102 protein-coding genes (1 of these 102 cut by a window edge) are annotated in these 113,914 nt (G+C 70.7%); 41 read left to right on the top strand and 61 right to left on the bottom strand.

Translation table 11 applies throughout. The features are described 5' to 3' along the window. Positions 1-46 carry the final stretch of an alpha/beta hydrolase gene (locus AB0B50_RS10455; protein WP_362328443.1) on the top strand. Its footprint begins 854 nt before the window's first position, so 46 of the gene's 900 nt are visible here — the last part of the coding sequence; its start codon lies beyond the left edge, outside the window; the stop codon is at positions 44-46. 37 nt (positions 47-83) lie between these two features. On the opposite strand, the gene AB0B50_RS10450 is transcribed toward AB0B50_RS10455, so the two are convergent. Next, positions 84-977, bottom strand: a complete 894-nt coding sequence (locus AB0B50_RS10450) for an NYN domain-containing protein (RefSeq protein WP_362328441.1) — start codon at positions 975-977, stop codon at positions 84-86. Positions 978-1,157: 180 nt separating this feature from the next. Between AB0B50_RS10450 and AB0B50_RS10445 the strand changes: the two genes are divergently transcribed. After that, complete coding sequence (locus AB0B50_RS10445; RefSeq protein ID WP_355803125.1) at positions 1,158-1,310, top strand: hypothetical protein; 153 nt, start codon at positions 1,158-1,160, stop codon at positions 1,308-1,310. A gap of 102 nt (positions 1,311-1,412) precedes the next feature. On the opposite strand, the gene AB0B50_RS10440 is transcribed toward AB0B50_RS10445, so the two are convergent. The 3 genes from AB0B50_RS10440 to AB0B50_RS10430 form a co-directional block, all read right to left on the bottom strand. Beyond that, a complete protein-coding gene (locus tag AB0B50_RS10440) occupies positions 1,413-2,018 on the bottom strand; it encodes a MarC family protein (RefSeq protein ID WP_362328439.1) in 606 nt (201 codons plus the stop codon). 127 nt (positions 2,019-2,145) lie between these two features. After that, on the bottom strand, positions 2,146-3,012 hold the full coding sequence (locus tag AB0B50_RS10435; protein WP_362328437.1) for a PHP domain-containing protein: 867 nt from the start codon (positions 3,010-3,012) through the stop codon (positions 2,146-2,148). 173 nt (positions 3,013-3,185) lie between these two features. Further along, positions 3,186-3,827, bottom strand: coding sequence for a DUF6758 family protein (locus AB0B50_RS10430; protein ID WP_362328435.1), 642 nt, complete (start codon positions 3,825-3,827; stop codon positions 3,186-3,188). A 163-nt stretch (positions 3,828-3,990) separates the two neighbouring features. Between AB0B50_RS10430 and AB0B50_RS10425 the strand changes: the two genes are divergently transcribed. Beyond that, the gene (locus AB0B50_RS10425; protein ID WP_362328433.1) at positions 3,991-5,274 is read left to right on the top strand and encodes an MFS transporter; all 1,284 of its coding nucleotides are present in this window, start codon (positions 3,991-3,993) and stop codon (positions 5,272-5,274) included. A gap of 18 nt (positions 5,275-5,292) precedes the next feature. Here the strand turns inward: AB0B50_RS10425 and AB0B50_RS10420 are convergent, their stop codons facing one another. Further along, positions 5,293-5,877, bottom strand: coding sequence for a suppressor of fused domain protein (locus AB0B50_RS10420; protein WP_362328431.1), 585 nt, complete (start codon positions 5,875-5,877; stop codon positions 5,293-5,295). Positions 5,878-6,328: 451 nt separating this feature from the next. Between AB0B50_RS10420 and AB0B50_RS10415 the strand changes: the two genes are divergently transcribed. Both AB0B50_RS10415 and AB0B50_RS10410 read left to right on the top strand, forming a co-directional pair. Next, positions 6,329-7,468 (top strand): magnesium and cobalt transport protein CorA, encoded by a 1,140-nt coding sequence (locus AB0B50_RS10415; protein WP_362328429.1) that lies wholly within the window; start codon positions 6,329-6,331, stop codon positions 7,466-7,468. Positions 7,469-7,509: 41 nt separating this feature from the next. Next, positions 7,510-8,019, top strand: a complete 510-nt coding sequence (locus AB0B50_RS10410) for a hypothetical protein (RefSeq protein WP_362328427.1) — start codon at positions 7,510-7,512, stop codon at positions 8,017-8,019. A gap of 91 nt (positions 8,020-8,110) precedes the next feature. Here AB0B50_RS10410 and AB0B50_RS10405 read toward each other — a convergent pair whose 3' ends face one another. After that, complete coding sequence (locus tag AB0B50_RS10405) at positions 8,111-8,827, bottom strand: hypothetical protein (protein ID WP_362329151.1); 717 nt, start codon at positions 8,825-8,827, stop codon at positions 8,111-8,113. A gap of 268 nt (positions 8,828-9,095) precedes the next feature. Here AB0B50_RS10405 and AB0B50_RS10400 point away from each other — a divergent pair, with 268 nt between their 5' ends. Genes AB0B50_RS10400 through AB0B50_RS10390 form a run of 3 tightly spaced genes read left to right on the top strand, consistent with a single transcriptional unit; the run spans position 9,096 to position 12,122 of the window. After that, positions 9,096-10,373, top strand: coding sequence for a CBS domain-containing protein (locus AB0B50_RS10400; RefSeq protein ID WP_362328425.1), 1,278 nt, complete (start codon positions 9,096-9,098; stop codon positions 10,371-10,373). Beyond that, on the top strand, positions 10,360-10,944 hold the full coding sequence (locus tag AB0B50_RS10395) for a DUF1003 domain-containing protein (protein WP_362328423.1): 585 nt from the start codon (positions 10,360-10,362) through the stop codon (positions 10,942-10,944). The genes AB0B50_RS10400 and AB0B50_RS10395 overlap by 14 nt, the downstream gene beginning before the upstream one ends. Before the next feature lie 44 nt (positions 10,945-10,988). After that, entirely contained in the window at positions 10,989-12,122 is a 1,134-nt protein-coding gene (locus AB0B50_RS10390; RefSeq protein WP_362328421.1) for an Mrp/NBP35 family ATP-binding protein, read from the top strand. A gap of 90 nt (positions 12,123-12,212) precedes the next feature. On the opposite strand, the gene AB0B50_RS10385 is transcribed toward AB0B50_RS10390, so the two are convergent. The 5 genes from AB0B50_RS10385 to sigE all read right to left on the bottom strand — a co-directional run bounded on the left by AB0B50_RS10385 (position 12,213) and on the right by sigE (position 17,384). After that, the gene (locus AB0B50_RS10385) at positions 12,213-12,881 is read right to left on the bottom strand and encodes a hypothetical protein (RefSeq protein ID WP_362328419.1); all 669 of its coding nucleotides are present in this window, start codon (positions 12,879-12,881) and stop codon (positions 12,213-12,215) included. Between the two features lie 120 nt (positions 12,882-13,001). Continuing rightward, entirely contained in the window at positions 13,002-13,463 is a 462-nt protein-coding gene (locus tag AB0B50_RS10380; RefSeq protein ID WP_362328417.1) for a sec-independent translocase, read from the bottom strand. Positions 13,464-13,612: 149 nt separating this feature from the next. Continuing rightward, positions 13,613-15,481 (bottom strand): trypsin-like peptidase domain-containing protein, encoded by a 1,869-nt coding sequence (locus AB0B50_RS10375; protein ID WP_362328415.1) that lies wholly within the window; start codon positions 15,479-15,481, stop codon positions 13,613-13,615. A 131-nt stretch (positions 15,482-15,612) separates the two neighbouring features. Then, entirely contained in the window at positions 15,613-16,614 is a 1,002-nt protein-coding gene (locus AB0B50_RS10370; protein WP_362328413.1) for a zf-HC2 domain-containing protein, read from the bottom strand. Next, entirely contained in the window at positions 16,611-17,384 is a 774-nt protein-coding gene (sigE, locus tag AB0B50_RS10365) for an RNA polymerase sigma factor SigE (RefSeq protein ID WP_362328411.1), read from the bottom strand. The genes AB0B50_RS10370 and sigE overlap by 4 nt, the downstream gene beginning before the upstream one ends. 153 nt (positions 17,385-17,537) lie before the next feature. On the opposite strand from sigE, the gene AB0B50_RS10360 reads away from it, so the two are divergent. Beyond that, entirely contained in the window at positions 17,538-18,236 is a 699-nt protein-coding gene (locus AB0B50_RS10360; protein ID WP_362329149.1) for an O-methyltransferase, read from the top strand. A 175-nt stretch (positions 18,237-18,411) separates the two neighbouring features. Here AB0B50_RS10360 and AB0B50_RS10355 read toward each other — a convergent pair whose 3' ends face one another. Together AB0B50_RS10355 and AB0B50_RS10350 are read right to left on the bottom strand one after the other, a co-directional pair. Continuing rightward, positions 18,412-18,579, bottom strand: a complete 168-nt coding sequence (locus tag AB0B50_RS10355; protein ID WP_003966491.1) for a DUF3117 domain-containing protein — start codon at positions 18,577-18,579, stop codon at positions 18,412-18,414. Beyond that, positions 18,567-18,848 carry a hypothetical protein gene (locus AB0B50_RS10350; RefSeq protein ID WP_362328409.1) on the bottom strand — a complete coding sequence of 94 codons (282 nt, stop codon included), beginning with the start codon at positions 18,846-18,848 and terminating at the stop codon, positions 18,567-18,569. Before AB0B50_RS10350 ends, AB0B50_RS10355 begins: the two co-directional genes overlap by 13 nt. 39 nt (positions 18,849-18,887) lie before the next feature. Between AB0B50_RS10350 and AB0B50_RS10345 the strand changes: the two genes are divergently transcribed. Next, entirely contained in the window at positions 18,888-19,688 is an 801-nt protein-coding gene (locus AB0B50_RS10345; RefSeq protein WP_362328407.1) for an enoyl-CoA hydratase-related protein, read from the top strand. On the opposite strand, the gene AB0B50_RS10340 is transcribed toward AB0B50_RS10345, so the two are convergent. Next, a complete protein-coding gene (locus AB0B50_RS10340) occupies positions 19,685-20,284 on the bottom strand; it encodes a DNA-3-methyladenine glycosylase I (protein WP_362328405.1) in 600 nt (199 codons plus the stop codon). The genes AB0B50_RS10345 and AB0B50_RS10340 overlap by 4 nt on opposite strands. Then, positions 20,281-20,664, bottom strand: coding sequence for a DivIVA domain-containing protein (locus AB0B50_RS10335; RefSeq protein ID WP_362328403.1), 384 nt, complete (start codon positions 20,662-20,664; stop codon positions 20,281-20,283). The genes AB0B50_RS10340 and AB0B50_RS10335 overlap by 4 nt, the downstream gene beginning before the upstream one ends. A 123-nt stretch (positions 20,665-20,787) precedes the next feature. On the opposite strand from AB0B50_RS10335, the gene folP reads away from it, so the two are divergent. Next, positions 20,788-21,648, top strand: a complete 861-nt coding sequence (gene folP, locus AB0B50_RS10330) for a dihydropteroate synthase (protein ID WP_362328401.1) — start codon at positions 20,788-20,790, stop codon at positions 21,646-21,648. A gap of 261 nt (positions 21,649-21,909) precedes the next feature. Here the strand turns inward: folP and AB0B50_RS10325 are convergent, their stop codons facing one another. Both AB0B50_RS10325 and dapE read right to left on the bottom strand, forming a co-directional pair. Next, positions 21,910-22,668, bottom strand: a complete 759-nt coding sequence (locus AB0B50_RS10325; RefSeq protein ID WP_362328399.1) for a TIGR00730 family Rossman fold protein — start codon at positions 22,666-22,668, stop codon at positions 21,910-21,912. A 73-nt stretch (positions 22,669-22,741) separates the two neighbouring features. Beyond that, complete coding sequence (dapE, locus tag AB0B50_RS10320; protein WP_362328397.1) at positions 22,742-23,821, bottom strand: succinyl-diaminopimelate desuccinylase; 1,080 nt, start codon at positions 23,819-23,821, stop codon at positions 22,742-22,744. A 62-nt stretch (positions 23,822-23,883) separates the two neighbouring features. Here dapE and AB0B50_RS10315 point away from each other — a divergent pair, with 62 nt between their 5' ends. Beyond that, positions 23,884-24,786 (top strand): heavy metal transporter, encoded by a 903-nt coding sequence (locus AB0B50_RS10315; protein ID WP_362328396.1) that lies wholly within the window; start codon positions 23,884-23,886, stop codon positions 24,784-24,786. 325 nt (positions 24,787-25,111) lie between these two features. After that, the gene (locus AB0B50_RS10310) at positions 25,112-25,606 is read left to right on the top strand and encodes an ATP-binding protein (RefSeq protein WP_362328394.1); all 495 of its coding nucleotides are present in this window, start codon (positions 25,112-25,114) and stop codon (positions 25,604-25,606) included. A gap of 68 nt (positions 25,607-25,674) precedes the next feature. On the opposite strand, the gene AB0B50_RS10305 is transcribed toward AB0B50_RS10310, so the two are convergent. Next, complete coding sequence (locus AB0B50_RS10305; protein WP_362328392.1) at positions 25,675-26,817, bottom strand: bifunctional succinyldiaminopimelate transaminase/glutamate-prephenate aminotransferase; 1,143 nt, start codon at positions 26,815-26,817, stop codon at positions 25,675-25,677. Positions 26,818-26,911: 94 nt separating this feature from the next. Further along, a complete protein-coding gene (gene fdxA / locus AB0B50_RS10300; RefSeq protein ID WP_030573070.1) occupies positions 26,912-27,232 on the bottom strand; it encodes a ferredoxin in 321 nt (106 codons plus the stop codon). 143 nt (positions 27,233-27,375) lie between these two features. Between fdxA and AB0B50_RS10295 the strand changes: the two genes are divergently transcribed. The 3 genes from AB0B50_RS10295 to AB0B50_RS10285 all read left to right on the top strand — a co-directional run bounded on the left by AB0B50_RS10295 (position 27,376) and on the right by AB0B50_RS10285 (position 30,215). Next, positions 27,376-28,377: a GNAT family N-acetyltransferase gene (locus AB0B50_RS10295; protein ID WP_362328390.1), complete on the top strand. Its 1,002-nt coding sequence runs from the start codon at positions 27,376-27,378 to the stop codon at positions 28,375-28,377. Between the two features lie 118 nt (positions 28,378-28,495). After that, positions 28,496-29,326: a transglutaminase-like domain-containing protein gene (locus tag AB0B50_RS10290; protein WP_362328388.1), complete on the top strand. Its 831-nt coding sequence runs from the start codon at positions 28,496-28,498 to the stop codon at positions 29,324-29,326. A gap of 34 nt (positions 29,327-29,360) precedes the next feature. Then, on the top strand, positions 29,361-30,215 hold the full coding sequence (locus AB0B50_RS10285; protein WP_362328386.1) for a transglutaminase-like domain-containing protein: 855 nt from the start codon (positions 29,361-29,363) through the stop codon (positions 30,213-30,215). Positions 30,216-30,277: 62 nt separating this feature from the next. Here AB0B50_RS10285 and AB0B50_RS10280 read toward each other — a convergent pair whose 3' ends face one another. From AB0B50_RS10280 to AB0B50_RS10245, 8 genes are all read right to left on the bottom strand, one after another. Further along, positions 30,278-30,937, bottom strand: coding sequence for a response regulator transcription factor (locus AB0B50_RS10280; protein ID WP_362328384.1), 660 nt, complete (start codon positions 30,935-30,937; stop codon positions 30,278-30,280). Continuing rightward, positions 30,934-32,130: a histidine kinase gene (locus AB0B50_RS10275; RefSeq protein ID WP_362328382.1), complete on the bottom strand. Its 1,197-nt coding sequence runs from the start codon at positions 32,128-32,130 to the stop codon at positions 30,934-30,936. Before AB0B50_RS10275 ends, AB0B50_RS10280 begins: the two co-directional genes overlap by 4 nt. After that, entirely contained in the window at positions 32,127-32,870 is a 744-nt protein-coding gene (locus tag AB0B50_RS10270) for an ABC transporter permease (RefSeq protein WP_362328380.1), read from the bottom strand. The genes AB0B50_RS10275 and AB0B50_RS10270 overlap by 4 nt, the downstream gene beginning before the upstream one ends. 14 nt (positions 32,871-32,884) lie before the next feature. Next, the gene (locus AB0B50_RS10265; protein WP_362328378.1) at positions 32,885-33,817 is read right to left on the bottom strand and encodes an ABC transporter ATP-binding protein; all 933 of its coding nucleotides are present in this window, start codon (positions 33,815-33,817) and stop codon (positions 32,885-32,887) included. A gap of 139 nt (positions 33,818-33,956) precedes the next feature. Beyond that, on the bottom strand, positions 33,957-36,245 hold the full coding sequence (locus AB0B50_RS10260; protein ID WP_362328376.1) for a hypothetical protein: 2,289 nt from the start codon (positions 36,243-36,245) through the stop codon (positions 33,957-33,959). A 165-nt stretch (positions 36,246-36,410) separates the two neighbouring features. Further along, entirely contained in the window at positions 36,411-36,779 is a 369-nt protein-coding gene (locus AB0B50_RS10255) for a DUF6113 family protein (RefSeq protein WP_362329147.1), read from the bottom strand. Positions 36,780-36,880: 101 nt separating this feature from the next. Continuing rightward, positions 36,881-37,828 carry an N-acetyl-1-D-myo-inositol-2-amino-2-deoxy-alpha-D-glucopyranoside deacetylase gene (gene mshB, locus AB0B50_RS10250; protein WP_362328374.1) on the bottom strand — a complete coding sequence of 316 codons (948 nt, stop codon included), beginning with the start codon at positions 37,826-37,828 and terminating at the stop codon, positions 36,881-36,883. Positions 37,829-37,926: 98 nt separating this feature from the next. Next, positions 37,927-38,121: a hypothetical protein gene (locus tag AB0B50_RS10245; RefSeq protein WP_362329145.1), complete on the bottom strand. Its 195-nt coding sequence runs from the start codon at positions 38,119-38,121 to the stop codon at positions 37,927-37,929. A 147-nt stretch (positions 38,122-38,268) separates the two neighbouring features. On the opposite strand from AB0B50_RS10245, the gene AB0B50_RS10240 reads away from it, so the two are divergent. Further along, entirely contained in the window at positions 38,269-40,452 is a 2,184-nt protein-coding gene (locus AB0B50_RS10240) for a prolyl oligopeptidase family serine peptidase (RefSeq protein ID WP_362328372.1), read from the top strand. Between the two features lie 131 nt (positions 40,453-40,583). Here AB0B50_RS10240 and AB0B50_RS10235 read toward each other — a convergent pair whose 3' ends face one another. From AB0B50_RS10235 to AB0B50_RS10215, 5 genes are all read right to left on the bottom strand, one after another. Next, positions 40,584-41,672: a dipeptide ABC transporter ATP-binding protein gene (locus AB0B50_RS10235; protein WP_362329143.1), complete on the bottom strand. Its 1,089-nt coding sequence runs from the start codon at positions 41,670-41,672 to the stop codon at positions 40,584-40,586. A gap of 61 nt (positions 41,673-41,733) precedes the next feature. Continuing rightward, positions 41,734-42,780 carry an ABC transporter ATP-binding protein gene (locus tag AB0B50_RS10230; RefSeq protein WP_362328370.1) on the bottom strand — a complete coding sequence of 349 codons (1,047 nt, stop codon included), beginning with the start codon at positions 42,778-42,780 and terminating at the stop codon, positions 41,734-41,736. 6 nt (positions 42,781-42,786) lie between these two features. After that, complete coding sequence (locus AB0B50_RS10225) at positions 42,787-43,758, bottom strand: ABC transporter permease (protein ID WP_362328368.1); 972 nt, start codon at positions 43,756-43,758, stop codon at positions 42,787-42,789. Further along, a complete protein-coding gene (locus AB0B50_RS10220; protein WP_362328366.1) occupies positions 43,751-44,674 on the bottom strand; it encodes an ABC transporter permease in 924 nt (307 codons plus the stop codon). Before AB0B50_RS10220 ends, AB0B50_RS10225 begins: the two co-directional genes overlap by 8 nt. A 67-nt stretch (positions 44,675-44,741) precedes the next feature. Further along, entirely contained in the window at positions 44,742-46,373 is a 1,632-nt protein-coding gene (locus AB0B50_RS10215; RefSeq protein ID WP_362328364.1) for an ABC transporter substrate-binding protein, read from the bottom strand. Between the two features lie 413 nt (positions 46,374-46,786). Between AB0B50_RS10215 and AB0B50_RS10210 the strand changes: the two genes are divergently transcribed. The 6 genes from AB0B50_RS10210 to AB0B50_RS10185 all read left to right on the top strand — a co-directional run bounded on the left by AB0B50_RS10210 (position 46,787) and on the right by AB0B50_RS10185 (position 53,549). Beyond that, positions 46,787-47,812, top strand: a complete 1,026-nt coding sequence (locus tag AB0B50_RS10210) for an ABC transporter permease (RefSeq protein ID WP_362328362.1) — start codon at positions 46,787-46,789, stop codon at positions 47,810-47,812. 80 nt (positions 47,813-47,892) lie between these two features. Further along, on the top strand, positions 47,893-49,671 hold the full coding sequence (locus AB0B50_RS10205) for an ABC transporter substrate-binding protein (protein WP_362328360.1): 1,779 nt from the start codon (positions 47,893-47,895) through the stop codon (positions 49,669-49,671). 80 nt (positions 49,672-49,751) lie between these two features. Further along, positions 49,752-50,732: an ABC transporter permease gene (locus AB0B50_RS10200; RefSeq protein ID WP_362328358.1), complete on the top strand. Its 981-nt coding sequence runs from the start codon at positions 49,752-49,754 to the stop codon at positions 50,730-50,732. Positions 50,733-50,744: 12 nt separating this feature from the next. Then, entirely contained in the window at positions 50,745-51,770 is a 1,026-nt protein-coding gene (locus AB0B50_RS10195) for an ABC transporter ATP-binding protein (protein ID WP_362328356.1), read from the top strand. A 26-nt stretch (positions 51,771-51,796) separates the two neighbouring features. Next, positions 51,797-52,837 carry a dipeptide ABC transporter ATP-binding protein gene (locus tag AB0B50_RS10190; RefSeq protein WP_362328354.1) on the top strand — a complete coding sequence of 347 codons (1,041 nt, stop codon included), beginning with the start codon at positions 51,797-51,799 and terminating at the stop codon, positions 52,835-52,837. 175 nt (positions 52,838-53,012) lie between these two features. Next, on the top strand, positions 53,013-53,549 hold the full coding sequence (locus AB0B50_RS10185; RefSeq protein ID WP_362328353.1) for a GNAT family N-acetyltransferase: 537 nt from the start codon (positions 53,013-53,015) through the stop codon (positions 53,547-53,549). 244 nt (positions 53,550-53,793) lie between these two features. On the opposite strand, the gene AB0B50_RS10180 is transcribed toward AB0B50_RS10185, so the two are convergent. The 9 genes from AB0B50_RS10180 to AB0B50_RS10140 all read right to left on the bottom strand — a co-directional run bounded on the left by AB0B50_RS10180 (position 53,794) and on the right by AB0B50_RS10140 (position 65,704). Further along, positions 53,794-54,369, bottom strand: a complete 576-nt coding sequence (locus AB0B50_RS10180) for a GNAT family N-acetyltransferase (protein WP_362328352.1) — start codon at positions 54,367-54,369, stop codon at positions 53,794-53,796. 29 nt (positions 54,370-54,398) lie between these two features. Continuing rightward, positions 54,399-54,710 carry a hypothetical protein gene (locus tag AB0B50_RS10175; RefSeq protein WP_362328351.1) on the bottom strand — a complete coding sequence of 104 codons (312 nt, stop codon included), beginning with the start codon at positions 54,708-54,710 and terminating at the stop codon, positions 54,399-54,401. Between the two features lie 171 nt (positions 54,711-54,881). Next, positions 54,882-56,045 carry a dipeptide ABC transporter ATP-binding protein gene (locus AB0B50_RS10170; protein ID WP_362328349.1) on the bottom strand — a complete coding sequence of 388 codons (1,164 nt, stop codon included), beginning with the start codon at positions 56,043-56,045 and terminating at the stop codon, positions 54,882-54,884. Further along, positions 56,038-57,099 (bottom strand): ABC transporter ATP-binding protein, encoded by a 1,062-nt coding sequence (locus AB0B50_RS10165; RefSeq protein ID WP_362328347.1) that lies wholly within the window; start codon positions 57,097-57,099, stop codon positions 56,038-56,040. The genes AB0B50_RS10170 and AB0B50_RS10165 overlap by 8 nt, the downstream gene beginning before the upstream one ends. Before the next feature lie 11 nt (positions 57,100-57,110). Continuing rightward, entirely contained in the window at positions 57,111-58,073 is a 963-nt protein-coding gene (locus tag AB0B50_RS10160; RefSeq protein ID WP_362328345.1) for an ABC transporter permease, read from the bottom strand. Beyond that, entirely contained in the window at positions 58,066-58,995 is a 930-nt protein-coding gene (locus AB0B50_RS10155; protein WP_362328343.1) for an ABC transporter permease, read from the bottom strand. The genes AB0B50_RS10160 and AB0B50_RS10155 overlap by 8 nt, the downstream gene beginning before the upstream one ends. Positions 58,996-59,076: 81 nt before the next feature. Next, positions 59,077-60,702, bottom strand: coding sequence for an ABC transporter substrate-binding protein (locus tag AB0B50_RS10150; protein ID WP_362328341.1), 1,626 nt, complete (start codon positions 60,700-60,702; stop codon positions 59,077-59,079). 479 nt (positions 60,703-61,181) lie between these two features. Further along, complete coding sequence (typA, locus tag AB0B50_RS10145) at positions 61,182-63,089, bottom strand: translational GTPase TypA (protein ID WP_362328339.1); 1,908 nt, start codon at positions 63,087-63,089, stop codon at positions 61,182-61,184. Between the two features lie 290 nt (positions 63,090-63,379). Then, a complete protein-coding gene (locus tag AB0B50_RS10140; RefSeq protein WP_362328337.1) occupies positions 63,380-65,704 on the bottom strand; it encodes an ABC transporter family substrate-binding protein in 2,325 nt (774 codons plus the stop codon). A 424-nt stretch (positions 65,705-66,128) separates the two neighbouring features. On the opposite strand from AB0B50_RS10140, the gene AB0B50_RS10135 reads away from it, so the two are divergent. The 7 genes from AB0B50_RS10135 (at position 66,129) to AB0B50_RS10105 (ending at position 74,730) form a co-directional block, all read left to right on the top strand. Further along, positions 66,129-66,440, top strand: coding sequence for a hypothetical protein (locus tag AB0B50_RS10135; RefSeq protein ID WP_362328335.1), 312 nt, complete (start codon positions 66,129-66,131; stop codon positions 66,438-66,440). Between the two features lie 93 nt (positions 66,441-66,533). Further along, positions 66,534-67,367 (top strand): hypothetical protein, encoded by an 834-nt coding sequence (locus AB0B50_RS10130; RefSeq protein ID WP_362328333.1) that lies wholly within the window; start codon positions 66,534-66,536, stop codon positions 67,365-67,367. Continuing rightward, the gene (locus AB0B50_RS10125) at positions 67,368-69,317 is read left to right on the top strand and encodes a fumarate reductase/succinate dehydrogenase flavoprotein subunit (protein ID WP_362328331.1); all 1,950 of its coding nucleotides are present in this window, start codon (positions 67,368-67,370) and stop codon (positions 69,315-69,317) included. Continuing rightward, positions 69,314-70,084: a succinate dehydrogenase/fumarate reductase iron-sulfur subunit gene (locus AB0B50_RS10120; RefSeq protein WP_362328329.1), complete on the top strand. Its 771-nt coding sequence runs from the start codon at positions 69,314-69,316 to the stop codon at positions 70,082-70,084. Before AB0B50_RS10125 ends, AB0B50_RS10120 begins: the two co-directional genes overlap by 4 nt. Positions 70,085-70,165: 81 nt before the next feature. After that, positions 70,166-71,437 (top strand): hydrolase, encoded by a 1,272-nt coding sequence (locus AB0B50_RS10115; protein ID WP_362328327.1) that lies wholly within the window; start codon positions 70,166-70,168, stop codon positions 71,435-71,437. Between the two features lie 459 nt (positions 71,438-71,896). Continuing rightward, positions 71,897-73,948, top strand: a complete 2,052-nt coding sequence (locus AB0B50_RS10110; protein WP_362329141.1) for a TPM domain-containing protein — start codon at positions 71,897-71,899, stop codon at positions 73,946-73,948. A gap of 68 nt (positions 73,949-74,016) precedes the next feature. Then, positions 74,017-74,730: a PspA/IM30 family protein gene (locus AB0B50_RS10105; RefSeq protein ID WP_362328325.1), complete on the top strand. Its 714-nt coding sequence runs from the start codon at positions 74,017-74,019 to the stop codon at positions 74,728-74,730. Positions 74,731-74,739: 9 nt separating this feature from the next. Here the strand turns inward: AB0B50_RS10105 and AB0B50_RS10100 are convergent, their stop codons facing one another. The 7 genes from AB0B50_RS10100 to AB0B50_RS10070 all read right to left on the bottom strand — a co-directional run bounded on the left by AB0B50_RS10100 (position 74,740) and on the right by AB0B50_RS10070 (position 83,125). Continuing rightward, a complete protein-coding gene (locus tag AB0B50_RS10100; RefSeq protein WP_362328323.1) occupies positions 74,740-77,421 on the bottom strand; it encodes a SpoIIE family protein phosphatase in 2,682 nt (893 codons plus the stop codon). Positions 77,422-77,594: 173 nt separating this feature from the next. Next, positions 77,595-78,011 (bottom strand): ATP-binding protein, encoded by a 417-nt coding sequence (locus AB0B50_RS10095; RefSeq protein WP_362328321.1) that lies wholly within the window; start codon positions 78,009-78,011, stop codon positions 77,595-77,597. Between the two features lie 138 nt (positions 78,012-78,149). Then, positions 78,150-78,548, bottom strand: a complete 399-nt coding sequence (locus AB0B50_RS10090) for a (deoxy)nucleoside triphosphate pyrophosphohydrolase (RefSeq protein ID WP_362328319.1) — start codon at positions 78,546-78,548, stop codon at positions 78,150-78,152. 129 nt (positions 78,549-78,677) lie between these two features. Further along, on the bottom strand, positions 78,678-78,866 hold the full coding sequence (locus AB0B50_RS10085) for an SPOR domain-containing protein (RefSeq protein WP_362328317.1): 189 nt from the start codon (positions 78,864-78,866) through the stop codon (positions 78,678-78,680). 163 nt (positions 78,867-79,029) lie between these two features. Beyond that, positions 79,030-80,655 carry a hypothetical protein gene (locus AB0B50_RS10080; protein WP_362329139.1) on the bottom strand — a complete coding sequence of 542 codons (1,626 nt, stop codon included), beginning with the start codon at positions 80,653-80,655 and terminating at the stop codon, positions 79,030-79,032. Between the two features lie 221 nt (positions 80,656-80,876). Continuing rightward, on the bottom strand, positions 80,877-81,632 hold the full coding sequence (locus AB0B50_RS10075) for a GntR family transcriptional regulator (protein WP_362328315.1): 756 nt from the start codon (positions 81,630-81,632) through the stop codon (positions 80,877-80,879). A gap of 221 nt (positions 81,633-81,853) precedes the next feature. Next, complete coding sequence (locus AB0B50_RS10070; RefSeq protein ID WP_362328313.1) at positions 81,854-83,125, bottom strand: DUF4190 domain-containing protein; 1,272 nt, start codon at positions 83,123-83,125, stop codon at positions 81,854-81,856. An 84-nt stretch (positions 83,126-83,209) separates the two neighbouring features. Here AB0B50_RS10070 and AB0B50_RS10065 point away from each other — a divergent pair, with 84 nt between their 5' ends. Next, positions 83,210-84,448: a serpin family protein gene (locus AB0B50_RS10065; protein ID WP_362328311.1), complete on the top strand. Its 1,239-nt coding sequence runs from the start codon at positions 83,210-83,212 to the stop codon at positions 84,446-84,448. 74 nt (positions 84,449-84,522) lie between these two features. Here AB0B50_RS10065 and AB0B50_RS10060 read toward each other — a convergent pair whose 3' ends face one another. Beyond that, positions 84,523-86,097 carry a S8 family peptidase gene (locus AB0B50_RS10060; protein ID WP_362328309.1) on the bottom strand — a complete coding sequence of 525 codons (1,575 nt, stop codon included), beginning with the start codon at positions 86,095-86,097 and terminating at the stop codon, positions 84,523-84,525. A gap of 270 nt (positions 86,098-86,367) precedes the next feature. Between AB0B50_RS10060 and AB0B50_RS10055 the strand changes: the two genes are divergently transcribed. Both AB0B50_RS10055 and AB0B50_RS10050 read left to right on the top strand, forming a co-directional pair. Continuing rightward, positions 86,368-87,501 (top strand): threonine synthase, encoded by a 1,134-nt coding sequence (locus AB0B50_RS10055; protein ID WP_362328307.1) that lies wholly within the window; start codon positions 86,368-86,370, stop codon positions 87,499-87,501. A 61-nt stretch (positions 87,502-87,562) separates the two neighbouring features. Further along, positions 87,563-90,280, top strand: coding sequence for a discoidin domain-containing protein (locus AB0B50_RS10050; RefSeq protein ID WP_362328305.1), 2,718 nt, complete (start codon positions 87,563-87,565; stop codon positions 90,278-90,280). A 10-nt stretch (positions 90,281-90,290) separates the two neighbouring features. Here AB0B50_RS10050 and AB0B50_RS10045 read toward each other — a convergent pair whose 3' ends face one another. From AB0B50_RS10045 to AB0B50_RS10020, 6 genes are all read right to left on the bottom strand, one after another. After that, positions 90,291-91,748, bottom strand: coding sequence for an amidase (locus AB0B50_RS10045; protein ID WP_362328303.1), 1,458 nt, complete (start codon positions 91,746-91,748; stop codon positions 90,291-90,293). 131 nt (positions 91,749-91,879) lie between these two features. Beyond that, complete coding sequence (locus AB0B50_RS10040; RefSeq protein WP_362328301.1) at positions 91,880-93,397, bottom strand: hypothetical protein; 1,518 nt, start codon at positions 93,395-93,397, stop codon at positions 91,880-91,882. A gap of 383 nt (positions 93,398-93,780) precedes the next feature. After that, positions 93,781-98,925, bottom strand: a complete 5,145-nt coding sequence (locus AB0B50_RS10035; RefSeq protein WP_362328299.1) for a peptidoglycan-binding domain-containing protein — start codon at positions 98,923-98,925, stop codon at positions 93,781-93,783. Beyond that, positions 98,925-100,988, bottom strand: a complete 2,064-nt coding sequence (locus tag AB0B50_RS10030) for a CHAT domain-containing protein (protein ID WP_362328297.1) — start codon at positions 100,986-100,988, stop codon at positions 98,925-98,927. Before AB0B50_RS10030 ends, AB0B50_RS10035 begins: the two co-directional genes overlap by 1 nt. 44 nt (positions 100,989-101,032) lie before the next feature. Continuing rightward, positions 101,033-101,854, bottom strand: a complete 822-nt coding sequence (locus tag AB0B50_RS10025; protein WP_362328295.1) for a hypothetical protein — start codon at positions 101,852-101,854, stop codon at positions 101,033-101,035. Between the two features lie 415 nt (positions 101,855-102,269). After that, complete coding sequence (locus tag AB0B50_RS10020; RefSeq protein ID WP_362329137.1) at positions 102,270-102,668, bottom strand: PIN domain nuclease; 399 nt, start codon at positions 102,666-102,668, stop codon at positions 102,270-102,272. Between the two features lie 14 nt (positions 102,669-102,682). On the opposite strand from AB0B50_RS10020, the gene AB0B50_RS10015 reads away from it, so the two are divergent. Continuing rightward, entirely contained in the window at positions 102,683-103,024 is a 342-nt protein-coding gene (locus tag AB0B50_RS10015; protein ID WP_362328293.1) for a hypothetical protein, read from the top strand. 118 nt (positions 103,025-103,142) lie between these two features. Further along, positions 103,143-104,534 (top strand): hypothetical protein, encoded by a 1,392-nt coding sequence (locus tag AB0B50_RS10010; RefSeq protein WP_362328291.1) that lies wholly within the window; start codon positions 103,143-103,145, stop codon positions 104,532-104,534. Positions 104,535-104,550: 16 nt separating this feature from the next. Here the strand turns inward: AB0B50_RS10010 and AB0B50_RS10005 are convergent, their stop codons facing one another. The 3 genes from AB0B50_RS10005 to ychF form a co-directional block, all read right to left on the bottom strand. After that, on the bottom strand, positions 104,551-104,964 hold the full coding sequence (locus tag AB0B50_RS10005; RefSeq protein WP_362328289.1) for a PIN domain-containing protein: 414 nt from the start codon (positions 104,962-104,964) through the stop codon (positions 104,551-104,553). Continuing rightward, positions 104,946-105,230 (bottom strand): hypothetical protein, encoded by a 285-nt coding sequence (locus AB0B50_RS10000; RefSeq protein ID WP_006138089.1) that lies wholly within the window; start codon positions 105,228-105,230, stop codon positions 104,946-104,948. The genes AB0B50_RS10005 and AB0B50_RS10000 overlap by 19 nt, the downstream gene beginning before the upstream one ends. Positions 105,231-105,510: 280 nt before the next feature. Further along, a complete protein-coding gene (gene ychF, locus AB0B50_RS09995; RefSeq protein ID WP_362328287.1) occupies positions 105,511-106,599 on the bottom strand; it encodes a redox-regulated ATPase YchF in 1,089 nt (362 codons plus the stop codon). A 414-nt stretch (positions 106,600-107,013) separates the two neighbouring features. Here ychF and AB0B50_RS09990 point away from each other — a divergent pair, with 414 nt between their 5' ends. Further along, positions 107,014-107,466 carry a DUF6542 domain-containing protein gene (locus tag AB0B50_RS09990; RefSeq protein WP_362329135.1) on the top strand — a complete coding sequence of 151 codons (453 nt, stop codon included), beginning with the start codon at positions 107,014-107,016 and terminating at the stop codon, positions 107,464-107,466. Between the two features lie 26 nt (positions 107,467-107,492). Here AB0B50_RS09990 and ppgK read toward each other — a convergent pair whose 3' ends face one another. Further along, a complete protein-coding gene (gene ppgK / locus AB0B50_RS09985) occupies positions 107,493-108,236 on the bottom strand; it encodes a polyphosphate--glucose phosphotransferase (protein ID WP_362328285.1) in 744 nt (247 codons plus the stop codon). Between the two features lie 21 nt (positions 108,237-108,257). Further along, positions 108,258-109,250: a 4-hydroxy-3-methylbut-2-enyl diphosphate reductase gene (locus AB0B50_RS09980; protein ID WP_362328283.1), complete on the bottom strand. Its 993-nt coding sequence runs from the start codon at positions 109,248-109,250 to the stop codon at positions 108,258-108,260. Between the two features lie 76 nt (positions 109,251-109,326). Between AB0B50_RS09980 and AB0B50_RS09975 the strand changes: the two genes are divergently transcribed. The 4 genes from AB0B50_RS09975 to AB0B50_RS09960 all read left to right on the top strand — a co-directional run bounded on the left by AB0B50_RS09975 (position 109,327) and on the right by AB0B50_RS09960 (position 113,001). After that, entirely contained in the window at positions 109,327-110,721 is a 1,395-nt protein-coding gene (locus AB0B50_RS09975; protein ID WP_362328281.1) for an APC family permease, read from the top strand. Positions 110,722-110,757: 36 nt separating this feature from the next. Next, positions 110,758-111,984 carry an exodeoxyribonuclease VII large subunit gene (xseA, locus tag AB0B50_RS09970; RefSeq protein ID WP_362328279.1) on the top strand — a complete coding sequence of 409 codons (1,227 nt, stop codon included), beginning with the start codon at positions 110,758-110,760 and terminating at the stop codon, positions 111,982-111,984. Positions 111,985-111,994: 10 nt separating this feature from the next. Then, positions 111,995-112,261 (top strand): exodeoxyribonuclease VII small subunit, encoded by a 267-nt coding sequence (locus AB0B50_RS09965; protein WP_362328277.1) that lies wholly within the window; start codon positions 111,995-111,997, stop codon positions 112,259-112,261. A gap of 149 nt (positions 112,262-112,410) precedes the next feature. Further along, positions 112,411-113,001, top strand: coding sequence for a malonic semialdehyde reductase (locus tag AB0B50_RS09960; RefSeq protein ID WP_362328275.1), 591 nt, complete (start codon positions 112,411-112,413; stop codon positions 112,999-113,001). A 73-nt stretch (positions 113,002-113,074) separates the two neighbouring features. On the opposite strand, the gene AB0B50_RS09955 is transcribed toward AB0B50_RS09960, so the two are convergent. Next, a complete protein-coding gene (locus AB0B50_RS09955; RefSeq protein ID WP_362328273.1) occupies positions 113,075-113,593 on the bottom strand; it encodes a DUF4245 domain-containing protein in 519 nt (172 codons plus the stop codon). A gap of 165 nt (positions 113,594-113,758) precedes the next feature. On the opposite strand from AB0B50_RS09955, the gene AB0B50_RS09950 reads away from it, so the two are divergent. Continuing rightward, the coding region (locus AB0B50_RS09950; protein ID WP_362329133.1) for a fructose-bisphosphatase class II at positions 113,759-113,914 on the top strand (156 nt) is incomplete at its 3' end.

The raw sequence follows: 113,914 nt of genomic DNA, 5'->3' as shown, positions 1-113,914 counted from the left end.
CGAGGAGACGGCGGCCGCTCTGATCGACTTCTGGAACCGCTGCTGACCCGCCAGGAGCCAGTCACTCAGTCAGGAGCCGTAACTCAGTACTGCGCCTGCAAGTGGTCCCAGAACCCGTCCCGCAGCGCCCTGCGCAGATCCGACTGCCCCCGCAGCGAGTACTGCAGCAGCCGCTCCGCCTCCACAAGGAGTTCCTGGTCCACGGAGCCGGGCAGATAGGGATGCCCCGGCAGCAGCCCCACCAGCGCCTCGCGCCCCTTCGCCGCGAGCCACTTCGCGGCGATCTGCGCGCCGACGAAGCGGACGTCCTCGCGGGAGGGTCGGTGCGAGGAGGCGCCCGCCTCGTACGTCGTGACGGCGCGCCGGGTGACGTACGGCTTGAAGAACTCCAGGTCGAACGTGCGCTGACTGTCGACCTCCCACAGCAGCGGCTCCGCCTGGTTGCGCCCCTCCGGCGCCTCGATGCCCCACAGGTGGACCCGCGCGCCGTACCCCTGCGCGGCCTCGACCGCGGAGACCAGGTCCTCGTCGCCGCCGATGAGCGCCGCGTCGCTGATGGCGCGGTGTCTGGCCAGTGACTCCAGGTCGCTGCGGATCAGCGAGTCGACGCCCTTCTGCTGGTTGTTGGCGTTGAGGTTGCCGAGCCTGACCTTGACGTCCGGCAGCTCCGCGACCGACTGCTGCTCGGTGGTGTGGATGCGCCGCCTCGCCCCGTCGTACCAGTACACGCGCAGCAGGCGGCTGTCCGCGAAGATCGTGCGCGCCTTGTCGATGAGCGCCTCGATCAGCCCCTCGGCGTCGAGGTCGAAGGCGCGCCGGTCCTCGGTCCCTGCGGCGAGCCGGCCCGCGGCCGCGTAGAGATACCCGGCGTCGACGAAGATCGCGTGCGTGGACGGCGTCTTCGCCACCTCGGCGAGCATCCGCTCGAGCAGCGCGTTGGTCCGCTCCAGCTGAGCACTGATGTCGGCGTCATTCATATGCGTCCCAGTGTCCCGCCGGTCACACAGCGAACACAACCGGTGTCACTACTCAGGAGTAATTAGGTTCTCGAAAAATTTCCTTAGCGTAGGGAATGTTTGCTGGGGGCAACTCGTTGTACCCATCAGGAACACAGCAGTTCTCCTTCAGGAGGATGACCAGACGAAGGGAGAAGCCCTATGCGCTTCGAAATCATGCGACTCGACGACGTCGACGGCGCGGCCGTGGACAGCACCGTCGTGGACGCCGCCTCCGTCAACCGGATCGTGCAGCAGGCCGCAGCGATCGGCCAGCGCATCTACATCCGCCCGGCCGACTCCTCGGCCTCGTAACGCACACGTCGAAGGGCCCCCGTACGAGACCGTACGGGGGCCCTTCGTGCGTGCGGCCCCATCCGCCCCCGCGCGACCCCGCAGGGCTCGCAAAGGCGCCGCTCAGCCGCCCTTGATCACCTGGGTCACGCCGTTGATGATCTGCTGCACCGCGATCGCGGACAGCATCATGCCCGCGAGCCGTGTCACGAGGACGACGCCGCCGTCCTTGATGACGCGAATGATCAGCAGCGAATAGCGCATCACGAGCCACAGCACCACGTGCATCGCCACGATCGCCGACCAGACGGAGATCTGCGTACCGACGCTGTCGGCGTCCTGGACGGCCAGGATGACGGAGACGATCGCTCCGGGGCCCGCGAGCAGCGGCATGCCGAGCGGCACGAGGGCGACGTTGACGTCCTTGGTCTGCTTCGGCTCGTCCGTCTTGCCGGTGAGCAGGTCGAGCGCGATGAGCAGCAGCAGGAGCCCGCCCGCGATCATCAGCGCGGGCACGGACACGTGCAGGTAGTTGAGGATCTGATGGCCCACGAGGCCGAAGACCGAGATCACGCCGAAGGCGACGCAGACGGCCTGGAAGGCCATCCGCTGCTGCACCTTGGCGGGTCGGCCCGCGGTGAGCCCGAGGAAGATCGGGGTGATCCCAGGGGGGTCCATGATCACAAATAGCGTGAGAAAAAGGGATCCGAAGACGGCGACGTCGAACACAGTGATGGCCTTGCAGAGAGTCGTACGAAGGAGCCGTGGCGGGCGGCACCGGGCGCAGGGCACGGCTGCCACCGCCACGGAACAGTGGAGTGGTGAAGAAGGTGAAGTGCGGTGCGGCCAGGGGCCGTTACGCGGCCGGGCTTCCGCCCGCCCCCGGCACGGGGAACGCCCCCGTCGCCCGGCGCGTGATCTCGCCGTAGATCTCGGGGTCGGTGGTGAACTCCCCGAGTACGCACGTCTTGCGACTGCCGTGGTAGTCGCTGGACCCGGTGGCAAGGAGGCCGAGGTCCGCCGCGAGTCCGCGCAGCCGGGCGCGGGTCTCGGGCGCGTGGTCCATGTGGTCGGCCTCGATGCCGTCGAGGCCCGCCGCGGCGAGCTCGGCTATCGCGGCCTCGGGCACGACCTGGCCGCGCTTGACGGCGGCGGGGTGCGCGAAGACGGTGACGCCGCCGGCCGCCTTGACCAGGCGGATCGCGTCGAAGGGGTCGAGCTCGTGCTTCTCGGCGTACGCACGGCCGCCGTCGGCGAGCCACTGGGGCGTGAAGGCGTCGGAGACGGTGGGCACGACGCCCAGCTCGACGAGGGCCTCAGCGATGTGCGGGCGGCCGACCGAGCCGTCGCCCGCGATGCGCGCGACCTGCTCCCAGGTCACCGGCACGCCCAGCTCCTGGAGCTTGCCGACCATCGCCTTGGCGCGCGGCACGCGGTCGTCGCGGACCAGCTCGCGCTCGCGGGCGAGCTCCGGCTCCTCGGGGTCGAAGAGGTACGCCAGCATGTGCAGGCCCACGCCGTCGAGGCGGCAGGAGAGCTCGGCGCCGGTGACGAGGGTGAGCCCCGAGGGGAGCGCGGCGATCGCTTCCGCGTACCCGCGCGTGGTGTCGTGGTCGGTCAGCGCGACGACGTCGAGCCCGGCAGCGGCGGCGCCCAGCACCAGCTCGGCCGGGGTGTCCGTGCCGTCGGAAGCGGTGGAGTGGGTGTGCAGATCGATGCGCACGCTGCGTACTCCAGGCTCTGACGGGGCGACATAAGGGGACGGTCAAGGATAACGGGAATCGAACGCTCCAAAGGACGAGCCCCGAAGGGGCGCGGGGAACTGCGCGGGCAACCACGACGCACCCGCAGCGGAACGGAGGCGGACAGGGGGCAGGAGCGACCGAACCGCACCTGTCACGGCGTGAGCAGGCGCGGCGACAGCGCCCCGCACGGCAGCAGATCCACTTCCGCCCCCGCGTCCCGCAGATCCGTCAGCACGAGCTCGTCGTACATCAAGAGGCCCGACTGCTCCGGCCACGCGATGGCCCACAGCCACAGGCCGCGCGCCTCGCCGGCGAAGACCGCCCGGTCGTCCGGCGCCCCGGACACATGCCACATCGGGGTCGGCCGCCCGGCGGCGAGCACCTTGGCCTGCGGTGGCTTCTCCACGCCCATGTGGGGACCCGGGTCGGGTCCGTCGATGCCCGCGTACCGCGCGCCGAGGCCGACGCCCAGCTCCTCGGCGACGAGCACCAGCTCGCCGACGCCGCCGAGCGGCGCGGGCCCGGAGCAGGCCACCGCGGTCGCGCGCCCACCGCTTCTGTCGTCGCCCGCGCAGGCCACGCCCGTGAACAGCCAGCCGACCGGCAGGGGCCACGGCATCCACACCGGAACCTGCGCACGGTGCACCACGACCTGGAGGGCCTCGACGCTGGGCGGGATCACGGGCTGCAGCGGGTGCACGGTGCCGTGCACATCACACTGCCAGGAGTCGGCAAAGAGACCGGGAGCCCTGACCCGGCCACCACACTTCGGGCAACTGGGTTCGCCCCTCATAGCGCCCAACGGTCCTCCCCGGCCGCCGCCCCGTCAAGGACGATCACCCGTCCGGTGGCCCTGTCACCAGGCAAAACTAGATGTAGATTGCACTCTTTAGCCTCTCTAACTTAATATGTGTATACGTCAACGACCTCTGTGGAAGCAGTGAAGGAGCGGCTGTATGAACAGCAGCACAGGAGGCCCCTCCGAAGAGGACCCATTCGAAGGGGACCCATCCGAAGGCGACCCGTTCGACGCGGGAGCGGGCAGCATCCTGCGTCAACCCAAGGCCGTGTGGGCCACGGCGGGCGCGTCCGTCGTCGCCTTCATGGGCATCGGACTCGTCGACCCGATCCTGCCCTCGATCGCCAAGGGCCTGGACGCGAGCGCCAGCCAGGTCTCCCTCCTCTTCACCTCGTACTTCCTGATCACCGCCGTCGCGATGCTGGTGACCGGGTTCGTCTCCAGCCGCATCGGCGGCAAGAAGACGCTGCTGCTCGGACTCGCGCTCGTGGTCGTCTTCGCGGCACTCTCCGGGACCTCGGGCTCCGTCGGCGAGCTCGTCGGGTTCCGCGCCGGATGGGGGCTCGGCAACGCGCTCTTCGTGTCGACCGCCCTCGCCGTCATCGTCGGCGCCGCGGCCGGCGGCAGCGCGGCCGCGATCCTGCTGTACGAGTCGGCGCTCGGCCTCGGCATGGCCTGCGGGCCCCTGGTCGGCGCGCTGCTCGGCGACGCCAGCTGGCGTTACCCGTTCTTCGGCACCGCCGCGCTGATGGCGATCGGCTTCCTCTGCATCACGGCGTTCCTCAAGGAGCAGCCGAGGCCTGCGAGGAAGACGTCCCTGCTCGACCCGATCAAGGCACTCGGCCACGGAGGCCTCGCCTCCGCCGCGGCCTCCGCGTTCTTCTACAACTACACGTTCTTCACCGTCCTGGCCTTCACGCCGTTCGTCCTGCACATGACCCCGTACAAATCGGGCGCGGTCTTCTTCGCCTGGGGTGTGCTGCTCGCGGTCTTCTCGGTGCTCGTCGCGCCGCGGCTGCAGGCACGGTTCGGGTCGCTGAAGGTGCTCGGCGGTTCGCTGGTGCTGCTCGCCGTGGACGTGCTGGCGCTCGGGTACGGCAACCACACCGCGGCCGTCGTCTGCACGATCCTGTCCGGCGCCTTCATCGGCGTGAACAACACCGTCTACACCGAGCTCGCCCTCGGCGTCTCCGACGCGCCGCGTCCGGTGGCCAGCGCCGGCTACAACTTCGTGCGGTGGTTCGCCGCGGCCGCCGCGCCGTTCTTCGCGCCGAAGATCGAGGAGTGGAGCAACATCCACATCCCGTTCGTGGTCGCGGCCGTCACGGCGGTGCTCGGCGCGGGCGTGGTCTGGGTGCGCAGGAACGCCCTCACTCACGAGGCCGAGGAACTGGAGCCGAAGCACGCCACCGAGGACGGCGTCACGGTCTTCGCCAACTGAGGCCTACGACAAGGAACTTCAGTCCAGGGACACGGACTTGCGCAGCGGATCGCGCAGGTCCGTTCCGCTGTTCAGCCAGCGCTCCTGCAGGGCCGCCGCACCGTGCACCCGCTTCCACGCCGCCTCGTTCGGCGTCATGGGGAGCAGGGGCAGGAAACGTACGGGATCCATGGGCTCGTCCAGGTCGAGGTCCTCGACCAGGCCTCCGGACTCCGCGACGAGGACCGAGGTGAACGGCGCCCCGGGCCACAGGGGTTCACCCACGTCGAGCGAGGCGCCTGGCGCCACGATCAGGCCCTCGACCTGCGGGGAGGCGGCGAGGACCGCGAGCGGGCGCAACGCCTTGTCCGTGTCGGCGAGACCCCCTCGTACCGACAACACCAGTTCCGCGCGAGGGCCCTTGACGGGATCGGCGAGGGCGGCGGTCGGATCGGTCATCGGCTGGGCGGACATGCCGAGAGTGGCGTACCGCACGATGTCCCCGTCAGTGAACCTCAACACTTCGAAGCGGTCGGTCCCGAGGAAGGTCACCGCGGCGCGCGCGTCCGGTTCCCCCAGGCCGGTGCGGAGTCGGGCCTCTACCAGAGCAAGAACATCTCCCATGGCGCGAGCATAGAACCCGCATGGAACGGGTAAAGGGTGAGGTCGCTTCTTCAGTTCGGCTGATAGTCTTGGCCGCTGGTCGGGGCAGCACGCCAAGCGTCGCTTTCGAGCCCCTGACCGCGATACGTCCCCACGGGGGATGAGACGTCCCTCACGGGGGACCGGCCGGAGGAGGTGGGGCTGCAATGGATCGAAGTCGACCGTGCAGTACCACCCGCTCTTCCGGCCGCTGAGCCGAATTCCCTGGCTTCCCGCGTACGCGTACGACGGAAGAGCGCTTCATTTCCGCCTGATCTGACTGATCTGTATCAGCAGTGAAGTCGCCCCGCGACGGTGCGGTGCTCCCCGCTTTGTGGACGTGCAGAGGTCCCGCAGTCAGGACGTCCTCATTCCGGGCAGTGCCGAATCCTGTCGGCCGTCGGTGGCTTCACACCCGCGAAGGAGCCTGCCCATGTCGATGATCCGTGACCTTCGTGCCGCCGTCCGTCCCTCCCTGCGCAAGGACGGCGCCCCGTACTCCTCGTCCTCCTCCTCGTCCTCGTCGTCGTACGACGCGACCCGCGACGCCGCGTCCGCCGTCGTCGACTGCGCCGTCTACCAGGACGGCCGCCGCGTCGAGTGCGCCGACGCCCTCACCCCGCACGAGGCGATGCTCGAGGTGCGCCGCAAGGGCGGCTTCGCCTGGATCGGCCTGCACGAGCCGACCGAGGCCGAATTCGCCGGTATCGCCGCCGAGTTCGGGCTGCACCCGCTCGCGGTCGAGGACGCGGTCCACGCCCACCAGCGGCCCAAGCTCGAGCGCTACGACGACACGCTCTTCACCGTCTTCAAGACCATCCACTACGTCGAGCACGCCGAACTCACCGCCACCAGCGAGGTCGTGGAGACCGGCGAGGTGATGTGCTTCACCGGGCGGGACTTCTTCATCACCGTGCGGCACGGCGGGCACGGCTCGCTGCGCGCCCTGCGGCGGCGGCTCCAGGAGGACCCCGAGCTGCTCGGCAAGGGGCCGTCGGCCGTCCTGCACACCATCGCCGACCACGTCGTCGACGGCTACCTCGCGGTCGCCGACGCCATGCAGGACGACATCGACGACGTGGAGACCGAGGTGTTCTCCGCGCCGAGCAAGGGCAAGGGCAGCTCGCGCGGCGTCGACGCCGGGCGGATCTACCAGCTCAAGCGCGAGGTCCTGGAGTTCAAGCGGGCCGTGTCGCCGCTGCTGCGCCCGATGCTGCTGCTGAGCGAGCGGCCGATGCGGCTCGTCGACCCCGACATCCAGAAGTACTTCCGTGACGTCGCCGACCACCTCACGCGCGTCCAGGAACAGGTGGTCGGCTTCGACGAACTGCTCAACTCGATCCTGCAGGCCAACCTCGCGCAGGCCGCCGTCGCGCAGAACGAGGACATGCGCAAGATCACCTCGTGGGCGGCGATCATCGCCGTACCGACCGCCGTCTGCGGGGTCTACGGCATGAACTTCGATCACATGCCCGAGCTGAAGTGGCGGTACGGCTACCCGATGGTGCTCGCCCTCATCGGCGGCGTCTGCTTCGCGATCCACCGCACCCTGAAGCGCAACGGCTGGCTGTGAGCGCCCCTCGGCGGTCCGCCGTCACTCGATAGGCTGCCGCCATGACTGCTGACCCGCTGCTCGGCCGCGCCCTCGTCGAGGAGGCCACCAAGAAGTCCGGCCTCATCTGGGTGCAGGGCGAGAACTCCCCCGCACGGGCGCTGTGGCACGTCTGGCACGAGGGCGCCGCGTACCTCGTCGGCGACGGCCCCGGTGAGCAGCCGCTGCCGGGGCTCGTGGACGGGGGGCTCGCCGAGGTCACCGTGCGGAGCAAGGACAAGGGCGGGCGGGTGATCGCCTGGACGGCGACCGTGAGCGAGCTCGCGCCTCGGTCGGAGGCGTGGGAGGCGGCTGTCGGGGAGCTCAAGGGCAAGCGGCTGAACGCGCCCGATGCCGAGCGGGTCACCTCGCGGTGGGCCGAGCAGTGTCGGGTCGTGCGGCTCGCTCCGCGCGAGGCGGTGACCGAGCTTCCTGAGGGGTCTTTGGCTGCCGCGCCGTTGCCGTCCGGTGCGACTACGCGTCAGCCGGTCCCCGCGGGGCTTCCTCGGTTGCTCTTCAAGAAGCGCCGTTGAGGTCGCGGGCGCCCTTCTTCTGCGGGTGCGTTGCGGTTGGTCGCGCCGTTCCCCGCGCCCCTCAGGATTCGCCCCATCGGGGCTCAACTCTTCAAGACGTCGGCAGCTGTTTGCCGTAGTCGACCATCTCGTCCTTTGCCGGCTCCTGGAGCGGGAAGTCCTTGTTCCAGTCCGTGAGTTTGAGCGTGCCCGCGTGGCCGCCGCGTTCCAGGCGCAGGGGGTAGGGCTTGCCCTCCAGGGAGACGTCCAGGGTGCCGCCCGCGCCCTCGTCGCCGGTGATCTTGATGGTGCGTACGGCGCCCGTCTTGCCGCGGTCGCCCTTGGCCAGCGTGCCGTGGAGCGCGAGCATGCCGTCCAGGAGTACGTCCTTGTCCGTGAAGCCGCTCAGCTGCTCGTAGGACGGGTCGCCCTGCGGGACCTTGACGTACTTGCCGTGCAGCTTGGCCGCGGCGGTCTCGTCCGCCTTCCTGGACTTGCCGTCGGTCTTGCCGTTGTCGTGCGTCCAGAACTGCGAGTCGGCCTTCAGATAGAGCTCATCGCCGATGCGCAGGAGCCGGAAGGTCTGGCCCTTGGACGTGACCGAGCCGGTGCCGCCCTCGCCCTTGAGGCGCATGTCGAGGCTGTACGTGTGGCTCTTGCTCACCACCGTGCCGGAGAGCCGCACCGCGGAGGCCCCCTCGGCCGCCCGGCCCGCCTTGCTCTGGATCTTCGACGCGGAGAGCTTGCCGACGCCGTTCGTGCCCGCGTCGGGATCCTCGCTGCTGCACCCCGCAAGACTCGTGGCCCCCGCGACCAGGCCCACGCACATCGCGCTCACGAACGCTGCCCTGCGGGCGCGGCTGGCCAGGGGAAGAGCGGTCACAGGTGGCGCTGCCTCTCGTGCGGACGACCTCTACGGCTTCGGCAGTACGGCAGCGTACCTGTGCCGACCGATACGGACGGAGTCAGTCCGTCCGGACGCTCCGCCGGGGCGTATCCGACCGGGACGGGCTAGCCTGAAGCCCGTATTGCCGGATGAAACGGCATGAATCGAAGCGGCAGGAATCGCCGCAGGCTCGGGAGAAGGAGGCGCGCGCATGGCGGCAGGCGCCCCCCGGGTCTTCGTCTCGCACCTCTCCGGCACCGCCGTCTTCGACCCGAACGGCGACCAGGTGGGCCGGGTGCGCGACCTGGTGGCGATGCTCAGGGTCGGCAAGCGCCCGCCCCGCCTCCTCGGCCTCGTCGTGGAGCTGGCGACCCGGCGGCGGATCTTCCTGCCGATGACCCGCGTCACCGGCATCGAGTCCGGCCAGGTCATCACCACCGGCGTCCTGAACGTGCGGCGCTTCGAACAGCGGCCCACCGAGCGACTCGTGCTCGGCGAGATGCTGGACCGGCGCGTGCGGCTCGTCGACTCGGACGAGGAGGTGACCGTCCTCGACGTGTCGGTCCAGCAGCTTCCCGCCCGCCGCGACTGGGAGATCGACAAGGTCTTCGTACGCAAGGGGAAGGGCGGCACCTTCCGGCGCAAGGGCGAGACGCTGACCGTCGACTGGTCGGCGGTCGCGGGCTTCTCCCTGGAGGAGCACGGGCAGGGCGCCGAGAACCTCCTCGCCACCTTCGAACAGCTGCGCCCCGCCGACCTCGCCAACGTCCTGCACCACCTGTCGCCGAAACGGCGGGCCGAGGTGGCCGCCGCCCTCGACGACGACCGGCTCGCGGACGTCCTCGAAGAGCTCCCCGAGGACGACCAGATCGAGATCCTCGGCAAGCTCAAGGAGGAGCGCGCGGCCGACGTCCTGGAGGCCATGGACCCCGACGACGCCGCCGACCTCCTCGCCGAGCTGCCGGAGGAGGACAAGGAACGTCTGCTCACTCTGATGCAGCCGGACGACGCGGCCGACGTGCGGCGCCTGATGGCGTACGAGGAGCGCACGGCCGGCGGCATGATGACGACCGAGCCGATCGTGCTGCGGCCCGACGCCACGGTCGCCGACGCCCTCGCACGGGTGCGCATGGAGGACCTCTCCCCCGCGCTCGCCGCGCAGGTGTACGTGTGCCGCCCGCCGGACGAGACGCCGACCGGCAAGTACCTGGGCACCGTGCACTTCCAGCGTCTCCTGCGCGATCCGCCGTACACGCTGGTCGGCTCGATCCTCGACGACGACCTGCAGCCGCTCGCGCCGGGCGCCACGCTGCCCGCCGTCGCCGGGTTCTTCGCGACGTACGACATGGTGGCGGCGCCCGTCGTCGACGAGGGCGGCTCGCTGCTCGGGGCGGTCACCGTGGACGACGTGCTCGACCACATGCTGCCCGACGACTGGCGCGAGACCGAGTTCCACCTGGAAGAGGGAGCAGGCCATGGCGGCGGCTGACCGTGAGCGCGAGAACCGCGCCGAGCCCAGGGCCCCCCGATTCCGCCTCGACCAGCCGCGCGTCCCGCGCACCAAGCTGCTGCCGGACTACGACCCGGAGGCCTTCGGCCGGCTCTCGGAACGCATCGCGCGCTTCCTGGGCACAGGCAGGTTCATCGTCTGGATGACCGTCGTCATCATCCTGTGGGTGGTGTGGAACATCGCGGCGCCCGATCATCTGCGCTTCGACGAGTACCCGTTCATCTTCCTCACGCTGATGCTGTCGCTCCAGGCGTCGTACGCCGCTCCGCTGATCCTCCTCGCGCAGAACCGCCAGGACGACCGCGACCGGGTCAACCTCGAACAGGACCGCAAGCAGAACGAGCGGTCCATCGCGGACACCGAGTACCTCACGCGCGAGATCGCCTCGCTGCGCATGGGCCTCGGCGAGGTGGCGACCCGCGACTGGATCCGCTCCGAGCTCCAGGACCTGGTCAAGGAACTGGAGGAGCAGCGGATCGGGCACCACTCCGAGAGCCGCGTGGTATTCCCGTCCGAGGGCTCGCGCGGAAGTGATGTAGGCGACCGCTGACGGCCCTTTCCTGGGCAGGGTTACCGCGCCGTACTATCGGTCGTATGGCTACGGAAGACGCGGTGCTTGAAGCACTGGCGACGGTGAACGACCCCGAGATCCAGCGACCCATCACCGAGCTGGGGATGGTCAAATCGGTGGACATCTCCGCTGATGGGGCGGTAGCGGTCACCGTGTACTTGACGGTCTCCGGGTGCCCGATGCGCGACACCATCACGAAGAACGTGACCGACGCGGTCGCCGCCCTCGACGGCGTCACGCGTGTCGACGTCACGCTGGACGTGATGAGCGACGACCAGCGCAAGGAGCTGGCCGCGGCCCTGCGCGGCGGCACCGCCGAGCGCGAGGTCCCCTTCGCCAAGCCCGGCTCCCTGACCCGTGTCTACGCCGTCGCGTCCGGCAAGGGCGGCGTCGGCAAGTCCTCGGTGACGGTGAACCTCGCGGCCGCGATGGCGGCGGACGGCCTGAAGGTCGGCGTCGTGGACGCGGACATCTACGGCCACAGCGTGCCCCGCATGCTGGGCGCCGAGGGCCGCCCCACCCAGGTCGAGAACATGATCATGCCGCCGTCCGCGAACGGCGTGAAGGTCATCTCCATCGGCATGTTCACGCCCGGCAACGCACCGGTGGTGTGGCGGGGCCCGATGCTGCACCGCGCGCTCCAGCAGTTCCTCGCGGACGTCTTCTGGGGCGACCTGGACGTCCTGCTCCTCGACCTGCCGCCGGGCACGGGCGACATCGCGATCTCGGTCGCGCAGCTCGTCCCGAACGCCGAGATCCTGGTCGTGACGACGCCTCAGCAGGCCGCGGCCGAGGTCGCCGAGCGGGCAGGATCCATCGCCGTACAGACGCATCAGAAGATCGTGGGCGTCGTCGAGAACATGTCCGGCCTTCCCTGCCCGCACTGCGGCGAGATGGTCGACGTGTTCGGCACGGGCGGCGGCCAGAAGGTCGCCGAGGGCCTCACGAAGACGACGGGCGCGACGGTGCCGGTGCTCGGCTCCATCCCGATCGACGTCCGCCTGCGCGAGGGCGGCGACGAGGGCAGGCCGGTCGTCCTGACCGACCCGGAGTGCCCGGCGGGCTCGGCCCTGCGCGCCATCGCGGGCAAGCTGGGCGGCCGCCAGCGGGGCCTGTCGGGCATGTCGCTCGGGATCACCCCGCGCAACAAGTTCTGAGAGCCCCGAAGGGGCGCGGGGACCTGCGCGACCAGCCACGGCTGACCCGCAGAAATCCACGCGCCCCAAGGAACCCGGTTCCACGGAGTGCTACGCGTATGCCCCGATGTCCTTGATGACAGAGAAGCCAAGCCCGTACGCACTCATGCCGCGCCCATAGGCGCCGAGGTGCACGCCCTCCTTCGTCGAGCCCGCAAGGACCCACCCGAACTCGGACTCGCGGTAGTGGAACGGCGTCGGCACCCCGTCCACCGGCAGCGACAGCGTCGACCAGTCCGCGCCCTCCAGGTCGTCCGCGAGGACCCACGCGGTCTCCGTCTGCTGGTCCAGCCAGTCGTCGCGCAGGGTGTGGTCCATCTGCCCCGGCCAGGTGAAGGACAGCAGGCCGACGCCGGCCAGCCAGGCCGCCGACGAGACCGAGGTGGCCTCCAGGACGCCCGTGCCGTCCGCGCTGCGCCGCACCGGGTTGGCCGCGACGGTCACCACGACCGCGAAGCGCTCCTTGTCGCTGTTGCCGAGGGTGCCCTCGGCGCGGACCGACGGCTCGTCGCCGTGCCCGATCGAACCGTGCTCCACGGCACCGTCCGCCGCCGCGCCGACCTGCATCAGCCAGCGCTGCCCCGTGAAGGCCTCGTCAAGGCCGTACCAGGGGAAGGGCGCCAGCAGGTAGCCGTCGACCGTGCGCCGGGCGGAGGGCACCGCTTGTGCGGTGCCGTCCGCGGCCGACGCCTGCGCGCCCACCCGACTTGTCGTCTCCATGTACCCGGCCGCCTCCTCGCTCTCGTCGGTCCGGAGCGGCCCGCCCCCCTCGGGCGTCCTCACGCCGGACAACAAGGCAGGATAGCCACACCTGTTGGCGGCGAAGGTTCAGGCGGTGCCTCAGGTGGCGTCCGCGTCGAACGGCGGGCGGTCGCCGGCGTCGAGCTTCTTGGGCTCCGCGGACTTCTTCTGCATGTCGACACGGGCCCCTCCGGAGGAGGTCGCGGCGGTCCCCGAACCGGAGTCGGAGGAGTCGCTGTCGCGGCCGTGCACGGCGTCCGCGACCTCGTTCATCTCCTTCTTCAGGTCGAAGCCGTTGCGGATTTCCTTGAGCCCGAGCTCGTCGTTGTCGAGCTGCTTTCGGATGAACTTCTTCGGGTTCAGGTCCTCGAACTCGAAGTCCTTGAACTCCGGGCCCAGCTCATCCCGTATGTCCGCCTTCGCGCTGTCGGAGAACTCGCGGATCTTGCGGATCGTGCGGGAGACGTCCTGGATGACCTTCGGCAGCTTGTCGGGGCCGAAAATGAGCACGGCGAGGACGACCAGCGTCACTATCTCGAGTGCGCCAATGTCATTGAACACCTTGAGCTCCTTGCGATGTCCCCTTGCGATGTCCTCAGCCCGCAACAGGTCGTCGTCCGAGGTCTGGACCGTGACCACGGTACCCGGCGCTCATGTCTGTCCGGTAGCCGCTGCACGACAACCCGGAACAGACCTGGTCAGTCCTTTACTCAGTCCCCGCCGGCCGAGCCGAGCACCAGCGTCACCTCGCGGTCGCCGCCGTCGCGCTCGACGGTCAGCTCCAGGCGGTCCTTCGGGCGGTGCGCGCGGACCTTGACGATCAGTTCGTCGCTGGAGTGCACGGGGCGGCCGTCCACCTCGGTGATGACGTCGCCCGGCTTGAGGCCCGCCTTGTCGCCGGGGCCGTTCCTGTTGACCGAGGGGCCGCCGCCCTTGCCCTTGTCCGCGATGCGGGCGCCGTCACCGGTGAACTCGGTGTCGAGCGTGACGCCGATCACGGGGTGCGTCGCCTTGCCGAAGTTGATCAGCTCCTCGGCGACGCGCTTGCCCTGGTTGATGGGGATGGCGAAGCCGAGGCCGATGGAGCCCGCCTGGCCGCCGCCCTGCTCCGAGCCGTCCTCCGCGGAGCGTATGGCGCTGTTGATGCCGATCACGCGCGCCTTGGAGTCGACCAGCGGACCACCCGAGTTGCCGGGGTTGATCGGTGCGTCGGTCTGCAGGGCGTCCACGTACGAGATGTCGCTGCCGTCGCCCTTCTCGCCGCCCGCGGTGATGGGCCGCTCCTTGGCGCTGATGATCCCCGAGGTCACGGTGTTCTCGAGGTCGAAGGGGGCGCCGATGGCGACGACGGGGTCGCCGACCTGCACGTTCTCGGAGTTGCCCAGGTGCAGGGGCTTCAGGCCGCGGACGCCGGAGACCTTGACGACCGCGAGGTCGTACCCCGAGTCGCGGCCGATGACCTCGGCCTTGGCGGTCTCGCCGCCGCTGAAGGTCACCGATATCTCGCCGCCGGTGCCCGCGGGCTCCACGACGTGGTTGTTGGTGAGGATGTGGCCCTTGCCGTCGAGGACGAAGCCGGTGCCGGTGCCCTGCGCGGAGTCGCCGCTGACGTGCAGGGTCACGACGCCGGGCAGGGCGGCCGCGGCGATGCCCGCCACGCTGCCCTTGGGGCGCTCGCTGGACTCGGCGCCCGCCTGCGGGAGTTCGATGTCGCCGGTGCCGTTGCGCTCCAGGTACGAGCCGAGGGCGCCGCCGATGAGGCCGGACACCAGGGCGATCACGGCGACGCCGACGAGGATGATCCGCTTTCCCCTCTTGCGCCGCTTCTGCTCGGTCTCCGGGGGCACGGAGCCGGTCTGCTGGAGGGGCGCGTTCCACGGGTCGTAGGGCTGGCGGGGGGCCGGCTGGGGCTGCGGGGTCTGCGCCTGCGGCGGCAGGGGCTGGGCGAGGTTCTGCGGCTGCGGCTGCGGCGTCTGGTGGTGGGCGCCGTTGTACGGGGGCGGCGTGTGACCGGGGGCTCCGTGGAGCGTGCCGTGCGGGGGCGTGCCGCCGTGCTGGGGCTGCGGGGCCGGGGCGGGCGGGCCCGCGGGGGTGCCGTGGGCGGGCGTGCCACTGTGGGCCGGGAGCGTGGTGCCGTGGGCCGGGGTCGCCGCGGGGTGCTGCACCGGGGGCGCGGGCGCCCAGGGGCCCGGCTCGCCGTAGGGCGGGGTGCCGTACGGATCCGGGTCGTGCAGGGGGCGGGGGCGGTCCGCGGGGGCGGCTGCGGGCGCGCCGGTCCCCGCACCTTGCGTCGCGCCCTGCGCGGGGATGCCCTCGGCCGGTGTGCCGTGCGGGGTGCCGGAGGCCGGTGCGGAGTCGCTCGGTGTGCCGTACGAGGCAGGGTCGGCGGGAGCGGGAGCCGCGGGTGCGGGAGCGGGAGCCGCGGGACCAGGTGCGGGAACTGCAGGTGCCGACTCGGCCTGGACCGGCGCGGGGGCCGACTCCGGGGGCGGGGTGGGCTGCTGGTCGGCGGCGGCGCCCGGCGTCTCGTGCCGGGGGCGGCTCCACCACTTCGCCTTCGTGGGCTTCCCCTCGTCCATGTTCTCCCCACAACTGGCCCGCGGCGGACGCCGATTGGATGCTCAACCCCGCGCTCGCCGAAGTCCCCGGCGGGCGCGGCCCACCGAGGATTCAACCAGGTTCCCCCGCCGAAGCGCAGGGCAGCGTCGCGTCAGTGAATCTGCGACGACCCCTGCAGCGGGCCCGCGCCCGGCGACGCCGAGGCTGCGCCCACCGGATTCCTGCCGTCCGCCACCGCGGGGGGCTGCGCCACAGGCGCCTCGACCGCAGGCGGCGCGGCGGCGCGGTGGCCGGGCGACACCGGGCGTATCAGCGGGGACATCACGGCGGCGCCCGCAAGGAGCGGCGCCGTCAGCTCGTACACCGAATCGCGGGAGCGCGGCTGTGCGGGGGCGCCCGGCAGCAGCGGTCCTGTGACCTCGGTCGGCGCGACGGGCGCCGAGAGGACGCCGGGGCGCTGGCCCTGCACCGACAGCGGATTGCCGCCGCCGCGACGCCGCGCGGAGTCGGAGGTCGCGGGGGTGCCCGACCCCTGGGTGCGCTGCGGCGTCACGTTGCTGCCGGAGCCGCCCGCGCGGGAGTCGCCCGTGTCGGCGGGGACGCCGGCCGTGACGCCGCCGAGCGCTATGGCGGCCAGCGACACCGCGCCCGCCGCCGCGAACGCGAAGCGGCGCCCCCGCCAGGAGGGACGCTCCGGATCGGGCCTGCCGACGTCATGGATGCGGAAGCCCCGCTGCTCGCTGGGGAGCACCGCGGCGTGGGCGCCGGAGGGGACGTACCCCACGAAGGGCTCACGGCTCACGCCGAAGAGCCCGGGCCGCGGTAGTCCCACGGAGTCGGTGTCTCCCGTGGCGAAGCCTCCACCGTCACCGAGCCCCGCGGGCGGCTCGGCGCCGCCTCCTGGAAGACCCTGGAGACGGGCGAGGAAGCTCGCGGACGGCGGCGGCGGGGCCGCCTGCGCGAAGACGTTCTTCAGGCGGCGCTGGGCGTCCGCCTCGGTCTTGCACATCGGACAGGTCGCCAGATGTGCGAGGACGCGCTCGCGCGCGTCGTGTCCCAGCTCGCCGTCCACGAGGGCTGCGAGCCGGTCCCCCAGATGCTGCTCGGCCTCGGCCAGTTGCCGATCGGCAGGATTCGACCGTGATCCACTCACGCGGTCGCGCCCCCTCCTCCCAGCGCCACGGCTCCGGTGACCGCGAGCGAACGACGCTCCGCGCGGGCCTCGGGAGACCGGTGCTGGAGAGCCTTGCGCAGCTGCGAGCGGCCCCGGTGGATACGGCTGCGGACCGTACCGAGCTTGACGCCGAGGGTCGCGGCGATCTCCTCGTACGAAAGGCCCTCGATGTCGCAGAGGACCACGGCGGCCCGGAATTCGGGCGCGAGGGTGTCGAGTGCCTGCTGGACGTCCGCGTCGAAGTGCGTGTCGTTGAAGACCTGCTGCGGCGACGGCTCGCGGCTCGGCAGCCGCTCCGCGGCGTCGTCCCCGAGGGCGTCGAAGCGGATCCGCTGCTTGCGGCGCACCATGTCCAGGAAGAGGTTCGTGGTGATGCGGTGCAGCCAGCCCTCGAAGGTGCCGGGGGTGTACGTCGAAAGGGACCGGAAGACACGGACGAAAACCTCTTGGGTGAGGTCCTCGGCGTCGTGCTGATTGCCGGTCAGGCGGTACGCCAGGCGGTACACGCGGCCGCTGTGCGTGCTGACGATCTCCTCCCAGGTGGGCGGAGTCCACACCTGCGATTCCGCGTCAGCGGCAAAGGTCGCGGTCTGAGCGGAGTCGTTGGCACGGATGCGGTCAGCGGTGTCGGTCACGGATTTCGGCTCACCCGCCAACCTGAGAAAACGCCGGAGCGCTCCTCCCCGATCCGCGGACGTAGCCGCACCTCCCCTGTCGGCTCTGGTGGTGTCCAGTGGAGCCCCTACCATAACCACCTCGCCCGTTAGCTCCGGATAAGCGTTTTTACGTGAATTTGGTACGGGCTTCCGCGCAGGTGTCCTGCCGCTTCGACGCGCCCGCTTCCGGTCTTGATCCATCCGTTACCCCCGTTGCGCTCCCACCCCCTCATAACGCCCGGTCCCATCTGCGGGTTCCCGCCCCCAACGGATACAGTCACGGCCAGGCAACCACGGGGACAGGAGAGGGCCATTACCGGCAACCGGCAGACGAGCTGGGCGTTCGCCGACGCCTTTGTCGCCGAGGACGAGGCGCTGCGCTGGGCTCGGGACCGGGCTCGGGAAGCGGGGCTGCCCTCGGTGTCGCCCGGCACCGGCGCCGCGCTGCGCATGCTCGCCGCCACGGCTGACGCGAAAGCGGTGGCCGAAATCGGTACGGGCACCGGGGTGTCGGGGATCCATCTGCTGCACGGCATGCGGCCCGACGGCGTGCTCACCACGGTCGACCCCGAGCCGGACCGCCAGCAGTTCGCCCGCCAGGCCTTCCGCGCCGCCGGCTTCGCGGGCAACCGCGCGCGGTTCATCCCCGGGCGCGCCCTCGACGTCCTGCCCCGCCTCGCCGACGGCGGCTACGACCTCGTGTTCTGCGACGGCGACCGCATGGAGTCCCTCGAATATCTCGCTGAATCGTTGCGCCTGCTGCGGCCCGGCGGGCTCGTCTGCTTCGAGGGCGTCTTCGCGGACGGCAGGACCGTGGACTCCGGTCCGCAGCCGGTCGAGGTCCTGCACCTGCGGGATCTGCTGCGGACGGTACGTGAGAGTCCTGACCTCGTGCCGTCGCTGCTCCCTGTGGGGGACGGGCTCCTCTGCGCCGTCAAGCGGTAGCGCTCCGCTGGTCGAGCAGTTCTCTGATCCGCGGGTCCTGATCCGCGGGTCCTGATCCGCGGGTCCGATGTCGTTGCTCGCGCCGTTCCCCGCGCCCCTTCGGGGCCCGGAAAACAGCACTGCCCCGGCTCGTCGTACGATGCCGGGGCAGTGGAAAAGTGTGGGCGCTTCCGCGTCAGCCGACGACCTTCTTCAGGGCGTCGCCGAGCGCGTCGGCCTCGTCCGGAGTCAGTTCGACGACAAGTCGTCCGCCGCCTTCGAGCGGAACGCGCATGACGATGCCCCGCCCCTCCTTGGTCACCTCGAGCGGGCCGTCGCCCGTCCGCGGCTTCATGGCCGCCATGCTCGTTCCCCTTCCTGAAACCAGCTCATCGCAGCCGACAACCCAGGTGTCACCGGCATCGAACACATTGCTTCCAGGCCATTATCCCGCATGGCAGGACCCGATGACCAACATCGGTCGGCATCGCTTGCGCAACGCGCGCCCGCAAAACCACTCAATTCGGCGATGTGGCTGCGATACTGCGCCGCCCCATACGCCCCACAGGCCCGGAATTCTTTGACGCAGGTCACATATCCGCCCTCGTGCCCGACCTCGATGATCTCCGTCATGCTGAGCTCCTACCTACTGGACCAGCGGAGGGGACCACCATGGCCGACAGCGTGCTCTACGAGGTGAGCGACGGACTCGCGACGATCACGATCAACCGTCCCGAGGCGATGAACGCCATGAACACCGAGGCCAAGGTCGCCCTGCGGGAGGCCGCGCGGTCGGCCGCCGCGGACCCGGCCGTGCGCGCGGTGCTGCTCACCGCGAACGGGCGCGCCTTCTGCGTGGGCCAGGACCTCAAGGAGCACATCGGCAATCTGGCCGCGGACCGCGAGGCGGGCACCGGGCAGACGATGAGCACGGTCAAGGAGCACTACAACCCCATCGTGCGGGCGCTCACGAGCATGCCGAAGCCGGTCGTGGCGGGCGTCAACGGCGTCGCGGCGGGGGCCGGCCTCGGCTTCGCGCTCGCCGCCGACTACCGCGTGGTCGCGGACACCGCGAAGTTCAACACCTCCTTCGCCGGGGTCGCCCTGACGGCCGACTCGGGCGTCTCCTGGACGCTGCCGCGTGTGATCGGCCCCGGCCGGGCCGCCGATCTGCTGCTCTTCCCGCGCAACATCGACGCGCAGGAGGCGTACGACCTGGGGATCGCCAACAGGGTCGTGCCCGCGGCCGACCTCGCCGCCGAGGCCGCGCAGGTGGCCCGCGCCCTGGCCGAGGGCCCGACGCTCGCCTACGCGGCGCTCAAGGAATCCCTCGCCTACGCGGCGGGCCACTCCCTGGACGAGGCGCTGGACAAGGAGGACGAGCTGCAGGCGAAGGCGGGCGCGTCCGAGGACCACACCATCGCCGTGCAGGCCTTCATCGCCAAGGAGAAGCCGAAGTACCTCGGCCGTTAGGCGATGGGTGACGCCTCGCGGGCCACGCAGTCCGCGAGGTGGTCGTCGACCAGGCCGCAGGCCTGCATCAGGGCGTACGCCGTGGTGGGGCCGACGAAGCGGATGCCGCGCTTCTTGAGCTCCTTGGACAGGGCCGTGGACTCGTCGGTGATCGCGGGGACGTCGGCGAGGGTCCGCGGGGCCTTGCGGGTCGCGGGGTCCGGTGCGAACGACCAGATCAGGGAGTCCAGTTCGCCCTCGGGCCAGTCGGCGAGCACGCGCGCGTTGGCGAGGGTCGCGTCGATCTTGGCGCGGTTGCGGATGATCCCGGGGTCGGCGAGGAGGCGGTCGCGGTCCTCGTCCGTGAACCGGGCGACCGAGGCGATCTCGAAGTCGGCGAAGGCGGCGCGGAAGCCCTCGCGGCGGCGCAGGATCGTGATCCAGGAGAGGCCGGACTGGAAGGCCTCCAGGCAGAGCCTCTCGTACAGCGCGTCGTCGCCGTGGACCGGGCGGCCCCACTCCTCGTCGTGGTACGCCACATAGTCCTCGGTGGACAGGCCCCACGGGCAGCGCAGGGCGCCGTCCGGGCCCGGTACGGCGCCGTTCTCGGTGCTCACTGGTCGTCGCCCTTCTTGTCCTCGGGGGCCTTGCGTGGTTCGTACCCCTCGAAGAGGGCGGGGCCCGCGACCGCCGTGGCCTGGGCGCCGGCCAGGGCCGCCTCCAGTTCGGCGATGCGGGAGTCCCGCTCGGCCAGCTCGGCGCCGAGGCGGCCGAGCACGTCGTCGACGTCCGCCATGCGGTAGCCGCGCAGGGTCATCGGGAAGCGGACCTCCTCGATGTCGGCGCGGCGCAGCGGGCGGTCCGGGGGCAGGGGGTCGGTGAACTGCTCGGGCGCGGCGTCGGGCAGGGCTCCGCTCTCGCCGCCGCCGACGACGGCGAGGGTCACCGCGCCGACCACCACGACGAGGGCGATGACCAGGAACAAGAACAAGACCATCTTCAGGCCCCCACGCTCGACTGCCCGTGCTCAAACTGTCAGGGTCCGATCGTGCCATGCGGCACCGACAGTTAAGGTCGCAGGCGGCCGAACCGCGACAAGGACCCAGGAGGGCCACAGGGGATGCTCAGGCTTGGCAGGCGCGAGTTCGACGTGCACGAACCGGTGATCATGGCGATCGTCAACCGGACCCCGGACTCGTTCTACGACCAGGGCGCCACGTTCCGCGACGAGCCCGCGCTCGCCCGCGTGGAGCAGGCGGTCGCCGAGGGCGCCGCCATCATCGACATCGGCGGGGTCAAGGCCGGCCCCGGCGAGGAGGTGACCGCGCAGGAGGAGGCGCGGCGCACGGTCGGCTTCGTCGCCGAGGTGCGCAGGCGGTTCCCGGACGTGGTGATCAGCGTCGACACCTGGCGGCACGACGTGGGCGAGGCGGTGTGCGAGGCGGGCGCCGACCTGCTCAACGACGCCTGGGGCGGCGTCGACCCGAAGCTCGCGGAGGTCGCCGCGCGGTACAAGGTGGGCCTGGTGTGCACGCACGCGGGCGGCGCCGAGCCGCGGACGAGGCCGCACCGCGTCACGTACGACGACGTGATGACCGACATCCTGCGCGTGACGGTCGGCCTGGCCGAGCGCGCGGTCGATCTCGGCGTCCCCCGGGAGTCCGTGATGATCGACCCGGGGCACGACTTCGGCAAGAACACCCGGCACAGCCTGGAGGCCACCCGCAGGCTCGGCGAGATGGTGGACACGGGCTGGCCGGTCCTGGTCTCCCTGTCCAACAAGGACTTCGTGGGCGAGACCCTGGACAAGCCGGTCAAGGAGCGAGTGATCGGCACCCTGGCGACGACGGCGGTCTCGGCGTGGCTGGGCGCGCAGGTGTACCGCGTCCACGAGGTCGCGGAGACCCGCCAGGTCCTGGACATGGTGACGACGATCGCGGGCCACCGAACCCCCGCCGTGGCCCGACGCGGGCTGGCCTGAGCACACCGCGACTCACCGCAGCCGTACGGAGCCCGGCACAGCCGCACGAAGCCCGAGAGGCGCCCCGGCGCCGAACGGCGCGAGCGCGGCACCAAGGAACGGGTCGAGGCAGGTCCTGGACATGGTCGCGACGATCGCGGGGCACCGGGTCCCCGGCGCGGGCCGACGCGGGCCGGCCTGAGGGGTCATGTCCCCGCGCACGCGAGCGGGCCCCCGGCGGTGATCCGCCGAGGGCCCGGGTGAACTCCCCTTCGGGGAGTTCTACTTGCCGACTTCCTTCGTCACCAAGGAGATCGCCTCGTCCACGTCGTCCGTGACGTGGAACAGGAGCAGGTCGGCCTCCGAGGCCTTGCCCTGGGCGATGACCGTGTTCTTCAGCCAGTCGATCAGGCCGCCCCAGTACTCCGAGCCGAACAGGACGATCGGGAACCGCGTGACCTTGCGGGTCTGGACGAGGGTGAGCGCTTCGAAGAGCTCGTCCAGGGTGCCGAGGCCGCCGGGCAGGACCACGAAGCCCTGCGCGTACTTCACGAACATCGTCTTGCGGACGAAGAAGTAGCGGAAGTTCACGCCGATGTCGACGTAGGGGTTCAGGCCCTGCTCGAAGGGCAGCTCGATGCCGAGGCCGACCGAGATGCCCTTCGCCTCGACGGCACCCTGGTTGGCGGCCTGCATCGCGCCGGGCCCGCCGCCCGTGATCACCGCGAAGCCGGCCTCCACGAGCGCCTTGCCGATCGCGACCCCGGCCTCGTACTCCGGAGCGTCCTTGGGGGTGCGCGCCGAGCCGAACACGCTGATCGCGGGCGGGAGTTCGGCGAGCGTGCCGAACCCCTCGATGAACTCGGACTGGATGCGCAGGACCCTCCAGGGGTCGGTGTGCACCCACTCGGAGGGCCCGTCGGAGTCGAGGAGACGCTGGTCGGTGGTGCCGGCCTGCACCTGGTCCCGCCTGCGCAGGACCGGCCCGAGCCGCTGCTCCTCGGGACGCTTCCCGGCGGTGACCTCATCGGGGTTGCTCATCGTCTGCTCCCTCCATGCGTACGTGACTCACAGCGTAGGTCTACGCGGGTTACCACAGAGGGACCTCGGAGTGTCAGGAGGTGAGCCAGGCCCGCAGCGTCTCCTCCGCCTCGGGGATCCGCGCCGCCTCGACACGCTCGTCGACCTTGTGCGCGAGCAGCGGATTGCCGGGGCTGAAGTTGACCGCGGGCACACCGAGCGCGCTGAAGCGGGAGACGTCCGTCCAGCCGAACTTGGCGCGGGGCTCGCCGCCGACGACCGCCACGAAGGCCGCGGCCGCCGGGTGCGTGAGGCCGGGGCGGGCCGCGCCCGTGTGGTCGTCCACGATGAACTCGTCGATGCCGCAGTCCGCGAAGTAGTCGCGTACGAAGGCGAGGGCCTCCTCCTCGCTGCGGTCGGGTGCGTAGCGGTAGTTGACGACGACGGTGCACTCGTCGGGGATGACATTGGTGGCGACGCCGCCCTCGATGCGGACGGCGTTGAGGCCCTCGTGGAACTGGAGGCCCTCGACCACCGGCTTGCGCGGCTCGTACGCGGCGAGCTTCTGGAGGATGGGGGCGGCCGCGTGGATGGCGTTGGAGCCCATCCACGCGCGCGCGGAGTGCGCCCGCACGCCCTTGGTCTTCAGATGGACCCGCAGCGTGCCCTGACAGCCGCCCTCGACGAGGCCGTCGGTCGGCTCCAGGAGGATCGCGAAATCGCCCGCGAGCCAGTCGGGGTGGGCCTCGGCGACGTGCCCGAGGCCGTTGAGGTGCGCGGCCACTTCTTCATTGTCATAGAAGACGAAGGTGAGGTCGCGGTTGGGCTCGGTCACCGTCTGCGCGATGCGCAGCTGGACGGCGACGCCCGACTTCATGTCGCAGGTGCCGCAGCCCCACAGCACGCCGTCCTCGTCGAGCCGCGAGGGGACGTTGTCGGCGATCGGCACGGTGTCGATGTGCCCGGCGAGGACGACCCGCTCGGCGCGGCCCAGGTTCGTGCGCGCCACCACGTTGTTGCCGTGCCGGTCGACCGTGAGGTGCGGCAGGGCGCGCAGGGCCGTCTCGATGGCGTCGGCGAGCGCCTTCTCCTCGCCGCTCGGGGACGGGAAGTCGACCAGCCGCGCGGTCAGCTCCGCGGCGTCGAGCGTGAGGTCAAGCGGTGTGTGAGGCATGCCGACGACCCTAACGCCAGACGGCGCGCCGGGCTGTCAGTGGACTCCAGTACCTTGGACGCGTGCCTGAGCCCCCCACCCTCCTCCGGCGCGACCGTCTCCTCCGTATCGGGACCGCGGTCGCCGTGCTGCTCGCCGTCGCGGGCTATGTGGCGGTCCAGTACGTGTACGGGGGCAAGCCCGCTCCCCGGTGCACGGTCGTCTCGGGCAACGGCGACGGAGCCAGTTACGAATTCACGGCCGAACAGGCGGAGAACGCCGCGACGGTCGCCGCGGTCGGCACCTCGCGCGGCATGCCCGAGCGCGCGGTGACCATCGCGCTCGCCACCGCCCTGCAGGAGTCGGGCCTGCGCAACATCACGCACGGCGACCGGGATTCGCTCGGCCTCTTCCAGCAGCGGCCCTCGCAGGGCTGGGGCGACGAGCGGCAGATCATGGACCCGGCGTACTCGGCGGCCCGGTTCTACGAGCACCTGGCCGAGGTACCCGGCTATTCGCGGCTGCCCCTGACCGTCGCCGCGCAGCGCGTGCAGCGCAGCGGCTACCCACAGGCCTACGCCAAGCACGAGCCGGACGCCGCGCTCCTCGCCGCCGCGCTCACCGGCCGCTCCCCCGCCGCCTTCAGCTGCGAGGGCCGCCCCGGCACCGACCCCGGCGGCCCCGCGGAGGTACGGGCCGCGCTCGTCCGCGACTTCGGCCGCGAGGTGCGCCCCGACGCCGCCCGCGGACGCGCGGTGACGGTCCCCGTGCCCGCCCCGATGACCGACGGAAGGCCCCCGCAGCGCGGCTGGGAGCTGGCGCACTGGGCCGTGGCGCAGTCCTCGGCGCTGCGCATCGAGCGGGTCTCGTACGGCGGCCGTGAATGGCGGGCCGACGGCTCGGGTGCCTGGCGGGAAGTGACGCCGGACGGGGCCGCGGGGCCCGGCAAGAGCGCCGACGAGGTCCGAATCGTCACTGGGCAGTAGTGCGGCGGATCACTCGATCGGGGCACGGAGATCACGTCGGCTCGACGCCGCGCGGGGCTGTGCCGCACCCCTCCCCCGTCATCCCCAAATCCCTTGAGAACAAAGGGGATTAAGGATTCCTCGGGCATTCGAATCGGGGGCCGTTTGCCCGTTTTTATCCGCAGCCGATTATGCGACGCATTGCCAACTCTTTGCGTTGGCCCACCGCAACCTTCGCGGGCTTCGAGCGGTAGTCACTGCGTCTGATCGCCGGAACCCATCCGGTGGAACGCCGGAGTCGATCCGGCCGGACACACCAACGTTCTCTCCCGTCTGAAGGAGCATCATGTCCCTCCCCCTGACCCGCCGGATCGCCCGTGCCGCGCTGCTCAGCGCAGCGGGTGCAGCTTCCGTGGTCGGTGCGGCCGGCTCCGCGAGCGCCGTTGACCTTCCGGCCGCCCCCGACCTGGGCGGTCTGACCGCCCTGGACGGCGCGGGCCTCGGCAACACCGTCGACGGTGCGGCTCAGAACGTCAGCGGCCTCGCGGGCGACGCGGGCAGCAAGGCCGTGAAGAAGGCCGTCCCGACCGCGGGCAAGGCCGTCGGCAAGGGCGCCAAGACCGCGACCCCCGCCGCCCAGAAGGCGGCCGGTGACGTCGCGGGCAGCGCGGGCGAGGTGCTCGGCGAGACCGCGGGCGCGGCCACCGAGGGCGGCCTGCCCACGGACGCGCTGACCAAGGGTGGCCTGCCCACCGACGCGGTCACCAAGGGCGGTCTGCCCACCGGTGGCCTGCCCTCCACCGACCAGCTGCCCCTCAAGGGCCTGCCGCTCGGCGGCTGATCCCCCGGTACACGCGCGAAGGGCCCGGAGCCAGTGGCTCCGGGCCCTTCGCCGTGCTCACGGGCGTCTCACGCCAGGCGCTCGACCGCCGCCGCGACCCGCTCGTCCGACGCCGTCAGCGCCACCCGTACGAAGCGGTCGCCCGCGGGGCCGTAGAAGTCGCCGGGCGCCACCAGGATGCCGAGGTCCGCGAGGTGGGCGACGGTGTCCCAGCAGGACTCCTCGCGCGTGGCCCACAGGTACAGGCTCGCCTCGCTGTGCTCGATGCGGAAGCCGTGCTTCAGGAGGGCGTCGCGCAGGGCGGTGCGCCGGGCCGCGTACCGCTCGCGCTGCTCGCGCACGTGCTCGTCGTCGCCGAGCGCCGCCACGACGGCGGCCTGGGTCGGCGCGGAGGTCATCATGCCGCCGTGCTTGCGGATCTGCAGCAGATCGCCGAGCACGTCCGCGTCACCGGCGATGAACGCCGCGCGGTAGCCCGCCAGGTTGGACCGCTTGGAGAGCGAGTGGACGGCGACGATGCCCTCGTACGAACCGCCGCACACGTCCGGATGCAGGACCGAGACCGGCTCGGCCTCCCAGCCGAGCTCCAGGTAGCACTCGTCGCTGACGAGCAGTACGCCGTGCTCGCGCGCCCAGGCGACGGTGCGGGTGAGCTCCTCGCGCGTGAGGACCCGGCCGGTCGGGTTCGAGGGCGAGTTGAGCCACAGGAGCTTGAGGTTCGTGGGGTCCAGGTCCGTCGGCTCGTCGTACGCGACGTAGTCGGCGCGGGCCAGACGCGCGCCCACTTCGTACGTCGGGTAGGCCAGGCGCGGGTAGGCGACCACGTCGCCCGGACCGAGGCCCAGCTGCGTCGGGAGCCAGGCCACCAGCTCCTTGGAGCCGACCACCGGCAGGACGTTGCGGTGCGTGAAGTCCCGTGCGCCGAGCCGCCGTTCGCACCAGCCGGTGATCGCGTCGCGCAGCTCGGGGGTGCCCCACACCGTCGGATAGCCCGGCGAGTCCGCGGCCGCGATCAGCGCTTTCTGGATCAGCTCGGGCACCGGGTCGACCGGGGTGCCCACCGACAGGTCGACGATGCCGCCGGGGTGGGCGGCCGCGGTGGCCTTGTACGGCTCGAGCTTGTCCCAGGGAAAGTCGGGAAGGCGGTCGCGCAGCGACTCGTTGGAAGGGTGGCGGTGGGAGACGGGTGGGTGGTCGGAGGCTGCTGACACGTGCTGACTCCCGTGCTGGTACTGGTCGTTGCAAATGCCTCGGTCCCGCACGGCGAAGAGGCCGTACGGGACCGGGGCGACGCTCTGTCTGCCGTTACTGGTTCTGCGGCGGAAGCGCGGCGATGAAGGCGTGGTCGCGCTCGATCAGGCCGAGCTTGCTCGCGCCGCCGGGCGAACCGAGCTCGTCGAAGAACTCGACGTTCGCCTTGTAGTAGTCCTTCCACTCCTCAGGAGTGTCGTCCTCGTAGAAGATCGCCTCGACCGGGCAGACCGGTTCGCAGGCTCCACAGTCGACGCATTCGTCCGGGTGGATGTACAAGGACCGGGAGCCCTCGTAAATGCAGTCGACCGGGCACTCCTCGATGCACGCCTTGTCCTTGACGTCGACACAAGGCTGCGCGATGACGTAGGTCACGCTGTCGTTCCTCCTCGATACGGGCGTTGGCGGGCCGTCCTCAGGCTCCGCTCGCCTGGCGCGCGGGAGCGCGGCGTCGTCGATGCCCGCCCCTAGTATCTCCGTTCCCGGGCAAGATCCGAACAGGAGGGGCGTACAGAGCTGTGGAATTCACTGCGGGCGGACAACTCGAGGTCCGCATCACCCCTGCTGACGTGGGTAAACGAGTGTCGGTACGACGCCTGAGCGGCGGCTTCACGGCCGGCGACAAGTTCACTGACACGGTGGGCGTTCTCACATCGTGGGACGACGGTGTGGTGCTCATCACACGACGGAACGGTGAGAGCGTCCGGATTCCGGAGCGAACTCTGGTGGCGGGCAAGGTCGTACCGGCCGCGCCCGCCCGCAGACGGGGCCCCGCCGCCTCGTACGAGGAACTGGCGCGGGTGTCCGCGCGGTCCTGGCAGCCGGTGGAGAGGGAGGCGCTCGGTCAGTGGGAGCTGCGGGCGGCAGCCGGATTCACCCGGCGGGCCAACTCCGTGCTGCCCCTTGGTGATCCGGGAAGGCCGCTCGACGAGGCGCTTTCGCATGTGCGCGAGTGGTACGCCGCCCGGGAGCTGCCCGCGTACATCCAGACCGCGACCGGCGCCGAGGGCACCCAGGAAGTGCTCTGCGCCGCTCTGGAGGAGCGCGGCTGGGAGCGCGAGGTCACCGCGGAGCTGCACATCGGCGCTCTCGCCCCGGTCGGCGATCTGGAGGCGGACGTGGACCGCGTCCGGCTGTCGCGCTCCTTCGACGAGCCGTGGCTGCGCCGGTACAAGCGGTTCGGGGTTCCGGGACCTCATGTGCTCAAGGTGCTGGCGAGCGGGCCCTCGGTGTGGTTCGCTTCCGTGCCCGGGAGCGGTGACTCCCCGGCCGCGATCGGGCGGTGCGTGGTGGACGGGCGCTGGGCGGGATTCATGGCGGTCGAGGTGGACCCCGGACATCGGCGGCAGGGGCTCGCCACCGCGGTGATGGCCGCGCTGGCACGCCAAGCCCTGTCCGAGGGCGCTTCGGCGGCCTGGCTGCAGGTCGAGGCGGACAACGACGGCGCGCGGGCGCTGTACGGCGGGATGGGCTTCGCGGCGCATCACGCCTATCACCACTACCGGTACGGGTCGGCCTGAGCCGGAGCGGCACAGCGCCGCATGGCACAGAACGGCACGGCACGGCGCTGAACAACATGGAACAGCACGGCAGAGCACGGCAACAGCGCCCCGCGAGGGCATGAGACACGAGGCACGTATGCACGCGGAGTCCGGCGAATGGCGACGGCGGTTCGCCGAAGAGGCACGGTCGGAGCGGCCCGGTCTCGCGCTGCTGTGCCTGCTGATCGGCACCGAGGCGGACCCCTCCCTCGACGAGGAGGGGATCGACGCCGCCGAGATCGAGCTCGACCGGCTGGCGGGTCTGCTGCCGTTCCGCCCCGGCGGGCCGCGCGCCTGGGCGTCCGCGCTCGCCGAACTCCTCGGCGAGCAGCACGGGTTCGAGGGCACGCCGGGTGACTACCAGCGCCTCGACTCCTCGCTCCTGCACCAGGTGCTCCGGCGCCGCAGGGGGCTGCCGATCCTGCTCTCCGTGGTGTGGATGGAGGTGGCGCGGCGCGCGGGCGCCCCGGTGTACGGGGTGGCGCTGCCGGGCCACTTCGTGGTCGGCTTCGGCCCTCGGGACGAGCAGGTGCTCGCCGACCCGTTCGACGGCGGCCGGCTGCTCACCGGGGCCGACGCGGAGCTGCTCGTCGCCGGTACGGCGGGCACGGGCATCCAGCCGTCGATGCTGACGCCCGCCGATCCGCTGAACATCGTGCAGCGCATCCTGAACAACATCCGCGCCTGGGCGGCTGCCCGGCCCGAGCGTTCCGACGTAGCCCTGTGGGCCCTCGAGCTGTCGCTCCTGCTGCCCGCCCATCCGGCGCGACTGCGCTATGAGCGGGCCCAACTCCTCGTCCAGCGGGGTGACTTCCTCGGCGGCGCGGAGGAGCTCGACGCGTACGCGGATGTGGTGACGGCCGTCGAGCCGACCACCGCGGAGCGGGTGCGCCACCAGGCGCGGGCCGCGCGGGCGATGCTGAACTGACGTATCGATCGGCGCGAGGGGGCACCAGGGACGTATGCACCCCCGACCCCCTGGAACCACCGAGTGGCGGCGGCTCTTCGCGGCCGAGGCCGGGGCCTCGCGGCCCGATCTGGCGCTGCTGTGCCTGCTGATCGGCACCGAGGCGGATCCTTCGCTGGACGAGGCGGGCATCGACGCGGCGTCGCGCCTGCTCGACCGGCTCGCGGAACAGGCCGCGCCCGGCCACCGGTCCCGCCGCTCCGACGACCCCCGCGCCTGGGCGTCGGCCCTTGCCGAACTCCTCGGCGGGCGCTGCGGGTTCAAGGGCAGACCCGGCGACTACCAACGCCTGGAGTCCTCGCTCCTGCACCAGGTCCTGCGCCGCCGCAGAGGCCTGCCGATCCTGCTCTCCGTGCTCTGGATGGAGGTGGCGCGGCGCGCGGGCGCCACCGTCCACGGGGTGGCGCTGCCGGGCCACTTCGTGGTCGGCTTCGGCCCCCTGGACGACCAGGTGCTCGCCAACCCCTTCGACGGCGGCCGCGTCCTGACGGGCACGGACGTCGAGCTCCTGGTCACGGCGGCCACGGGCGCCCCGCCCGTGCCCTCGATGCTGCGCCCCGCACAGCCTCTGGACATCGTCGGGCGCATCCTCAACAACATCCGGGCCTGGGCCGCGCCCCGCCCCGAGCACGCCGACGTCTCGCTCTGGGCGATCGAACTCTCCCTGCTCCTGCCGTCGCCGCCGCCCCGGCTGCACTACGAGCGCGCCCAACTCCTCGTACAGAGCGGGAACTTCCTCGTCGGCGCCCGGGAGCTCGACACCTACGCCGAGCAGATCGCGGCGGAGGAGCCGGCCACCGCCGACCAGGCGCGACGGCAGGCGGTGCGGGCGCGGGCGATGCTGAACTGACCTGCGGGGGGCTGTGCGTTGCGGGACAGTGGGTCGTTGCGGGGCAGTCGACCGTTGCGGGGTCAGAGCCAGCCCTTGTCCCTCGCGACCCTGACCGCCTCCGCGCGGTTGCGGACCGCGAGCTTCTGGATCGCCGTCGAGAGGTAGTTGCGGACGGTGCCCTGAGAGAGGTGCAGGGCGGCGGCCAGTTCGGCGTTGGTGGCGCCGTCGGCGGCCGCGCGCAGGATCTCGCGCTCGCGGTCGGTGAGCGGGTTCGCGCCCCCCGCGAGGGCCGCGGCCGCCAGCGTGGGGTCGATGACGCGCTCCCCCGCGAGCACCTTGCGTACGGCTTCGGCGAGTTGGGCCGCGGGCGCGTCCTTGACCAGGAAAGCGGAGGCGCCGGCCTCCATGGCGCTGCGCAGATAACCGGGGCGGCCGAAGGTGGTGAGCACGACCACCTTCAACCCGGGGAAGGCGGCGTGCAGTTCGGCCGCCGCCTCGATGCCCGTCATGCCGGGCATCTCGATGTCGAGCAGCGCCACGTCCACGTCCTGGGCACGCGCCGCGGCGAGCACCTCGTCGCCGCGGGCGACCTGGGCGACGACCTCGATGTCCGGCTCCAGGCCGAGCAGGGCGGCGAGCGCCTCCCGGACCATCGACTGGTCCTCGGCGAGGAGGACCTTGATGGCGCCGTCCGCGCCGCTGTCGCCGTTTCCGCTGTTGCCGCCGTTTCCGCTGCTCATGAGGGGGATCCTACGGCTGCACCCGCCAGGGGCACGCGGACCGCCAGACGAAAGCCTCGGCGGGCACCGGGCCCCGTCTCAAGGACTCCGCCGACGGCCTCCACGCGCTCGGCGAGGCCCGTCAGGCCGTTGCCCGCGGCCGCGCCGGGACCGCCCGCCCCGTCGTCCTCCACGGACAGCTCCAGGAGCCGCCCCGCGAGGGTCTGGCGGGCCGTGAAGGTGACCGTGCAGTGATAGGCCCCGCTGTGCCGCACGACGTTGGTCACGGCCTCGCGCAGCGCCCACGCCAGCGCCGCCTCCCCTTCCTCGCCCGGCAGTTCGGCGGGGGCCTCCAGCGGGACGTCGGCCTCGATGCCCGCGGCGGTCAGGGCCGTGCGGGCGCCCGCGAGCTCGCCGGCCAGGGTGCGCCTGCGGTAGCCGGAGACGGCCTCGCGGACGTCCACCAGGGCCTGGCGGCTGACCTGTTCGATGTCGGCGACCTGCTGGGCGGCCTTGTCGGGGTGGTCGGGGAGCATCCGCCCGGCGAGCTCGCTCTTGAGCGTGATCAGGGAGAGCGAGTGGCCGAGCAGGTCGTGCAGGTCCCTGGCGAGCCGCAACCGCTCTTCGTTGGCGGCGAGTTGGGCGACGGTGGCGCGTGCCTGCCTCAGCTGGATCGTCGTACGGATCAACTGGCGTACGCCGGACATCGCGAAGCCCACCAGGAGGGTGATCACCCCGAGGTTGGTGATCAGGTCGCCGAGGCCGTCGTCGCGCAGGCCGACCAGGACCATCAGGACGGTGACCGCGGGGACGACCCAGAGCGTGTACCGCATCGGCAGGACGGCCCCCGCGGAGACCGAGACGTACACGAAGAGGCCCAGCCAGTGGTCGCCGAAGCTGAGGGCGAGGACCACGGCGAGGGCCACGAGCAGCCCGAAGGAGGTGATGACACCGCCCCACTGGAGGATCCTGGTGGTGTAGCGGAAGACGAGGGTCAGATAGCAGACCACGAAGACCGCGAGGCCGAGCGAGCCGAGCACCGTGGCGAGGGGCGTGTGGCGGCCCGCGGCCAGGTCCTGGATCGGGGAGCTCAGGAAGACCAGCCAGACACCGATCCAGCCCGCCTTCGTGAGGAACTGGCGGCGGCCCCGGGGCGGCCGCCCGAAGGTGTAGACGGGGTGGAGCTCGTTGCACTCAGCGGCTGTCTCTTTCACGCCTTCAGTGTGTCCTTCCGGTACAGCCACGCCGCGCCGCCCGCGAAGAGGACGAAGTAGGCGACCAGGAGCGTGACGTCCTTCGCGTGCGGTGCGTCGCCCAGTTCGATGGCCTGCCCGAGGGCGGCGTACGCGTGGGTGGGCAGCCAGGACGAGGTGCTCTGCAGCCACTGCGGGAACGTCGCCGTCGGCATCCACAGGCCGCCGAGGATGGAGAGCCCGAAGTAGATGATCATCGTGATCGGGCGGACGGCGTCACCGGACGCGAGATAGCCGATGGCCACGCCGAGCGCCGCGAAGCAGAGGCTGCCCGCCCAGATCGCACCGGTCAGCGCCAGCCACTGCCAGGCCTCGAAGTGGATTCCCTTGAACACGGCGGCGACCACGAACACCACGACGATGGACGGCAGGCTCACCACCGCCGCGCTCGCGGTCTTCGCGAGGACGTAGCCGCGACCCGGCAGGGTCGTCAGGCGCAACTGCCGCACCCAGCCGCTCTCGCGCTCCTTGGCGATGCGCTCGCTGTTGCCCATCAGTACGGCGGTCAGGGCGCCGAAGGACGCCATCGAGACCATCATGAAGGCGGGTACGGAGAGGCCGCCCGAGCCCGGGATCTCGTCGGAGTTGCTCTGGCTGCCCGCGATGATCACGAAGAGCACCGACGGATAGATCACGGAGAAGAAGAGGAACTTGCGGTTGCGCAGAGCGCGGGTGATCTCCAGCTTGATGAGGCTGTTCATGCCGTTCACGCCTTTCACGCGGTCCTGGCCTCTTCGGCGGCGGTGATCGCCACGAAGGCCTGCTCCAGGCCGAGCCCGGCCACTTCGAGGTTGCGGGGGTAGAGGCCGAGCCCGTACAGCGCGTGCACGGTGGCGTCGGCGTCCGTCGACTGGAGGCGGACCGTGTGGCCCGAGATGTCGAGGGTGGTCAGGAAGGGCAGCGCGCGCAGCTGCTCCGTGCGCTCGGGGTCGATCCGCTCCAGGTCGAACGCGACCTTGCGGGCGCCCGCCTTCGCCTTGATCTCGGCGGCGGTGCCGTCCGCGAGGAGGCGGCCGCGGTGCAGGACCAGGACGCGGTCGGCGATCGCGTCGGCCTCCTCCAGGTAGTGCGTGGCGAACAGGACCGCACGGCCCTGGTCCGCCTGCTCGCGCATGGTGGCCCAGAACGCCTGGCGGGAGGTGACGTCCATGCCGGTGGTCGGCTCGTCGAGGACGATGAGGTCGTTCTCGCCCGCTGTGGCGAGCGCGAAGCGGACGCGCTGCTCCTGGCCGCCGGAGAGCTTGTCGACCTTGCGGTCGGCGATCTGCGTGATGCCCGCGTGGGCGAGCACGTCGTTCACGCGGTGGGGCCTGGGGTGCAGGTCGCAGGCGAGCTTGACCAGCTCGCGCACGGTCACCTCGCCCATCAGGCCACCGCTCTGCAGCATCGCGCCGACCCGGCCCGCGGTGATCGCATCGCGCGGCGTCGTCCCGAAGACCGTCACCGTGCCGCTGTCCGGGCGCCGCAGGCCGAGCAGCAGGTCGAGGGTGGAGGACTTGCCCGCGCCGTTCGGCCCGAGCAGTGCCACCGTCTCGCCCGCGTGGAGGTCGAGGGTGAGCCCGTCGACGGCGCGGACGTCGCCGTAGCTCTTGGTCACCCGCTCGAAGGCCACCGCGGTGGTGGCGGGCGGTGCCGTGATCGTCTTCATGTCCACCATCGTGACAAAACCGCAGGTGGCGGCGGCAGTGTCGAGTGTGGTGTCTCTGGGATGACAGATGTCATGCCGGAGCCCGGCAGGTTGTCCTGCCGGGCTCCCGGGCGTACGTGTACGGAGTGCTCTGCGGGCCTCAGCTCGCGTTCGTCTCGATCACGCCGATCCGCTCCGCCGGCGTCTTGCCGACCAGCGCCTTGCCCATGGCCTGGGCGACGTCGGTCGGCTGGACCGGCGTCTTGGAGCCGTCGCCGCGCTGGATCAGGACGCCGTCGAAGACGTTGCCGTACAGCTTCTTGAGCTCCTCCAGGTTGTAGTGCACCTGGAGCGTGCCGTCCTTGAGCGCCTTCGTCTCGAGGATCTTCGGCAGCGACTTGGCCGGGCCGAAGGGGATCGACTTGGCGCCTGCCTTGATCGTCACGTTGGCGGACATGGCCGGCTTGGCGAAGGTGGTCATGAACTTGTCGACCTCGGCCTTGGCCACGGCCGGCTTGCGCGTGGTGACAGGCACCTGGACCGTGCCCGCGCTGCCCGTCTCGACCTGCTTCTTGTACGCCTGTGCGACGGCGGTCGTCGAGGCCTCGGGGTCGATGCCCTTGCCGACCTTGCCGTAGACGGGGACGGCCTTGCCGGGCTCGAACTTGACCGTGCCCTCCTGGGCCGTGCCCGAGCCGCCCGCGGCGCGCTCCAGGGCGGCCGCCAGCTTCTCCTCGTCGACGGGCACGACGGGCTCGACGACGCGCTGGCCGCCGAAGAGCGAGCCGACCACCGAGACGGGGTTGTAGTCGCTGCCCGCGGCCTCGCGGACGGTCGCCTGGCTGTCCACGGTCAGCCCGGCCTGGTCCGGCTTGAGCGCGACCTCCTCGCCGTCCACCGACAGCTTCAGGGGCTTGGTGACGCGCGCGTCGATCGCGGCGTCGAGCTTCTTGACGGCCTCGTCACGGGTGCCGCCGCCGATGTCGACGCCGAGCACGGTGGTGCCCTTGGGGACGTCGGCGTGGTTCATCAACAGGCCCGCGCCGTACGCCCCGCAGGCCACGACGACCACGGCGACCGCGACGAGGACCAGCTTGTTGCGGCCCTTCTTCTTGGGCGCGGGCGCCGGAGCCGCGGGCACGTCCGAGCGCACCGGCTCGGGCAGCTTCGGCGGGGTGTGCGGCACAGACCCGTCGCCCTGCGGTCCGGGCGGGAACGGGGAGTTGTCCTGCACGGGCGGCACGACGGGGATGCCGCTGGTGAGGGTCTCGCCGGAGACGTTGGCGCCGGGCGCGGGGGCGGTGGGGCCGCCGGGCACGGAGTTGGGGCCGCCGGCGCCGGGGACCGGTCCGCCGCCCGCGGGCGGACGCGGGCCGCCGGGCGGCGGCGAGACCGGGCCCGCCTTCTGCGGCGTGAGGATCGCGGTGTCGTCGCTCATGGCACCCGAACGGGGCGGGCGGGGCGCGGAGTTGGCGGGGCCACCGGGGGCGCCCTGGCCACCGGGGATGCCCTGGCCACCGGGAGCGCCGGGACCGCCGGAGGCGCCGGCCTGAGGCGTGGGCGGCGTCAGCGGGCTGTCGCCGGTGACCGGACCGCCGGTCGGGCCCGCGGGGCCTCGGGAGCCGTTCGCTCCGGCGCCCGCGCCGGGGCCGCCGGAGAAGTACGGGAGGTCGCCTCGGGACGGGTCGCCGCCCTGGGGGGCACCCGGGCCTCCCGAGCCGAGGGGGCCCGACGCGACGGCGCCGGACACGTCGAAGGAGCCGGTGCCGTTCGCGCCCGAGCCATGCGCACGCGAGCCGTTCGCCTCCGAGCCGTTCCCACCGGGAGCACTCGCGCCGCCGGGCATGCCCGCGCCGTTCGTCCCGGAACCGGCCGGGGCGGAGCCGCCGCCCGCGGACGCGCCGCCCGCCGGTTTGCGCGGCGCGAACCAGTCGCTCGTCTTCTCCTCGGCCGCGGCGGACGCGCCGCCCTCGGCCGGGGCGGAACCGGCACCACCACCCGTACCGGCACCACTACCGGAACCGGAAGCGGAAGCACCGGGCACGCCGGGCTCCGGGGCCCTGCCGCCCGCGCCTGCCGCGCCGCCCGCACCGGGAGCGCCGGGGACGCCCTGAGCGCCGGGAGCACTCGGAGCGGCGCCGTCACGGCGGCCCCCGTCGTCCCCGCGCGCGGACTCCTCGCGCCCGCCCTCGTCACCGACGGGCGTACGCATGACGACCGGCGGGATGGGCCGCGACCCGGGGATGTTGATCCGGATGCGGGTGGTCAGCGTGGTCTGGGTCTCGGGCTCGTCGGGCCGCTCGTCGGCGGCCTGCCGCCGCGCGCCGTCCGTGCCGCCGTCGGCGGCGGCGCCCTGCGCCGGGGAGCCGTACGGCGGCGTCCCCGAGGGGTATGCGGCTCCACCGCGCCCCTGGGGCCCGGCGGACGAACTGTCAGTTTCACGACTCAAGGCAGGTTCTCCTGGTTGACTCCGCCGCCCGTCTCTACCTCATCCGGGGTCCCCCCGGCCGGAGGTTGGGGGAGGCTCGGCGGCCGCACCACCATACTGGCCGCCGTCGACACGCATCCCGTGACCGGCGTCAAACCCGTGCGGGACGCGGGCCGAAGTGGTACGTCACTTGCCAAGTCGGGCGGCGGACCCGGTCGGTTGCGGCCGGTGCCCGAGCGTGGCACACATCACAGCCACGGCCATGCCGCCGAGCAGGAAGCCGTACGAGCCGAGGCCCGCGCCGAAGAGGAAGTCCCCCTCGGGTCTGGTGGCCGTGAGCAGCAGGACCGCCACGAGCCAGCCCGCGGCGGGCGCGACGGCCCCCGCTCTGGTGCCGATCGCCCGCGCGCCGCCGTAGAAGGCACCGGCCGCGCCGAGGAGCGCGAGCAGCAACCCGGCGGGGAAGAAGCCGCCTTGGACGAGCGCTCCCGCGACGCCGACGACGGCACCGAGGACGAAGAGCCCGATGCAGGCGACAACTCGCCCCGCCCTCAAGGGCTGTGCGAGGAAGCTGCCCGCGGGCGCGGCCGCGGCGGAAGCGGAAGGGTTGCCGGAGGCCTCGGAACCGGCCCCCGACGACGCACGGGATCGCGTACTCACAGCGCGGTCACCTCAGTCACATCAGTCACCCTTTCGAGGCCCGCGAAGAGATCGGTCTCACGGCCGGGCCCTTCCGTCGACTCCGCCGACCCCGCCGACGCTTCTCCCCGGACCAACTCGTAGTACTCCACGTCGAAGATCGGCTGCGCGAGCTCGTTGGAGAGGATGAAGAGCGGCTCGCTCACCGTGATCTGGGTGGCGTGGGCCCGCATGGCCGCCGCCTTGGCCGCCTTGAAGGGCCTGCCGTCGATCTCCGTCGTGATCCGCTCGTCGTCCGTGACGCCGGGGACGTCCGCGACGACGGCGGGCGTGCCGAACGGCGAGTCCCGCAGCACCCCCTCCGTCTCCATCCACCGGAAGCGCTCCTCGACCACGGTGCGCGGGGCGCGGTTCCAGTAGATCTTGCCGATGGTGTGCGGCTCGCCGAGATCGCCGCGGAAGGCGGGCTCGGCCGCGAGATCGGCGGCGCGCATGGCGACGCGGTGCGCCTGGATGTGGTCGGGGTGGCCGTACCCGCCGTCGGGGTCGTACGTCACGAGGACCTGCGGGCGGACCTCGCGGATCACCTCGACGAGATGCGCGGCGGCGTCGTCGACGTCGGCCGACCAGAACGCGCCGGGGCGGCGGTTCTGCTCGACGCCCATCATCCCGGAGTCGCGGTAGCGCCCGGTGCCGCCGAGGAAGCGGTGGTCGGTGACCCCCAGCTCCTTCATGGCGGCGGCCAGCTCCCCGATGCGCTGGGCACCCAGGGAGTCCTCGCGGTCGGCGGCGAGGTGGGCGAGCTCGGCCGGGATGACCTCGCCCTCCTCGCCCAGCGTGCAGGTCACCAACGTGACGTGGGCGCCCTCGGCCGCGTACTTGGCCATGGTCGCGCCGGTGGTGATCGACTCGTCGTCGGGGTGCGCGTGCACGAGCAGCAGGCGCCGGGCGGGCAGTTCCGTCATGGGACCACCCTACGAGCACCGCGGCGAGGGCTCAGAACATGGCGCCCCGCCGCTCGGAACACGGCACCCCGCCGCTCAGCACACGGCGGTCGTGCCGCTCAGAACTTGATGTCGCCGATCATCCCCGCCACGTTCGTCGTCAGCTCGTTGATGGTCGGCGCGACGGACGAGCTCGCCAGGTAGAAACCGAGGAGCATGCAGACGACCGCGTGCCCCGCTTTCAGACCTGACTTCTTGACCAGCAGGAAGACGATGATCGCCAGCAGCACCACCGCCGAAATCGAGAGTGCCACGGCGGTCACCTCCAAGTCGTTGCCGTAACCCAGTGCGGACGCCAGCAGGTTCATACCCACCAAGCGCTACGGATCATAACTATCCGTGTGGACGCATGACTCGGAGCACGGCAGCACAGGGGGGCGCATGAGCCATAGGCTCGGGGGATGACCACCGAGAACCCCGGAAATCCCAGGCCCGAAGAGAGCCCGGCGCAGCGGCTCTCCTTCCCGCGTCAGCACGCCCGCACGCAGCGGTTCACCCTCGGCGCGCCCCGTGCCTTCACCGTGGCGCCGGACGGTTCGCGCCTCGCCTTCCTGCGCTCGTCCTCCGGCACGGACCGGGTCCAGTCGCTGTGGGTCCTCGACCTCACGGACGGCGGTACCGAACGCGTCGCGGCCGATCCGCGGGTGCTGCTCGGTGGCACGGCGGAGCGTCTTTCCGCGGAGGAGCGGGCCCGGCGCGAGCGCAGCCGTGAGGGCGGCGCGGGCATCGTGGGCTATGCGACGGACGCGGCGGTGGAGTTGGCGGCGTTCGCGCTGTCGGGCCGCCTCTTCGCGGCGGAACTGCCCGCGGGCACGGCGCGCGAACTGCCCGCCCCGGGGCCCGTGATCGACCCGCGCCCCTCGCCGGACGGGCGCCATGTCGCGTACGTCGCACGGGGCGCCCTGCGGGTGACGGGGGCCGACGGCGCGGACGACCGCGCGCTCGCCGCCCCCGAGGAGGGCGAGGAGCCGACCGTGACGTACGGCCTCGCGGAGTTCGTCGCGGCCGAGGAGATGGGGCGCGCGCGAGGCTTTTGGTGGTCGCCCGACTCCGACCGGCTCCTGGTCGCACGGGTGGACGACGCCCCCGTGCGGCGGTGGTGGATCGCGGATCCCGCGCACCCCGACCGCGAGCCGGCCCAGGTCGCCTACCCGGCCGCGGGCACGCCCAACGCGGAGGTGCGCCTCTTCGTCCTCGGCCTGGACGGGGCGCGCACCGAGGTGCTCTGGGACCGCGCCCGCTTCCCCTATCTCGCGCGGGTGCACTGGTCGGCCGACGGCGCTCCCCTGCTCCTTGTGCAATCGCGTGACCAGAGCAGTCAGCTGTATCTCGCGGTGGATCCCGACGAGGGGGCGACGCGGATGGTGCACGCCGAGGAGGACGATCCGACCACAGGATGGCTGGAACTTTTCGCCGGTGTGCCGTGCTGGTCCCCCAGCGGCAGACTGGTGCGCATCGTTGACGAGGGCGGCGCACGGGTGCTTGCCTGGGGCGAACGCCCCCTGACGGGACCGCAGTTGCACGTCCGCTCGGTCCTGGACGTGACCGAGGAGGACATCCTGGTCGCGGCCTCGGCGGGCGCCGAGGCGGCCGAGGCCGAGACGGGCGAGGTGCACGTCTATCGCGTCAACGAACTGGGTGTGGAACGCGTCTCGCGGGAACCCGGAGTGCACTCGGCGGTCCGCGCGGGCGGCGTCACGGTCCTGGCGTCCGCCACCCTGGACCGTCCCGGCGCTCGGGTCCAGGTGCTGCGCGAGGGCAAGCAGGTGGCGACCGTCGCCTCACACGCCCAGCGCCCGGGGCTCACACCGCGCGTGACGCTCACCGAAGGGGGCACGCGGAGGATTCCGTGCGCCGTCCTGCTCCCCACGGAATACAAGGAGACGGACGGGCCTCTTCCGGTACTTCTCGATCCGTACGGCGGTCCGCACGGTCAGCGCGTCCAGCGTGCGCACAACATCTTCCTCACCTCGCAGTGGTTCGCCGACCAGGGATTCGCGGTGATCGTCGCGGACGGCCGGGGCACCCCGGGCCGCTCCCCCGCGTGGGAGAAGTCCGTCAAGAACGACATGACGATCACGCTCGACGACCAGATCGACGCGCTGCACTCGCTCGCGGCGACCGGGACGTACCCGCTCGACCTGGACCGGGTGGCGATCCGCGGCTGGTCCTACGGCGGCTACCTCGCGGGCATGGCGGCGCTGCGCCGCCCCGACGTGTTCCACGCGGCGGTGGTCGGCGCCCCGGTGACGGACCTGCGGCTCTACGACACGCACTACGAGGAGCGGTACCTGGGCGACCCGGCCAAGAATCCGGAGACGTACCGCCGCAACTCCCTGATCTGGGACGACGGTCTGGTCGAACCTGCGGAGCCGCACCGCCCGATGCTGATCGTGCACGGCCTCGCCGACGACAACGTGGTGGTGGCGCACTCGCTGCGGCTCTCCTCCGCGCTGCTCGCCGCGGGCCGCCCGCACGAGGTCCTGCCGCTGTCGGGCGTCACGCACATGACCCCGCAGGAGCAGGTCGCGGAGAATCTCCTGCTGCTCCAAGTGGACTTCCTGAAGCGGTCGTTGGGCCTGTAGCCGGAGGCGGACAGGCGACCGGCCGGGGAGACATGGCGCGCCCCGGCCGGTCTACGGCACCCGCACGGCCGTACGCCGTCCAGCGTGCCGCGTCCGTATATCGGTGCCGCGACGGCGGTATTACCCGTGCGTTAAGCGCCGCCCGGCCAGGGCACGACCTGCTTCTCCTCGGCGAAGTGACAGGCCGAGTCGTGCGCGGCCGGGCCCTCGACGAGCCGGAACTCCGCAGGCACCGCGAGCTCGGGGACCTCCTGCGCGCACCGCTCCCGCGCCTTCCAGCAACGGGTCCTGAACCGGCAGCCCGACGGCGGGTTCGCGGGCGAGGGCACGTCGCCGCTGAGGATGATCCGCTCCCGGTGCTCGCGCGCCTCGGGGTCGGGGACCGGCACGGCGGAGAGCAGCGCCTGGGTATAGGGGTGCGTCGGGTGCTCGTAGATCTGCTCGTCCGAGCCGATCTCGACGATCCGCCCGAGGTACATCACGCCGACCCGGTCGGAGATGTGCCGCACGATGGACAGGTCGTGGGCGATGAAGACGTAACTCAGGCTGAACTCGTTCTGCAGCTTCTCCAGGAGGTTCACGACCTGTGCCTGGACGGATACGTCGAGCGCGGAGACCGGCTCGTCGGCGACGATGACCTCCGGCCGCAGCGCCAACCCCCGCGCGATGCCGATACGTTGGCGCTGACCGCCGGAGAACTGGTGCGGATAGCGGTTGATGTACTCGGGGTTGAGCCCGACCACGTCCAGGAGCTCCTGCACCTTCTGCCGGCGCGAGCCCTTCGGCGCGACCTCGGGATGGATCTCGTACGGCTCGCCGATGATGTCGCCCACCGTCATCCGGGGGTTCAGGGACGTGTACGGGTCCTGGAACACCATCTGGATGTTGCGGCGCACCGCCTTGAGGGCCCGCCCGGACAGCTTGGTGATGTCCTCGCCCTTGTAGCGGATCTCGCCCGCGGTCGGCCGCTCCAGGTTGACCAGCATCTTCGCGACCGTCGACTTGCCGCAGCCGGACTCCCCCACGATGCCCAGCGTCTCGCCGCGGGTGAGCTCGAAGTCGACGCCGTCCACGGCCTTGACCGCGCCGACCTGCTTCTTGATCAGGATTCCCTGGGTCAGCGGATAGTGCTTGACCAGACCGCGGACCTGGAGGATCGGCTCGTGGCCCGAGGCGGAGCCGTGTGCGGCGAAGTCCGACTCGGCGCGCGCCTTGTCCATCAGCTGCCGCGCGGTCTCGCCCTCCTCCTCCAGCTGTTTCTTGCTCACATGTGCGCTGCCTTCACCGGGCCGCATCGATCGTCTCCTTCCAGAAGTGGCAGGCGCTCCTGCGGTCGGCGGCGAGGCCCTCGTACGTCACCTGCGCGAGCGGCGGCTCGTCGGTGCGGCAGACGTCCTGGGCCATGGGGCAGCGGGGGTTGAAGGCGCAGCCGGGCGGGATGTTCATGAGGTTCGGCGGCAGGCCCTTGATCGCGTAGAGGTCCTGGCCCTTCTGGTCCAGGCGCGGGATGGATTCGAGCAGGCCGCGGGTGTAGGGGTGCGCGGGGGCCCGGTAGATCTCGTGGACGGGGGCGCGCTCGACGATGCGGCCCGCGTACATGACCGCGATGGTGTCGGCGACGTCCGCCACCACTCCCAGGTCGTGGGTGATGAGGATCAGGCCCATGTTCATCTCGCGCTGGAGCTCCGCGAGCAGGTCCATCACCTGCGCCTGGACCGTCACGTCGAGGGCGGTGGTCGGCTCGTCCGCGATGATCAGCGAGGGTTCGAGCGCCATCGCCATGGCGATCATGATGCGCTGCCGCATGCCGCCGCTGAACTGGTGCGGATACTGACCGACGCGCTCCTTGGCGGCGGGGATGCGGACCCGGTCCATCAGCTCGACGGCCTTGGCCTTCGCGTCCTTCTTCGACATGCCCTTGTGGACGACGTACATCTCACCGAGCTGTTCGCCGACGCTGAGCACGGGGTTCAGGGAGGACAGCGCGTCCTGGAAGATCATCGCCATTCCGGCGCCGCGCACCTTGCGCCGCTCGTCCTCCTTGAGCTTGAGGAGGTCCCGGCCCTGGAAGAGGATCTCGCCCGCGGTGATCTTCCCGGGCGGGATGTCGAGGATGCCCATCACGGCCTGGGCGGTCACGGACTTGCCGGAGCCGGACTCGCCCAGGACGGCGAGGGTCTCGCCCGCGGCGACGCTGTAGTCGACGCCGTTGACGGCCTTGGCGACCCCGTCCCTGGTGCGGAACTCCACGTGCAGATCGCGCACTTCGAGCAGCTTGGCCGCCCCGGGCGCCCCGGGCGCGGCGGTCTCGGATGCCACGGTTGCCATGTACGCCTACCTCAGCTTGGGGTCGAGGGCGTCGCGCACCGCGTCGCCGAGCATGATGAACGCGAGCACGGTGATGGCGAGGGCTCCGGCCGGCCAGAGCAGCATGTGCGGGGCGTTGCGGATGTACTGGGAGGCGGCCGAGATGTCGATGCCCCAGCTCACCGTCGGCGGCTTCAGTCCGACGCCGAGGTAGGAGAGCGTCGCCTCGAGGGCGATGTACGTACCCAAGGCGATGGTCGCCACGACGATCACCGGGGCGACGGCGTTCGGCGTGATGTGGCGCAGCAGCATCCGGGAGTTGGAGGCGCCGAGCGCCCGCGCCGCCTGGACGTAGTCGTTCTGCTTGGCGGTGATGACGGAGCCGCGCGCGATGCGGGAGATCTGCGGCCAGCCGAGCAGCACCATGAAGCCGATCACCGGCCAGACCGTGGAGCTGGTCACCACGGACAGGAGCACCAGGCCGCCGAGGACGACGGGGATGGCGAAGAAGATGTCGGTGATGCGGGAGAGGATCGAGTCCCAGATCCCGCCGAAGAACCCGGCGAGCCCGCCGAGCACACTGCCGAGGATCGCGACGCCGAGCGTGGCGCAGACGCCGACGGTGACCGAGACCCGGGTGCCGTACACGACCCGGGTGTAGACGTCGCAGCCCTGCTCGTTGTAGCCGAAGGGGTGGCCGGGGGCCGAGCCCTTCTGGGCGTTGGCGAGGTCGCAGTCGAGCGGGTTGCCCGAGGCGATCAGCGAGGGCCAGATCGAGATGATCACCAGGAAGAGGATCACGAGCCCCGAGACGATGAAGATCGGGTTGCGCCGCAGATCCCGCCAGGCGTCGGACCACAGGCTGCGCGCCGGGGCCGAGGGCCCGGTGCCGTCGGGCCCGCCGGGGGCCAGGGAGGAGCCCTCGCTCGTGGCGAGGTCCATCGCGCCGCCCGCGCCGGTCGCGGCGATGGCGCCCTGCGGCTCGGTGGGTTCAGGCATAGCGGATCCTCGGGTCGAGTACGGCGTACAGGAGGTCGACGATCAGGTTGGCCACCAGGAAGACGAGGACCAGGACGGTCACGAAGCCGACGACGGTCTGCGTGCTCTGGCGCAGGATTCCCTGGTAGAGCTGGAAGCCGACGCCGTGGATGTTGAAGATCCGCTCGGTGACGATCGCGCCGCCCATCAGCGCGCCCACGTCCGTGCCGATGAAGGTGATCACCGGGATCAGCGAGTTGCGCAGCAGGTGCCGGGTGATGACGCGGCGCCGGGGCAGGCCCTTGGCGACGGCGGTGCGGACGTAGTCGGCGCGGCGGTTCTCCGCGATGGAGGTGCGGGTCAGGCGCGTCACGTACGCCAGGGAGACCGAGGCGAGGACGAGCCCGGGGATCAGGAGCTCGTTGAAGGGCGCCTCGCTCGACACCGAGGGTTTGATGACGCCCCATTCGACGCCGAGCAGCAGCTGCAGCACGAGGCCGGTGACGAAGGTGGGGATGGAGATCACGACGAGCGTCAGGAGCAGCACCACCGTGTCGACGGGGCGCCCGCGCCGCAGTCCGGTGAGCACGCCGAGGGAGATCCCGATGACGATCTCGAAGACGATCGCGACGACGGTGAGCCGGATGGTGACCGGGAAGGCGGTCGACATCAGCTCGGTGACCTTCTGGCCGTTGAAGGCGGTGCCGAAGTCACCGGTGAAGACGTTGCCCATGTACGTCAGGTACTGCTGCCACACCGGCTTATCGAGGCCGAACTCCTTCTTCAGCTGAGCGGCCGTGGCGGGGTCGCACTTGCGGTCGCCGCACAGGCCCGCGACGGGGTCGCCCATCACGTTCACCATCAGGAAGATCAGCAGCGTGGCGCCGAAGAAGACCGGGATCATCTGCAGCAGACGCCGGATCACATAACGTCCCATGGGGGCTCCGGAATTAGGGGGAGCGGCCGCCGGGCGCCCTCGGGGACCGGCGGCCGCTCCCGACGTCTCAGTTGACCTTGATCTGGTCGTACACGGGCACGCTGAACTGGTTCAGCGAGACGTCGGAGATCTTGTCCGAGTAGCCGGCGCTGCCGTTCTGGTACCAGAGCGGGATGTTCGGCATCACCTCGGCCAGGACCTTCTCGGCGTCCTGGAACTTGGCGACGGCCTTGGCGGTGTCGGTCTCGCCGTTGGCCTCGTTGACGAGCCGGTCGAAGTCCTTGTTCGAGAACTTGCCGTCGTTGGACGGGGCGTCGGTGAAGTAGTTCGGCTCCAGGAAGTTCTGGATCAGCGGGTAGTCCATCTGCCAGCCCGAGCGCCAGGCGCCGTCGAGCTCCTGCTTGGAGGCCTTGCTGCGGAAGTCCGCGAAGGTGCCGACGGGGTTGCCGACACAGGCCTTGTCGTTGCCGAGCGCCTTGTTGATGGAGTTGCAGACGGCGTCGACCCACTCCTTGTGCGAGCCGGTGTCGGCGTTGTACGTGACCTTGAGGGTGCCGCCGGGGATGCCGCCGCCCTCCTCGACCAGCTTCTTGGCCTGCGCGGCGTCGTACGTACAGGCGTCGCCGCAGAGGCCGGACTTGTAGCCGCCGTCCTCGCCGAGCACCGGCGAGGTCCAGTCGGTGGCGGGCGTCCGCGTCTTCTGGAAGATCGTGTCGGTGATCTGCTCGCGGTTGATCGCCATGGACAGGCCCTGGCGGACCTTCTCCATCCCCGGCTTCGTCCACTTGCTGTCGTAGAAGGGGAAGGCGAGGGTCTGGATGATGCCGGCGGGGGTGTTGATGTACCGGTCGCCGAGGTCGGCCTTGGCGTTCTTGAGCTGGGAGGCGGGGACGTCGTCGACGAGGTCGAGGTTGCCGGCCATCAGGTCGGTGTAGGCGGTGTTGTTGTCGGTGTAGACCTTCATGTCCACACCGCCGTTCTGCGCCTTGTCGTCACCGGGGTAGGCGTCCCACTTGCGCAGGGCCATCTTCGAGCCCTTGGTGTACGAGTCCACGGTGTAGGGGCCGTTGCCGACGGGCTTGGAGAGCCAGGCGTCGTGGTCGTCGTAGAACGCCTTGGGCAGCGGCGCGAAGGCCGGGTACCCGAGGGTGTCGGGCCAGGTGGAGAACTTCTGGGTGAGCTTGACGGTGAACGTCTTGTCGTCGACGACCTTGAGCCCGGAGAGGGTCTGGGCGGTCGGGTCGCCCTTCTCCGGGTGGACCTTGTCGTAGCCCTCGATGTAACCGAAGAAATAGGCGTTCTTCTGGTTGTTCTTGAGGTTCGCGCCGTAGTTCCAGGCGTCGACGAAGGACTTGGCGGTGATCTTCTCGCCGTTGCTGAAGGTCCAGTTGTCCTTGACCTTGACCGTGAAGTTCTGCGCGTCGTCGGTGTCGATCGACTCCGCGAGCATGTCCTTGGCCTCGCCGGTCTTCGGGTCGTACCGCTTGAGACCCCGGAAGATCATGTCGAGGATCTTGCCGCCCTGGACCTCGTTGGTGTTGGCGGGCTCGAGCGGGTTCTGCGGGTCGCCCCAGGACGAGCTGACGATCCCGGAGCCGTCGCCGCCACCGCCGCCGCTCCCCCCGCCACCACAGGCCGTCGCCGCGAGGGCGACGGCCACCGCACCTGCGGCCCACTTGGCGTGCGTGGCTCCACGCATGGAGTCCTCCTGTCCTGGAGCTGCCCCGCCGTCCGGCCGGTCCGCTCATCTGCGATACGTGAGCTTTCTCACTTACCGCCAAATATCGCCTCAGGAGGTATGAACCGCACATTTACCCCGCCCGTATGAGGAGGAGCCCATCCGGATGTACGCATTCCGAGACGCTGGCGCCCGCATATCGGACTCAATGCCCGGCCTATTCGGATATGCCATGAGTTGTCCATCACGCTTGATTACGCCAAGGCAATGTCAACGCCATGATTGAGCAAAGGTCTGGTCAAGGATCCCAAGAGCGACTCAAGGCGCCCCACGATTCATTGACCGCGTGGGAATCGCCTTGCGAAAGTCGCGCCTAGCCCGTAGGTGCTGGTTGTCCTGCGGATTCCTGATGACCCCTCCGGGCCTGGAGCGCCATGACCTCGCCAACTCCCGCCGCTACCGCCACGCTTGAAGTGACGGACAAGACCGAAGGCACGCCTTCGCCGCCCAAGAAGCAGGGCAGTGAGGGGCGTTCGCCGGGGCGGCTTGCCTGGATCCGGTTCAAGAGGGACAAGACGGGCGTCATCGCCGCGTGCGTGGTCATCTTCTTCTTCGTGATCGCCATCTGCGCACCGCTGGTCGCGAAGCTGTACGGGAAGGATCCGTACACGACGTATGGGCAGGACAGGCCGGATCTGCTCAACGAGTTCAGCCTGCCCATCAAGCCGAACGGCGGCATCGACAGCGAGTTCTGGTTCGGCGTCGAGCCCGGACTCGGGCGGGACGTCTTCACATACCTGCTCTACGGGATCCGCAACTCCCTGATGATCGCCGCCGCGACGACCCTCCTTGTCACCTTCTTCGGCATCGTCATCGGCGTGACGGCGGGCTACCTCGGCGGCAAGACCGACTACTTCATCGGCCGGGTCATCGACATCCTGCTGGCGTTCCCCTCCACGCTCTTCTTCATCGCCTTCTGGCCGGTGATGATCTCCATCTTCGTGGCACCGGACGAGAACACCCCGGCCTGGCTGACGGTCACCAGCCTCATCGCGGTGATGACGGCCTTCGGCTGGGCATCCATCGCGCGTCTGCTCCGCGGTGAGGTACTCGCCCTGCGCGAGCGGGAGTTCGTGGAGGCGGCGAAGGTGACCGGTGCCTCGCCGGCCCGGATCATCTTCAAGGAGCTGCTCCCCAACCTGTGGACGCCGATCCTCATCCAGTCGACCCTCGCGCTCCCCGCGTTCGTGACAGCCGAGGCCGGACTCGCCTACCTCGGCGTCGGGTTGAGCGAACCCACCCCTGACTGGGGCGTGATGATCCAGAACGGTTCGAAGTACTACCAGGACGACATCACCTTCATGCTCTTCCCGGGCCTGGCCATGGTGATCTTCGTCGTCGCCTTCAACCTCCTCGGCGACTCCGTACGCGACGCGCTGGACCCCAAGACCAAGCGTTGACACTCCCCCATCCGGCAACGGGCGACGGGGCCCACCGCCGGACCCATCCGCTGTCTCCAACGAACCCAGGGCAGGAAGCCATGTCCCTCTCTCGCAGAAACTTCGTCATCGCCACGTCTGTCGCGGCCGGTGGCTCCATGCTCCTGTCCGCGTGCAGCAGCGGCGGGGGAGGTGGCGAGGGCAAGGGCCCCGCCGGAGCCAAGGAGTACACGGGTGCCTCGGTCACCGTCGGCACCGCCGCGGACTCCAAGGGCCCGGCCCCCGAGGTCAAGGGCGCTCGCAAGGGCGGCACGATCTACGGCGTCTCCCCCGACGACCTCTCGCACCTCGACCCGCAGCGCATCTACTACGCGCTCAACTCGACCGGCGCGATGCTCTACGCGCGCTGCCTCACGGGGTACAAGACCGCGGAGGACGGGACCCAGAAGCTCGTGGGCGACCTCGCCACGGACACCGGCAAGATGTCCGACGGCGGCAAGACCTGGACCTTCACGCTGAAGGACGGTCTGAAGTGGGAGGACGGCAGTGAGCTGACCGTCGAGGACGTGCGCCACGGCTTCGAGCGCTCCTGGGCCAAGTTCATCACCGAAGGCGCCACCTACGCGCAGATCGCCCTCACCGGCAAGGACGACTGGCGCAAGGAGTACGAGGGCCCCTACGGCGGCAAGCACCTCGACGCCATCAAGATCGACAAGGCCAAGAAGACCATCACGTTCCACCTGGCCCAGCCGCGCTCCGACTTCAACTTCACGCTGGCGATGCACTCCTACGCCGCCACCCCGGTGAAGATGGACACCAAGGAGAAGTACGACAAGAAGCCGGTCTCCTGCGGCCCGTACCGGCTCAAGCACCGTTCCATCGACAAGTCGATGACGTGGGTGCGCAACAAGCACTGGGACCCGAACACCGACGCGATCCGCAACGCCTACCCGGACACCCACGAGTTCGAGTTCGGCACCGAGGGCCTGGACCTCGCGGACCGCCTCATCGCGGACCAGGGCAAGGACCAGTACACGATCACGATCTACAACAACGTGCCCGCCGAGCGCATGCAGAAGGTGCTCACGGACCCGGACCTGAAGAAGCGCAGCTTCAACGGCCTGCTCACCGGCGTCTACTACTACGCCATCAACTGCAAGCGCGTCACCGACCTCAACGTGCGCAAGGCGCTCAACCACGCCTGGCCGCTGGAGCAGATCCGCAAGATCTACGGTGGTCAGAACTCCGGTGACTACGCGACCACGATCCTCAGCCCCGACATCCAGGGCCGTGAGCAGTACGACCTCTACGGCAAGCTCAAGAAGCCCCAGGGCGACCCCGAGGCCGCGAAGAAGCTGCTGAAGAAGGCCGGCAAGCTCGGTATGAAGATCGTCTACGCCTTCCCGCAGAGCCCCACGTACGACAAGACCAAGGTCGTCATCGAGGCCGCGCTCAAGAAGGCGGGCTTCGACCCGGTCATCAAGCAGATCGACTCGACGAGCTACTACGACCAGGCCCAGCAGATCGACAACAACTTCGACGTGATGTGGTTCGGCTGGTCCCCGGACTGGCCCACCGGCTACACGCTGCTCCAGCCGCTGTTCGACGGCACCACCATCGCCAACGGCTCGAACAACGTCTCCCAGCTGGACGTCGACTGGGTCACCGAAGCGATCAAGAAGAACGTCAAGCTGGCCGACCCGAAGGCCGCCAACAAGGCCTGGGCCGAGCTCGACAAGAGGATCATGGAGGAGGAGGCGCCGATCATTCCCGAGATGTACCAGCGCCGTTTCTACCTGCACGGTTCCAAGGTCGGCGGCGCGCAGTTCGACCCGCAGTTCTCCGCGACCCTGATCAACAAGGTGTACGTCAAGGCCTGACGCCCGGCCTTAGCGGCGGGGCGGCCGCACCGGCTGCCCCGCCCCCGCTTCCCCGTCGGCATCGTCAGGAAACTTCTCCCATGTTCCGCTTCCTCCTCCGCCGCATCGTCGGCGGCGCGGCGATTCTGCTGATCATCAGCGCCATCGTCTTCGTTCTCTTCTACGCCGCCCCGCGCGATCCCGCGCGTCTCGCCTGCGGCAAGGTCTGTACGCCCGAGACCCTGGCGCTGGTGAAGCAGAACCTGGGGATCGCCGACCCTCTCCCCGTGCAGTACTGGCACTGGTTCGAGGGCCTGTTCGTCGGCCGCGATTACGCGACGTTCGGGAACTGCCCCGCGCCGTGCCTCGGCTACTCGTTCCGCAACAGCGAGCCGGTCCTCGGCACGATCCTGGACCGCTTCCCGACCACCGTTTCGCTCTCGCTGGGCAGCGCGGCCGTCTTCGTCGTCTTCGGTGTGGGCACCGGCATGCTGGCCGCGGTGAAGCAGGGCAAGTCCCTCGACAAGATCGCGTCGTCCGCGTCCCTGATCGGTTCCTCGCTGCAGATCTACATCGTCGGCGTGTTCGCCATCTACCTCTTCACCGACCAGCTCGGCTGGCTGGACAGGCCTTCGTACACACCGCTCACCGAGAATCCCGGTGCCTGGTTCTCCGGGCTCCTGCTGCCGTGGATCGTCCTGTCGGTGATCTTCACCGCGAACTACACACGTATGACGCGGTCGCAGCTTGTCGAGACCCTCAGCGAGGACTACGTCCGTACCGCGCGCGCCAAGGGTCTCGCGGCCCGCACCGTCTTCTTCCGGTTCGCCTGGCGAGGCTCCATGGGCCCGATCGTGACGATCTTCGGCCTCGACCTCGGTGTGCTCTTCGGCGGCGCCATCATCACCGAGAAGACGTTCAACCTGCACGGCATCGGCGAGCTCTCGGTCAAGGCCGTCAGCACCAGCGACCTGCCCATGCTGCTCGGTGTCGTCCTGGTGGCCGCCACGGCGATCCTCGTCTTCAACATCATCGTCGACGCGGTGTACGCCCTCATCGACCCGCGCGTACGCCTCGCCTAGGAGCCGGAACCCATGAGCACCCCCTTCCTCTCCGTACGCGATCTGCGCGTCCACTTCTCCACCGAGGACGGCGTCGTCAAGGCCGTCGACGGGCTCGACTTCGACCTGGACAAGGGCCAGACCCTCGGCATCGTGGGCGAGTCCGGGTCCGGCAAGTCGGTCACGAACCTCGCCATCCTCGGCCTGCACCACAAGGACAGCACCGCCATCGACGGAGAGATCCTCCTCGACGGGCAGGAGCTCCTCACCGCCACCGAGCGGGAGTTGGAGCGGCTTCGCGGCAACAAGATGGCGATGATCTTCCAGGACGCGCTCGCCTCGCTCTCGCCGTACCACACCATCGGCCGGCAGATCGGCGAGACGTTCCGCAAGCACACCGGCGCCTCCAAGAAGGAGGCGCGGGACCGGGCCGTGGAGATGCTGACGAAGGTCGGAATCCCGCAGCCGGACCTGCGCGTGGACGACTACCCGCACCAGTTCTCCGGCGGTATGCGCCAGCGCGCGATGATCGCGATGTCGCTGGTCTGCAACCCCTCGCTGCTGATCGCGGACGAGCCGACGACGGCGCTCGACGTGACGGTCCAGGCGCAGATCATGGACCTCCTGAAGGACCTGCAGCAGGAGTTCGGCACGTCGATCATCTTCATCACCCACGACCTCGGCGTGATCGCCGACATCGCGGACGACGTCCTGGTGATGTACGGCGGTCGGTGCGTGGAGCGGGGCACGAAGAAGGAGGTGCTGCGCTCGCCGCAACACCCCTACACCTGGGGCCTGCTGAGCTCGATGCCGTCCCTGGACGGTCCGGTGGACGTGCCGCTGTCGCCGATCCCGGGGTCGCCGCCCAGCCTCCTCAACCCGCCCTCCGGGTGCCGCTTCCACCCGCGGTGCGCTTTCACAGAGCAGGTCGGGGACGGGCGCTGCTCGGGCGAGCAGCCGCTTCTCGAGCTGTCCGAGGGCCGGGGCGCCGCCTGCCACCTCACGGCCGAGCAAAAGGCTGAGTTCTTCGCGGACTTCGCGGGCTCGCGCACCGACTGACGTACAAGAGACGGGATTTCACGACGATGAGCAGCACCACTCCCACTCCTCTCCTGGATGTCAGCGGGCTGACCAAGCACTTTCCGATCATGGGCGGGTTCCCGTTCAAGCGGAAGATCGGCGCCGTGCAGGCGGTGGACGGGCTCGACTTCACCGTGGCCGAGGGCGAGAGCCTCGGCCTGGTCGGCGAGTCCGGCTGCGGCAAGTCGACGACGGGCCGCCTGATCACGCGCCTCCTGGAGCCGACCGGCGGCAAGATCTCCTACCGCGGTCAGGACATCACGCACGCCTCGCGCAAGCAGCTGGCGCCGGTCCGCTCGGAGATCCAGATGATCTTCCAGGACCCGTATGCGTCGCTGAACCCGCGCCAGACGGTCGGAAAGATCATCTCCGGCCCGATGGAGGTCAACGGCATCAACCCGGCGGGCGGGCGGGAGGCGCGCGTGCGCGAGCTCCTGGAGACGGTCGGCCTCAACCCCGAGCACTTCAACCGCTTCCCGCACGAGTTCTCGGGCGGTCAGCGCCAACGCATCGGCGTGGCGCGGGCGTTGGCCCTGGAGCCCAAGTTGATCGTGGCGGACGAGCCGGTGTCGGCGCTGGACGTCTCGATCCAGGCGCAGGTGGTGAACCTGCTGCAGAAGCTCCAGAAGGACCTGGGGATCGCGTTCCTCTTCATCGCCCACGACCTTGCGGTGGTACGTCACTTCTCGCAGCGCGTGGCGGTCATGTACCTGGGCCGGATCGTGGAGATCGCAGACCGCGAGGACCTGTACGACAACCCGCGCCACCCCTACACCAAGGCACTCCTGTCGGCGGTCCCCGAGGCGACGGCGGACGACATGCCGCGCCGCGAGCGCATCCTGCTCACGGGAGACGTGCCCTCACCCGTCAACCCGCCCTCCGGCTGCCGTTTCCGCACGCGCTGCTGGAAGGCCACGGACAAGTGCGCGACGGACACCCCGCCGCTGGTCCAGATCGACGGCAACCGCGAAGGCCACCTGACAGCCTGCCACTACCCGGAGGACGGCGTGGAGTTGGCGGTTCCCGCGGCCCGCAAGTCCCTCTGACCGACGCTTCACTCCCCCCCCCGGACCTCCAACGCTTCCGAGCCGGGGCCCGGCCACCCCTCCGTGCCGGACCCCGCACGCCGGAACCGGCCCGTCCCACCCCCTTGACCCGAGCGGGACGCGGCCGGTTCCGGGCCGGGGGCCGGGCGGAACGAGCCTGGAGGATCATGCGGGTATGGAAATGCATCCCACCGCCGGCCCGCCGAGCGCGGTCCGGCTCACCGGGTACACGAAGGCCGACCAGGAGGAGATCCTGGGCGGCGGCGAGGACCCTTTCGGCGTCGCGGGGACCGGGCTGGCCTGGCTCCCCAAGGACGAGCACTTCGGCATCCGGTACGAGGAGCGTCTCGTGGCGCACGCCGGGCTCCTGCGGCTACCCGTCTCGGTCGACGGGACCGACACGGAGGTCGTCGGCGTCGGCGGCGTGGCCGTCGCCCCCGATGTGCGCGGGCGGGGACTCGCACGGCAGGTCGTCGCCGCCGCGCTGGACCACGCCCGCACCCTGGGCCCGGGCCACGCGCTTCTCTTCTGCCGCCCGCCGCTCGTGGCGCTGTACGAGCGGCTCGGCTGGCAGCCGGTCGACGCCGGCGTCGACGTGGAGCAGCCCGGGGACCGCGTGGTCGCCATGCCGCTGCGGACCATGGTGACGGCGCTGCACGACGGAGCGCGGTGGCCCTCGGGACCGGTCCGGCTGCGGTCGCTCCCCATGTGAAGGTGGGGGGACTGCAGAGAAGTCCCGCGGAAGGGGGCTCTCACCGGCGTATCGCGGAACTTTCCCGCAATCGCCCCCCTTTACCTGGCCGGGCGGGGAGGCTGCCAGGGCTGGCCGTTCGGGCCCGCCGAGTCGGCTGGCAGGTCCTGCGCCGACGGCCTCTCCATCGTCGCGCCGTCCGTTACTCGTCCGACGGGCACGTCCGCCCGCTTCTGACTGATACACGCCGGGCGGGCGGGAGTTGTCACAGGCCACTTCGCGTGCGCCGCCCGTAGCCGGAGGGCGGCACCGGATCGGAGGAGAGCCGGGCGTGCAGTTCCACGTCATGACGGACGCCGTCGTACGCCAGCTTCTGGCGCTGCACGCCCTCCACCGCGAAGCCCGCAGCGTGGGCCACTCGACAGGACGCCGTGTTGTTCGTGCGGTGACCCAACTCCAGGCGGAACAGGCCCAGTTCACCGAAGCACCAGGCGGCCAGGGCCCTGCAGCCCCGTGCGGCCACGCCCTTGCCCCTCGACCGCGGGGTGGTCCAGTACGACACCCAGCCGGTGTCGTGGACGCGGTTCACCGCGCCCACCGCCACGTTGCCCAGGGCCGCGCCCTCGGTGTCCGTCACCGCGAAGGCGTACGACGTTCCCGCGTCCCACTCGGCGGCGCGCCGCTCGATCCAGCGGTGCGCCGCCTCCTGGGAGTTCACCGGCAGGTCGGCCTGCCGGGTCATCTCGGGTGCCGAGAAGGCGGCGAGCACGGCGGCCGCGTCCCCCTGCCGCCAGGGCCTGAGGACGAGCCCCTCCCCCGCGTCGAGCCCGTCCGTCCTCATCGCCGCCCTTCCCGCTTACTCGTACCGGCTCACTTGTCGTAGTAGAGGTCCCAGTCCCAGACGTCCTCCTGGCAGTAGTAGACGCTCCACTTGCCGTGGTTCAAGCCCCACTTGCCCACGGCCTTGCACTCCTTGAGCGTCCAGTAGTCGTCGTAGAACTTCATCCCCTGGGCCCGGGGCGCGGGCGACTCGCTCGACGCCATCGTCTCCGACGCCATCGTCTCCGACGCCGTCGCCGCCGATGCCGTCGTCGCCGTCAGTGGCACGGCCACCATCGCGACGCCCGCCAGTACGCCCGCCACCGTCGCGAGCCGCTTCCTGGGTGTGGATGCCTGGGACATGGAGATCACTTCCCCCGTGCTGACGAGGACGCCCCGTGCGTCCTCTCATGTCTCCACCATGGGCGTGTACGTCCGGGACCGGTACCTCGGAACACTGAGGGGCGCCCGGGACCACGACAGTCCCGGGCGCCCCTCAGTCACGCGTCACGCGTCATGCGTCATGCGTCGCCGTCAGCCGACGAGCACCGCCTTCTCCTCGGCGAAGTGGCACGCCGACTCATGGGCGGCCGGGGTGTCCTGACCCACGAACCGCTCCGGGATCGCGAGCAGCGGCACCTCCGTCGCGCACTTGTCCTGCGCCTTCCAGCAGCGGGTGCGGAAGCGGCAGCCCGAGGGCGGGTTGGCCGGCGAGGGCACGTCACCGGCGAGGATGATGCGCTCGCGGCCCTCGCGGGCCTCCGGGTCCGGGACCGGCACCGCGGAGAGCAGCGCCTGCGTGTAGGGGTGCGTCGGGTGGTCGTAGATCTGCTCGTCCGAGCCGATCTCCGCCATCTTGCCGAGGTACATCACGCCCACGCGGTCCGAGATGTGCCGGACGATCGACAGGTCGTGCGCGATGAAGAGGTAGGACAGGTTGAACTCGTCCTGGAGCTTCTCCATCAGGTTGATCACCTGGGCCTGGACGGAGACGTCCAGGGCCGAGACCGGCTCGTCGCAGATGATGATCTCGGGGTTGAGCGCCAGGCCGCGCGCGATGCCGATGCGCTGACGCTGACCGCCCGAGAACTGGTGCGGATAGCGGTTGATGTACTCCGGGTTGAGCCCGACCACGTCCAGGAGCTCCTGGACCTTCTGGCGGCGCGAACCCTTCGGGGCCACCTCGGGGTGGATCTCGAAGGGCTCCCCGATGATGTCGCCCACCGTCATACGGGGGTTCAGGGACGTGTACGGGTCCTGGAACACCATCTGGATGTTGCGGCGCACCGCCTTCAGCGCGCGCCCGGACAGCTTGGTGATGTCCTGGCCCTTGTAGAAGACCTCGCCCGCCGTGGCGCGTTCGAGCGTCATGAGGAGCTTCGCGACCGTGGACTTGCCACAGCCCGACTCTCCTACGATGCCCAGCGTCTCGCCCTGGTACAGGTCGAAGGAGATGCCGTCGACCGCCTTGACCGCACCGATCTGCTTCTTGATCAGGATTCCCTGGGTGAGAGGGAAGTGCTTGACCAGGTTGCGGACCTGGAGGATCGGTTCGCCGCGCTCGGCCGGCGCCTCGATCGCGGCCACGGCCTCCTCCGGCGTCGCCGCGTCGACCGTCTCCACGTCGGAGACGTTCGGGGTGGCGTCGGTGGGCTCGTCCGCCTTCGAGAGCTTCGAAGCCTTCGTCGGCTCAGCCATGGATCGTCTCCTTCCAGAAGTGGCACGCGCTGCCGCGGCCCGGCAGCTCCGCGCCGTCCTGCTCGGTGACCGGCACCAGCGGCGGGATCTCCGTGCGGCAGATGTCCTGCGCCTTGGGGCAGCGCGGGTTGAACGCACAACCGCCGGGGATCTTGAGCAGGTTGGGCGGCAGACCCTTGATCGCGTAGAGCTCCTGGCCCTTCTGGTCCAGGCGCGGGATCGAGTCGAGCAGGCCGCGGGTGTACGGGTGCGCCGGGCGCTTGTAGAGCTCGTGCACCGGAGCGGTCTCGACGATCCGGCCCGCGTACATGACCGCGATCTTGTCCGCGACGTCGGCGACGACGCCGAGGTCGTGGGTGATCAGGATCAGGCCCATGTTGTACTCGCGCTGAAGCTCCGCGAGCAGGTCCATGACCTGGGCCTGAACCGTCACGTCGAGCGCCGTGGTGGGCTCGTCCGCGATGATCAGGTCGGGCTCCAGGGCGAGCGCCATCGCGATCATGATGCGCTGGCGCATACCGCCGGAGAACTGGTGCGGGTAGTCGTTCACCCGCTCCTTGGCGGCCGGGATCTTGACCTTGTCCATCAGCTCGATGGACTTGACCTTGGCCTCCTTGCGGCTGAGTCCCTCGTGCACCCGGAACATCTCGCCGAGCTGGTAGCCCACCGAGAGAACGGGGTTGAGCGAGGACAGCGCGTCCTGGAAGATCATCGCGATCTTGCGGCCGCGGATCTTCCTGCGCTCCTCGTTGGACATCGTCAGCATGTCCTGGCCGCGGAAGAGGATCTCACCCTGCGGGATCTTCCCGGGCGGCATGTCGAGGATGCCCATGATCGCCTGGGCGGTCACGGACTTACCGGACCCCGACTCACCGAGGACGGCGAGCGTCTCGCCCGCGTCCACGCTGTAGTTGACGCCGTTGACGGCCTTGACCACGCCCTCGCGGGTGTGGAACTCGACGTGGAGGTCCTTGACGTCCAGGAGCCGGCCGCTCTTCTCCTCACCCGAGCGGGGGGCGGGGATCGAGTCGGTCTTGAGATCGATGCTGGTCACGTACGCCTCCCTCAGCGCAGCTTCGGGTCGAGGGCTTCGCGTACGGCGTCACCCATCATGATGAACGCCAACACCGTGATGCTCAGCATTCCTGCCGGGAAGAACAGCGTGTGCGGGTTGTTCCGGATGTCCTGCGTCGCCGTGGAGATGTCGCCGCCCCACGAGATGGCGTCGTCGGCGAGGCCGAGACCCAGGTAGGACAGCGTGGACTCCGCGACGATGTACGTGCCGAGCGAGATGGTCGCCACGACGATCACCGGAGCGATCGCGTTCGGCAGCACGTGCCGGAACAGGATCCGCTTGGTCCCCGCGCCGAGCGCGCGCGCCGCCACCACGTAGTCGGCGTGCTTGGTCGTGATGACCGCGCCACGCATCACTCGGGCGATCTGCGTCCAGCCCAGGAAGGCCAGGGCACCCATCACGACCCAGACGCTGCGGTCGGTGAAGGAGTTCAGGACGACCATCGCGCCGAGCAGGAACGGGATGCCGAAGAACACGTCGATGAGACGCGAGATCAGGCTGTCCCAGAAGCCGCCGAAGTAGCCGGCGAGCATGCCGCACAGACCGCCGAAGAGGGTGACCAGGAGGGTCACGCCGACGCCGACGATGATGGAGTTGCGGGCGCCGTGGACGACACGCGCGTAGATGCTGCGGCCCGTCCTGTCGTACCCGAACCAGTCGGCCTGGAAGAAGTGGCTCAGCTCGGGCTTGCCCAGGAAGTGCTTGGCCTGGTCTCCGGTGTCCGGGTCCACGTCGGTGAACAGGCCGGGGAAGGCCGCCACCATGAGCAGGACCAGGATCAGCACCGCCGAGATCACGAACAGCGGGTTGCGCCGCAGCTCGCGCCAGGCGTCGCCCCAGAGACTGCGCGGCTTGCCCGTCGAGGCCGGGGCGGAGACCGCGGAACCCGCCACGACTTCGTCCTGTGCCGCCGCGGTCTCGTCCGTGGTCGAGGTCTTGGTCAGGTCAGGCATAACGGATCCTCGGGTCCAGGACCGCGTAAAGCAGGTCGACGAGCAGGCTGGCGAGGAGGTACACGAGCACCAGGACGGTGACGACACCGACGATGACCGCGCCCTCACGGCGGGCCAGCGCCTGGAAGAGCAGGTTGCCGACGCCCGTCACGTTGAAGATGCCCTCGGTGATGACCGCGCCACCCATCAGGGCGCCGATGTCGGTGCCCAGGTAAGTGACCACGGGGATCAGCGAGTTGCGCAGCAGGTGCCGGGTGACGATGCGCTGGCGCGGCAGGCCCTTGGCGACCGCGGTGCGCATGTAGTCGGCCTGGCGGTTCTCGGCGATCGATGTTCTGGTCAGGCGCGCCACGTAGGCGAGGCCGACCATGCCGAGCACCAGCGCGGGCACGATCAGCTGGCTCGCGTCCTCGGAGTCCTGGACCGTGGGTGTGATCCAGCCCAGCTCGTTGCCGAAGAACAACTGGAAGAGCAGGCCGACCACGAAGATCGGTACCGAGATCACCAGGAGCGTGAAGAGCGTGACCGTGTTGTCGACGAAGCGGCCGCGTCGGATGCCCGCGAGGACACCGAGGGTGATGCCGACGATGAGCTCGAACGTCCAGGCCATGGAGGCCAGTCGGATCGAGACAGGGAACGCCTGGGTGATCTCGTCCAGGACCGGCCGGTTGCCGGCGATGGTGTTGCCGAAGTCCCCCTGCAGCAGGCCACCCATGTAATGCAGGTACTGCTGCCAGAGCGGCAGATCCAGACCACGGTCGTGCCGGATCTGCGCGACCTGCGCGGGGTCCGGCGGCTTGTCGCCCCACAGCGCCCGCACGGGGTCGCCGGGGAGGACATTGACCATGATGAAGATCAGTAGTGTCGTCCCGATGAAGACCGGGATCATCTGGAGCAGTCGCCGTGCGACGTAGCGCCCCATTGGTGCCTCCGTCCAATCCGGAGCCGCCCGAAGCGACGCCCGGGATCGCCGGGCGTCGCTTCGGGAACGGACTTCCGTCGACTACTTCTCGAAGACCTGGACGTCCGTCAGGATCGGGTCACCGGCCTGATCGAACTTCATGTTCTTCACGTTCGTGGAGTAGCCGGAGGTGATCTTGTTGTACCAGAGCGGGATGCCCGGGAAGGTCTTGGCCAGCTCCTTCTCGGCCTCCTGGTACAGCTCGGCGGACTCGTCGATCGACTTGGCCGCGTCGGCCTTCTTGGTCAGCTCGTCGAACTTCTTGTCCGAGAACTCGCCCTTGTTGCCGTCGACTCCGGTGCCGTAGAGGTCGGAGAGGAAGTTGCCGTTGAACGGGTAGTCGAGCACCCAGCCGGACCGGTACATCGCCTTGACCTGGCGCTTGTCGCGCACCTCGGTGTCAGCCTGGAAGTCGGTCTTCGGGTCGCCGACGCACTTGACGCCGGTGTTCTTCTGGATGTCGTTGCAGACGGCCGTGACCCAGCCCTTGTGCGGCTGGTCGGCGTTGTACTGGATCGAGATCTTGTTGCCCGGGACGCCGCCGCCGTCCTTGACGAACTGCTTCGCCTTCTTCGGGTCGAACTTGCAGTACTCGCCACAGGCGTCGGCCTGGTAGCCCTTCACGCCCTTGGCGACCCAGCCGGTGGCCGGCTCACGGGTGCCCGAGAACGTGGTCTTGACGATGGTGTCGCGGTCGATCGCCATCGACAGGCCCTGGATGACCTTGACGTCGATGTCCTTGAACGCCTTGCTGTAGAAGGCGGGGTTGACCGTGTTGATCGCCGAGTAGTCCGACTCGATGGCGCGGTCGCCGAAGTCCTGCTTGAAGTTGGCGAGTTCGCTGTCCGGGATCTGCGGCATCGTGTCGACGTTGTTCGACCGCAGGTCGTTGTAGGCGGCCTGGGGCGTCGTGTACGCCTTGAAGTTGATGCCGCCGTTCTTGGGCTTCTTGCTGCCCTTGTAGCCGGGCCAGGTCGTGACCTGGATCGACTTCTTGTGGTCCCAGCTCTTGAACTTGTAGGGACCGTTGCCGACCGGGGCCTCGCCGTACTTCTTCGGGTCCTTCAGGGCGGCCGAGGGCATCGGGTAGAACGGCGTGTACACCAGCTTGTACGCGTAGTACGGGATGCCGGACTTCAGCGTGATGGTGAAGGTGTTGTCGTCGACGACCTTCAGGCCGGACATGGCGTCCTTCTTGGCCTTGCCCTTCTCCGGGTGCACGTCGTCGTAGCCGACGATGTCGCGGTACCAGGCGCTGTTCTGCTGGCCGTTCGCGGGGTTCGCGGCCCAGTTCCAGGCGTCCACGTACGACTTGGCGGTGACGGCCTCGCCGTTGTGGAACTTCCAGCCCGGCTTCAGCTTGACGGTCCACACCTTGTTCGCCTTGTCGGGCGTGACCGACTCGGCGTTCTCGTAGGTGATGTTGCCCTGCTCGTCGTAGTGGACCAGGCCCGTGAAGAGCGAGTCGATGACGACGCTGCCGTACGCCTCCATGGTGTTGGCCGGCTGCAGAGGGTTCTGCGGCTCACCATTGGCGTAGCTGACGATCCCCTTCGGGTCGACCTTGCCACTGCCGTTGCTGCCCTTGTCGCTGCCGCCACAAGCGGTGGCAGTCAGCGCCACAACACCGGCTATCGCGACCCACTTGGCGCTCTTGGCACCACGCATGGGGTTCCTCCTCATGAGTCCACTTGTTCACTACAAGAGGGGGTACGTGAAACCGCGCCGACACCCCTGACGGCGAAGATCGAGTACCCCAGTGTGCTCGTGAGTCGGCGCTCCCCACAGCGCGTGACCCATTGACCCGAGCTATACGCGGTCAACTATTAGCCATGAGGTACCGGTCGACCACACCCTTTTGGTCTCGGTTCAATCACACCTGGCCCGTACAACTTCCAAAATCCGGACAAACCGATCCGAGATAGATGGTTGCGAAACGGACGTGTTACCCATCTAACGGTCAGTGACGTCCGCATACCGGACGTTCCGCGCTCGAAAACCGGTTGCCGGGAGCGCCTCGGAGGACCGTGGCGACACGGTACCCGCCAGGGGAAACACAAGAGGCCGACTTCCGCGCACCCCTCTCGGGAGCGACGAAAATCGGCCTCGTGAGCGGCGGTGTGCCGCTAACTGCCTACATCAGTGGGTCAGTTGTGCTTGGCGCGCGAAGCGGAACGGCCACGCTCCTTCTGGTCCAGGACGACCTTGCGGATGCGGACGGCCTCCGGGGTCACCTCGACGCACTCGTCGTCGCGGCAGAACTCCAGGGACTGCTCGAGCGACAGCTTGCGCGGCGGGACGATCGCCTCGAAGGAGTCGGCGGAGGAGGAGCGCATGTTGGTGAGCTTCTTCTCCTTGGTGATGTTCACGTCCATGTCGTCGGAGCGGGAGTTCTCACCGACGATCATGCCCTCGTACACCTCGGTGCCGGGCTCCGTGAAGAGCACGCCGCGCTCCTGGAGGTTCGTCATCGCGAAGGCGGTGACGGCGCCCGAGCGGTCGGCGACCAGCGAACCGTTGTTACGGGTCGTCAGCGTGCCGAACCACGGCTCGTGGCCCTCGTGGATGGAGTGGGCGATGCCGGTGCCGCGGGTGTTCGTCAGGAACTCCGTACGGAAGCCGATGAGGCCGCGGGAGGGCACGACGAACTCCATGCGCACCCAGCCCGAGCCGTGGTTGGACATGTTGTCCATACGGCCCTTGCGGACGCCCATGAGCTGCGTGACGGCGCCCATGTGCTCCTCGGGCACGTCGATGGTCATGCGCTCGACGGGCTCGTGCGTCTTGCCGTCGACCTCCTTGGTGACGACCTGCGGCTTGCCGATCGTCATCTCGAAGCCCTCGCGGCGCATCTGCTCGACCAGGATGGCGAGCGCCAGCTCACCGCGGCCCTGCACCTCCCAGGCGTCGGGGCGCTCGGTGTCCAGGACGCGCAGCGAGACGTTACCGATCAGCTCGCGGTCCAGGCGGTCCTTGACCTGGCGGGCGGTGACCTTGCGGTCCTTGACGGCCGCCTTGGCGTCCGCGCCCTTGCCGGTGCCACCGCGGCCGACCAGCGGCGAGGTGTTCGTACCGATGGTCATGGAGATCGCCGGCTCGTCGACCGTGATCAGCGGCAGCGCGATCGGGTTCTCCGGGTCGGCCAGGGTCTCGCCGATCATGATGTCGGGGATGCCCGCGACCGCGCAGATGTCACCGGGGCCCGCCTTCTCGGCGGGCTTGCGGGTGAGCGCCTCGGTCATCATCAACTCGGTGATGCGGACGTTCGCGATGGTGCCGTCGCGCTTGATCCAGGCGACCGTCTGGCCCTTGGCCAGCTCGCCCTGCTCGACGCGGAGCAGCGCGATACGGCCGAGGAAGTTGTCCGCGTCGAGGTTGGTGACGTGGGCCTGGAGCGGCGCGGCCTCGTCGTACGTCGGGGCGGGGACGTGCTCCAGGATCGTGGAGAAGAACGGCTCCAGGTTGGTGGAGTCCGCCGGAACCGTGCCGTCCTCGGGCTTGGTCAGCGAGGCGATGCCGTCACGGCCGCAGGCGTAGACGATCGGGAACTCGATCTGGTCCTCGTCCGCGTCCAGGTCCAGGAAGAGGTCGTACGTCTCGTTGACGACCTCGTCGATGCGGGAGTCCGGGCGGTCCGTCTTGTTGATGCACAGGATGACGGGCAGGCGCTGCTGGAGGGCCTTGCGGAGCACGAAGCGGGTCTGCGGCAGCGGGCCCTCGGAGGCGTCCACGAGCAGGACGACCGCGTCGACCATCGACAGACCGCGCTCGACCTCGCCACCGAAGTCGGCGTGGCCGGGGGTGTCGATGATGTTGATCGTGATCGGGTCCCCGCCGTCCTTGGGGTGATACTTCACCGCCGTGTTCTTGGCGAGGATCGTGATGCCCTTCTCACGCTCCAGGTCGTTCGAGTCCATCATGCGGTCGTCGAGGGACTCTGCGGCGTGCGCGGCGAAGGAACCGGCCTGCTTGAGCATGGCGTCGACGATGGTCGTCTTGCCATGGTCGACGTGAGCGACGATGGCGACGTTGCGGATGTCGTGGCGCGTGGCCATAGTGCGGCGTACTCCTGGAGTGAGTGGACGGTCGCGCGCACATATGAAGTACGCGAACCCTGCCGGGCTGGACACGCCACGGCCTCACCCCAGTCTACGTGTCCGCGGCGGAGGCAGCCTCCGCGGGGGCTGCGCAGGGGTGCGGAAAGCCTCGGGAACTCTGGGGAAACAGCAGGTCAATGGGTGGATACGAGCTTGCCCGCAGGGTTGTCCTGCGGGCAAGGGAGTTGAGCAGGATCTGAGCGTCGGTCCGCCGCCGGGGGCCTTGTCGGTCCGCGGCGGGGGCCTTGTCAGTCCGCCGCCGGGGCCTTGGAGGACTTCGCTTCCGGCTTCAGGAAGCCGATGTCCTCGTAGTGCGGGGCCTGGAATCCGAAGGCGCCGGCGTTGGCCAGGTTCGGGCGGGCCGCCATCAGCTGGGGGCGCTGATAGAGGGGGATGGAGCCCGCCTCGGCCCAGATGCGGGCGTCCGCCTTCTTGACCAGGGAGCGCGAGGTCTCCTCGTCCAGCTCGCCGACCGCCTGGTCGAAGAGCTGGTCGATGTGGTCCGTGCCGACGCGCGTGTAGTTCTGCTCGACGTTCAGCGAGCCGTCCGCCGCGGGGACGGGCTTGGCGAAGATCGGGCGGGCGTCGGTGGCCGGGAAGGCCGAGGCGGGCCAGGAGTAGAGGGCGAGGTCGTACTGGCCGGACGCGATGTGGTCCTTGAAGTAGCTGTCGTCGGAGACCTTCGCCGTCTCCGTGCGCACGCCGATCCTCTCCAGCATCCGCGAGATGCGGTCGGCCACCGCGCGCAGCGGCTCCGAACCGTCCCCGGAGGGCAGCACGAAACGGAGCGTGAGGGGCTTGCCGTCCTTGGCGACCGGCCCCGCGGCCGCGGCCGGCGCGGCGGTCCCCTTGGGGGCGTACGCACCCTGGGCGCCGCCCTTGGCCTGGTCGCTGGAGTCCTTGGAACCCTTGGTGCCCTTGGTGCCCTTGGTGCCCGACTGCCTGTCGGCGTGCTGCTTGGCGTGGCCGCCCGGGTCCTTCTTCTTCTCCTTGTCGGCCTCGCGCGGCAGCCCGAGCACATCGGCCTGGCGGTTCAGCGCGGCGCGCTGATAGGCGGCCGCGGGGGCCGGGGCGAGCACCGTGGTGCCGTTGTCGCCGGGCTTCCCGTCGTCCTCGCCGACGATGTAGGTGCCGTCGCCCGACTCCTCCTCGGAGTCCTGGTCGGCCTTCTTCGCGTCGGCCTCGCCGCCCGCCGTCCCCTCCCTCTTGTCCTTCCTGTCCTTCTCCTTCGGCAGGGCACCGGGCGCCCAGCCCGCGTCCGCGAGCAGCGCCCGCGCCTCGGCGGTGTCCTGCTCGCCGAGGGCCCCGCTGTTGTCCGCGTACGCCTGCTGTCCGGCGAGGGCGAGGTGGCTGCCGACCGGCTCGGCGGGCAGGCCGAGCGGCTTCAGCACGGTCTTCGCGAGCTCCTCGCGGTCCAGGGCGCGGGCCACCGCGCGGCGCACCCGGTCGTCGGCGAGCGGGCCCTCGGAGCCGTTGAGGGCGAGCTGGGTGTAGGCGGGCTCCAGGGACTTGCGGACCACGTAGCCGCGCAGGCCCGACTGCTCCTTCGCGTACTTCGTGACCGCCTTGCGGGTCTTGGCGCGGGCCTCGATCTCGGCCTCGGCCGCCTCCTCGTCGGAGCCGTTGGCGATCGCCCAGGAGCGCAGCGCCTTGCCGGGGGTGACCTGCGAGCCGGGGCCGTGGGCGAGCGGGCCCTGCGCCCCCTTGTCGCGGGCGGCCAGGGAGATCCGGCCCGCCTCCGCCGAGTCGATCTCGGCCAGGTCGACCTCGCCGTCGGCGAGCGCCTCCGCCCGCTCCTCGCGCGGCACCTCGTGCAGCACGAGCTTGTCGAGCTTGGCCGGGCGGCCCCACCAGCGCGGGCTGCGCTCCAGCGTCACGTCGCCCGCCTTGCGGTCGATGTCGGCGAGCGCGAAGGGGCCCGCGGTCACCTTCAGCCTGCGGCGGGCGCCGTCGTTGAAGGAGTCGGGGGTCCCCATGACCTGCTTGGGGTAGAGCGGCGAGAAGAGGGAGCGCCAGTCCGCGTACGGCTTGGCGAAGGTGACCCGCACCTCCAGGTTGTTCGCGCCGCGCTCGATCTTCTCGATCCGGTCGTAGCCGGCGTTCCTCGCCGTCCAGTACGCGGTGTCCTTGCCGGACAGGGCACGCCACTGCGCGGCGAAGTCGTCGGCGCCGATCTCGCGGCCGTCGCTCCACACCGCCTGCTGGTTGAGCTTGTACAGGACGACCTGCTTGGGCTCGCGCTCGACGACCTTCGCCGACTCCAGGAAGTCGGCGTCGGGCTGTGTCCTGCCCTGCGCGTCGAGGCGGAACAGGGACGGCAGGACGGCGCCCGCGACGCGCGCGGTGCCCGCGTCGGCGTCGGACTGGAAGGTGTTGAGGGTCTCGGGCAGCGCGTCGACCGCCCACTTCACGGTCCCGCCGTCGGCGACCAGGTCCCGGGCCGCGGGTGCGACGTCCTGGCCGGCGGTCGGCCGGCCGGCCTCGTCGTTAGAGCTGCATCCGGCGAGGGCGGGCAGAGCCAGCACCCCCGTCGCGAGGAACACGACAGATCTGACTCTGACGTGGTGGGACATGGCTGGTACCTCCGGGGTCCGGGGCTCGCCCGGCCGCCCGCTACCAGGACCGGGCCGGGTTTGATCACGTTTGGCGGTATATGGAGCTGATCACATCTATCGCCCCACTCAAGGGGATGTGCGGCTTCGCGTGGCGGAGGCACGACGCGGGGGTGCCCATATCCCACTCGTGCGGCCCAACAGAGGGCGCGGGCGGCCGGTGTCGGCGGTCGGGAACGTTCGCCGCCGGCAGCCGTGGGCCGTCGGTGGCGGCGGTCAGGAATGGTCACCGGCGGTCGCGGTCGGCGCGATCGGCGCGTGATCCGGCGCATTCGCCGCCCTCGATCCGGTAATCGGTGCAGATCCCTTCACAAGCCGGGATGTGACGCGCGACACTCGCAGGCGCATGAGCGTTGCCACCGCACCCCTGAAGTGAGGGCAAGTCATGGCTCTGCACGACGAATTGACGGCCGTTCAGCGCTGCGTGGACGATCTGGTCCGCACCGTCGGAAGGCTGGAGCAGCAGGCCGGCGACCGGATAGCCGACGTCGACGTACGCCGGGTGCGCACCGACACCGACCACCTGCGCGAGAGCGTCGCCCTGCTGCGCGCGGCGGCCCCGCCACCGGCGCCCCATGAGGAGCACCGGCCCGATCTCGTGACCATCCCCGATACGCCGTACGACAGCGCGCTGTGGGCGAACTCCGGGGATCTCGACGACGAGGGCCTCGGCGCGCGCGACCGCCACGCGCCCTGACCGCACCTCGGGGACCGCCCCTGTGGCGCGCCCCGCTGAGCCACGACCCCAGAAGAGCCCTTCCCCGCCCGAGGACGAAGGAGTGGAGCCTCGTTGGCCACCGGCACGGAACCCCAACCGAAAAGCGGACCGGCCCCCGGCGGCGTGCGTGACGGCACACGCGCCGCCATCACCGCTGCCCATCTGCGGACCGACCGCTGGTGGCTGGCCCCCGCGGCGACCGCCGCCGGGCTGCTCGCCTTCGTCGTCTACTCGACCTGGCGGGCCTTCGCGAACACGGACTACTACCAGGCGCCGTACGTCTCGCCGTTCTACTCGCCCTGCCTCGCCGAGAACTGCGAGCCGATGCGGTCGGGGCCCAACTGGGAGATCTTCGGCAGCTGGTGGGGCCTGTCCCCCGCGCTGCTCATCCTGATCTTCCCGCTCGGCTTCCGGCTGACCTGCTACTACTACCGCAAGGCGTATTACCGCGGTTTCTGGGCCTCGCCTCCCGCCTGTGCGGTGGCCGAGCCGCACAAGAAGTACTCGGGCGAGACCCGCTTCCCGCTCATCCTGCAGAACATCCACCGGTACTTCTTCTACGCCGCCGTGCCGGTCGCGTGCATCCTCACGTACGACACGGTCCTGACCTTCCGCGACGAGCACTACGAGTGGGGCCACATGGGGCTCGGCACGCTCGTGTTCCTCGTCAACATCGTGCTGATCTGGGCGTACACGCTCTCCTGCCACTCCTGTCGGCACATCGTCGGGGGCAAGCTGAAGCACTTCTCCAAGCATCCGGTGCGGTACCGCATGTGGCAGTGGGTAGGGAAACTGAATGCCCGTCACATGCTGCTTGCCTGGGCCTCGTTGGTGAGCGTGGCACTCGCCGACTTCTACGTGTACCTGATCGCGTCCGGCGCCTTCGACGATCCGAGGTTGTTCTGAATGTCTCAAGTGGAGCGACAGCAGTGGGACGTCGTCGTGGTGGGGGCGGGCGGCGCCGGACTGCGGGCCGCCATCGAGGCCCGGGAGCAGGGCGCCCGTACGGCCGTGATCTGCAAGTCCCTGTTCGGCAAGGCCCATACGGTGATGGCCGAGGGCGGCATCGCGGCCTCCATGGGCAATGTGAACTCCGGCGACAACTGGCAGGTCCACTTCCGCGACACCCTGCGCGGCGGGAAGTTCCTCAACCAGTGGCGGATGGCCGAGCTGCACGCGCGTGAAGCACCCGACCGGGTCTGGGAGTTGGAGACCTGGGGCGCCCTGTTCGACCGCACCCCGGACGGGCGGATCTCGCAGCGCAACTTCGGCGGGCACGAGTACCCGCGCCTCGCGCACGTCGGCGACCGCACCGGCCTGGAACTGATCCGCACGCTCCAGCAGAAGATCGTCTCGCTGCAGCAGGAGGACTTCAAGGAGTACGGGGACTACGAGGCCCGCCTGAAGGTCTTTCAGGAATGCACCGTCACCCGGGTGCTGAAGGAGGAGGGCGAGGGCTACGGCGAGGCCGGCCGGGTCTGCGGGACCTTCTGCTACGACCGCGAGTCGGGCCGCTTCTTCGTGCTCGAAGCGCCCAGCGTGGTCCTCGCGACCGGCGGCATCGGCAAGTCCTTCAAGGTGACGTCGAACTCCTGGGAGTACACCGGCGACGGCCACGCGCTCGCGCTGCTCGCCGGAGCACCCCTGCTGAACATGGAGTTCGTGCAGTTCCACCCGACCGGCATGGTCTGGCCGCCGTCGGTCAAGGGCATCCTCGTCACCGAGTCCGTCCGCGGCGACGGCGGGGTCCTTCGCAACTCCGAGGGCAAGCGGTTCATGTTCGACTACGTCCCCGACGTCTTCAAGGAGAAGTACGCGCAGTCGGAGGAGGAGGGCGACCGCTGGTACGACGACCCGGACCACAACCGCAGGCCCCCCGAACTGCTGCCCCGTGACGAGGTCGCGCGCGCCATCAACGCCGAGGTCAAGGCGGGCCGCGGGTCGCCCCACGGCGGCGTCTTCCTGGACGTGTCGACGCGTATGCCCGCCGAGGTCATCAAGCGCCGACTCCCCTCCATGTACCACCAGTTCAAGGAGCTCGCGGACGTCGACATCACCGCCGAGGCGATGGAGGTCGGACCCACCTGTCACTACGTGATGGGCGGCATCGCGGTCGACTCCGACACCGCGGCCGCGCGCCGCGTCGCGGGGCTCTACGCCGCGGGCGAGGTCGCGGGCGGCATGCACGGCTCCAACCGGCTCGGCGGCAACTCGCTCTCCGACCTGCTTGTGTTCGGACGGCGCGCGGGACTGCACGCGGCGCGGTACGCCGCGGGGCTCGCCGCCCGGCCGACGGTGGACGAGGTGCAGATCGACACCGCGGCCGCCGAGGCGCTGCGGCCGTTCAGCGCCGAGGGCCCCGAGGACGGGACGACGCCCGAAAATCCGTACACCCTGCATCAGGAACTGCAGCAGACCATGAACGACCTGGTCGGCATCATCCGCCGCGAGGCCGAGATGGCGCAGGCCCTGGAGAAGCTCGCCGAACTGCGGGTGCGGGCACGGCGGGCCGGGGTCGAGGGGCACCGCCAGTTCAACCCGGGCTGGCACCTCGCGCTCGACCTGCGGAACATGCTCCTGGTCAGCGAGTGCATCGCGCGGGCCGCCCTGGAACGCACGGAGAGCCGCGGCGGTCACACCCGCGAGGACCATCCCGCCATGGACCGCGAGTGGCGGCGCGCCAATCTGCTGTGCCAACTGGCCGATCCCACGGGCGGGTTGGCGGCCACGGACCCCGTGCGTGGCCAGATCGATCTCGTACGTGTGGAGACCGAGCCCATCCGCCCGGACCTGCTCGCCCTCTTCGAGAAGGAGGAGCTGGTCAAGTACCTGACTGAAGAGGAGCTGTACGAGTGAGTTCGTACGACGCGCAATTCAAGGTCTGGCGCGGGGACGTGGACGGCGGCGGCTTGGAGGACTTCAAGGTCGAGGTCAACGAGGGCGAGGTCGTCCTCGACATCATCCACCGGCTCCAGGCCACCCAGGCGCCCGACCTCGCGGTGCGCTGGAACTGCAAGGCGGGCAAGTGCGGTTCGTGCTCCGCGGAGATCAACGGGCGGCCGCGGCTGATGTGCATGACGCGGATGTCGGTCTTCGAGCGCGACGAGGTCATCACGGTGACGCCGCTGCGGGCCTTCCCCGTGGTGCGGGACCTGGTGACGGACGTCGGCTTCAACTACACCAAGGCGCGCGAGGTCCCGGCGTTCGTGCCGCCCGAGGACCTCGGGCCCGGCGAGTACCGCATGCAGCAGACGGACGTGGACCGCTCGCAGGAGTTCCGCAAGTGCATCGAGTGCTTCCTGTGCCAGGACACGTGCCATGTGGTGCGCGACCACGAGGAGAACAAGGGGGCCTTCGCCGGTCCCCGGTTCCTGATGCGGGTCGCCGAGCTGGACATGCATCCGCTGGACGCGGCGGCGGAGTCCGGCCTCGACAGGAAGCGGACCGCGCAGGACGAGCACGGGCTCGGCTACTGCAACATCACCAAGTGCTGTACGGAGGTCTGTCCGGAGGGGATCAAGATCACGGACAATGCGCTGATTCCCTTGAAGGAGAGGGCAGTTGACCGGAAGTACGATCCGCTGGTGTGGCTCGGGAACAAGATTCGGCGGCGGGGGGACTAGGGGGCTGGGGGTTATCCCCCAGCCGGTTCTTCCCTGATTTCCCCATGGTCGCGGCGGGCCGGTGACGACCAGCATGGAGGCATGACTTCCTCCACCGCTTCCTCTGCCTTAACGCGTCGTACGCTGCTGGGACTCGCCGCCGCCGGGCTCGTGGCGGGCCTGCTGCCCCTCACGACGACGGCACAGGCTCAGCCCACGGCGCGGGCACACACCACCGCCACCGGCGGCCGCACCCAACTGCCCGCGCCCACGGGCCCGTACGAGATCGGTACCGTGTCCGCGCGGCTCGTGGACCGGTCGCGGCACGACCCGTGGGTGGCGTCGCAGCCGTATCGCGAGTTGATGGTCAGCGTCTGGTATCCGGCCGCGCGGGGCGCGGGCGGACCGGGCGAGGGGCACCGCCGCGCCCGGTACATGGCGCCCGGCGCCGCCGCGCGCTGGGACGCCACCGCGCCCCACGGCATCCCGAAGGGCGCGGTCGACTTCGCGGCCACGCGGACGCATGCGCGGGAGGGGTCGCCGGCGGACACCCGGGGCGGGCGGCGGCCGGTCCTCGTGTACGCGGCGGGGTCGGGCGATCCGCGCACCTGGGGCACGGCCCTGGTCGAGGAGATGGCGAGCCGCGGCTATGTCGTGGTGACCGTCGACCACACCTACGAGAACCCCGGCGTGCAGTTCCCCGACGGCTCGGTCAAGGGTGACGGGCCGTTGCGGAAGGCGCTGGCGGAGGCGAAGAAGAACGGCACGATGGCGGAGCTGCTCAAGAAGACGCTGGACGTCCGGGTGGCCGACTCCCGGTTCGTCCTGGACCGCCTCGGTTCGCTGCCGCACGGCCTGTCGAAGGTGGTCGACCAGCGGCGCGTGGGCATGTTCGGGCAGTCCGCGGGCGGGATCGCCGCGGCCCAGACGATGTACGAGGACCGGCGGGTGAAGGCGGGCGTCGACCTGGACGGCACGCTGGAGTTCAACCCGGAACCGAACGGCACGAACCTGATGCCGGTCGCCAAGCACGGCCTCGACCGTCCCTTCCTGCTGATGGGTCGCGAGGGCAGCGACCGGGTGACGGAGCCGTCGTGGCGGTCGTTCTGGTCCCACAGCACGGGCTGGAAGCGGAACCTGACGCTACGGGGTTCACTGCACCAGACGTACACGGACCTGCCGGTGCTGCTTCCGCAGGCGGGGGTGGACGAGAAGGTGCTTGCGGAGAACATCGGCACGGTGGATCCGGGGCGGGCGGTCGCGGGGCAGCGGGCGTACGTGGGCGCGTTCTTCGACCGGTGGCTGAAGGGGGAGGACAGCGGGTTGCTGGACGTCCCGTCGCGGCGGTATCCGGAGGTGGAATTCGCGGGGTGAGGGGGCGGGCGTCTGCGCCTGGGGTTCGGTTGTGGGGCGGGGCCGCGGGGGTATGTCCGTACTCGCCATCTTTGTTGCGGGGCTTTGTTGCTGCGGCTGGGGTTGGCGTTGTGCTCGGTGCTCCGTGCGCACATACCCCCACGTCCCCTCGTGTCTCGTACGCGACTGCGGGTGGGTGGGGCGTCCTCTCGTGTCTCGTGTCTCGTGTCTCGTGTGCGGCTGCGGGTGGGCGGGGTGTCCCTCGCGTCTCGTACGCGGCTGCGGGTCGTCTCCGCCTCCCCTTGCCGCTCCCTCTGTGGGCAATCGTGCCGCTGGGGCGGCACGGGTGGGCACAGTCCGAAGCTGCCGGGCGACCGATCGACCACGCCCCGCCCCAGGTCGCGGCGCCCCCGGCAGGGTCATACGCTCCCAAATGTGACGCCGCCCCCGCACATAGCCGCGCGGGCAGCCGCGGCCGCCGTGGCCGCGCTGCTCGCCTGGTTTCCGCTGCTGTGCGCTCCGCCCGCCGCGGCCGACGACCCCGTCACGCTCTCCCGCACCGGCCAGATCACCGACAAGGTGGATGCCCTCGGGGACCGCAAGGGCGCTGCGGAGAAGGCCCTCGATCGGCTCTACGACGACCGGGGCGTGCAGCTCTTCGTCGTCTACGTACGTGACTTCTCCGGCCGCTCCGCGCAGAGCTGGGCGGACGCCACCGCCGAGCGGGGCGGCCTCGGCATCGACGACGTCCTGCTCGCCGTCGCCACCCACGACCGGCAGTTCGCCTACTCCGTGGACGACGGTTCGCGGCTGACCGACGCACAGCTCAAGGACGTGGCCACCACCGCGATCAGGCCCGCCCTGCGCGAGAACGACTGGGCGGGGGCCGCCATCGGCGCCGCGTACGGCTACCGGGCGGTCCTCGCGGGACGGCCCGTACCGACGCCTTCGGTCACCCCGGGCCCGGCCGACCCCGGCGCCGGCGACGACTCCGCGGCCGGTGACCTGGTGCTCCCGGTGGTGGCCGCGGGCGCGGCAGGGGTCGTCGCGACCGTCGCGTACAAGCGGCGCAGGAAGCGCGCCACCACCCGTACGACACCGGGTGGTGGGTGGGGGCAGACATCCCTCACTCCGCTCCCCGACCTCGACGAGCAGGCCCGCCGCCTCCTCGTGGAGACCGACGACGCCGTCCGCACCAGCACCGAGGAACTCGGCTTCGCCACCGCCCAGTTCGGGGAGGATGCCACCAGACCTTTCGGTGAGGCGCTCGCGTACGCGCAGTCGGAGCTGACGGCGGCGTTCCGGCTGCGGCAGGAGCTCGACGACGCCTTCCCCGAGGACGATCCGACCAGGCGCCGCATGCTGGACGAGATCGTCGCGCGTTGCACCGAGGCGGGCCGCAGGCTCGACGCCGAGACCGCGGGCTTCGACGAGCTGCGCGCCCTGGAGAAGAACGCCCCGCAGGCCCTGGAGCACGCGGAGACGGTGTTCCGGCAGGTCGCCGGGCGTACCGGAGCCGCCGAAGACACCCTCGCCCGCCTCCGCGCGACCTACGCGCCCACCGCGTCGGCGGCCGTGCTCGGCCATGTCGAGCAGGCCAAGGACCGGCTCGTCTTCGCCACCACGCACCTCAATCAGGCCCGGCAGTCCGTCGACACCGGCGAGAGCGGCAGGGCCGCGGTCCATCTGCGCGCCGCCGAGGGCGCCGTCGACCAGGCGGGCACGTTCGTGGACGCCGTCGACCGGCTCGCCGACGAGCTCACGCTGGCCGCCGAGAAGCTGCCCGGCGCGCTCGCCGAGTCCGAGGCCGACCTCGCCGACGCGCGCGGCCTGCTCGACGGCACGGTGGACGGCGTCTCCACGGCCGATCTGCGGGGCCGTGTCGCCCGCGCGGAGTCGGTGGTCGCGGAGGTGCGCAAGCAGACCTCCGCGGGGCCCTACGACCCCATCGACGCCCTGCGCCGCGTCGAGGAGGCCGACGCCGCGCTCGACGAGGCCCTGGCGGGCGCGCGCGAGCGCGAGGTGGGCGACCGCCGCTCCCGCGCGCTGCTCTCCCAAGCCCTGCTCACCGCGCGCAGCGCCGTCGGGGCGGCCACGGACTACGTCACCACGCACCGCGGCGCCGTCGGCAGCGAGGCAAGGACCCGCCTCGCCGAGGCGGGGCGCCACCTCGCGCAGGCGGAGGCCGCCCAGGACGGCGACGCCACCGCCGCGCTCGCCGAGGCCCAGCAGGCGGACTCCCTGGCCCGGCAGGCGCAGCAGCTCGCCGAGCGTGACGTACGCGGCTACGGCAACCCCTACGGAGGCCTGGGCGGAGGCGGCGGCCGGGGCGGCGGCATGGGCGGCGCGGTCCTCGGCGGCATCATCCTCGGCGAGCTCTTCGGAGGCGGGGGCCGCGGAGGCGGTGGCTACGGAGGGGGCGGTTTCGGCGGAGGCGGTGGCTACGGAGGGGGCGGTTTCGGCGGAGGCAGCCCCGGCAGCTTCGGCGGCGGGGAGACACGGGGGCGGCGGGGCGGGGGCGGCAGATTCTGAGCGCCCGCGCTCCCCGGCAGCGACTTTCGTACGTCCCTCACGAACCCTCGTACAAGGAGGTGGCCCTCATGACGAAGCAGACCGTCCTCGGCCGTGTCACCCAGCTGGCCAAGGCGAACATCAACGCGCTCCTCGACCAGGCCGAGGACCCGCAGAGGATGCTCGACCAGCTGATCCGCGACTACACGAACAACATCAAGGAGGCCGAGGAGGCGGTCGCGACCACCATCGGCAATCTGCGGATGCTGGAGCAGGACCACAAGGACGACCAGGACACGGCCGCCGAGTGGGGCACCAAGGCGCTCGCCGCGAGCAGGAAGGGCGACGAGCTGCGCGCCGACGGGAACGCCACGGAGGCCGACAAGTTCGACCGGCTCGCCAAGGTCGCGCTCGGACGGCAGCTGCACTCCGAGAAGGAGGCGAAGGACGCCGAGCCGACGATCGCCGCGCAGACCGAGATCGTGGACAAGCTGAGGTCCGGGCTCGACCGGATGAAGGGGAAACTGGCCGACCTGCAGTCCAGACGCGACCAGTTGGTGGCCCGCGCCAAGACCGCGCAGGCGCAGAACCAGATGATGGACGCCGCCCAGAGCATCGACGTCCTCGACCCGGCCAGCGAGCTGAGCCGCTTCGAGGAGAAGGTGCGCAGGGAGGAGGCGCGGGCGCTGGGCAAGCAGGAACTCGCCGCGTCCTCGCTCGACGCGCAGTTCGAGGAGCTGGACGCCCTGGGCGACGCGGCGGAGGTCGAGGCCCGCCTCGCCGCCCTCAAGGCGACCACCTGACCGAAGGGTTCAGAACAGGCTGAGCAGCGCCTCCGCCGCGTCCATCGGTTCGGACTCCCCGTCGGGCAGCGCGAGTTCGAACCAGACCGTCTTGCCCCGCGGTGTCCTGCGCGAGCCCCACGCGGCGCTGAGCAGGCCGACCAGCTGGAGCCCGCGCCCGCCCTCATCGGTGTCGCGCGCACGGCGGCGGCGCGGCTGGACGAAGCCGCCGTCCCACACCTCGCACACCAGCGTGCGGTCGAGCAGGAGGCGCAGTCTGATCTCGCCCTCCCCATAGCGCAGGGCGTTGGTGACGAGCTCGCTGACCAGCAGTTCCGCCGTGTCGCAGAGCCGCTCCAGGTCCCAGTCGCGCAGCTGTTCGCAGGCCAGTTCGCGGGCGCGGCCCACCGACTTGGGGTCGCGCGGCAGCGCCCAGTCGCCGACGTGCTCGGCGGGCAGTCCCTCGACGCGCGCCATCAGGAGCGCGATGTCGTCCTCTCCGTGGTGGGTGTCGAGGGTGTTCAGGACGTGGTCGCAGACGTCCTCCAGGCCGGCCGGGGCGTCGCTGAGGGCGCGTACGAAGGCGTTGAGGCCCTCGTCCAGCGGGTGGTCGCGGGATTCGACCAGGCCGTCGGTGTAGAGCGCGAGGAGGGCGCCCTCGGGCAGTTCGACCTCGACGTCCTCGAACGGCTCGCCGCCGACGCCGAGCGGCATGCCCGGGGGTACGTCGAGCATGAGCGCGGATTCGCCGGGCTCGACGAGGACGGGCGGCAGATGGCCCGCGTTGGCGAAGGTGCAGCGGCGCGTGACGGCGTCGTAGACCGCGTACACGCACGTGGCGAGGTAGACCTCGCTGAGGTCCGCGTCCGCGGCCTTGCGGGCCGCTCTGGTGGTCTGCTGGGGCCCCGCGGGGTTGCCGAGGCCGCGGGCGACCTCGTCGAGGGCGGAGAGGACCTCGGCGGGCTCCAGGTCGAGGAGCGCCAAGGTGCGCACGGCGGTGCGCAGTTCACCCATGGCGACGGCGGCGCGCAGGCCGCGGCCCATGACGTCGCCGACGACCAGGGCGGTGCGGTGGCCCGGCAGCTCGATGACGTCGAACCAGTCGCCGCCGACCTCCGTGGCGGCGTTGCCCGGCAGATAGCGGCAGGCGATGTCGAGCCCGGACGCCTCGGGGTCGCCGGGCGGCAGCAGGGACCGCTGCAGTATCAGCGCGCGCTCGTGCTCCCTGCGGTAGAGGCGGGCGTTGTCGATGCAGACGGCGGCCCGCGCCGCCAGCTCGACGGCGAGGGCACGGTCGCGCTCGCCGAAGGGTTCGCTGCCCTTCGTGCGGGAGAACTGGGCGAGGCCGACCACGGTGTCGTGGGCGACCATCGGCACGGCGAGCGTCGACTGGATGAGGCCGCCGGTGAGCCTGCTCGCGGACGCGCTGTCGGCGCCGGTGACCAGCCGGGGCCTGGCCGCGCGCAGGGCGTCGGCGCACGGCGAGGAGAACGCGAAGCGGTGCACCGCGCCGACGTCTATGGGCCCGGAGCCGTCCGGGAACGGGGCGTCGGCGACCGCGCTCGCGAAGGCCACGCGGCGCAGTTCCGCGCTGCCGTCGGCGAGGCCCGGCGGGGTCTCGTCGCCGTCGAGCAGGCCTTGGTACAGGTCGACGGAGGCGAGGTCGCAGAAGCCGGGGACGGTGACGTCGAGCAGTTCCCTGGCGGTGGTCTCCAGGTCCAGGGAGTTGCCGATGCGGGCTCCGGCCTCGTTCAGGAGCGCGAGGTTGCGCCGGGCGTGCGCGGCCTCGCGGGCGGCGGCGTGCCGCCGGGTGACGTCGGTGCCGAGGCCCGCGACGCCGATGGGGATGCCCGAACCGCTGTGCACGCGGTAGAGGTTGATCGACCAGTGCCGGCGCTCGCTGCTGCCGGGTGCGGGTCCCACTATCTGCATGTCCGTCACGGAGTCGCCGGTCCGCAGGACCCGCTTGAGTGCGGCGGACATGCGGTCGGCCTCGTGGCGCGGCAGATAGTCGTGGACGGTGCGGCCGCGGTGGTCCTCGACGCCGCCGCCGAAGACGTCGGCGAAGCGGCGGTTGGCACGCTGCACCTTCAGGTCCGTGCCGAACAGCAGGAAGCCGAAGGGAGATTGGCCGAAAATGGCCTGGGAGGCGGCGAGGTCCGTCTCGATCTGCCGGAGCGCGCGGACGTCGACGACGATGCAGACCGCGGCCCGCTCGCCGTCCTCCGTCTCGGTCGGCATCACATAGACCTCGGCGATGCCCTCGAGCCCCGCTCCGCCGCCGTCGTCCCCGTCGGGCACCCGGAAGGGGACGACGCCCGTCCACTCCCGCCCGTCGAGGATCTCGGCCATCTTGCGGTGGCCGCCGGGGCGCAGCTCGGGCGGCACGAATGCCTCGATGGGGTCCTTGCCGACGGCGTCGGGGGCGGCGACGCCGAAGAGGCGCTCGGCGCGGACGCTCCACTGGTCGACGAGGCCGTCGGCACCGATCGAGAACGAGGCGACCTTGATGTAGTCGTAGATCGAACCGGGTGGGCTGCTCTGCCAGGTCTCGTCGGCCGAGGCGTCCCCGAAACCGCCTGCCACGGCGCCCCCGGGCCCGCCGGCCGTCGCGTCGCCGGGTCCGTCCGACCCGGCGTCGCCCGAGTCGTCGGCCATCGCGTCGCCCGACGGCCCGTCGGGCTCCGTCGCCTTCGCTGGTATCTCGCTCACGCGAACCGTCCCCTCCAGCTCACCGCGTCCGGCACCGGTCACCGCATACGGCTGTCCGCAGTATCCAGCACTACGGCGCAGCACCACACGGCGTTCACGATCACAGCACGGACTCGACGCTTTTTGGCCCGTGCCGCCCTTGTGCCGGACGCCTCTCGCACACTGCCAGTCTTCTAACCCGGCAGCGCCAGCTCGAACCACACCGTCTTCCCCGTCCTGCCCGTGCGACCCGGCCGTGTCCCCCAGCGCCGGGCGGAGCGTGCGACCAGCTGAATGCCGCGGCCGCCCTCGTCGTCGGGGGCCGCGACGCGCTCCAGAGGCGGGTCGGGGAGCGGATCGGACACCTCCACAAGGAGGGTGCCCGAGGGGGTCGAGGGGCGTACGAGGCGTACGCCGATGGGCCCGGAGGCATGGCGCAGGGAGTTGGTCACCAATTCGCTCACGAGCAACACGGTGACGTCGCCGAGGGGGGCGAGGCCCCAGTCGCCGAGCTGCTTGCGGACGACGGCGCGGGCGGTGCGGACGGCGCTGGGGTCCGCGGGGAAGTCCCACTCGGCGCAGTCGCCTTCGGTGTCGATCACGCCGATCACTTCCAGACCAGAAGCGGAGCCTGCCGGGAACCCGCCGGGAACCTGTCCGGTTTCATGGGGTTAATGGGCACATACCCGATATCCCGGCGGGATTACCGCGTACTGGGGCGCACTGTGGCACGAACGGCGTAGGCGGGGTCAGTGCGTGGCGTGCGGCAGGGCGAGCGCCGCCGCGACCGCGGGCACGTCCGCGCTCACCCAGTCCACCGACCAGACCTCGTCGGGGGCGAGCCAGCGGAGCGCGTCGTGGTCCTCCAGGGGCTCGGGCTCGCCCGAGACGAGGCGGGCGGCCCAGACCCGCAGGGTGTACCCCTTGGCGAGCGGCCACTCCCCCGGGACCCGTCCGGTCAGCTCCGCCTCGACGCCCAGTTCCTCGCGGAGCTCGCGCAGCAGCGCGTCCTCGCAGCGCTCGCCGGGCTCGACCTTGCCGCCGGGCAGCTCCCAGCGGCCTGCGAGCTCCGGCGGAGCGGTGCGCCTTGCGGCGAGCAGGCGGCCGTCGTCATACAGGGCGGCGCCCACCACGATGCGTCGGTTCATGCGCCGGAGCCTAGGCGCTCCGCTGGGTTGGGCGTTTTCAGGGGCGGTTCTTTGTCTGCGGGGCGTGGGGGCTGGTCGCGCGGTTCCCCGCGCCCCTTCGGGGCACGGCCCCGCTCCCCCCGGAGTTGGTCAGCGGGCGCCGCCGCCGTTCTGGTGGAGCTTTTCGATGGAGTAGAGCCGTTTGTGGCCCCGGTCGTCCAGGCTGTCCGCGATCTTCTGGGCTTCGGCCTTGGTGGCGTACCTGCCCACGCGATAGCGGTTGCCGTTGTCGTCCTGCCGTATCACGAGCCAGGGCAACAGGACCGTCCCGTCGTTCATCGCGCCCCTCCGCTCGCCACCCCCGGCGCGCGCCACGCCTCGATCAGTAAGGAAACCGCAATCCGCATATGCCCGAGCCTACGCCCGACCTTTACTCAGCGGATACGACTTTGCACAAAGAGATACGCAGGAGGTGAGGAGGAGGTACGCAATCGGCCACTGCTCAGCCCGTACGCACCGTCGGGATCGGCATCAGCACCGGTTCACCCGTCGGCGACCTGCGGCAGACGTCCCCGCAGTCGGCGTCCAGTGAGCAGCACAGCGAGCAGATCGGGCCCGGCTGGACGGGACAGTCCGCGATGTCGGGCAGTTCGTACGCCGTCACGCAGACACCGCAGGTGTGCGTGGCCGTGATGTCGGCGACCGCCACGTGCGGGCCGTTCACCGGGTTGGGGCGCGCCAGGTAGTACCGGCCCTTGGTCGCCCAGGCGATCAACGGGCAGAGCAGCAGGGCGAGTCCGGCCGCGATGAACGTCGAGAACGCCTGCGCGTACTCCCCGAACAGGCCGAAGAAGGCGAGGATCGAGACCGTCGACGCGACCACCATCGCGCCGAACCCGGCCGGGTTCACCGCGTACAGGTACGCCCGCTTGAACTCGATGTACTTGGGGCTCCAGCCCATCCGCTTGTTGATGACCAGGTCGGCGGCGACCGCCGTGATCCAGGCGATGCCCACGTTCGAGTAGAAGCCCAGCAGCTTGTTGAGGGCCGCGAACATGTTCATCTCCATCAGCGTCAGCGCGATGGCGAGGTTGAGGAAGATGTACCAGACCCGGCCCGGGTGCCGGTGGGTGACGCGGGAGAAGAAGTTCGACCAGGACAGCGAACCGCTGTAGGCGTTGGTCACGTTGATCTTGATCTGCGAGACGATCACGAACAGGGCGGCGGCGGGCAGCGCGAAGGAGCCGAGCCACGGCCTGAGCGCCTCGATCTGCGGGGCGATCGGCTCCAGGGCGTGCGTCCTGCCGACGGCCTCCAGGGCGACGAACGCCAGGAAGGCGCCGCCCAGTTGCTTGGCCGCGCCGATGACGACCCAGCCGGGCCCCGCCGCGAGAACGGCCAGATTCCAGCGCCGCTTGTTCGACTCGGTCCGCGCGGGCATGAACCGCAGGTAATCCGCCTGTTCGCCGATCTGCGCGATGAGCGAGAGCGCGACGCCCGTGCCGAGGCCGAAGCCGATCCAGGAGAAGCCGCTGCCCGCGCCCTCCGTACCGCCGAAGGAGCCGAAGGCACCCCACGCGTCCGGCGCCTCGAAGGCGAGCACCACGAACGGCAGCACCATGCCGACCAGCCAGATCGGCTGCGTCCAGGCCTGCACCTTGGCCAGTGCGCCCATGCCGCGGAAGACGATCGGGATGACGATCAGCGTCGTCACCAAGTAGCCGATCTGGACCGGGAGTCCGACGGCCTGATGCATGGCCTGGGCCATGATCGAACCTTCGAGTGCGAAGAAGATGAAGGTGAAGGACGCGTATATGAGGGACGTGAGGGTCGACCCGAAATAGCCGAATCCCGCCCCTCGCGTCACCAGGTCCATGTCCAGGCCGTACGCGGCGCAGGCCCGCGCGATCGGTATGCCCGTCACGAAGATGATCGTGGCGGCGCACAGGATCGAGGCGAGACCGCTGGTGAAGCCGTACGTGAAGACGATGGACGCGCCGATCGCGAAGTCCGCGAGGTAGGCGATGCCACCCAGCGCGGTGGAGGCCACCATGGTCGGGGACCAGCGCCGGAAGGAGTGCGGGGCGTACCGCAGCGAGTAGTCCTCGCGGCTCTCGTCGGCCGCCATCCTGGCGTAACTGCGCCGGGGTGGCGGGTTCTCCGCGGGGGCCTCGGGGTCATGGGTGACGTCATGGGTGACCGTCGCGTCCGTCATGAAGGCTCCTGTCGTCCGGCCGGGTTGCGGGTACGGACGGGGAAGGTAGGAGCCGCGCGTGACAGGTGGTCGCGGGGCGGTGTTGCCCCGGGGTTACGGCGGTGCTTCGGGTGTTAACTCCCCATCACGAGAGGTCACTTCACGGGCAGGTGGTACGCGACGTGATAGCGGTCGGCGGGCACCACGACGTCGGCCGTCTCGACCGGACGGCCCGATGCGTAGTACGTCCGCTGGACGACCAGGACGACGTGGCCGGGGACACCGCCGAGTGCGTTGAGCTCCTCGGCGAGGCCGGGGCGTGCGCCGACCTCCTCCGCGACGTTGTCCACGATCACGTCGATGGCCGCCATGCGCTCCACCACTCCGCAGCCGCCGAGCGGGCCCTCCTCGGGGAGCATCACGGGGGTGCGCCCGGTGACGGCCAGGGGCTCCCAGGAGGTGGAGAGCATCATGACCTCGCCGGCGTCCCGGAAGACGTACTTGGTGCACATCACGCGGTCGCCCGCACGGATGGCGAGCCGCTCGGCGACCGCGGTGCTCGCCTCGATCTGCTCGCTGCGGGACTCCCAGGTGCCGCGCGTGCCGTCGGCGGCCTGCTCCTGACGGAAGGGGGTCGAGCCGCCGTTCACCGCGCGGTAGCCGGTGCGGGCGATCTTGCGCGGGACGGGGCGCTCGCGCACATAGGTGCCGGATCCGGAGCGGCCCTCGACCAGGCCCTCGGCCATCAGGACCTTGCGCGCCTCCAGGGCGACCGTGTCCGACACCCCGTACTCCTCGCGGATTCTTGCCTGCGAGGGGAGTCGGGTGTGCGGCGGCAGCGAACCGTCGACGATCTTCTTGCGGAGATCACCCGCGACCCGCAGGTACGCCGGCTGCTCACCGAAAGTCACTGGCCACTCCCATCAGGTTGACAGACAGCAACAGCCTGGCAACCGTGGGTTGTTGGGTGCAACCCAAGGCCAAGGAATCACCCGAAGTGATGATTTCTTCCGCCGCAGGTCTTTACGCAGGGCCTTTCCGCGGATATGGCGAACGGCCGAGAGGGGCGAGCGAGCGCCGTGCCGGCCGAGGAAACGTTCGGCCCCCTCGCGGGGGCCGTCCCCGGCCCGCGTCACACCGCTGCGCCCTCCCCGCCGTCGTCGTGGTCCTCTCCGTAGTCCTCGCCGTGGTCCTCGCCGTGGCCCTCTCCGAGACCCGACTCCGGGCCGTCCTCCGGGGTCGCGTCACGCGGCGAAGTCGTCGCCAGGCCGAGGGACTTGCGCGCGGCGAACTCGCTCTTGCCGTCGAGGAGGCCGAAGCCCCGCGTGTAGTGGTCGTAGAAGCGGTCGGCGTCGGGCGCCTCGGCCGCCTTCGCCCACTCCTTGCGGGCCTTGCCGATCTCGGCGACGAGCCCGTCGATGTGCCCCTGCGTCTCGGCGGACCAGTCGTGCGCGCGCAACTGCCGCACCCGCTCGGCCATGCCCTTGTCGACGCGGGCGGCCCACTTCTTGTGGCCTTCGAGGTCGTCCTCGAACCGCTCCTCCTCGGGGGCCGACGCGTGCGCCTCCTCGAAAGCCTTGTCCGCCTTCACGTACGCGAGTTGGTCGTCGTCGAGCGTCGACGCGTCGCGGCGCAGGGAGCCCTTCAGGGGCTCCTCCGGGTCGTTGGCGCCGAAGAGGCAGGTGATGTGGCGGTCGCCGCGGCGCCAGGTGTCGCGGTCCGGCACGAAGTAGTAGATGTCCGCGTCACCGGGGACGGCCCAGGTGTCCTGGATGTAGGACTCGGTGAGCGCGGCGCACTTGGTGTCGGCGAGCTCGGTGAGCTCGTCGTCACCGGGGTAGCTGGTGTGGTTCACGCGGAACGAGCCGAAGACCTCGCCGTCGTGACGCCCGGAGCACCGCACTTCCTCGACCTGGAAGCCGTACTTCATGGAGTCGATCTTCCCGTTGGGCGCGTCGAAGCAGCCTCCCTTGTCTACGGGGAAGGCGCCCGCGTTCTGCCGGGACTCGCGCGCCGCCTCCTTGAACCCGTCGACGAAGTCACGGGCACCGCCGGTGGCGACGGCGAGGACGAGCAGCAGCACGCCGACCACGGAGAGGATGCTTCCCGCGATCGCCAGGCCCTTGCCGCGCTCGCCCTTCTTCTTGATCTGCGAGAGCCCGACCAGGCCGAAGATCAGGCCGAGCCCGGGTATGCAGCAGAGGATGCCGAGCACCAGGGAGGCGATGGCGAAGCCGTTCACTGGCGGCCGGGAGAAGGGCGAGTACGGGCCGGGCCACTGCTGGTACGGGGCCTGTCCGGGGTGCGGGTACGACGGCAGCTGCCCTGGCTGTGCCTGCTGTCCCGGCTGTCCCGGCTGCCCCGGAGGGGGCTCGTGCGGGCCGGGCGACGGCGGTATGTCCACGGGTAACGTGCTCCTGGATCTCTGGGGCGGGCAGGCGGTGCGGAGAGCTTGGCGCATCGTAATCGGGGCGGGAGCGAAAAGGTAATGCAGCAGCAAAGCGCACCAACTCGGACAGTCGTCGAGGCCGTCAACGGTCTGACCTCGCGCTGGGCGGCGACCTTCTCCCCGGACCGCGGCACCGTCTTCTCCGCGCCCGGCGTCTGGCCCCTCCTCGCGTTCCTCGCGGACGGCGCGGGCGGTGCGGCGCGCACCGAGCTGGCGGATGCGGTGGGGCTGCGCGCGGACGAAGCGGCGGGCGGGGCACGGGAGTTGCTGGCCCGGGTGGCCGCCGTGCGGGGCGTGGACGCGGCGGTGGGCCTGTGGACGAGGCGCACGCTGACGCTGCGGGACGCGTGGCTCGACGGCGTGCCTGTGGACGCCCTCGGGGTGCTGACCGGCGACCTGGCGGCGGACGCGGCCGCACTCGACGCCTGGGCGTCCAAGCACACGGGCGGGCAGATCGAGCGGATGCCGGCCCACCCCGACGAGGCCACCGAGTTCGCCCTGGCGAGCGCGCTGGCTCTGCGGACGGAGTGGTTCCAGCCCTTTGACGAGGACGTGATGTGGCCCGAGACAGGTCCGTGGGAGAACGGGGACCGCCCCCTGGCCGCCTTGCGCCGCACGACGTCGCTCCTGGACCGCGTCGGCGTCGCGCGGTCCTCCGCCGGAGCCGTGACCGAACTGAAGGTGCTCGGCAACACCGGGATCGACGTCCATCTGCTGCTCGGCGAGGAGGGGATGGGTCCGGGGCAGGTCCTCGGCGCGGGCGTGGACGCTCTCGCGCGCAGGCTCCCTGTGGTGCCGGGGCCTCAACTGCCGTACGGCGACGTGGGTCCGGGCCTGACCGTCAGCAAGGTACGCGCCGTGAGCCCCCGCCCGCCGACGCTGCACGTCACCACCGTGCCGTTCACGCTGACGGCGCGGCACGACCTGATGGAACGGCACGAGCTGTTCGGCGTGACCACGGCACGGGACACGGAGCGGGGCCACTTCCCGGGGATCGCCGTCGAGCCCCTGGCGCTCCAGAAGGCCGAGCAGGCGGCGACGGCGACGTTCGGGGCGCTCGGCTTCCGGGCCGCGGCCGTCACCGTGTTCACGGGCATCGCGGGAGGCATGCCCGAGGAGCGCTACGTCACCACCGAGGTGGACGCCACGTTCGACCGCCCCTTCGGCTTCCTCGCCGTCCACCGCACCTCGCGCCTCGTCCTCGCGGCGGGCTGGGTCACGGACCCGGAGCCGCCCCGCGAGGACGAGTACGACGACGAGGACGACGAGGATCACTGAGTCACGTACTCAGGTACGCAGCTCCTCAGGTACGCAGCTCCTCAGGTCCTCAGAGGTGCAGGTCCTCAGAGGACTCAGAACTGCAGACCCCAAGAGTCGATCTTCCCGATGTCCAGCGCCGCGTTGTCGCTGACCCGCAGCTTCCACGTGCCGTTGGCCGTCTCCGAGGAGGCGTTCACCGTGTACGTGGTGTTGATGTTGTCCGAGCTGCCGCCCGTGCCATAGCCCTTGAGCGTGTACGCGGTGCCGTCGGGTGCGATCAGCTGGACCTGGAGGTCGCCGATGTACGTGTGCTGGATGACGACCGGCACGGAGAGCGACGCGGGGGCAGCGCCGTCGACGCCGGAGACGGCGATCGGCGACTCGGCCGTGGCGTTGTCGTTGATCGCGTAGTCGTCGGTGTTGCTGAACGACTTGCCGGGCGGGGTGCCGCCGCCACCGGTGACGTTCAGGAGGCGGTTGGGCGAGCCGGAGCCGGGGCTGCCGACGACCCCGGTCGAGGAGGCGCTGACCAGGGCCGCGGACACCTGCGCCGGGGTCGACGAGGGGTTCTGGCCCAGGTAGATCGCCGCCGCGCCCGCGACGTGCGGGGAGGCCATCGACGTACCGGAGATGGTGTTGGTGGCGCTGTCGCTGGAGTTCCACGTCGAGGTGATCGAGGAGCCCGGCGCGAAGATGTCGAGGATGCTGCCGTAGTTCGAGTAGCTGGCCCTGGCGTCGGTGTTGGTCGTGGCACCGACGGTGATGGCCTCCGCCACGCGCGCGGGCGACTTGGTCGAGGCGTCCGTGGACTCGTTGCCCGCCGCCACCGCGTAGGTGATGCCGGAGGCGATGGAGTTGCGGACGGCCGTGTCGAGCGCGCTGTCGGCGCCGCCGCCGAGCGACATGTTGGCGACGGCGGGCTTGACGGCGTTCTTGGTCACCCAGTCGATGCCCGCGACGACCTGCGCCGTGGTGCCCGAGCCCTGGTTGTTCAGGACGCGGACGCCGACGATCTTGGCCTTCTTGGCGACGCCGTGCAGGGTGCCCGCGACGGTGCCGGCGACGTGCGTGCCGTGGCCGTGGCCGTCCTGCGCGGTGTTGTCGTTGTCGATGGCGTCGTAGCCGTAGGAGGCGCGGCCGCCGAAGTCGCTGTGGGTGATGCGGACGCCGGTGTCGATGACGTACGCGGTGACGCCCTCACCCGCGGAGTCCGGGTAGGTGTACTTCTGGTCGAGAGGCAGGTTCTTCTGGTCGATGCGGTCCAGGCCCCAGGACGGCGGGTTGTTCTGGGTCGCGGTGGCAGTGAACGTCCGGTTCTGGACGACCGCGTCGACCGCCGGGTCGGCGGCGAACTTCTTCGCCTCGGCCTCGGAGAGCTCGACCGCGTAACCGTTGAGCGCCTTGTCGTAGGTCCGCTCGATCTTGGCGCCGTACTCCTTGGCGAGGGCCTTGCCCTCGGCGGAGCGGGCCTTGGGAGCGTCCTTGTCGAGGCTCACGATGTAGCTGTTCTTGATCGCGCCGGGGACGCCGGCGTTCTCGATCTTGCCTTCCGCCCGCTCCGGCTGGGCGTTCGCAGGGAGGGCGGAGACGACGCCGAGGGCGAGGGCCGCGACCGCTGTCGCGCTGATCCCGGCCAGTCTTCGGCGGTTGTGACGCATCACTGCCATCTGAGGGGTCCTCCTCAATAGGTGGTGCGTTGGTGGGGGAAGTGGTGCCGTGGTGCCCACACTCACGGGACATACGGCAGGGGCATGTCAAGACGACATGCCTGCCCTTGCCTCCGTCGGGACGAAAGATTGGCGGATCCATAGGAATCCCACAAGGGTCAGGACCGGACGTAACACGACCGCCACGGCCCCGCCATGACGGACCGCCACCAACCGCCACAGACCTCTCAGGTCTCGGTTTCAACAACTGCCCCAACTAGCCTGCCTCGCATGACAGATACGACCGCCACGGCCGACCTGCCCGACTGCGTCTGCCCGGCCGACGGGACGCGCGTGCCCGCGGGCTCGCCCGCCTGGTCGTGCCCGGACTGCCGCGGGCCCCTCGACCTGGACTTCTCCCCCACGCCCGCGCCCCTCAAGTCCCTTGCCGGGCGGGTCAATTCGCTGTGGCGGTACGAGGAGTGCCTGCCGCTGCCCGCCCCCGCGATCTCGCTCGGCGAGGGGCGCACGCCGCTCGTGGAGCTGGAGGGGCCGGTTTCGGCCAAGCTGGACTTCCTGATGCCGACGCTCTCCTTCAAGGACCGCGGCGCCGTCCTGCTGGCCGCGCTGGCGCAGCGCCTCGGGCCCGAGCGGGTGATCGCCGACAGCAGCGGCAACGCGGGCACGGCCGTCGCCGCGTACTGCGCGCGAGCCGGGCTCCCCTGCACCGTGTACGTCCCCGCGGGGACATCGCCGAAGAAGGTGGAGCAGATCGGCGCGCACGGTGCACGGCTCGAAGTGGTGGACGGGGACAGGGAGTCGGCGGCGCGTGCCGCCCGCTCGGCGGCCGACGCACCCGGCGCGTTCTACGCCTCGCACGTCCACAATCCCTACTTCCTGCACGGCACCAAGACGTACGTGTACGAGATCTGGGAAGACCTCGGCGGACACCTGCCCGAGGCGCTGGTCGTCCCCGTCGGCAACGGCACGCTGCTGCTCGGCGCGGCGCTCGCGGTGCGGGAACTCCTCGCGGCCGGGCTCGTCACGGAGGCGCCCGCGCTGTACGCGGTGCAGTCCGCGGCGGTCGCACCGCTCGCCGGGGCGTGGCGGGCGGGCGCCGACGACCTGGTCGGCGAGACCCCGATGGCGGCCACGTTCGCGGAGGGCATCGCGATCCCGCGGCCCGCGCGTGCGCGCCAGATCCTGGGGGCGGTGCGGGAGTTCGGGGGCACGTTCTTCACGGTGACGGAGGCTCAGATCGCCGCCGCCCAGCGGGATCTGGCGGCGCGCGGGCTCTACGTCGAGTCGACGGGCGTGGCCTGCTGGGCGGCCGTGCGGGAGGGGGCGCTCGGGGGCCGGACGGCAGTGGTGCCGCTGTGCGGGGCGGGGGCGAAGACGGGGCTCGCGAACGGGGTGGGAGGCTGACCACGCCGCCCGCATCGGTCCAACCCCCACCCCACCCGTCCGTGGGACGCCCCCGGCGCGCATGCCGTGCCGGAGGGCCTCCCCGGCGCATCGTCGGGCCGTGAAGCCACGTCTCGTCACCGCCCTGCTGACCGCAGCCGCCCTCACCTTCCCCGCCCACAACGCCCACAACGCGTACGCCGCGTACGCCTCGTACGCCGCCGAGCCCCGTCCACCCGCCGACTGCGGTCCTCCCGGTGACCGGACCTGGGCGCCCACGGCCACCACCCGCGGGCCCTCGAAGGACGCGTACAACCCCTACGTCGGCAACGGCTATCTGGGGGTGCGCGTGCCGCCCGCCGGGACCGGCCACCCCGCCCCGCACCCGGACGAGAAGACCGGCTGGCCGCTGTACACGCCGCGCTACGACGGGGCGTTCGCCGCCGGGCTGTACGCGCGAGGGCCCCGCGACACCGCCGAGCGCGAGGCCATCGCCGCCCTGCCGAACTGGACCGCACTCGACGTCACCGTCGGGGGCGAGACCTATGGACCGCACAGCTTGGTCTCCGGCTACCGGCAGATCCTGAACCTGCGCTGCGGCTTCGTGCGGACCTCGCTCACCTGGACCACCGCCGACGGGCGCCGCACCGACCTCGCCTACGACGTCCTCGCCTCCCGCGACCGGGCGCACACCGGAGCCGTACGGCTGCGCCTCACCCCGCACTGGACCGGCGAGGTCACCGTCACGGACCACATCGACGGGCGCGGCGCCCGGCGCATCGCGCAGACCGGCGGCGGGCCGCGCGGCAAGAAGACGATGGACGTGACCTTCCGCACGGACGGCACCCGCACGGACGGCGCCGTCACCTCCACCCTGAAGGCCCCTGGCGTCACCCGTCAGGCGGGCCGGGCAAGGGAGTTGGGCAATGAGCAGTCCGCCGACTTCCGGGTGCGCGACGGAGCCGCGTACGAAGTCGGCAAGTACGTCGGCGTCGACACCGCCCTCACCTCCCGCTCCCCCCGCGCCGACGCACAGCGCGCCTCCCGTCGTGCCGCGGCCCTCGGCTGGGACGCGCTGTTCGCCTCGCACGCCGCCGCCTGGCGCGGGCTCTGGGCGTCGGACATCGAGGTCCCCGGGCGGCCCGATCTGCAGCTGTGGGTGCGTTCCGCGCAGTACGGCCTGCTGTCCTCGACCCGCCCCGGCTCCCGCGACAGCCTCGCACCCGCCGGCCTGACCAGCGACAACTACGCGGGCATGGTCTTCTGGGACGCGGAGACCTGGATGTTCCCCGCGCTGCTCGCGACCCGGCCCGAGCTCGCCGAACCCGTCCTCGCGTACCGCCACTTCACGAGCGAGGCCGCCCGCGAGAACGCCTGGAAGACCGCCGTCAAGGGCCTCTTCTACCCGTGGACCAGCGCGAGCCGCGGCGCGCTGTGGACGGAGTGCCAGAGCTGGTACCCGCCGCACTGCGTCCAGCAGAACCACCTGCAGGGCGACATCGCGCTGGCCGCCCGGCAGTACTACCTCGCCACCGGCGACCGCGCCTGGCTGCGCGAGCGCGGCTGGCCCCTCCTGAAGGGCATCGCGGAGTACTGGACCTCGCGCACCACCCGTAACGAGGACGGGAGTTACTCCATCCAGAACGTCGCGGGACCCGACGAGTACAGCAACGGCGTGACCGACGGCGTCTACACCAACGCGGTCGCCGCGACCGCCCTGCGCGCGGCGGCGAGCGCGGCCCGGACGCTCGGCGAGAAGGCCCCGGCCGCCTGGGCGAGGACCGCCGACCGCATCCGCATCCCGTACGACCCGAAGCGCAAGATCTATCTGCAGTACGCCGGTTACTCCGGATCGACCATCAAGCAGGCCGACACCGTCCTGCTCACCTACCCCCTGGACTGGCCCATGCCGAAGGGCGCCGCGGCCGCCACCCTCGACTACTACAGCGCCCGCACCGACCCCGACGGGCCCGCGATGACGGACTCCGTGCACGCGATCGACGCGGCCGCGATCGGTGAGCCCGGCTGCTCGACGTACACGTATCTCCAAAGGTCCGTACGCCCGTTCATGCGCGGCCCGTTCGCGCTGTTCTCGGAGGCGCGCGGCACGAAGGCGGGCTCGGGCGACGCCCTCGCGGGTTCGCCCGCGCAGGACTTCCTCACCGGCAAGGGCGGCTTCCTCCAGGTCTTCACGCACGGCCTGACGGGCCTTCGGCTGCGCGAGGGCGACGCACTGCGGCTCGACCCGACGCTGCCGCCGCAGTTCGCGAAGGGCGTGACGCTGCACGGCATGCGCTGGCGGGGGCGCACGTACGACATCGCGATCGGGCCCGAGACGACGACCGTGCGGCTGACCTCGGGCGACGCCTTCCGCGTGACCGGCCCCGGCGGCACGGTCACCGTCCGCCGGGGCTCCCCCGCGGTCCTCGAGACCCGCCGCCCCGACCTGACGCCGACCAGGGATCTGGCGCGCTGCCGCCCGGCGACGGCGACCTCGGAGGAGCCTGGTCTTTACGCGGCCGCGGCAGTGGACGGCAACCCGGTCACGGTCTGGTCGCCGACCGCACTGAAGCCCTCCCAAGAAGCCTCCCTCACCGTCGACTTGGGGAGCGGGCGGCGGCTCGGGGCGATCACGCCGACATGGCAGGTGCGGCCCTCCGCATACCGCGTGGAGACCTCGGCGGACGGGCGCGTCTGGCACGTCGCGGACTCCTCCCCCGTGCGCTACGTACGGATCACCGTCCGGCAGGGGAAGGGCGAACATGCCCCCTCCCTCCGGGAGTTGACGGCCGAGCACTGAGCGTCGCCCTCTACAGGGGTAGCCGTGGCCGGCGCCGCCCGTGCCCGGTCGCGGCCTCGTACGCGGCGCCCACTTCGAGAACGGCACGGTCGGCGCGCGGCGGCCCGACGATCTGCAGGCCGACCGGGAGGCCCTCGGGGGTGAACCCGGCGGGCACGGAGAGCGCGGGTGCGCCGAGGACGGAGAGGAGGTAGGCGGAGCGCATCCAGTCGATGTACGTGTGCTGCGGACGCCCGTCGACGACCTCGGGGTACTCCAACTCCACGGGGAACGGCGCGACTTGACTGACCGGCGCGATCAGCACGTCGTACCGCTCGAAGAAGCGGACCGCGGCGAGGTGGATGCGGGTGCGCTCGGCGGCGGCGCGCGCGAGGTCGGCCCCGGTGAGCCCGCGCCCCTCCTCGATGTTCCGGACGATGCTGGGCCGCAGCGCCTCGCGGGACGCGTCGAGGAACGGGTCGAGGGACTGCCGGAAGGCCTGGGCGCGCAGGGTGCGGAAGACCTCGTCGGCGCCGTCCAGGTCGGGGCAGTCCTCCTCGACCCGACACCCCAACTCCTCGAAGACCTTGGGCTGTTCGGCAAGTACGGCACGCACGTCCGGGTCGACGGGGACGCGCCCGCCAAGGTCGGGCGCCCAGGCGACCCGCAGCCCGCGCGGGTCGCGCAGGTCGCGCAGGTCGCGCAGGTCGCGCGGGTCGCGCAGGTCGCGCTCCAGCGGCGCGCGGAAGGTCTCGCCGGGGGTTTCGAGCGAGAGCGGGCAGCGCGGATCGGGCCCGGCCATGACCGAGAGCAGCAGCGCGGCGTCGGCGACCGTGCGGCCCATGGGCCCCGCGACGGTCAGGCTGCCCCAGACGTCGAGGGCGGGATACGAGGGGACGCGGCCCGGGGTCGTCCGCAGCCCCACGACGTTGCAGAAGGAGGCGGGATTGCGCAGCGAGCCGCCCATGTCGCTGCCGTCGGCGAGGGGCTGGAGGCCCGCGGCGAGCGCGGCGGCCGCGCCTCCGCTGCTGCCGCCCGCGCTGCGGCCGAGGTCGTAGGGGTTGCGGGTGGCACCGAAGACGGGGTTGAAGGTGTGCGAACCGGCCGCGAATTCGGGGACGTTGGTCTTGCCGATGCGGATGGCTCCCGCCGACTCGATGCGCTGGACCAGGAGTTCGTCCTCGTCGGGAACGAAGTCGGCGAGGAGCGGTGAGCCCTGCGTGGTGCGCATGCCGCGCGTGAGGTGGGTGTCCTTGAAGGCGATGGGCAGCCCGTGCAGCGGCCCGGGTGCGGCGCCGCGCGCGAGGCGTTCGTCGGCGGCCGCGGCGGCGGCGAGCGCGCCGTCCGCGTCGAGGGTGACGACGGCGTTGACGGCCGGGCCGACCTGCCCGATCCGCTCCAGATGGGCCGTGACGACCTCGCGTGCGGAGAGTTCACGGCGGCGGACGAGGCGTGCGAGCTCGATGGCGTCCAGCAGGCAGATGTCCATGCGGGGAGTCTGCCCAGGGCGGCCGCGATCTTACGAGGCCTCGCCGGGGCGCAGGGACTGCGGGCGTCGAGGTCGTCGCGACGCAGGGACAGCGGGTTCCCCCGGCCCGACGGGGCTCCTCATGCCTCGCCTCATGCCTCGCCGTGCAGCGCCCCCAGAAGCAGATGCCCGGCCTCCGCGTCCCGCTGTGCCGTGTCGGGAGCGTTTCCCGGAACGTCGGCGCGGGGGCCCACGGGGCGCAGGGCCAAGGCCTCCGCCGTCGCACGCGCGCCGACGCGGAGGTCGTCGTACCCGGCGGGATCGGTCAGGAAGGCGAGGGCCGCGGCGGCGACCACTCCGGGGATGCGGGGGTGCCTGGACGGCATGCCCGCGAGGAGCCGGCCGGCGTGGGTCTGGTCGGGGTACTCCCGCGGGGCGCCGGGCTCGGGGCGCTGCGGGGCGAGCAGGTCCACGAGGCTCTTGCCGCCGAGGCGCCCGTATCCACCGTCGAGAAGGGCACGGGCCACGGCGTCGGCGGCGGGGGTGTCGGTGACCTCCCCCGCCAGAAGATCGACGAGCGGCTTCGGCCGGGCGGCGGCGGGCGGGTGCCCGGCCCGCTCCAGAACGGCGAGGCAGACGGCCAGGCGGATGCCGGTGGGTGGGTGATCGGGGGGCCGCGCCGCGTCCGGAGACCGTGGCCCTTCGGAGGACCATGCCCGCTCGGAGGGCCGCGCCGCCTCAGGAGACTGCGCCGCATCCGAAGACCGCGCCACATCCGAAGACCGCGCCGCCCCGGGGAACCGCGCCCCCTCGGCAGGCCGCGCCGCGTCCGGAGACCGTGCCCCCTCGGAGGGCCGCGCCGCATCCGAAGACCGCGCCACATCCGAAGACCGCGCCGCCCCGGAGAACCGCGCCCCCTCGGAGGACCCCGCCGCATCCGGAGACCGTGCCCCTTCGGAGGGCCGCGTCTCGTCCAGAAGGCGTGCCGCCTCAGAAGACCGCGCCCCCTCAGCCGACCGCACCGCCCCGGAGGGCCGCGCAGCCCCGGGTGACCCCAGCGTGCCGAGCAGTTCGGCGAGTACCCCCGGGTAGGCGACGCCGCAGGCCAGGCACGCGCATACGTCGGCGAACACCTCCCCGGCCCAGCGCTGCCAGTCGGGCAGTTCGTCGCCCGGCAGACCTGCCGCCGCCAGGCGCGCCTGGATCTCGGGGGTCAGGCCGAAGTCGTCCTCGATGTGGTGGCCCGTCTCGTGCGCGACGGTCAGCAGGCCCGGCAGGTGCGCGCCGTAGTACCAGGGGACGTCGATCACCGGGAACGGCAGGCTGCGGACCAGGCGGAGCCCCGCCGCGGTGTGGATGCCGCCGCGCGGCAGCAACTCCCGGTACTGGCCGCCGCGTCGATGGGCGCGGGGCGCCGCCGCCCTGCTGAAGGAGACCAGCGGCGGCTCCTTCGCCGCAACCGTCCCCGCGGCGAGCGCCGCGGCCAGCGGCTCGCGGTAGCAGGCCCAGGCGATCTCGTCCGCGACGGCGAGGCAGTCGCGGTACTCGGCCAGCCTGCGCAGCGCGAACTTCGAGCGGAAATAGTCCCAGACGTGGTGCAGATCAAGCACGAGCACCGGCAGACCGGCGTCCGCCCGCGCACCGCTGCCGACACCCGCCCCCGCACTCACCCCCGGCCCGGCACCCACACCAGCACCAGCACCAGCACCAGCACCAGCTCTCCCGCCCGGCTTCGCACCAGCACCGGCACTCCCATCCGGCTCCGCACCAACCTCGGCCACCGAACCATCACCCGCACCGACACCGACACCGACCCCAGCCCCCTCACCCGCACCCGCACCCACGTCACCGCCCGAGGCCACACCAATCCGTCCCCGAGCCTCCTCCAGCCCCTCCTCCAACAACCCCTCCACCGCAGCCAGTTGACTGCGATGCTTCTCCAGCTCCGGCGTCTCGCCGCACTGGGCCAGGTGGCGCCAGGAGGCCAGCTCCGCGCGCAGGCCCTCGACGAAGTGCAGCAGCAGCGCCTGCCGTTCGTGCCGCGGCCGTGCTGTCACGACGTCTGGCCCATCGGCCGACGAAGGAGCGAGGAGCCCGCCGCGTACAGCGCGGTCGCCCGGCGCGCGTCGTCGTCGTTCTCGAAGGTCGTGCCGCGGTCCGGCCCGCCCGCCGCCACGGTCGTCCTCAGCTTGCGCACGGCGTCCGCCAGCGGCCCCTGCTCGGACAGCGACTGGTAGAAGCCGATCACCTGCTCGAGGCCGCCCTCCGGGAAGAGCCCGGTGCACACCACGGCCGGGCAGTTGCCGAGCCGGAACAGCTGCGCCGCGAACAGATTGCGCAGCGTCAACTGGACATGGATGTCCACCTCGGATCCCGGGCACGGCGGATCGAGGACGATCAGCGGCCTGCGCCCCGGCTGGAACCCTGCGAGCCAGCGCGACAGCTGGACCGGGAAGAGGTCCGAGCCGCGGGCCTTGCTCGCCAGGCGCCTGGCGTGACCCACCGGCGACAGTTCGAGGTAGGGCATGCCGTCCCGCTGGCGCAGCGGGGCCGCGATGTGCAGGATGTCGGCCTCCTCCGCGGGCGACGACAGCCGCTTGGCCAAGTCGGTCTCCGGCTCCACCACCAGGAGCCTGGCGGGGAACTGGCCGAGCAGGGGCCGCCGGCCGCGCAGCCAGTACGACAGCGGCACCGAGCGCTCGTCCTGCTTCGCGCTGAGCACCAGGACCTTGCGGGTGCCCGGCTCGCTCGGCATCCGCCGCTGCAGCTCCCACCGCGTCTCCGGCTCGACCAGCGGCCACTCGGCCGTCACCGCCCCCGGCTGGAGCCGCTCCAGGGCCCTGCGGGTCTGCGGCCCGACGATGCCGTCCACGTCGAGGTCGAGCCCGTACATACGGTTCAGGCCCAGCTGCAACCAGCACACGTCCACGCGCCGCGCCCCGGTGGGCAGCGTGCGGTAGAGCAGGGGCCGGTCCTGCGCCTCCGCCCATTCGAGGGCCGACTGCAGGGTCAGCTCCCAGGGCAGCGCGTGCGCGACGGGATCCTCCGACTCCAGGCGTACGAAACGCAGTTGCCGCTGCGCCGGTGTGCTCAGGACCGTGCGAAGCGGCCACATGTCCTCGTGCCACGTGGCCAGCTTCGCGGGAAGCGGCCGCATCTCCTCGTGCCACTTGGCCGACTTCGAGGGGTGCGAGGACACCTTGTCGTCGACCGGGTCGATGTCCGGGCGGGCGCGCAGCGCGACACCCCGCTCCCCCGGCCAGTCCTGGAAGAGCCGCAGGTCGTCGGGGAAGTCGGACTCGAAGACGACCGGCCTGCGCAGACCGCGAAGGAGCTCCCCCACGCGGTCCTGCACCCCGGCCACCTGAATGCGCCGCGCACAGTCCGACAGCTGCACGGGCACGCTGCGCCGCACCCCCTCGCACTGCTCCGCGAGCGCCATGGCCCCGCGCAGCGCCGCCTCGGCGTCCGCCCGGCAGGGGTGGACCCCGGCCTGCAGCACCAACGCGGCGAGGGCGAGCTGGAGATGGGGGATGCGGGGCGTGCCACTCGGCACCCGCAGGGGCTGCTCCCACGGCACCCTGCGCAGCAGCCGGACCGCGAGGTCGTGGTGGCCGAACCGGGCGGCGATGCGGGCGCACCGCCAGACGATGAGACGGTTGTCGCCCGCGCCTTCGATGAGCGTGTCGGCGGTGCGGCTCAGGCTCTCCGCGTCGACCTCGCCCCGCACCTGCGCGATCAGGAGCCGCGCGAGACCGTCGTCGGGATCGCCTTCCTCGCCCTCCAGCTCGTAGAAGGGCCGCAGCGACGACCAGGGCACCCGGCCCTCCATCGCCGGATTGTCGATCAGGTCGCGCAGCGTGGCGAGCCTGGCCTGGACGGGCCGCACCTCCCCGAGCGCCGCGGTCAGTTGACGCAGCGGCTCCTCGGGCGACTGCCCATCGGGCAGCGACGCGATGCGGCACAGGGCGTGCAAGGGACGGACCAGGGCGGGCAGTTCGTCGTACGGGAGCGGCATGCCGTCGACCGACGCAGCCTTCCCGGTGCGCTTGGCCCACTCCAGGGACAGGAGCATCAGCCGCAGGGCGAACTCCGGTTCCTGGCCCGGGGCTTCCTTGGGTTCGAGGAAGGGGTGGGCGGCGGTGAAGTCCATGCTGCCGCGCACCAGGAAACGGGCGTACAGGTAGTGGCACTCCGGTTCGCCCGCCAGATAGCCGAGTTCGGACCAGAGCCCCGTCGCGTTGGTGAAGCAGTCGTCGGCACCCGCGATCTCGTGCAGTTCGCCGAGCGTGACGCCGCGCAGCTGGACGTTCTGGGCGAGCTGGCGGTACCGCTCGGTGTCGTGCACCTGTCCGGCCGCCGCGTCGGCGCGCTGGAGGGCGTCGAGCGCCGCGACCTCCCTGCCGAGCACCAGCTGGGCCTTGGCCTGCAGCCGTGCCTTGTCGGCCTGCTCCCTCGGCGAGTGGACCGTGGCCGTGTCGAGGACGGCGAGGGCGGCCTTCGGCCTGCGGCAGCGCAGCAGCAGCCCCGCCTGCTGGGCGACGGCCTGGAACGCGGACTCGCCGACGGCCCTGCGCAGCCCCGCCGCCTGTTCGTAGAGCTGGATGGCGCGTCCGACGTCCCCCATCAGCCGGCGCTGCGCCGCCTCGGCCGACGCGGCGTGTGCGGCGATGTCCTGGCGGCCGATGCCGCTCGCGAACACCAGCATCTGGTGGTAAGCGGTCGCGGTGTCCTGGGAGTTGAGCAACCGCAGCGCCGCGGCGCGGATGCTCAGCGCCCACAGCCGTTCGAGATCGGGCAGCCCCACCCGGTACAGCACCGTCCGCTCCAGGAGCCGGACGGCGTCGTCCGGGCTGCCGCGCAGGCCGAGGAGCGCGGCCCGCACCACTTCCTCCCGCACCGAGTGCCGCCGGTCGGCCCCGGCGCCCGCCTTCGCGTACAGCTCGTCGGCCTGGCTCAGGTGCAGGTCGACCTCGGCCCACATGTGGTCGTGCACGTCGGACGGCGCGCCCTCGGCCATACCGTCCCTGAACTGCGCGTACGCCATGTTGAGATGGGCCTCGGCCATCAGGGCGTACGTGATGATCGTGCCGCCGCAGGTGCGGCGCGGGGTGCCGCGGTCCACGTACTCGTCGCCGAGGAGCTCTTCGGCGAGGTCCCGCAGCCGGTCGGTCTCGCCGGCCATCCAGGCCCGCTCCATCGCGCCGCGCCACGCCTCGGCCGCACCCGGGTCGCGCATCTGGAAGCGGTGGTACAGCGCCTCGCGCTGATACCAGGACCAGTTGTCGGGGTCGAGCTTCGCCCGCGACTCGAACCGCTCGGCGAAGTCCTTGTGGAGCTGGGCGAAGACGGGCTTGTCGGAGATCAGGTCGCGCATGGGCCCGAGGACCATGCCGTGGAAGACCACCGATTCCTCGTCCTCGGCGACCTCGCTGATCCACGACGACCCCTTCGCGTAGTCGAGGACCTTGCGCCAGGCCTCGTCCAACTGCACTTTGTCCAGGGCCTGTTCGACGAAGGGGAAGACGTCGTCCCGGCCGCGCAGATGGTGCGCGTCGGTCAGCGGGTCGTCCGCCTCGGACTGGGCGTGCATCCGCTCGCGCAGATGGAGCTGCAGAATGTCGTGCAGGTGCTCGCGGCGCAGCCTGCGCGGGATCACCCCATAGCGCAGCACCCACCGCACGAGCGGGTCCTCGATGCGGCGGATGACGCGGTTGACGAGGTAGCGGATGAGCGGGTCGCGCAGGCTGTTCATCGCCTCCGCGGTGGCCTCGGGGTTCTGGTCGATGTTGTCGGCGAAGAGCGCGAGGTGGAACGGTATGCCCTCGCTGCGGCGGATGATGACGTCGCGCAGCTCCTGGTCCTGGATGCCGCGGATGTCCTGCAGATAGCGGTCCGCCTCCTCGGGGGTGAACCCGGGCACCGGCACGTTCTCGTACGGTCCCAGGTCGGCGAGGGTGGGTCCGTGCCGCAGACTCAGGTCGGGGCGGCCGGAGAGGATCAGCCGGATCGCGGGGCAGGCGGACACGGTCTCGCCGAGGAGCCGCAGCAGGCTGTCGGTGCGCGAGCCGCTGCGCACGACCACCTCCTCCAGCGTGTCGACCACGATGAGCACGGGCCGTTCGGTGCCGAGGCCCTTGTTGAAGCGGCTGGTGAACGCGGCGACGACCTCGCGTTCGATGCGGCTCTCGTCCTGGGTGCGGATGCCGCGGGCGGCCTCGGCGGCGGAGCGCGAGGTGGGGCGGCGCAGCAGCGAGCGGTAGGCCGCGTACTCGTCGAGGCCCGCGAACACCCGGGCGGGCAGCCGCTGTTCGAGCTGGTCGGCCATCTCGAGGAGCAGCAGCCAGGGCCAGCGGGCGGCGTTCAGCGGGTCGAGTACGTCGAAGTCGATGCGGACGCAGTTGATGTCCTGCTCCGGGGTGACAGCCCTGCGGGAGACCAGCCAGCGCAGCTGCATGGTCTTGCCGGAGCCGCCGGTGCCGTACATCTGCCAGACGCGGGGGCCCTCCGGGGACAGCAGCCGCTGGGCGCGCCGCCACAGGCCGTCCTGCTCCAGGAACTGCGCGGAGCGGGCGTAGTCGGCGGTCCAGTAGGTGCGGGCCCGCAGATAACCCGCCCTGTCCTCGGCCAGCTTGAGTATCCGCCGCTTGGCCACGGCCGCGCGGTCCGGGTCGGCGAGGGCGTCGGTGAAGTCCTGGCAGCGGGTGAAGTCCCGCCGCGCGTCGCTGGCGAAGAAGAGGGCGTCGAACAGCTCGACGGTGGCGTCGGGGTCGGCCAGCATCAGATGCCGTAACCGCTCGGCGGGCTTGCCGCGCGAGTGCCAGTGCTCGCTCAGCTTGCGCTCCAACCGCACCAGGGATTCCGGGAGTTCGGCGCTCGAACCGTCGCGCAGCCAGGACAGGAAGTACGAGGGCCGGAAGGCGTCCGGCACCCTGAAGAGCCGGCGGCCCGCGATCTCCTCGACCGCGCCGCGCTCCTTCAGGGCGGCGAGGCTCGGCGGATCCTCACCGGCGAACTCCTTGAGGACGGAGCTGTACGTCGTGTCGTCGAAGAGCCGCGCGACGGCCGCCGCCTTGAGTACGTCCGTCCAGGCGTCCGGGAGCAGGGTGCGGCGGATGTCGTCGAGGCCCTCGCCCCGGCCGAGCCGGGCGGCGAGTTCGGCGAACGGCCCTTCGCGGCGTGCGTCGGAGTCGGTCATCATCCTGCCTCCCTCATTCCGGCCATGCCGAGCAGCACGTCCAGCATCTGCTGGTAGGCGGTGACCGGGAAGGACTGCTGGCTGCTGCCCTGCAGGGCGGCGTCGAGCACCTGCTCGAACCCCTTGAACGTCCACTCCCGCGGCACCCGGCTGCTGTGCACCTGTCGCTCCCAGAACTCCCTGGCGAGCCGCTTGTAGTCGTACAGCTGGAAGTCCGTGAGGGCCACCGGGTCGCCGCGCATGAACTCCTGGAGGTGGCGGAACCCGGGCCAGCTCTGCGGCGTCACCGCGAGGACGCGCAGCGGGAACTCGTCCTTCATCTCCTGCACGGGGCCGAGCAGCAGCGGCAGCAGCACGGCCCGGAAGTCGGACTCGATGATCCCCTGCGCGTGGTCGATCGCGAGGAGGTGCGGGCGCCTGCGGGACTGCGCGCGCGAGCGCAGCGTGCTCAGGAAGGCCTGGAATATCTCCCGCTTGCGGGCCTCGGCGTGCCGGTCGCTCTCCACCACGAAGGGGTCCCCGCGGTCCTCGGAGGAGGCGGGGAGCCGCTGCGCCCAGTCCCTGCCGCCCCGTAGCGCACGGTTGAGGACCTGGTTGAACCTGGCGAACTCCGCCGGGAGCATCGGGTCGGGCTGACGCGGGTCCGTGCAGGCCCTGCGCAGGGCCCGCAGGACGGCCAGCCAGTCCAGGGTGACGGGGTCGTCGCCGTTGCCCCGGCCCGCGTAGGCGGACAGGTCGGCGTACGTGACGTCCTCGCCGCGCAGCATGCAGGTGAGCAGGCACCACTTGGCCAGCCAGGTCTTGCCGGACTCGCGCTGCGCGGAGGTGATGGCGAGGAGGCGCTGCGGCGGGTTCGCCCCGCACTGCTCCCACCAGCCGGTGCGGCGCTCCTTGGCCCGGCCGAGGAACATCGCCAGGTCGGCGAAGGGCCAGCTGCCGTTGAGCCGGGTCAGCTCGGGCTCCGCGTGGCCGAAGTCCATCCGTACGACCTCGCCCGGGTCGTGCACGCCGCACTGCAGCACGGGCAGCGCCCAGGACGGGCCGTCCGGCTCCGTCTTGTGCAGGTGGTTGCGGACCTCGGTGAGCGCGGCGTCGATGGACCGGGCGCGGGCGAGGTCCTGGTAGAGCGCGTGGGAGAACTGGGCTGCCGCGGGCGATTCGATGTCGGCCTGCATGGCCACCACCGCGGCCGAGCCCCGGTCCAGGCAGGTGTCGACCAGCGCCGTCAGCTCCGCCGCGGGTGCGTGCGCCTGGCGGCAGGCGTTGAGCACGACGAGCCGCGGCGTCCACTTGTCGTAGAGGTGGTGCATCTCGTCGGGGCCGAGCGTCCACGGCTCCTGCGCCGTCTTCCACTGGGGGTCGTCGGCCGCGGCCACGGGCTGCTGGGCGTTGAAGTGGAGCCCGCCCATGTCGCCGGGGACGGCGCGCATGCCGTGGCCGATGAAGTGCAGGACGTGCGGGCGCACATGGGCGAGTTCGGCGGCGAGTTCCGTGAGGCTCGGGCCGTCGATGACCTCGGTGTGGATTCGGCCCGGGAGGCCGGTGAGCGCCGCGCCGATCATGGCGAGCTCGCAGTCGGCGAGGAGGTTCGGATCGCGCGGGTTGCACACCACGAGGAGGGCGCGCAGGGGACCCATGCGGCTGGTCTCCTCCTCCTTGCCGGGAGAGCCCACATGCCGCCCTCTGCGCAGCAGCACCCGGCTGTTGCGCCACAGCGCCCGCTGCCGGTCCCGCATCAACTCCCAGGGCAGCGCCGCGAGCGGCAGGCAGTCGATGTCCAGCCTGACGCGGAGCGGCGCCCCTTCGGACGCCTCGTTCTGCAGCTCCTGCCACAGCCCGTCGGGCGCCCCGCCGAGCAGCCCTTCGTGCAGGCGCAGCCCCGCTTTGATCCGCGCCTGCTGGGATACGCCGGGCTCCAGCGCCCCCGTGAACTCCTCGGCCTTGCGGCCGCTGGCATCGTGCATGATCTCGACCAGCTCGTCGCCCAACGGCCACTCGGTCTCGCCGGTGTCCCTGTGCAGTCGAACGTGGTCCTTGTGGATGCTGAGGACGACGTCGGTCATGGTTCCCCCCGAGGGATCGCGCCGTGCTGTACCGCCTGGGGCGGCTAGTCACCGCCCAGGGGCCGGTCGTCGTCCGGCCCCACTCGTTCGACCACCGACCAGACCTGGTCCCTGGCCTGTTCCAGGAGCAGCTCGGGCACGGGGTCGGCGGAGAGGCCCCGGCCGGGCTGTGTGGTGCCGTACTCCGCGACGACCTCGTCGCGCCACCAGGACGTACGGATCCGCACGCCCCGGTAGCAGGGTGTGAGGTCCGTGCCCGTCCAGCGCAGGCCGACGCTGCTCGCGGTGTGGAAGGCGACCCGGCCCGCGAGATCCACGAGGTTCAGCGGTCCTGGCCCTGCCTCCCCCTGGATCTTCAACTCCGCGCTGGCGCCCGACTTTTCGGCGGTCAGGACGGTGCCGGCCCGCGCGGAGATCACTTCGGTGACGGCGAACAGCGCCGAGTCCCACTCGCCCAGCCAGCAGCGCCGGATCAATTCCTGCGCCAGCTGGGCGACGTCCTCGACGCCGTTCTGCCTCATGCCGGTGTAGACGACCAACGCGCTGTGTCCGGCGCGGAATTCGACCAGGGCCCCCGCGTCGGCCGCGGCGAGGGAGGCGAATCCCTGGGCGGCGGCGCCCGCGGCCTTGAACCGGACGTCGACGGTGCCTTCCGCGTCGTACGCGATGTCGCCGGGTGCGCCGGTGGGTCCCGACTTGGCCTCGATGCCCCGGCCCGCGAGCGTGCCCGCGGGGACCGAACCGCCGTCGTGCAGCGCGCGCACGTCTCCGACGTGCACCTTCTGTGTCAGCGGCCAGGCGCACCACCAGCCGCCGTACACATCAGCGAGCGCCTTTCGATACGCCTTGTACGCGCCTTTGGCCATGGCCGCTCCCCCCTGAGAATGCGGCTCTTTCTGGGAGATTAGCAGCGGGTCGCCCCACCGGACCCCGGAATGAAAGCGGCCTTGCACGCGGCAGCGGAATATGCGGTGCGGGTACTACCGGAGTGTCCCCGTAAGGGGAGCGCGGAAGCTCGGGCAGGGGGCGCGAAAACGGCCCGTCCCGCTCCGAAGAGCGGGACGGGCCGTCGCTGAGCTTAGCTGAGCTGCGGAGGCAGACGTTGAACCGGAACTCCGCCACAAGGCTCTGACCTGCAGGAATGTCAGGTCATCCCAGTACAGATGCGCGACAAAGTACGAGGAGGCCCGATGCCGAGAACGCTGCTCAACGGACGCGGTGTCGGTGTACGCAGGTCGAAGCTCTGGCCTGAATTTCAGCTGCAGCATGCACGTCCCTGACTCAGTCGGCGGTGCCAGGTTCCACGACCCACTCGGCTCGCAGCCCACTCACCGAGGCGATCATGTCGAAGTCGCCGTCGTAGTGCAGGACCATGGCCCGGTGCCGCTCGGCGGTTGCCGCGATGAGGACGTCGGCCAGTGACAGCGCCCGGCGAAAGCCAGCGTTCAGGGCCAGGCTCTGGATCTCCAGCGCCCGCTCGAACTCCTCGTCGTTGCAGGGCAGACAGTCGAAACCGCGGAGCAGAGTGCGCAGTCGCAGCGCCTCGGGCTTGCCGCGCGCGGAGTAAAGAACCTCGTACTCGGTCGGGGCACATACCGCGAGGAGCCCGTCGCGATCCAGCGCATCCAGCCGCGCCCGCACCTCCGGCTTTCCCCGTCGAGCCAGCGCGGACTTGTCGATGAGGTGCCGATCAGATGGATCTCCTCGACCAGGACCTGCGCCAACTTGAGTGGGTACCCCTGGAGTTCCGCTACCGCTTCCGCTGCAACGACTCCGACTGCACCAGTCACGACATGGCCCTCAGGGATTGGGAGGCCGGCGAGTCCTACCGCAAATACCTGCGCCAGTACGGACAACAGGGTGTGGAGGAAAAGCTGCGGGAGCGCTGGTTCACCCGGATGTTCGCACCGGACCACGTCGTCCACTGCTTCGTCGGCAACCTAGCCAAACGACCCAGGACGTTCATGCTGCTTGGCCTCTTCTATCCACGGCGCGGCGTCGTCGAGAACTACCAGGAAGAGCTGTTCTCGCTGTAAACGCGCCATGCACCACGTCTCATCCGATCGAAGGCTCTCTCAGGTCGTCCGGAATTCCCATGGAAGCGGCGGGCATTGTCTCCGGGGGCAGCACAGTTAGGAACTGCAGGGGGACCACATGCACCAGGCCCTCAATGAGCGGCAGCAGGCCGTGCTCGACTGGGTGGGCCAGGGGTGTCCCGACAGAGTCTGGCCGGACAGCACGTACAAGACCAGCGGACAGGCCCTGCAGAACCGGGGGCTCATCAAAATCACCAAACGCCGCGGGCATTGGAGCGCCCGCCTCACCGAGAAGGGGCGGCAGCACCTCATCGAGCGCGGCATCCACCCTGTGGAGCAGAGCACCCCACCGCCGGAACGGCCCGTTCGAAAACCGGCACCACCACGCCCCAGAGCCGCGCCGAAGGCCCTGGCGAACTACGCGGACCAGCTACTCGCAGAACTGGCCGCTGCGAATGACGGCTGTCTCATCAAGCCCATCGAATCCGGCCCGCACGCGGTGAATTGGGCGTCACGAGTCAACGCCGCCCGCAAGTCCGGCAAGATCCCCCACACGCAGGAACTCCACGGGTACCGCACCCACCGCGGTTACGAGATCAAGCTGGTCGACATCCCTGCCTGGCGCCTCGCGGAACTCACCCCGCTCCATGTGCCAGCCAGACTCACCAAACCCCATGCCGTCGTGGCCGCCCTCCAAAAGCAGCCGCAGCCCATGGGCTTGACCAAACCCCTCCAGGGCCGAGCCCTGCGCATCATCCACACCCTCATCACCGCCGCCGAAGCACAAGGCCACAAGGCAGCGCTCGGAACCACACAAGGCGCGCCGCCGCCCCATCGGCGGCGCAAGGCACCACCGCACTTCTCCATCACTGCCCAAGGCGAAAGTGTCGGCTTCCTCGTCCTTCAAGAACAGGACCGCAGCGAACACGTCCCCACGGACAAAGAACTCGCCGACGCCAAGAAGCACTCATGGATGCGCATCCCCCGCTTCGACTACACCCCCTCCAGCCGGCTGCGTTTCATACTTCGCGGCGGCAGCCCGCACCGTGCAAGCGAATGGGCGGATCTCCCCGACCGGCCTCTGGAAGAACAACTCGCCGAGATCGTGCAGGAGGTCGGCCTCCGTGGCGAAGCCGCGGAGCGCAAACGCCTCGCGGACCAGAAAGCCAGAGAGGTAGAGCGAAAGCGCTGGGAAGCCGCCATGCAGGAAGCCCACGCCGCCTACGCCCACGCCTACCGCGTCAAACACCTGGGAGAACAGGCAGACACCTGGCACCAGGCCAGCCGACTGACCGAATACATCGCAGCAGTACGCAACCACGTCACATCACTGCCACCCGGGCAGGAGCGAACCGAGATCGAGGCGTGGCTGGCGTTCGCGGACGCGCACCACCAAATCCTCGCCGAATCGGTCTCAGCGCCGAAACTGCCCACGCCACCAAAGCCCAGCGGCGACGACCTCAAGCCTTTCCTCGGCCACTGGAGCCCCTACGGACCCCGCTCCTACTGAGCCGGACCAGGGGAAATCACACCGCCACAAGCCGGACCCGCTCGCCGCACAGCTTGGTCATGTCGTCAATATCGGAAGTCAGCATGACCACGGGGCGGTGCTGTCGCAGCGCGGCCTCGGCGACGGCCGCGTCGATCGCGTACTTGTGCCCGTGCAGCCCGGCATTCATCAGCAACTGCGAGGCCGCCCTCGCCTCCTCGTCGCCGATCGGAACGACCCGCAGCCCGGAAAGCACCCAGTTCAAGCGGGACTTGTTCGTACGAGCGTGGACGGCTTCGACAATGGTGAGCGCACTGATCACGACCTCCATGCCGCGCGAGCGCGCCTCAGCGATCAGAGCCACCACCTGCTCGTCGTCAGCGAGCAGCTTCGAGAGTCCCTCGCTGTCGAGGACCAACGTTCCCTCGTGGCTCAGCCTGCGGCGGGCCACTCGGCCTCCTCGGCGAACACCTCGTCGAAGACCTGCCGCGCCCGCTGACGAGCCGGCTCGGAGACCGGCCCCTTGCGGCTCTCGTAGTCCGCCAGGTACTCGTCCAGGACCTGCCCGCGCAGCTCACGCTCGACCGCCTCGGCGATGAACGCGGAGAACTCCCTCTTGCCCACCCGCGCCCGGATCGCCTCCGCAGTCCCCTCCGGCAGCGACAGGCTCACCCGCGTCGCCGGGCCTTCCCCGATGCTGTACGTCGTCTCAGCCATGCCCCCGATTGTGTCAAACGAGTAGGAAAAGTGCCACGTCCGCACTGCCTTCGCACTCGGCCAGCACCCCGCTCGCGCAAACCCCAGCACGGGCATCTCCATCCCGTCCCAGCACGATCCCAGCACGGTACAGATGACCAGGGATGACGACAGGTGACGAGGGGTCAGCTATCCCAGCGCCATCCCAGCGCGGGAAAAAACCAAGGGCCCGACCCCGAAGAGTCGGACCCTCTCTGACCTGCACGTTTGCGAGGTCAGCGACGTGACGATACGTCAGCCGCTACACGTTGAAGCGGAACTCCACCACGTCCCCGTCCTGCATCACATACTCCTTGCCCTCCATGCGCGCCTTGCCCGCCGCGCGGGCCTCGGCGACCGAACCCGTCTCGACCAGGTCCGCGAAGGAGATGATCTCGGCCTTGATGAAGCCCTTCTGGAAGTCGGTGTGGATGACACCGGCCGCCTCGGGGGCCGTCGCGCCCTGCTTGATCGTCCAGGCGCGGGACTCCTTGGGGCCTGCCGTGAGGTAGGTCTGGAGGCCGAGCGTGCGGAAGCCGACGTGGGCGAGGGTGGCGAGGCCGGGCTCCTCCTGGCCGACGGACTGGAGGAGCTCCAAGGCCTCCTCGTCGTCCAGTTCCGCGAGGTCCGCCTCCAGCTTGGCGTTGAGGAAGATCGCCTCGGCGGGCGCGACCAGGGCGCGCTGCTCGGCCTTGAAGGCGTCGTCCGTCAGCTCGTCCTCGTCGACGTTGAAGACGTAGAGGAAGGGCTTCGTCGTGAGCAGGTGGAGGTCGTGCAGGAGCTCCGAGCGCTCCGAGCCCTGGACGATGCCCTGGGAGAAGAGCGTGTCGCCCTTCTCCAGGATCGCCTTCGCCTCCTCGACCGCCTTCACCTTCGGGGCGATGTCCTTCTTGATGCGCGACTCCTTCTGGAGGCGCGGCAGGACCTTCTCGATGGTCTGGAGGTCGGCGAGGATCAGCTCGGTGTTGATCGTCTCGATGTCGTCCTTGGGCGAGACCTTGCCGTCGACGTGGACGACGTTCTCGTCCTTGAAGGCGCGGATGACCTGGCAGATCGCGTCCGACTCACGGATGTTCGCGAGGAACTTGTTGCCCAGACCCTCGCCCTCGCTCGCGCCGCGCACGATGCCCGCGATGTCGACGAAGTCGACGGTGGCGGGAAGGATCTTCTGCGAGGAGAAGATCTCGGCCAGTTTCGTCAGGCGGGGGTCGGGGACGCCGACCACGCCGACGTTCGGCTCGATCGTGGCGAACGGGTAGTTGGCCGCCAGCACGTCGTTCTTGGTCAGGGCGTTGAACAGGGTCGACTTGCCGACATTGGGCAGACCGACGATTCCGATCGTGAGCGACACGTTGCGACTTCCCGTACGTGAGGGCTGGGTGGGACGGCCCCTTCGTACCTGGGCCGATCCACCAGTCTACGGCGTGCCGTCACCAGCGCTTCCGGTCGGCCGCCCGCCCCGGGCTCCGGGGGCCCGCTCCCCGTCGAACGCTTGGCCAAGGTCATCCAAAAGGCGTGTCCCATGCCTGATTCCGCGCCGGGGCCGACCTAGGTTGGTCCAGTGGAGCAACACAGGACGCGTCCCCCTCAGTCCGCCCCCAAGGCCACTCCCAAGGCCCGGCAGCGGCGTACCGCGCCGTTGCCCGAGCAGGGCAGACCTGCCGGGTCCGGCACGGTGTACCGGGCCTCGGCACGTCCCCGCCGCCCCGCGCCCCCGTTCGTCCGGGCGCTGCGCCGCACCCCGCTGTACCGCACGCTGCGGCGCATGCCGAACCCGCGGCTCACCGGACTCGGCAGCGGGCTGTTCTGCGCTGCCGTGATGTTCGTGCTCGCCTGTCTGATCCGGCTGCTCGTGGGTGAGTCGCCCGTCGCGTACGGCGTGCTCTTCCTGCCCGTGGCCGCGCTCACGGCGCTGTGGGTGCGCCCTGCCGACCTGGTCACGGCGCCCGTGGGTGTGCCGATCGCCTTCGCCGCCGGGATCCTGCCGATCTCCGGGGGCTCCGGCGGCTTCGGCGGCCACTTCATGGGGCTCGTGACGTCGCTCGCGCTGCACGCCGGATGGCTGTACGGCGGGACGCTCGTCGCCGGGCTCATCGTGACCGTGCGCAAGATCCGCCTGATGGCGCAGCGGCGGCAGGCCCGCCCGGAGAAGGGGCAGAAGGGACCGAAGGGGCAGACTGCGGGGCCCGCCCGGGGGAAGCGGCTGCCCGCCTCCTGACGGTCCACGGCGGACTCCGCCAGGCGCTACGCCTCGTCCGCCGCCGCCATCGCCGCCCCCACGATGCCCGCGTTGTTCTGCAGCCGCGCCGGGACGATCTCCGCCGAGACGCCCTCGATCAGCGGCAGGAACTTGTGGGCCTTGCGGCTCACCCCGCCGCCGATGATGAACAGCTCCGGCGAGAAGAGCATCTCCACGTGCGCGAGGTACCGCTGGACGCGGCGTGCCCACTGCTCCCAGCTCAGGTCCTCGTCCTCGCGGGCCTTGGACGAAGCCTTCTTCTCCGCGTCGTGGCCGCGCAGCTCGAGGTGGCCGAGCTCGGTGTTGGGGACCAGGCGGCCGCCGGTGAAGACCGCGCTGCCGATGCCCGTGCCGAGGGTGAGCAGGATGACCGTGCCCGTGCGGCCGGCGCCCGCGCCGAAGTGCATCTCGGCGACGCCCGCCGCGTCCGCGTCGTTCAGGACGGTGACGGGGACACCGCCGAGGCGGTCCGAGACCAGCTTCCTGATGTCCGTGCCGATCCAGCTCTTGTCGACGTTGGCGGCAGTGCGCGCCGTACCGCCGGTGATCACGCCGGGGAAGGTGGCGCCGACAGGGCCCGTCCAGCCGAAGTGCTCGACGACCTCGCACACGCCCTCGACCACCCCTTCCGGGGTGGCCGGCTGCGGGGTCAGGACCTTGTGCCGCTCCTGTGCCAGGTCACCGCGCTCCAGGTCGACCGGAGCGCCCTTGATACCGGATCCGCCGATGTCCACACCGAAGATCTGCATGGCGCCCACGTTACGGCTCGGTCAGCGCTGTGACAGCTCGGCCGCCTCGGCACGCAGGTCCCTGCGGAGCTCCTTGGGCAGCGAGAAGGTGATCGACTCCTCGGCGGTCTTGACGGTCTCCACGTCGCCGTAGCCACGCTCGGCGAGCCACTCGATGACGCCGTCCACCAGGACGTCGGGCACGGAGGCGCCGGAGGTCAGGCCGACCGTGGTCACGCCCTCCAGCCAGGCCTCGTCGATCTCCCCGGCGTTGTCGACCAGGTGCGAGGCGGCGGCGCCCGCGTCCAGGGCGACCTCGACCATGCGGATCGAGTTCGAGGAGTTCTTGGAGCCGACGACGATGACCAGCTCGGCGTCCTCGGCGAGCTTCTTCACCGCGGTCTGGCGGTTCTGCGTGGCGTAGCAGATGTCGTCGCTGGGCGGCGAGAGGAGGTTCGGGTACTTGTTCTTCAGGGCGCCGACGGTCTCCATGGTCTCGTCCACGGAGAGCGTGGTCTGGGAGAGCCAGACGACCTTGTCGGGGTCGCGGACCTCGACGTTCGCGACGTCGTCCGGGCCGTCGACCAGCGTGATGTGGTCGGGCGCCTCACCGGACGTACCGATGACTTCCTCGTGGCCCTCGTGCCCGATCAGGAGGATGTCGTAGTCCTCCTTGGCGAACCGGACCGCTTCCTTGTGGACCTTCGTGACCAGCGGGCAGGTCGCGTCGATGGTCGCGAGCCCCCGCTCGGCGGCCTCGGCGTGGACGGTCGGGGCGACGCCGTGCGCGGAGAACATGACGATGGAGCCCTCGGGCACCTCCGCCGTCTCGTCGACGAAGATGGCGCCCTTCTTCTCCAGGGTCTGCACCACGTACTTGTTGTGGACGATCTCGTGGCGGACATAGATCGGGGCCCCGTACTGCTCCAGGGCCTTCTCGACGGCGATCACGGCACGGTCCACGCCGGCGCAGTAGCCACGGGGAGCGGCGAGCAGGACACGGCGGGTGCCAGGCGTAGCAGTCATGCACACCATCGTAAGGCCGCGTCCAGCGCGTCAAAGATCGCCGGGTTGGGGAGACTGGAGGCCTGCGTTGATCTACGGAGGCACGATGTCCGGTCAGTCCGCCAGTACGGGAGCACCTGCCGCGGGGGGCGAACCCGCCGATCCCGCCGAGGGCGACGGGCTGCGGCGCAGTCTCGGCTTCCGGGACCTCGTGGTCTACGGACTGCTCTTCATCGCCCCCATGGCGCCGGTCGGCGTCTTCGGGACGCTCGACGCGAAGTCGCACGGTGCCGTCGCCCTCGTCTATCTGATCGCCACGATCGCGATGGCGTTCACCGCATTCAGTTACGCGCAGATGGTGAGGGTGGTCCCCCAGGCGGGGTCCGTGTTCGCGTACGCGCGCGTGGGGCTCGGCAAGGGCCCCGGGTTCATCGCCGGATGGATGGCGATGCTCGACTACCTGCTCATCCCGGCGGTCGCCTATCTCTTCTCCGGGATCGCGATGAACTCGCTGGTCCCCTCGGTGTCCCGGTGGGTGTGGACGGCGCTCGCGGTGATCGTCACGACCGCGCTGAACCTGTGGGGCGTGCGGGCGGCGGCGCGGGTCGGCTTCGCGGTGCTCGCGATGGAGGTCGTGGTCCTGCTCGTGTTCGTCGTGGCCGCCCTGGTCGTGCTGATCCAGGACGGGGCACAGCGGGACTGGCTGTCGCCGCTGACCGGTGACGGCTCGCAGGGGGCGTTCGCGCTGTCGGCGGTGGTGGGCGCGGTGTCGATCGCCGTCCTGTCGTACCTGGGCTTCGACGCCATCGCGTCCTTCGCCGAGGAGGTGACGGGGGGCTCGGCGAAGGTCGCGCGGGCGGTCCTTGTCTGTCTGGCGCTCGCGGGCTTCCTGTTCATCCTCCAGACGTATCTGGTGGCGCTCCTCGAACCGCTGTCGTCGGCCGAGCTCGCGGCGGATCCGGCCAAGCAGGGGACGGCTTTCTACGACACTTCGGAGGCGGCGGCCGGGGAGTGGCTGTCCAAGGTGGTGGCCGCCAGCAAGGCGATCGGCGCGGCCTTCGCGGCGCTGGCCGGGCAGGCGGCGGCGGGACGGCTGCTGTTCGCGATGGCGCGGGACCGGCGGCTGCCGAAGGCCCTGTCCAGGACGGACTCCGGTACGCCGCGGATCGCGCTGCTGTGCGCGGCCGTGGTCACGATGGTCGCCGCGGTGTGGGCGGCCCGGCGTGACGACGGGATGGACCACCTGGTGTCGGTGGTCGACATCGGGGCGCTCACCGCGTTCCTGCTGCTGCACGCGAGCGTGGTGGGCTGGTTCGTGGTGCGCCACCGCGACGACGCGTTCAGCTGGTGGCGGCACCTGCTGATCCCGGTGCTCGGCGCGGCGATCGTGGTGGCGGTGATCTGGGAGGCATCGGGCTCGGCGCAGGTGGTCGGCGCGGTGTGGCTGGCCGTGGGCCTCGTGGTCCTGTTCGTGCAGCAGCGGGGGCGCGCGGGCGCCTAGGGCAGTGGTGTCACAGCCGCCGACTACGCTCGACGCATGGCTCTCAACACGTCCGCGGACGCCCCTCTCCCCGTGGGTGAGGTGTCGCGGCTCATCGGCGGGTGGATCGACCGGCTCGGTGCCATCTGGGTCGAGGGGCAGATCACTCAGCTGTCCCGCAGGCCCGGCGCCGGCGTGGTCTTCATGACGCTGCGCGACCCGTCGCACGACGTCTCGGTGAGCGTCACGTGCTACCGCCAGGTGTTCGACGCCGTGGCGGACGTCGTCTCCGAGGGCGCCCGCGTCGTGGTCCGCGCGAAGCCCGAGTGGTACGAGCGGCGGGGGCAGCTGTCCCTGCGGGCCGCCGAGATAAAGCCGGTCGGCGTCGGTGAGCTCCTCGCACGCATCGAGCAGCTGAAGAAGAGCCTCGCCGCGGAGGGCCTCTTCGCCCCCGAGCGCAAGAAGGCGCTGCCCTTCCTGCCGCAGCTGATCGGCCTCGTCACGGGCCGCGCGTCGGCCGCCGAGCGCGACGTCCTGGAGAACGCGCGCCACCGCTGGCCCGCCGTCCGCTTCGAGGTGCGCAACGTCCCCGTCCAGGGGGTGCACGCGGTGCCGCAGGTCGTCCAGGCCGTGAAGGACCTCGACGCGCTCGACGACGTCGACGTGATCATCGTGGCGCGGGGCGGCGGCAGCGTGGAGGACCTGCTGCCGTTCTCGGACGAGCAGCTGGTGCGCGCGGTGGCCTCCTGCCGTACGCCGGTGGTCTCCGCGATCGGCCACGAGCCGGACAACCCCCTCCTGGACCACGTGGCGGACCTGCGCGCCTCCACCCCGACCGACGCCGCCAAGAAGGTCGTGCCGGACGTCGGCGAGGAGTACGAGCGCGTGCAGTGGCTGCGGGACCGCGCCCGGCGCAGCATGGACGCCTTCCTGGACCGCGAGGCCCGCGGCCTGGCGCACGCCCTGGCCCGCCCCTCCATGGAGCATCCGCACCGCATGGTCGAGGAGCGCGAGGAGCAGGTCGCGGCGCTGGTCGACCGCAGCCGCCGCACCCTCGGGCACCTACTGGACCGGGCGGGCTCGGAGCTGTCGCACACGCACGCGCGCGTGGTGGCCCTCTCCCCCGCCGCGACCCTCCAGAGGGGGTACGCGGTGCTGCAGAAGTCGGACGGCTCCGTGGTCCGCGACCCCGAAGAGGTGGGCGCCGACGAGGAGTTGAGGGCCCGCGTCGCCGAGGGCGAATTCACCGTACGAACCACACAGACCGCACAAATCGACAACTAGGGTGGGGCTCATGACCAGCAAGACGGACGAGGCCACGGGCCCGGCGGACCCCCTCGGCTACGAGCAGGCGCGGGACGAGCTGATCGAGGTCGTGCGCCGCCTGGAGACCGGCGGGACGACCCTGGAGGAGTCGCTCGCCCTGTGGGAGCGCGGCGAGGAGCTGGCGAAGATCTGCCGCCGCTGGCTGGACGGCGCTCGGGCCAGGCTCGACGCGGCCCTCGCGGGCCCCGGGACGGCGGACGACGAGGACGACGAGGGCTCCGCCGCCGACTCCTGAGACGGCACCGCCCCGACCTGCGGGTTGTGAAGCGGATCACCCGGCACCGACTTTGGTTGAAAGTTGAACAGTGGCGGCGTACTGTCGTAGACGCAAGCCCGGAAACGGGCATGGCAGACACCCCCGTACGTCATCGAGAAGGTTGATCCATGTCTCTCGCCCTTGACCCCGCCGCCCAGGACCTGCTCTTCCGCGAGGCCCGCACCGCGAACACCTTCACCGACGAGCCGGTCACCGAGGAGCAGGTCCAGGCGATCTACGACCTGGTCAAGTACGGCCCGACCGCGTTCAACCAGTCGCCGCTGCGCGTCACCCTGGTCCGCTCCCCCGAGGCCCGCGAGCGCCTGGTCAAGCACATGGCCGAGGGCAACCAGCCGAAGACCGCGAGCGCCCCGCTCGTCGCGATCCTCTCCGCGGACAACGAGTTCCACGAGGAGCTGCCGGCCCTCTTCCCGCACTTCCCGCAGGCCAAGGACGTCTTCTTCGCCGAGCGCCCGGCCCGTGAGCAGGCCGCGTCCCTGAACGCCGGCCTCCAGGCCGCGTACTTCATCATCGGCGTGCGCGCCGCCGGCCTGGCCGCGGGCCCGATGACCGGCTACGACGCCGCGGGCATCCAGAAGGAGTTCCTGGACGACGACCACACCCCGCTGATGGTCGTCAACATCGGCAAGCCGGGCGAGGACGCCTGGTTCCCGCGCTCCCCGCGCCTGTCGTACGACGACGTCGTCACCACGGTCTGAGCGACCCCGCACGCAACGCGAAGGGCCCCCGGCACACCGCCGGGGGCCCTTCGCGCGTTCAGGTCCCGTGTGGTCAGGACGTCTTCAGCGACTCCACCATCTTCGTCAGCTGCCCGAAGGACGCGGTGCCGAGGACGACCGTCGTCGCGCCCTTGTCGGTGCGCACCAGGGCGTCGTACGTCTCGCCCTTGTACCGCTGCCACTCCTGGCCGCCGATCTTGTCGGTGACCTTGGTCCGCGCGGCGTCCTGGGTGACGTCCTCGATGAACTTGACCGGCTTCTCCGTGGACTGCTTGATCGCCACGTACTCGCCGTCCGGATCGAGGAAGCCCAGGTGCCAGCTGTCGTGCTCCTCGCCCTTGAACCGCACCGACGTCGCCTTCCAGTCCTTGGAGAGGCCCTCGGGCGCCGCCACCGGATAGGCCGCGGCCCGCCGCGCCGTCAGGAGCTCGACGCGGTAGTCCTTCCGCTCGACCGGGGTTTCGGACTCGTCATGCGGGATGAAGATGTAGATCACGCCCGCGACGAGAGCGATCACCACCAACGACCACAGCATGTTCTTGACGGTCTGGTTGCCTTGTCTTCCTGCCACACCCTCATGGTCTCAGGCGCCGATCGCGCACCTTCCCCCGGTATCTCCCTCGGCACCCGGTCCGCTCATGCGTGGGGCCCCCTGCTCATTTTGTCGACCTGCGGATAGAGTCATTCACAATCCCTCATCCGGCCGTCGTCGTATCAAGCAGAAAGGTGCGCTCCGATGACCGAGCATCATCTTCCGTCCGAGCTCGAGGTCTCCCCCGAGGCTCCCGACCGCAACCTGGCCCTGGAGCTGGTCCGGGTCACCGAGGCGGCCGCGATGGCCGCGGGCCGTTGGGTGGGCCGGGGTGACAAGAACGGCGCGGACGGCGCCGCG

It is taken from the genome of Streptomyces sp. NPDC041068 (assembly GCF_040647455.1).
Classification (GTDB): Bacteria; Actinomycetota; Actinomycetes; order Streptomycetales; family Streptomycetaceae; genus Streptomyces.
Note: the sequence above shows the minus strand (reverse complement) of the source record. Positions and strands in the feature narration are given on the sequence as shown.

Coding starts and splice junctions, on each gene's coding strand:
- AB0B50_RS10450 (WP_362328441.1), bottom strand. CDS start 977: ATGAATGACGCCGACATCAGTGCTCAGCTGGAGCGGACCAACGCGCTG.
- AB0B50_RS10445 (WP_355803125.1), top strand. CDS start 1,158: ATGCGCTTCGAAATCATGCGACTCGACGACGTCGACGGCGCGGCCGTG.
- AB0B50_RS10430 (WP_362328435.1), bottom strand. CDS start 3,827: ATGAGGGGCGAACCCAGTTGCCCGAAGTGTGGTGGCCGGGTCAGGGCT.
- AB0B50_RS10425 (WP_362328433.1), top strand. CDS start 3,991: ATGAACAGCAGCACAGGAGGCCCCTCCGAAGAGGACCCATTCGAAGGG.
- AB0B50_RS10420 (WP_362328431.1), bottom strand. CDS start 5,877: ATGGGAGATGTTCTTGCTCTGGTAGAGGCCCGACTCCGCACCGGCCTG.
- AB0B50_RS10415 (WP_362328429.1), top strand. CDS start 6,329: ATGTCGATGATCCGTGACCTTCGTGCCGCCGTCCGTCCCTCCCTGCGC.
- AB0B50_RS10410 (WP_362328427.1), top strand. CDS start 7,510: ATGACTGCTGACCCGCTGCTCGGCCGCGCCCTCGTCGAGGAGGCCACC.
- AB0B50_RS10405 (WP_362329151.1), bottom strand. CDS start 8,827: ATGTGCGTGGGCCTGGTCGCGGGGGCCACGAGTCTTGCGGGGTGCAGC.
- AB0B50_RS10400 (WP_362328425.1), top strand. CDS start 9,096: ATGGCGGCAGGCGCCCCCCGGGTCTTCGTCTCGCACCTCTCCGGCACC.
- AB0B50_RS10395 (WP_362328423.1), top strand. CDS start 10,360: ATGGCGGCGGCTGACCGTGAGCGCGAGAACCGCGCCGAGCCCAGGGCC.
- AB0B50_RS10390 (WP_362328421.1), top strand. CDS start 10,989: ATGGCTACGGAAGACGCGGTGCTTGAAGCACTGGCGACGGTGAACGAC.
- AB0B50_RS10385 (WP_362328419.1), bottom strand. CDS start 12,881: ATGGAGACGACAAGTCGGGTGGGCGCGCAGGCGTCGGCCGCGGACGGC.
- AB0B50_RS10375 (WP_362328415.1), bottom strand. CDS start 15,481: ATGGACGAGGGGAAGCCCACGAAGGCGAAGTGGTGGAGCCGCCCCCGG.
- sigE (WP_362328411.1), bottom strand. CDS start 17,384: ATGGTAGGGGCTCCACTGGACACCACCAGAGCCGACAGGGGAGGTGCG.
- AB0B50_RS10355 (WP_003966491.1), bottom strand. CDS start 18,579: ATGGCGGCCATGAAGCCGCGGACGGGCGACGGCCCGCTCGAGGTGACC.
- AB0B50_RS10350 (WP_362328409.1), bottom strand. CDS start 18,848: ATGACGGAGATCATCGAGGTCGGGCACGAGGGCGGATATGTGACCTGC.
- AB0B50_RS10345 (WP_362328407.1), top strand. CDS start 18,888: ATGGCCGACAGCGTGCTCTACGAGGTGAGCGACGGACTCGCGACGATC.
- AB0B50_RS10335 (WP_362328403.1), bottom strand. CDS start 20,664: ATGGTCTTGTTCTTGTTCCTGGTCATCGCCCTCGTCGTGGTGGTCGGC.
- folP (WP_362328401.1), top strand. CDS start 20,788: ATGCTCAGGCTTGGCAGGCGCGAGTTCGACGTGCACGAACCGGTGATC.
- AB0B50_RS10325 (WP_362328399.1), bottom strand. CDS start 22,668: ATGAGCAACCCCGATGAGGTCACCGCCGGGAAGCGTCCCGAGGAGCAG.
- dapE (WP_362328397.1), bottom strand. CDS start 23,821: ATGCCTCACACACCGCTTGACCTCACGCTCGACGCCGCGGAGCTGACC.
- AB0B50_RS10310 (WP_362328394.1), top strand. CDS start 25,112: ATGTCCCTCCCCCTGACCCGCCGGATCGCCCGTGCCGCGCTGCTCAGC.
- AB0B50_RS10290 (WP_362328388.1), top strand. CDS start 28,496: ATGCACGCGGAGTCCGGCGAATGGCGACGGCGGTTCGCCGAAGAGGCA.
- AB0B50_RS10285 (WP_362328386.1), top strand. CDS start 29,361: ATGCACCCCCGACCCCCTGGAACCACCGAGTGGCGGCGGCTCTTCGCG.
- AB0B50_RS10280 (WP_362328384.1), bottom strand. CDS start 30,937: ATGAGCAGCGGAAACGGCGGCAACAGCGGAAACGGCGACAGCGGCGCG.
- AB0B50_RS10270 (WP_362328380.1), bottom strand. CDS start 32,870: ATGAACAGCCTCATCAAGCTGGAGATCACCCGCGCTCTGCGCAACCGC.
- AB0B50_RS10265 (WP_362328378.1), bottom strand. CDS start 33,817: ATGAAGACGATCACGGCACCGCCCGCCACCACCGCGGTGGCCTTCGAG.
- mshB (WP_362328374.1), bottom strand. CDS start 37,828: ATGACGGAACTGCCCGCCCGGCGCCTGCTGCTCGTGCACGCGCACCCC.
- AB0B50_RS10240 (WP_362328372.1), top strand. CDS start 38,269: ATGACCACCGAGAACCCCGGAAATCCCAGGCCCGAAGAGAGCCCGGCG.
- AB0B50_RS10235 (WP_362329143.1), bottom strand. CDS start 41,672: ATGGACAAGGCGCGCGCCGAGTCGGACTTCGCCGCACACGGCTCCGCC.
- AB0B50_RS10230 (WP_362328370.1), bottom strand. CDS start 42,780: ATGGCAACCGTGGCATCCGAGACCGCCGCGCCCGGGGCGCCCGGGGCG.
- AB0B50_RS10225 (WP_362328368.1), bottom strand. CDS start 43,758: ATGCCTGAACCCACCGAGCCGCAGGGCGCCATCGCCGCGACCGGCGCG.
- AB0B50_RS10220 (WP_362328366.1), bottom strand. CDS start 44,674: ATGGGACGTTATGTGATCCGGCGTCTGCTGCAGATGATCCCGGTCTTC.
- AB0B50_RS10215 (WP_362328364.1), bottom strand. CDS start 46,373: ATGCGTGGAGCCACGCACGCCAAGTGGGCCGCAGGTGCGGTGGCCGTC.
- AB0B50_RS10210 (WP_362328362.1), top strand. CDS start 46,787: ATGACCTCGCCAACTCCCGCCGCTACCGCCACGCTTGAAGTGACGGAC.
- AB0B50_RS10205 (WP_362328360.1), top strand. CDS start 47,893: ATGTCCCTCTCTCGCAGAAACTTCGTCATCGCCACGTCTGTCGCGGCC.
- AB0B50_RS10200 (WP_362328358.1), top strand. CDS start 49,752: ATGTTCCGCTTCCTCCTCCGCCGCATCGTCGGCGGCGCGGCGATTCTG.
- AB0B50_RS10195 (WP_362328356.1), top strand. CDS start 50,745: ATGAGCACCCCCTTCCTCTCCGTACGCGATCTGCGCGTCCACTTCTCC.
- AB0B50_RS10190 (WP_362328354.1), top strand. CDS start 51,797: ATGAGCAGCACCACTCCCACTCCTCTCCTGGATGTCAGCGGGCTGACC.
- AB0B50_RS10185 (WP_362328353.1), top strand. CDS start 53,013: ATGGAAATGCATCCCACCGCCGGCCCGCCGAGCGCGGTCCGGCTCACC.
- AB0B50_RS10180 (WP_362328352.1), bottom strand. CDS start 54,369: ATGAGGACGGACGGGCTCGACGCGGGGGAGGGGCTCGTCCTCAGGCCC.
- AB0B50_RS10175 (WP_362328351.1), bottom strand. CDS start 54,710: ATGTCCCAGGCATCCACACCCAGGAAGCGGCTCGCGACGGTGGCGGGC.
- AB0B50_RS10170 (WP_362328349.1), bottom strand. CDS start 56,045: ATGGCTGAGCCGACGAAGGCTTCGAAGCTCTCGAAGGCGGACGAGCCC.
- AB0B50_RS10160 (WP_362328345.1), bottom strand. CDS start 58,073: ATGCCTGACCTGACCAAGACCTCGACCACGGACGAGACCGCGGCGGCA.
- AB0B50_RS10155 (WP_362328343.1), bottom strand. CDS start 58,995: ATGGGGCGCTACGTCGCACGGCGACTGCTCCAGATGATCCCGGTCTTC.
- AB0B50_RS10150 (WP_362328341.1), bottom strand. CDS start 60,702: ATGCGTGGTGCCAAGAGCGCCAAGTGGGTCGCGATAGCCGGTGTTGTG.
- typA (WP_362328339.1), bottom strand. CDS start 63,089: ATGGCCACGCGCCACGACATCCGCAACGTCGCCATCGTCGCTCACGTC.
- AB0B50_RS10140 (WP_362328337.1), bottom strand. CDS start 65,704: ATGTCCCACCACGTCAGAGTCAGATCTGTCGTGTTCCTCGCGACGGGG.
- AB0B50_RS10135 (WP_362328335.1), top strand. CDS start 66,129: ATGGCTCTGCACGACGAATTGACGGCCGTTCAGCGCTGCGTGGACGAT.
- AB0B50_RS10125 (WP_362328331.1), top strand. CDS start 67,368: ATGTCTCAAGTGGAGCGACAGCAGTGGGACGTCGTCGTGGTGGGGGCG.
- AB0B50_RS10115 (WP_362328327.1), top strand. CDS start 70,166: ATGACTTCCTCCACCGCTTCCTCTGCCTTAACGCGTCGTACGCTGCTG.
- AB0B50_RS10105 (WP_362328325.1), top strand. CDS start 74,017: ATGACGAAGCAGACCGTCCTCGGCCGTGTCACCCAGCTGGCCAAGGCG.
- AB0B50_RS10090 (WP_362328319.1), bottom strand. CDS start 78,548: ATGAACCGACGCATCGTGGTGGGCGCCGCCCTGTATGACGACGGCCGC.
- AB0B50_RS10085 (WP_362328317.1), bottom strand. CDS start 78,866: ATGAACGACGGGACGGTCCTGTTGCCCTGGCTCGTGATACGGCAGGAC.
- AB0B50_RS10080 (WP_362329139.1), bottom strand. CDS start 80,655: ATGGCGGCCGACGAGAGCCGCGAGGACTACTCGCTGCGGTACGCCCCG.
- AB0B50_RS10065 (WP_362328311.1), top strand. CDS start 83,210: ATGCAGCAGCAAAGCGCACCAACTCGGACAGTCGTCGAGGCCGTCAAC.
- AB0B50_RS10060 (WP_362328309.1), bottom strand. CDS start 86,097: ATGGCAGTGATGCGTCACAACCGCCGAAGACTGGCCGGGATCAGCGCG.
- AB0B50_RS10055 (WP_362328307.1), top strand. CDS start 86,368: ATGACAGATACGACCGCCACGGCCGACCTGCCCGACTGCGTCTGCCCG.
- AB0B50_RS10050 (WP_362328305.1), top strand. CDS start 87,563: ATGCCGTGCCGGAGGGCCTCCCCGGCGCATCGTCGGGCCGTGAAGCCA.
- AB0B50_RS10045 (WP_362328303.1), bottom strand. CDS start 91,748: ATGGACATCTGCCTGCTGGACGCCATCGAGCTCGCACGCCTCGTCCGC.
- AB0B50_RS10035 (WP_362328299.1), bottom strand. CDS start 98,925: ATGACCGACTCCGACGCACGCCGCGAAGGGCCGTTCGCCGAACTCGCC.
- AB0B50_RS10030 (WP_362328297.1), bottom strand. CDS start 100,988: ATGACCGACGTCGTCCTCAGCATCCACAAGGACCACGTTCGACTGCAC.
- AB0B50_RS10025 (WP_362328295.1), bottom strand. CDS start 101,854: ATGGCCAAAGGCGCGTACAAGGCGTATCGAAAGGCGCTCGCTGATGTG.
- AB0B50_RS10015 (WP_362328293.1), top strand. CDS start 102,683: ATGGATCTCCTCGACCAGGACCTGCGCCAACTTGAGTGGGTACCCCTG.
- AB0B50_RS10010 (WP_362328291.1), top strand. CDS start 103,143: ATGCACCAGGCCCTCAATGAGCGGCAGCAGGCCGTGCTCGACTGGGTG.
- AB0B50_RS10000 (WP_006138089.1), bottom strand. CDS start 105,230: ATGGCTGAGACGACGTACAGCATCGGGGAAGGCCCGGCGACGCGGGTG.
- AB0B50_RS09990 (WP_362329135.1), top strand. CDS start 107,014: ATGCCGAACCCGCGGCTCACCGGACTCGGCAGCGGGCTGTTCTGCGCT.
- ppgK (WP_362328285.1), bottom strand. CDS start 108,236: ATGCAGATCTTCGGTGTGGACATCGGCGGATCCGGTATCAAGGGCGCT.
- AB0B50_RS09980 (WP_362328283.1), bottom strand. CDS start 109,250: ATGGTGTGCATGACTGCTACGCCTGGCACCCGCCGTGTCCTGCTCGCC.
- AB0B50_RS09975 (WP_362328281.1), top strand. CDS start 109,327: ATGTCCGGTCAGTCCGCCAGTACGGGAGCACCTGCCGCGGGGGGCGAA.
- xseA (WP_362328279.1), top strand. CDS start 110,758: ATGGCTCTCAACACGTCCGCGGACGCCCCTCTCCCCGTGGGTGAGGTG.
- AB0B50_RS09965 (WP_362328277.1), top strand. CDS start 111,995: ATGACCAGCAAGACGGACGAGGCCACGGGCCCGGCGGACCCCCTCGGC.
- AB0B50_RS09960 (WP_362328275.1), top strand. CDS start 112,411: ATGTCTCTCGCCCTTGACCCCGCCGCCCAGGACCTGCTCTTCCGCGAG.